A 114,257-nucleotide genomic window follows, 5' to 3' on the forward strand; every position below is an offset into this window, starting at 1 on the left:
TCGCCCACATCGCCGAGCCGGACGTGATGAGCACGTTGACGACGGAGAGCACGAGCAGGACGAGGATGAACACCACCCACGTCGGCAGACCGAGCCCGGTGAAGAGTTCGGACACGGAGACCGAGACGAGCATGCCGATGTTCGTCCACTCGAAGTACTCGAGGAACTGGGCGATGGCGAAGAAGAGGACGAGGACCCCGGAGATCGAGGCGAGCCCCTGACCCATCAGCTTCGGCACGTCCGACCAGGTCTCGATCGTGCCCTCGCGGAAGCCGTAGACGATGCCGCCGATGCCGAAAAGCATGGCGATGAGGAAGGCGATTCCGGTGAGGAACGGGGACTCGCCGAAGGGGCCATCGCCGCGCAGGGGCGCACCGTCCGGGACGACGAGGACGACGATGGCGATGACCGCGGCGATGACGGCGAACATCGCCCAGCGCAGGGCCTTGCGCTCCTGATCGGTGATGACGAGGTCTTCGTGCTCGGCATCCTCGTCGGCTTCGAGGTTGTCGCGCTTCATGAGCACGAGCTCGGTGACGATCGTGATGACGATGGCCAACAGGAAGGAGCTGGCGATGTTGAAGTACCAGTTGCCGATCGGGGTGACGATGTAGTCGGGGTCGATGATGTTCGCCGCGGCCGTCGTGATCCCCGCGAAGATCGCATCGTTGGGCGTCGGGATCGGGCTGGCATCGTAGCCGGAGGCGATCGAGGTGTAGGCGACGATGACGCCGAGGACGGGGGAGCGGCCCACTGCCTTGAACACCATTCCGCCGAGCGGGACGAGGATGACATAGGCCGCCGCCGAGGCGACGTGGGAGACCGTGCCCATGAACGCGACCGTGAAGACGATGAGTCCGGCCGGGACCCGGGCGATCGAGACCTTCATCGCCGTCGACAGCAGACCGGTGCGCTCGGCCAGGGCAACTCCCATGATCACGACCATGATCGTGATGAGCGGCGGGAAGGTCTCATAGGCATCGAGGGCAGTGCTCACGGCCATGGCGATGCCGTTGCCGCTGAGCAGGTTGTTCACCGGGGTCCATTCCCCGGTGCCGGGATCCTCGACTCCCGCGCCGGCGAGGGAGAGGACGAGGCTGAACACAGCGAGAATGGCCGCGAGGATCCAGAACAGCCAGAAGGGGTTCGGCAGCTTGTTGCCGACGACTTCGATGACGTTGAGGGCCCGGATGACCAGCGGCAGCTTCTCCTGCTCGTGGGTCTGCGGGGTATCGGTGGTCTGGGTCGGTTTCATTGTGAGCTCCTGAGAGTCCAGGCGGAGTTTTCGGGCAGGGTCCACCAGGGCACGGTGATTACGGCACTGGAATCGGGTGATCGGTGGTGGGGTGCTCGGCCGGGCGGCCGGTCAGTGAGAAGCGGGTGTCACAGTCTCTGCAGCTCCTGACAGTAGGCGACGAGTCGGTCGACGACCTCGCCGAGGATGTCCGCCCCGGCCGCGGCCGTGGCGGTCCGTGGATCGCCGAGGACGCCGTTGTCGGCGTAGCGATCGAACGTCACCGCTGTTGACGGTGATTTCGTTCGCGAGAGTCGGGCGCGCGGGTCGAGATCGTCGAGCCGGGTGGCGCCGGGGTTGAGATGGCCAGAATCGACGAGGGATTCGTCGATGGCGAGCATCTGCGAGGTCTCGGACTCTCCGCAGTGGCCGCTGACCTCGGTACGGGGAAGGGCGGCAGTCGCCTCGGTGGCCAAGCCGGAGACCGGGGCGTAGGCGAAGACGAAGTCGGGGTGGGTGGCGAGCAGGGCCTGCTGGACCACGCCGAGGGCTGAGAGGTTGCCGCCGTGTCCGGTGATGACGAGGAGCCGGTCGAATCCGGCATCGGCGAGCTGGCCCACGATCGAGGTGACGAGGTCGATGAACAGCTGGGGGCCGATGTTGATCGTACCGGGCAGGAAGCGGTGGTGCGGGGAGACGCCGTAGTCGATGCCGGGCAGGACGAAGGCTTTGTTCTGATCTCCACCGGCGCGTTCATCGAGGACAGACAGTCTGTCGACGACGGCGCGGGCGACATGGGCGGCACGGATGTTGTCGGTGCCCAGCGGAAGTCCGTCGCCGTGCTGTTCGCAGGCGCCGACGGGAAGGACGAGCAGGCTGTTTCGGTCCTTCGCGAGTTCGACTTCCAAAGAGGTGAGCTCGGCGTAGTCGCGGATATGCGGGCGGATCTCGGAGATCGTCGGGCGGCTCATCGCCGGGGTCCTTCGGCGGTGTCGGCGTCACCGGACTGGTCTGCATCGTCGGTCCAGTCGGCGAGGACGGCGGCCTTGATCGCCTCGAGGTGCTTGCGGGTGCGGTGGGAGGCTTCGAAGCCGTCGCCGCGACGGATCGCATCGAGGATGTCCGCGTGTTCGTCGTGGTCCCGCAGTCGGTCGTAGCTCGTGCGCGCCGCCTGCTGGGTGCGGGAGTGGATGGCCAGCAGGGACACGAGCATCTCGTGCAGAGCGCGGTTGCCCGAAGCGCGAGCGAGTTCGACGTGGAAGTGACCGGCCGGGACCGCGGTCTCGACCTGGAGGGCATTGTCGAGCGCGGATTCCATGGAGGCCACGGCATCGGCTTCCTGCACGGTCGCCGCGAGCTCGGCGATGCCGGGCTCGATCGCGATGCGGGCGTCGAGGAGTTCGATGGCCGCCGCGAGGTCGACGGGCACATAGTGCGGGTTGTCGAGGATGCGGCGGTTGATCGCCTCGCGGACGTAGGTGCCCGAACCGTGCTTGAGCTCGACCGAACCCGTGGCCTCGAGCCGGCGAAGGGCCTCCCGGACGGTGGGCACGGTGACCTCGAAGCGGGTGGCGAGGACCTTCGCCGAGGGCAGGGTCTGCCCGGGCTGCAGGTTCTCGGAGCGGATGGTGTCGACGATTTCGCGAGTGAGGCGTTCGACGAGTCCGACGGTGGACGTCATGGTGCTCTCCTTCAAGTGTTTAAGTCATCTAATCACTTTGGGGTGGACGTGTCAACGGTCACTTCTGGGCGGGGCCTTTGGTGGCGCCCGGGTGGTTGAGGAAGAAGTCCCAGATCGTGTCCGTGGCCGAGAAATCCTCAGTGACATATCCGCCGCCGCTGTAGACGACCTCACCTGGCCAGACGTGGCCGCCTTCGGTGACGGAGTAGAGCTCGACGGCGGCAGATCCGCCGGGCTTGCCGGGTGAGCGGCCGCCTTCTTTTCCTTCGCTGCACTGTGCCCATTGGGTGCGCACGACATCTTCGCCCTTGCGGCCGACCTGGCGGTCAGCGGACTTCGTGCAGCCGGAGGCCCCCGCCCAGGGCTGGATCCATTCGCGCACACCGGGGTAGTCCTCGCCTTGGCGGTGACCTCCCTCGTAGTGCATCGCGGCGTCACCCGTGCCGTGGATCGCGAGCATCGGCGTCGGGGTCGAGTAGTCGCAGCCCTCCGTCGACTGCGGATAGTACGCGCCGGCGACGGGAGCGAATGCGGAGAAGCGATCGCGCAGGTGACAAGCGAGGACGGAGACCATGCCGCCGCCGTTCGACTTGCCGGTGGCATAGACCCGATTGAGGTCGATGCAGTGCTCGGACTCGATCGAATCGAGCAGCTCGGCGACGAACGCGACGTCATCGGCACCGCTGGCGTAAGGAGCACCCTGCCAGGAACGTTTGCCGTCGCTTTCGTCGCCGTCGGGGAAGACGGTGATCGCGGGCAGGGTCGGCAGTCCCGTGTAGTTCTGGAATTCGGCACCGTCGGACCCGTTGCCGTGGAACCCGAGGACGAGCGGCAGGGGAGTCTCGAGCTCGTAGTCGCGCGGGATGTTGATGCGGTAGCTGCGCTCGCCGTCTTCCGTAGGTATCGTCTTCTCATCATTGCCGGGCTTCTGCTCGGTGCCGCAGCCGGCCGACGGGGCGGCCGGTATCGTCGATGCCTTCTTGCCGGTGGTGTGAGCGGCGGCAGAATGCGCGGGTGCGGTCTGTGCGGTGGCGGCCATTCCTGGGGTCGCAACTGTGCCCGTCAGCAGAGCAGCGCTCGCGGCGGTCGCGAGCAGGGTGGTCGTGATGCGTTTCGTCATTGATGACATCGTCAGTCCTTTGATCGTCGGTGATCGTGGTGAGGACTCTAGCACAAGTCATCAGATGACTAAATGAATTGGCTATGACGGTGGCGTCGTCGAGGAGGCAGTGGTGTTGCCGATTCGGAATCCGCGGTCGGAAGGTGTTCGACTCAGGCCGTCTGCGGCGAATCCCCTTCGATGGTTGACCAGTTCGCCTTCGTCAGCGCGACGGCATGCGCATGCTCACCGGCGCGGATGGCGGCGATGATCTCGGTGTGCTGCTCCGGTGAAGCCGATCCCTTCACCGATTCGAAGTGCAGGAACTCCGCGCGGCGCAGAGTGGCGGTGACGACCTCGAGGTGATCGGGAATGAGGGGATTGCCGGATCGAGTGAGGGCCACCTCGTGGAAGTCGTCATCGGCCGCAATCGCCGCCTCGGCATCGCCGGCCGCGAGGGCCGCGCTCAATCGGCCGTTCGCCTGCTCCATCTCATTCAGAGCTGCCTCGTCGAGAGTTGGGAAGGCGAGGTCGATCGCCAGACCGTGGAGTTCGGCGGCGATCTGCCGGGCCGCGAGGATGAGTTCCGGATCCTCTGGGGCCACGCGCGTCATCCGGCCCGGCTCCGCCACGACGAGTCCGGTCTGCGCCAAACGTTGAAGCGCCTCGCGCACGGGCGTTCTGGACACCTGCAGCCAGGCGCCGAGCTCCTGATCACGCAGCTGTTCGCCGGGGGCGAGCTGGCCGCGGACGATGGCGTCGCGGATCGACCGATAGACGTCATCGCGCAACAGGCTGCGCTGCGGGGCGGGGGAATCCGTGGGGATCGGCACGCTCGTTCACCTTGTCTCTGAGTGGGCAGGTCTCGTCCCGCGGAATGGGACTCGAACTCTGACTCATTGTAACCACCAGCAGAATGCAATATATTGCATATTGCGATCCAGGACACATCGCACGCGAAAGCAGTCGCCCCGAAGCGAACGCACCAGAGAACAGAGGACATCATGGCCATCACCGACTTCGAACGCTACCCACTCACCTTCGGGCCGAGCCCCGTGCACGAGCTCCCGCGACTGAGCGACCACCTCGGCGGGGCCCGTGTCTGGGCCAAACGTGAAGACGTCAACTCCGGACTCGCCTTCGGCGGCAACAAGACCCGCAAGCTCGAGTACATCGTTCCCGATGTCCTCGCCTCGGGCGCGGACACGCTCGTGTCCATCGGCGGCTACCAGTCCAACCACACCCGCCAGGTCGCCGCGGTCGCCGCTCATCTGGGACTGAAGGCGCGTCTCGTGCAGGAACGCTGGGTCGACTGGGAGGACCCGGTCAACGACAAGGTCGGCAATATCGAGCTCTCGCGCATCATGGGAGCCGACGTCCGCCTCGACTCGGCCGGATTCGACATCGGCATCCGTTCGAGCTGGGAGAACGCCCTGGCCGAGGTCGAAGAATCAGGCGGCAAGCCCTACCCGATCCCGGCCGGCGCCTCCGAGCACAAGTTCGGCGGACTCGGCTTCGCGAACTGGGCGTATGAGGTCGCCGAACAGGAGAAGGAACTCGGCGTCTTCTTCGACACCATCGTCGTGTGCACCGTGACCGGCTCGACGCACGCCGGAATGATCGCCGGATTCGCCGCCCTCGAAGCCGCCGGCGGGCCGAAGCGCAAGGTCATCGGCATCGATGCATCGGCCACGATCGAGAAGACTCGCGACCAGGTGAAGAGGATCGCGAACACCACCGCCGAACTCATCGGCCTCGGGCGTGAGATCACCGATGACGACGTCGATATCCGAACCGGTTGGGAAGGCCCGGCCTACGGCATCCCCGACGAGACGACCGTGAACGCGATCCGCACCACCGCCCAGCTCGAAGGCGTCATCCTCGACCCTGTCTACGAAGGCAAGTCGATGGCCGGCCTCCTCGACCTCGTCGGAGACGGCACGATCGGCAAAGACTCGACCGTCCTCTACGCCCACCTCGGCGGACAGCTCGCACTCAACGCCTACTCCTCGATCTTCTGACGATGAGCACCGCACAGGAGGCGACAGCACAGGAGTCGGCGGCTCAGGCATCAACAGCACAGGACACGGATCGCCACCAATTCGAGACCTCCCTGCAGGTCAGCCCGCCCGGGACGAACGACCGTCCGCTGCGGGCCTCGACCTCGGGTGATGATGAGATCCTCGACGAGATCGCCCAGCGCGTGCTGTGGCTGGCGACCTCGATCATCGACCGCGCCAACCGCGGCCGAGTCAATCCGGACGGGGTCAAGGTCGGCGGTCATCAGTCCTCGTCGGCGTCGATGACCGGGATCATGACGGCGCTGTGGTTCACCCGACTGCGCGCCATCGACCGCGTCTCGGTCAAACCCCACGCCTCGCCGGTCCTCCACGCGATCAACTATCTGCTCGGCGACCTCGGCGAGGAATTCCTCGACACCCTGCGCAGCCGCGGGGGACTCCAGCCCTACCCGTCACGGACGAAGGACCCGGACACGGTGGACTTCTCCACCGGATCCGTGGGCATCGGCGCGACCGCTCCCATCTGGGCGGCCCTGTCCCACCGCTACGTCTCCGACCGTTTCCCCGAGACTCCGGAAGCCGGCCGGTTCTACTCCCTGCTCGGCGACGCGGAGATGGACGAAGGTGCGGTGTGGGAGGCGATCATCGATCCGGAGGTGCGCAGCCTCGGTGAGATCGTGTGGATCGTCGACCTCAACCGGCAGTCGCTCGACAGGGTCATTCCCGATGTCCAGATCCGCCGTCTGCAGGGCATGTTCGATGCCGCCGGGTGGCAGGTGCTCACCTGCCCGTGGGGGCGCCGACTCGAAGCCGTGTTCGCAGCTCCCGGGGGCGCGGCGCTCAAAAATCGGCTCGTGCAGATGCCCAATCCGGAATACCAGCGGCTGCTGCGTGCCCATCCGTCCGAGATCCACGACCGGCTGCTCTCGGGTCTCACCGACACCGAGGCGGCCGCCCTGTCCGCGGTCATCGACGGCTTCGACGCGGACGGTCTCGCCTCCCTCATCCGTGACCTGGGCGGACATGACCTCGGCCAGCTCGTGTCGACGTTCGACGCCATCGACGACGACCGGCCGACGGTCGTCTTCGCCTACACGATCAAAGGCAAGGGGCTGGCCACGGAGGGCCATCCCGGCAACCATGCCGCGCAGCTGACCGAAGCGCAGATGCGCGAGCTCGCGGCCGCCTCGGGGATGGACCTCGACGATCCGTGGGTCGCCTTCGCTCCGGACACCCCGGCCGGCCGATTCTGTGCCGAAACCGCGCAGCGGCTGCGGCGGGAACCGGTCACCGACCACACCGTGGCCGAGGTGCCCGCCGAACTGGGCTTCACCCCGCGACCGCAGATCTCCACCCAGGCGGCGCTGGGCCGGTTCCTCTCCGACCTCAAGCACGTCGCACCCGAGGTGGCCCAGCGGGTTGTGACCCTGTCACCGGACGTCGCGACGTCGACGAACCTCGGCGGATGGATCAACAAGACAGGAATCTGGTCCCCGGCGGGCCGGCATGACTGGTTCTCCGATGATCGGGAACGGGTGCTGCGCTGGCAGGAGGGCACGAGCGGACAGCACATCGAACTCGGCATCGCCGAGGTCAACCTCGTCTCCCTGGCCGGAGAGCTCGGGTCCACCGGGCAGCGCTGGGGACAGCCGCTGCTGCCGATCGCCACGATCTACGATCCCTTCATCAACCGTGCTCTCGAGCCCTGGACCTTCAGCCTCTACGCGGGTGGGCGCTCGATCATGGTCGGCACGCCCTCGGGTGTGTCGCTCGCGCCGGAAGGCGGGGCGCACCAGTCGTTCAACACACCGTCGGTGACTCTTGAGATCCCGGGCCTGACGAGCTGGGAGCCGGCCTTCGCCCAGGACCTCGAGTGGACTCTGCTCGAAGCGCTGCGCGAACTCGCCGACCCGGACGGCGACTCCGCCTACTTCCGGCTGACGACGAGGCCGGTGGAGCAGGCGCTGGCAGGAGTGCCCGAGGACCCGCTGCTGCGGGAACGTCGCCGCGACCAGGTCATCGCCGGCGGCTATCGGCTCTCCGCCAGACCGGCCGCCGAGGATGAGGTCACTCTCGTCGGTGCTGGGGCCATCATGACCGAGGTGATCGAAGCGGCGGCCCGGCTGGAATCCCTGGGCGTGCGGGCCGGAATCGTCTGCCTGAGCTCCCCGTCGAAGGTGTTCCGATCGGTGCAGGCGCGGTCGCAGGTCCGTTCGAGTGTCCGCTCGGCAATCGCCGACGAACTCTTCCCCGCAGAGCATCCGGCCCCCTTGGTCACCGTCCTCGACGGGCACCCGCACACTCTCTCGTTCCTCTCCGGAGTGCGCGGGGATCGCACACGGAACCTCGGGGTCACCGAATTCGGTCAGGCATCCTCGGTGGGGGAGGCCTACGCAATCCACGGGATCGACACGGATTCGATCGTGCGCGCCGGACTCGACCTCGTGGGGCGGTGAGTTCCCGAGCCGCGAGGTGAACCGTTTCGGTCCTCTGGTTCGATGAACAGGGACCGGAGCGGACCCCTCGCCGAGGAGGGTGGTCCCCGATCGATGCCAGTATTCCCTCGCTGCGAGCGCGGTTCGAATTTCGTCGTGAACGATTCGGAATCCGCATCGCCTCGGCGAGGGGATCGCGGTCGATCCGGGACTGAGGATTCCCCCAGGTTTCGGCACTTGTTGCGCGGGTCACGTATTGATAGCGTGGGTGGCAGGCATACGCATTCCGTCGATTCGGACGGCAAACAGGTATGCAATTGCTTCAGCGGCGCCAACAGGCGCGCACAAGTCAAAGGAGTCTGGAATGAGCAACGTAGGCAGTGCTGCAGGCGGCTACCGTGTCGAGAACCCGGCTACAGGTGAGGTCGTCGAGAAGTTCGACAATGCCACCGACGAAGAGGTCCAGCAGGTCCTCGAATCCGCACACAAGGGCTACCTGAGCTGGCGCGAGAAGACGATCGAGGAACGCGCTGCGATCGTCAACAAGGTCGCCGCTCTCTTCGGCGAGCACAAGGAAGAGCTCGCGAAGATCATCGCCGAGGAGATGGGCAAGCCCACCGCCGAGGGAGAGGAAGAGGCCGAGTTCTGCGAGGCGATCTTCAACTACTACGCCGACAACGGACCGAAGTTCGCCGCCGATGAGCCGATCGAATCGATGTCGGGTGGCAAGGCCTTCATCCAGCGCCGTCCAGTCGGCACGCTGCTGGGCATCATGCCCTGGAACTTCCCCTACTACCAGGTCGCTCGCTTCGCCGCACCGAACCTCGTGCTCGGCAACACCATCATCCTCAAGCATGCGGAGATCTGCCCCCGCTCCTCGGCGAAGATCGCCGAGCTCATGAAGGAAGGCGGCATCCCCGAGGGCGTGTACAACAACATCTACGCCACCCATGAGCAGATCGAGACGATCATCGCCGACGACCGCGTCGAAGGCGTGTCCCTGACCGGTTCCGAGCGCGCCGGATCGGCCGTGGCCGCCACGGCCGGCAAGTACCTCAAGAAGGCCGTGCTCGAGCTCGGCGGCTCCGACCCGTACATCATCCTCGACACCGACGACATGAACGAGGCCGTCGACACCGCCTGGGGCACCCGCCTGTACAACACCGGCCAGGTCTGCAATGCGAACAAGCGGATGATCGTCATGGACGACATCTACGACGACTTCGTGTCCGGTCTGACCGAGCGTGCCCAGTCCTGGGAGAAGGGCACCCCCGCCGAGGCGGGCGACGGCAAGTACTCGCCCCTGTCCTCGCGTTCGGCCGCCGAGAACCTGCGCAAGCAGCTCGACCGTGCCGTCGAGCAGGGTGCGACCCTCGTCGGCGGCGAGCTCGCCACCGACGGATCCGCGTATGTCTCGCCGGCCGTGCTCACCGGAGTCACCTCGGAGATGGACGCCTACCGCGAAGAGCTCTTCGGCCCCGTGGCCACCGTCTACAAGGTCAGCAGCGATGATGAGGCACTGGCTCTGGCCAATGACTCTCGCTTCGGCCTCGGCGGCGCCGTGTTCGCCAAGGACGAGGAGCGCGCAGCGAAGCTCGCACAGCGCCTCGATGTCGGCATGTCCAACGTCAACACCCCGGCCGGTGAAGGTGCGGAGATCCCGTTCGGCGGCACGAAGCGTTCGGGCTTCGGCCGCGAACTCGGCCCCTACGGCATGGACGAGTTCGTCAACAAGCGCATGTACTACGTGGCTGACTGACTGGGGTCCCTGCGGGGACTGTTGCAGCTGCAGCTTGACGGGCTGGGCTCCGAAGAGCGCGTGAGAGCATGCGCGATTCGGAGCCCAGCCCTTTCTGCGTGGGCCAGGGTGTTCCGTGCGGGTGGATCCTATGCTCTCCGGTTGGCTCAGCTCAGCTCAGCTCAGCTCGCGTCGAAGTCCCAGGTCGCCTCGGCGGGAAGGTCCGGCATCGGCCAGTCGGGGTCCGGCTGGAAGTCCGGATAGTCCGAGTCGAAGGGAAAGACCCAGGTCCGGATGTCCTCGATGGCGGAGTCCGCAGCTGCGCGGATGCGTGCGGTCTTCTCGTCGGAGAACAGTCCGGCTCTTCGCGCGAACTCGAGTTCGTCCTCGTCCTTGAGCCGGTAGGTGCCATCTGAGTCGACGACGATGTCGAGGACGTGGTCGGAGGTGAGGATGCCCCGGTCGAAGCGGGTGAAAGGCTCCTCGAGGTTGTCGTAGAAGGAATCGCGACGGGCAGAGTCCGGGTTCTCGAAGAACCACACCGAATAGTCGGCTCCCGGCTGGAAGACGGCGACGATTCCCGGTCCCTGCCACCGTTTGAGGCCCTGGGCCCGCGGGGCGCCGAAGCGGGCGGGTCCGTCAGCGGTGCGGATTCCCGAGCCGTCGGCGAGCACCTGATGGAGCATCCTCGTCCCGGACTCCAGCCAGACGGCAAGGTGGTTCTCATCATCGGCGATGACTGTGACGGGGCGTTGGTCGTACAGCCCTGGGTGTGCCGGGTTGGTGTAGGTCCACAGGATCTGGTCGCCGTATCGCCAACGTGGTTCGTCTGCCCGTTCGTCCCGGCTCCCTGCTCCGCTCATGCTCTCATTGTCCCGGACCGGGGCGAGCGTGAGCCGTGAGATGGAGCTGGGAGCGGATGATCAGCTGTGGGCGGCTTTGAGGGCGGCGCGCTCCTCGGCGGTGGGGATCTGCACGATCGGGCCGAGGACGACGTCAGCGAATTCTTGTGAGGGTGTCGGGGTCGATGCTATTCGCCGTGAACCAACGGGCTGCCGCCTTCTCGGAGATGCCTTCGGCCTGATCGATGAGGTGGCGGCCGCTGTCGGTGAGGGAGAACTCACCGGACTCTGCGCGCGAGAGCCAGCCGAGCTTGACGAGCGGGCCGCTGGAGCGGATGGTCTGCGACCGGGTCTCACCCATCGCCTCGGCGAGGTCCTCCCTGGTCAGCCCCTGTGGATGTGCCCCGATGATGCGCAGTCGACGAAGATCATCGAGCGACAGACCGACGCGGGCCAGGGCAGCGCCGACCGCCGTGTCGAGCGCGCTCTTCGCCCAGGCGACGGTCAGCGCCGCGTCGAGGTTGGGCGATGCGTTCATGACCGCCGCCCCGAACGTGTCTTGATGTCCTCGACGCACACTGCGGAGACCTCGGTGACTGTGCCTGCGAAACCGCGACGGCCGAGGTCGGTGGTGGCGAGCTCCTCACCTCTGAGCTTGGCCAGCACCTCGGCGTCATCGGGATCGGACTCGTCGACGTCGATGAGGAACCGATGCTGGAAGAACACGAGCTCCGGCGTGTAGAGAAAGGTCCCCTCGGGCGTGAAGCGGGCGGCGAACATGTCGTGCTCGGACTGAGCCGCACGGAGGCGGCGGCGCTGCTCGTCGTCGAGGTCGGCAAAGCGGCCGCGGGCGGTGATGCGAAAGTTCCATGTCATGGAGTGGTCTCCTGGATGCGGGTGGCGTGTTCGAAGGTGGCGACGATCTCCTCGGCAGCGATGTCGCCGTAGGTGGGCACCGCGGTGTCGAGGACCGAGCGCAGGGTCAGGGCCATCGTCGTGGGATCGAAGCTGCGCATCTCGCCTCGGCGCTGTCCGTCCTCGAAGAGCGCGACGAGGTCGGCGACCGATTCGGTGGCGCGTTCGCCATAGCTGGCTGCTCCCGGTGCGCGCCTCGCGAGATGGCCGACGGAGGCGATGATCGCGGCAGCCCGCTCGGGATGTCGTCGGCAGTAGGTGATATGCGTCGAGATGTACTCCGCCAGCCTGTCGTTCGAGCTCTTGGTCGAATTCAGTGCGCGGCCGAGCTCGGGGCCGAGTTCGCCGACGATGGACTGCACGACGGTGGCGGCCAGGTCCTCCTTGTCGGAGAAGTTGCCGTGGACGGCGCCGCGGCTGAATCCGGCGTTCTCGGCCACCGCGACGAGCGAGGTTTCGGCAACGCCGTGGTCGGCGAAGAGCGAGATCGCCGATTCGATGAGTCGCTGGCGAGTCGCTTCCTGACTTTCCCTGCGCGTCATGCGCTGCGGTGCTGAACTCATGACTTCAAGATACAGCAATGTATTTGAATACTGCAAAGTATGCGAACCGACCTGGCGGAAGCGGGCCGGACCCCTCCAAAGGTCGCAGCCGTCCGTGTCGCTCCTATACTGAGGATCGGTGCCCGGAACGGGCCTGCGAGGAACGAATTCGAGGAGGACGGAATTGCCCATCACGTCGAGGATCCTCGAGGTTGCGGCCACCGATCCGGACCAGTTGGCCATCGTCGGAGGCCCCTCTGGCAGCTCCGCCCCCGGTGAGAGCGCCGACCCTGCTGAAGGCGCACGAGCCCCACGTTCCCTCACGTATGCGCAGCTCGTCCGGGATTCGGCCACGATGTTCGCCGCCGTCGACGCCCTCCACCGTGCCCAGACCGACCCGCCGACTCCCGCGCCCGAGACCCACGGCATCCCGATCACGGCAGTGAGCCTCACCTCGGCGTTCGAGACCTCCCGCATCATCGCGGGCCTCGCCGGCTTCCGCGCGGTCTCGGCCACGATCGATCCCCGCTGGCCGCTCGACCATCAGGTCGGAGTCATCACGACCACGGGAATCGGTCTCGTCATCTCCGACTCGACCCCGCTCGCCGAGGCGCTCGCCGCCGCCGGTTGGACCGGAACCGTCATCACCGCGACCGATTTCCAAGCCCGCGAAACCGCCATCGACCCCGCCGACACCTCACCGCCGACCGTTCGCGAAGCGTCCGAGCCGTTCCTCATGCTCTTCTCCTCCGGCACGACGAGCAACCCGAAGGCGTTCATCAAGACCCGGCAGCAGTACCGCGACAACGTCGCCGTGTCCTCGGCCCACCTCGAACCCTTCCCCGGGGTGGCCACCCTGGCGCCTGGTCCCATGTCCTACAGCCTCACCCTCTATGCCGTCATCGAATCCCTCGCCACCGGCGGCAGCGTACACGTCGCCGACGACTTCGACCCGTTCACCATGGGCTCGCGCATCGCCGACGAAGCCAACACCCGCGTCGTCGCCGTGCCCGCCGTCGTCAAGGCCCTCGCCGAGGCGGCCCGCCGAACGCCTGAGAACTTCCACGGTCTCGACCTCGTCGTCACCGGGGGAGCGAACCTGCCCGCTTCCATCCGCTCGGCACTCGCCGACGTCCTCCCCGACGCCCGGCTGATCAGCTACTACGGTGCCGCCGAGATCGGATTCATCGGCGATAGCCGCGACGGCGACGGCACCTGGATCTCGATCTACGACACCATCGGCGTCGAGGTCCGCGACGAATCCGGTGCCCGGCTGCCCGACGGAGAGATCGGCACGGTCTGGATCAGAGCCGCCGCCTGCTCCGACGGCTATGTCACCGGCACCACCGACGCTCGGCTGCGACGCCCCGACGGCTGGGCCACGGTCGGTGACCAGGGACGGATCGACAACGGACTCCTCCAACTCGCCGGACGGGCCGGTGACATCGCGATCACCGGAGGGCACAAGGTGTCCCTGCCCGAGGTCGAACGAGCCTTCGAAGAATTCGACCGCGCGGATCCGCGGTCGGGGAAGGGCCGCCTCGGCGAGGTCTGCGCGATCGCGCTGCCCGACGACGGTCTCGGCAGCATCGTCGCCCTCGTCATCGAACCAGGCGCCCAGGGTTCGGGGAGCCATGCCGGGGATGGCGAATCGACTGCGCCCGACAAAGCAGCACTGCTCGACCACGCCCGGGCGGAACTGGCCCCGCAGTTCGTGCCAAGACGGTTCTATTCACTCGACCGGCTGCCCCGGACCGTCGGCGGGAAGATTCGACGCCACGAAACCGTTGACCTGGTCATGAGCGGAAAGGCACAGCGGTTGTGAACGCATCCCGGAGCAATCGGCACCGGACAGACGGCGTGCGCGAGGTCGTCCTCACCGGACACGGATCCATCACCCCGAGCGGCCAGGACCCCGAAACCCTCTGGCGATCTGTCCGCAGCGGTACCAGCGCCATCGACGTCCTCGCAGGTGAGCAGTTCGACGACCTCGCCGTGCGAATCGGCGGGCAGATCAAGGACTTCGACGCCGAGGCGGTTCTGCCCCGGGCGCTCGCCCGCCGACTCAGCCCCGTCCAGCACTGGGCTATCGCCGCGGCCGACCAGGCGATGCGCGCAGGCGGAATCGCATCCGCGGCCGACGATCTGCCCTGGGACCGTGACCGCACGGCAGTCATCGCGGCCACCGGCTCCGGACCCGTCGACGCCATGCAGGAGGCGACGCGTCGCCTCGACGCCGACGGCCCCAGGTCCGTGCCGCTGACCCTGTCCATCCACGGGGCGCCGGACTCCGCGGCAGCGCTCATCAGCCAGCGCTTCGACCTGCGCGGTCCCGGCCAGGGAGTCTCGGCGACGTGCGCCTCCGGGGCGATCGGACTCGGCGAGGCGATGCGCCGCATCCGCCACGGCTACGCCGACGCCGTGCTCGTCGTCGGCATGGAGGACTGCCTCGGTCCGGTCAATCTCGCCTCGAACGCGAACATGCGCGCGCTCGCCGCCGGATACGAAGACGATCCGACCGCCGCCAGCCGCCCCTTCGACCGGGCCCGAAACGGCTTCGTCATGAGCCAAGGTGCGGCCGCGATCCTCCTCGAATCCGCCGACTCGGCGGCCTCACGTGGGGCGACGCCGCTGGCCGAGCTCGCCGGATTCGGCGCCGCCAGCGATGCCCACCACCCGACGAACCCGCATCCACAGGGGCGGGGAGCCGCCTCGGCGGTGGTCCAGGCTTTGCACGACGCCGGGCTGGAACCCGACGATATCGACCACATCAACGCCCACGCCACGGGCACACCGGCCGGCGACCGCGCCGAACTCGCCGCCTTCGATGCCGCTCTGGGGGAGGTCGGACGGTCGATCCCGATCTCGGCCACGAAATCGACGACTGGGCACCTCCTCGGCGCATCGGGGGTCGTCGAGGCGATCATCGCGACCCTGACGTTGCGTGATCAGACGCTGCCGCCGACGCTCAATCTCGACGACAACGAGTTCCCCGACTGGGACATCGTTGCAGGTCACGCCCGTGAGATGGGCGGTGAACCGAACCTCGCCGAGGCGGCCGTCGACACTGTGCTGTCAACGTCGTTCGGCTTCGGCGGGCACAACGGCGCGATCATCCTGCGCCGCACCGCGCGGCCCGCGACACCCCCAGCGGGCGCGACCGACCCCTCGACGAAGGAGAGATGATGACCGACCGTGAGACACGCGTGAGCGAACTCGCCGCGCGGTACCTGCCCGATGATGTGTGTGATCGCTTCCGCGAACGAGCCGACGTCTATGACCGCGAGAACCGATTCTTCGACGAGGATCTCGCCGAACTGGGGGACCTCGGCTACCTCACCCTCTTCGTGCCCGAGTCCCACGGCGGGCCCGGCTTGAGCCTGTTCGAGGTCACCCGACTGCAGCAGCGGCTGGCAGCGGCGGCGCCCGGAACGGCTCTGGCGATCAACATGCACCTCATGACAACCGGAGTGGTCAAGGCGCTGGCCGATCGCGGCGACGACTCGCTGAACTGGGTGTTCGACGAGGTCATGGCCGGTGAGATCTTCGCCTTCGGGATCTCCGAGCCGTCGAACGACTGGGTGCTGCAGGGCTCGAACACCGAGGCGGTGCCGACATCCGACGGCGGATACGAGCTGACTGGGGTGAAGATCTTCACTTCGCTCTCACCCGTGTGGACCAGGCTCATCGTCCACGGTGCCGTGGCCTCCGACGACGACGGGATCGCCGGTCCCGATGCGGACGAGCCCGCCGAGGGGCAGCTCGTCTACGGATTCATCGAACGCGATGCACCCGGGATCACGGTCTCCGACGAGTGGGATGTGCTGGGAATGCGGGCCTCGCAGTCGCGGGCGACGATCCTCGACCACGTGCCGATGAAACCCGAACGGGTCTCACGCGTCATTCCCGCCGGCAAGCACCCTGATCTGCTCACCTTCGCGATCACGAGCAACTTCCAGCTGCTCATCGCCGCCGTCTATGCCGGAGTCGCGGCCCGGGCGCTCGAGCTGGGCGCCGCCGGACTGCACAAGCGGAAGTCCGCGAAGGCCGGCGTCACCTTCGCCGAGGTGCCCGAAGCCCGGACGCGCCTGGCCGATGCCCACCTCGACTTCATGCCCGTGACGGCGATGATCGACGCTTACTCCCGGGACTTCGACGACCTCATCGACCATGGCGCCGGTTGGCCGCTGCGCGTGGTGGGGGCGAGGATCAAGTCCGCCGAGGCGGCCCGCCGCAGCGCCGAGACCGCCCTGATGTGCACGAGCGGCAGCGGATTCGGCAACAAGCACGAACTCTCCCGCCTCTTCCGCGATGCCGCGGCCGGACTCTTCCACCCGCCGAGCGCCGACGCCGCACGTCCCATGTACGCGGCTGCGTTGCTCGACGGGTGAGCTCGCTTCGGCTCAGTCAACGCGAAACTCGAAAAAGTCGTCGCCGGTGACGACCTTTTCGCGATTCGCGCTGATCGAGGGGCTCGCGCCTATAGCGCCGCCGCCCCGGTGCGCGTCTGCCGCTGGGCTGCGGGCACCCACCGTGGGTCGGGCTTGGCCAGAGTGACGATGACGACCACGATGAGGTTCGCCGCGACCGCCCAGAGACCGCCGTTGATTCCGAGCAATGGGTCGAGTCCCGTGTAGTGGAGGGCGACCATGACGACGGAGCCGACGATGAGACCCGCAGCCGCCGCCTGCTTGCTCATGCGCGGCCAGTACAGGGACAGCAGCGCGGCCGGCACGACCTGTGCCAGGCCCTCGTAGCTGAGCACGGAGAGCTCGACGAGCGCATCCGGCATGAGCAGACTCATGATCAGGGCGATGATGCCGACGGCCAAGCACACCCACTGGGACAGTGTCTTCTGCCGCAGGCCCCGTGCCTTCAGCTGTTCAGCCGTTATCGAGGCGGCGTTCTTCGGTCCGGCCAAGCCGCCGCCTAAGACGGTCCGCCCCCACATCGAGCCGATCGAGAGCATGTATACGCTCATCGGCACGATCGCGGAGAGCGCGCCTGCGACGCCGATGATCGCGACGATCGGCGCGGGCAGGGAATCGATGACCACGGAGAACAGGGCCAGGTCGGCGTCTTTGAGGGCAGGGACGACGAAGAGTGCAGCCACACCGACCATCATCGGCACGAGGAGCAGCAGCTGATACCACGGCAGAATGATCGAGTTGCGCCGCAGAGCATTCGCCGAGGTGCCCGACAGGTAGCCGGCGATCGACGTGGGGAACACGGTGATCGTGATCCCGTTCAGGATGATCGTCGAGATGAACCATGCACCCCCGTAGATGCCGTCGCCTGCACCGGGGAAGGTCAGCCACTGAGACTTCTCACTCACGACGCGGTCAAGCAGAGGAGCCAGTCCGTCGAAATAGTGCAGCGGAACGTAGATCGCGAGGAACGCAACAGCGAGGATGACCAGCCCGTCCTTGAGGACGCTGACCCAGGCGGAACCGCGCAGTCCGGAGAAGAGGATGAACGCCTCGGCGACGATGAAGGAGACGATGGCGGCGACCTTGAGGTCGATCGCGCCGTAGCTCATCGCGTTGACGACTGCACCCATGCCCTGAATCTGCAGCTGGATATAGGGGACGATGAAGATCGTCGCGAGGACAGCCACGAGGATCGCCAGCCCACGCGAGCGGAACCGGTGTTCGACGATGTCGGAGAGACTGACGAGCTTGTGCCGGGCGGCATAGGTCCAGAACAGTGGGCCGACGAGGTAAGCGACGACGAGACCGATGCTCAGGTAGCCGATGAGGTAGAGGATCGGCACACCGTAGGAGTAGGACCAACCGGCCGTGCCGAGGAACGAAAAGCTCGTATACGTTTCGCCTGCCATGAGCAGCAGGATGAAGACGAAGCCGAGCCCCCGCCCGGAGACCGACCATTCGTCGAGCGACTTCTCCCGGCCGCGGCCGGACCAGATGCCGATGCCGATGGTCGCGAGCATTGCGAGGCCGAAGATGATGCAGGCGATGATCGCGGAGGTGTTCATTTCCCGGCCTCCTCGATCTCGTGGTCCTCACCGAAGGCGACATCGGAAGGGATGTGCTCGGGCAGATCGTGCCGGTAGTACCGGTCGCCCCGAGCGGTCATCCACACGAAGAGCCAGGTGAGGATCGTGACCGCGATCGTATAGGCGAGGATGAACGGCAGACCGGCGATGCGCGGCTCGACCGAGTTCGCCACGACCGGGGTGAGGACGTAGAGGATGACGGGAACGATGAGGAGGACCAGCGAATAACGCCGCCGAGGCGGCGGCCCTGACGTTGGGGCCGAATCGTCAGATTGCGACATGAGCGACCTTCTTTCACTCGACACCGGCAGCCGGTCGGCAGCCTCGGCAAGGTTAGTGCTGTGAGTCACAGACGAAAGGGTCGTCCGAAGTGTGGAACCGGATGGTCCTGCCGCCGGTCCGATGTACGCGGCCGCACTGCTCGACGGTGATTGATACAATTGATGCCATGAATTTCGGTATGCCCTCCAGAAGGCTCCGCAGCCGCCGCTGACGGCGGCGGGAACCTCAACATCACTCTCGTGCGCCGTCCTGGCCCTCGCCGGACGGTGGCTTCATGCTGTCCGGCTCCACGACGAGCTGAAAGACCACGATGCCGAAATCAACATCTTCATCCCCCGAACTCGACCTGTCCGCAGGATCTGCCGCACACATCCGCGCCGAAGGCATTCACATCATGCGCGGCGACCGCGAGATCCTCACCGGTCTCGACCTGACGGTCTCCGCCGGTTCGCGACTGGCTGTCGTCGGCGAGAACGGCAGCGGCAAGACGACCTTGCTCCACGTCCTCGCCGGTACGCTTCCTCCCGACCGGGGAGTGCTGAGGCGGTCAGGTACCGTCGCCCTGCTCGAACAGGCCCTTGATGCCGATGACAACCGCACAGTCGGCGACCTCATCAATGAGTCCCTGAGCCAGGAGAAGGCCGCATTGGCCGCTCTCGACGCCGCCGGCGAGGCGATGGCACGAGACGAACCCGGAGCAGACGGGGCCTTCACCCACGCCCTCGACTGGGCGACCCGCCTCGACGCATGGGACGGTGAGCGTCGCATCGACGCGGCACTGGCAGGACTGTCCACGTGCTCGGACCGGACGCGGAGCCTCGCGAGCCTCTCGGTCGGCCAGCGGTACCGAGTGCGTTTGGCCGTCGTCCTCGGCTCGAGTACCGACATCCTGCTTCTCGACGAGCCGACGAACCACCTCGACGCCCAGTCACTGGCGTTCCTCACCGAGCGACTGCGCACCCGATCCGGCGGATTCGCCCTGGTCAGCCACGACAGGGCGCTGCTTCACGATGTCGCCGACGAATTCCTCGATCTCGATCCGAGCCGCGACGGACGTCCCCGGAACTACTCCGGCGGCTACCGCGGATGGATGGAGGGGAAGCGTCGGGACCGTGAGAAGTGGGAGCAGGACTACCTCGCCGAGGTGGCCGAACACGCCCGATTGTCCGATGCTGCCGATGATGCTCGGTCCCGACTGAGCACCGGATGGCGTCCGCTGAAGGGAACCGGCAAGCACACTCGCGCGACGAGAACCGCCGGCGTTGTGCAGGCCTTCAACCGTCGCGTCGAAGACCTCGAACGGCACGCCGTGGAAGTGCCCGAACCACCCCTCCGTCTGCAGTGGCCGGTCGTGTCGGAATCCGATGACGAGCGGTGGGAAGCGGAAGGCGGCTCACTGCTGACTGCCGAATCGGTCACCGTTGAAGGGAGGATGAGGCAGACGGTGTCTCTGAGCATCGCTCCCGGCGACCGTCTGCTCATCACCGGGACGAACGGCACCGGCAAGTCGACGCTTCTCGACGTGCTCTCCGGCCGTCTCGATCCGAGTTCCGGAGAAGTGTGGAAACATCCGCAGGCACAGGTGGAGCTGCTCCGCCAGGAGGTTCGCGAATGGAACGCAGCCGACACCGCCGCCCGTGTGTTCGAGGACTATGCATTATGGGCGTCGCTGTCCGGCGACCTCACACTGCAGGACCTCGGGCTGCTTTCGGCGGATGACTCGACGACACCGGTTCACCGACTTTCGCAGGGTCAGCAGCGCAGACTTCAGTTGGCGATGTGTCTGGCAGTCGAACCCGACGTGCTCATCCTCGATGAACCGACGAACCACCTGTCCGCCTCGCTGGTCGACGAACTCACGGAGTCCTTCGGGAACGCCTCGGCGGCGCTCATCGTGGTCACTCACGACCGGCAGATGTTGGCGGATCTGGCGGACTGGCCCCGTCTCGACATCGGAAGAGCAGTGGTCGGGGACCGAGCACACTGAACCGAGGCACTCTCAATCATGGCGAAGCGCACTTGTCGCGGGGCGTACCTCGCGACAAGTGCGCTGACGCTTGAACGAGAGTCGTTGCGAGCCTGGCTCGTATGCGCACAAAGACTTACAATGACTAACAAGACTAACAAAGACTCATAGCCGACGAAGAGCAGTCAGAGCAGTCATTTCGAGGAGCCGATGATGTCCTTGCCGTTTGAGATACCGCCGGTGTCGTCCGGCGAGAGCTCGCTCTCGCCGTTCACTCCGTCGTTCGGGACGATTCCCCCGCTGCTCGCAGATCGGCAGGGCTACATCAATGATTTTGCCTATGCTCTCGACTCAGGGCCAGGTGCCATGGGGCGAGCGACCTTAGTGACAGGTCAGAGAGGTATGGGCAAAAGTGTGATGCTGAAGGTATTTCGCGAAGTGGCGGCATCACGGCAATGGGTTGCTGTCCACTCGGACGCTGGACCCGGTTTTCTTCGTCGGTTGGCAGAATCAAGGATCCCCGAAGCATTTGACGATCTCGACATCACAACGAAGACCAAGACTCGCCTCTCGGGGGTGAATCTGCCGTTTGGTGCTGGGGGTGTGTCCACCACAACTGAACCCACTCATCCGATCGTCCAGGATTTCGAGCACCAGGTCATCGCGATTCTGTCCCTCCTGGAGACTCATGGCACGGGTCTGCTCATCACACTGGACGAGGTCCACCATGCGCAGCTGAGCGAACTGCGCGAGCTGACAGGAACGATTGCCGCAGCGTTCAGCGACGGTCTGCCGGTTGCCTTCGCCGCTGCTGGCCTGCCGTCGACGATCAACTCACTGGTGAACGACGAGATCTCTACTTACCTGAGGAGATCTGCTCGTGTTGAGTTGGGCAATCTCAGCCGCGATGGAGTTCGACGGGGACTGTTGGCACCAATCGAGGACAATGGAAAGACTATCGGTGAGACTGCGCTCAAACTGGCCGTCGAGGGGACCGGACAGTACCCGTACTTGGTTCAACTCATCGGAGATCAGGCATGGCGGAATGCTTCTGATCGTTCCGAGCTCACTGAGCAGGATGTTGCAAAGGCAGTGAGGAGATCCCGTTCTCTGATGTTCGACCAAGTGCACGGTCCGGCGTTTGCCGAATTGTCCGAGCGGGAGCGGGAGTTCATGGACGCGATGAGTCGCGATGACAGTGATTCAGCTTTGCGGGACATCGCGGACAGGATGGGTATCAGCTCGAAGCACGCAGGGGTGTTCAGGATCAGGCTGCTGGCACAGGGGGTTATCGAAGCTCCAGCGCGCGGGAGACTGCGATATGCGATTCCCTTTTCGCGTGACTATTACCGGCAACGCTGAACTCAGTCGTACTCGTTCAAGGCGCAGCGCACCTGTCGGGGCGTAAACCTCGCGACTAGTGCGCTGACGCTTGAACGACGCTGGGCCGCTCGACGGGCGAGCTCGCCCTCGCTCGTCAGAGCTCGGGCAGCAGCGAGATCGGGTTCTCGATGCAGTCGGCGACGAAGGTGAGGAACTCGCTCGGCTCCTGACCGTCGCACGCTCGGTGGTCGAAGACGAACGACAGGTACATCACCTTGCGCACCGTGAGCTCGCCGTCGACGACCCACGGGCGGTCCTTGATCCGGCCGAGGCCGAGCATGGCCACCTCGGGGAGGTTGATGATCGGGGCCGAACCGTCGACGCCGAACACCCCGTAGTTGTTCAAGGTGAACGTGCCGCCGGAGAGTTCCGCCGGATCGAACTTCCCCGAGGAGGCTTTCCCGACGGTCTCGGACACGGAGTCGCGCAGCTGCCTCAGGCTCATCTCGCCGGCCCCGTGGACGACGGGAACCATGAGCCCGCGCGGGGTCTGCGCGGCCAAGCCGAGGTTGATGTCGCCGTGGGTGACGATCTCGCCGGCAGTCGTGTCGATCGAGGAATTGATGATCGGGTACTTCTTCAACCCGGCCACGACGAAGCGGGCGACGAGGGCCAGCAGCGAATACTTCTCACCCGTGCGCGCCTCGAGCGCGCGCTTCGTGCCCAGCAGCTCGGTGGCGTCGACATCGAGCCAGATCGTCGCCTCGGGGATCTCCTGCCGCGACTTCGTGAGACGTTCGGACACGACCTTCCGCAGTCCCGTGATCGGCGTGCGGGTATCGCGGTCGGCGTGGGGGATGGAGGCAGGCACGCTCGCCGTGGCGGCCATACCGGATACAGGCACGCTCGCCGAGCCGGCTGTGCCTTCCGTCCCCATGTGAGGCCGGGACGTCCCCGCGGGGACGCGTGTGGCGGCTGCGCCCGCCCCAGATTCGATGGCGGCAAGTACGTCGGACCTGGTCACGACCCCGCCGGGGCCGGTGCCAGGCAGATGCTTGGCACTGATGCCGTGGTCCTTCGCAAGCTTGCGCACGAGGGGTGAGGACACGGGGGAGACGCGGTCGGTCGCAACGGTCGAAGAGTCGCCGGCAGGGGCTGGCGTTTCGGTCGGCGGCTGCGGAGGAGCAGCTGGGATGACGGTCGGAACCGCGGGAGCCACAGTCGGTGCGGCAGTGGATGTCGCGACCGGTGCGGCTGCATGCTTGCCGCCGAACGAGCGCTTCTTCGTCGAGCGGGTCTTCGGTTCGGAGGTGCCGTAGCCGATGAGGTTCGCACCGCTCGACTCGGGATGTCCACCATCTGCGCTCGCCGTCGCGTTTACAGCCTCGCCACCATCCGACGCCGGCGCATCGGCCCCAGCCCCCGCCTCGGCGACGGAGAGCAGCGCCTGACCTGCACTGACGGTGTCCCCGGCGTTTGCATGGAGGCTGACGATGCGTCCGGCGTACGGGCAGGGGAGCTCGACGACGGACTTCGCGGACTCGACCTCGACGACCATCTGATCGACGTGGACCTCATCGCCGATCTCGACCTTCCAGGAGATCAGCTCCGCCTCGGTGAGGCCCTCACCGAGGTCGGGAAGGATGAACTCGCGCGTACCCGTGTCGCGCATACCTGCACTCAGATCAGCACTCATCACAGCTCCCAATCCCAGGACTCGAGCGCATCGAGCACGCGTTCGATGGTGGGCAAGTAGAACTCCTCGAGCTTCGGCGACGGATACGGCACGTCGAACCCGGTGACCCGCAGGATCGGGGCCGACAGATAGGTGAAGTTGCGTTCGGTGAGGCGGGCGGCCACCTCGGCGCCGTATCCGCCGAACTGGGCGGCCTCGTGGATGATCGCCGCGCGGGAGGTCTTGCGCACAGACTGAGACACCGTCTCGTCGTCGAACGGCGAGAGCGTGCGCAGGTCGATGACCTCGATGGACAGTCCGTGCTCGGCTCCCGCCTCGGCGGAATCCAGCGCCGTCCGCACGGTCGGTCCATAGGCGAGCAGGGTGGCGTCGGTGCCCTCGCGGATGACCTGAGCGCGGTTCATCGGTGCCGTGGACACGGGCAGGCTCAGCGTCTCCTTCATCCAGTACCGCGACTTCGGCTCCATGAACACGACCGGATCGTCGGAGGCGATCGACTCCCGCAGCAGCGAATACGCATCGGCCGGATTCGACGGCGTGACGACGGTCAGACCCGGCGTCGACGTCCAATAGGCCTCGGACGAATCCGAGTGATGCTCGACCCCGCCGATGTCGCCGGCATAGGGAATCCGGATCGTGATCGGCAGGCTGACCCGGCCTTTCGTCCGGTTCCGCATCTTCGCCACATGGGACACGATCTGCTCGAACGCCGGATAGGCGTAGGCGTCGAACTGCATCTCGACGACCGGGCGCATCCCGTTCATCGCCATGCCGATTGCGGTGCCGATGATGCCGGACTCCGCAAGTGGGGAATCCCAAACGCGGTTCGACCCGAATTCGGCCCGCAGTCCTTCGGTGACCCGGAAGACCCCGCCGAGGCGGCCGACGTCCTCACCGAAGATGAGCACAGTGTCGTCGTCGGCCAGGGAATCGCGCAGCGCGTGGTTGAGGGCCTTCGTCATCGTCACCGATGACGGGGCGGGGCCGGCTTCGGGGGCCCGCGCAGTGCCGGGTGCGGTGTCGCCCTTCGCCGAGGCGGCCGTGGCTGTTTCGTCGTTCACCGCGGTCGGATCGGTGGTGGGGTCGGTGGTCGGTTCGGTTCCCGCTTCGACGCTCATGCGCAGCCTGCCGCGGCGAGTTCGGTTTCGAGGACCTGCTGCTGTTCGGCAAGGGCCGTGCGCGGGGTCGAATATACGTGGGCGAAGAGCTCGCGCGGGTCGACCTCGGCCTCTTGGTTCATCGCATCGCGCACGGACGCGGCCAGGGTCTCGGCTGCCTCGGCGATCTCTGCGACTGTCGCATCGTCGAGGGCACCGGTCGTTCGCAGATACTTCTCGAGACGGTCGATGGGATCGAACTGCTTCCAGTGCTCGACCTCTTCGGTGTCACGGTACTTCGTCGGATCGTCGGAGTTCGTGTGCGACTCCATCCGGTAGGTGAGGCACTCGATGAGGGTCGGACCGTCCCCGTTCCGACCGCGCGCCAGCGCCGCCGAGACGGCGGCGAACACGGCGGCGACATCATTGCCGTCGACGCGCAGGCCCGGCATTCCGTAGCCGGCGGCGCGATCGGCGAGCATCGTCGCGTTCGTCTGCTCCCGCAGGGGAGTGGAGATCGCGTACTGGTTGTTCTGGAGCACGAAGACCGTCGGGGTCTGCCACACGGAGGCGAAGTTGAATGCCTCGTGGGTGTCGCCTTCGCTGCTGGCGCCGTCGCCGAGGAAGGTCAGGGTCGCTGCATCCTCGCCTTTGAGCTTCGCGGCCATCGCGAATCCGGTGGCGTGCAGAGTCTGCGTCGCAAGCGGTGTCGCCGCAGGTGAGGCGTGATACTCATGCGGGTCGAAACCGCAGTGCCACTCTCCGCGGAAGGCGGCGAGGATCTCGGCGACGGGCACTCCGCGGGTCAGCAGCGCTGCCGAGTCGCGGTACGTGGGGAAGAGCCAGTCGTTCGGGGCCAGCGCGGTGGTGGCCCCCACCTCGGCGGCTTCCTGACCTGCCGCGGAGGGGTAGGTCGCAAGTCGACCCTGCCGGGTCAGGTGCGTGACCTGCGCTTCGAACCGGCGGACGAGAACCATCTGCCGGTAGAGACCGGTGAGGGTGGCATCGCTGGGGATCCGCAGCCCTTCGGTCGGAGTGTCGGTGAGCCGGCCATCTGCGCCGATGAAGCTGATCGGCTGCAGCTGGGGCAGTGAGCGGCCTGTGGTGGGAACGTCAATGGTCATGGCCCCATGGTGGCGTGAGCCGAGTCACGATTCCATGGCTGACGCGCAGGTGAGGACGGGCGGCCAAACGTGTCGCGAACTCGGGACGAAGGGACCGGTTCCGGCAGGCCGAGTGGACATTTGGCTGGACGGTGAGGGAGGCGCAGACTCCGTTTTCGGACTACTCAGATCTCTCCCCGCGCGGTCAGATCTCTCCCCACCGGTAGCCGCGGGAGGTGAAGGCCTCGGCGATTGCAGCCTTCTTGCCTTCGACATCGCCCTTGAATGCCTGATGCCCGCCTTCGGTGACGACGAGCTTGCTGTCGGCGAAGTACGCGGTCGAAAACGAGGCGCGGGAGATGCGCAGCGGGTGGTCGTCGTCTCGCCCGATGGTGATTCCGTGTTCATCGACGACCAGGGGTGTCGTCGAGGCGGCGATGAAGAAGGCGGCGATGAGTCCGAGTGCTCCGCCGAGGATCGGTCGGGCGATGACGACCCACGCCTGGTCGAAGCGGCTGAGCTTCTCGATGACGTCCCCGAAAGGAATGGGAAATGTTGCGGCAAGCGATCCGAGGGCCGGAAGGAAGAAGCCGAGAGCCACGCCGATGCCGGTGCAGACGAGGCCGATGACGACGACGTCGGTCCGACTGAGGGCGAACCTCGCAGCGGCGTGGGACTGCTGGGTTGCCGAGTCGTTCTTCTGCGGGGGCTGATCCATCACATGCTCGATCCTCGAAGGCGTTGTCGGTACTCCATGATACCAAAGTGGAACACAGGTGTTCCACAAGTAGACTGCTCTGTATCGTTCGCAGAGTCAGGGAGGGGTTGTGCCGGTGCAGGGAATGCGTCGATTGGGCCGAGAGGCCCTGGTCAGCGAGGCACTGACTCACCTTGCTGCGAACCCTCAGGCGTCGATGATCGAGCTCTCGCGGTCGATCGGCGTCGGCCGCACCACTCTTTACCGACATTTCGGTGAACGGGAAGCTCTCGTCGGCGCGGCGGCGAGGCTCGGGGCCCGGCGATTCGGTGAGGCGGTCATGAAGGCCCGTCCCGGCGAAGGGACCGGGCTGGCTGCGCTCGAACGGATCTGTGCGGAGCTGTTCACTCTGCCCGATGTGCTCACCCTGCTCTTCGCTGACAACCCGATCATCACCGATGAGACCTTCGCCGAGGCGGCCGCCGAGTCCAGCACGGGTGCTGAATCTGCGGGCGACGAAGATGATCCCCTCGAGGCCGTCATTGCGAGAGGGCAGGCGGACGGGTCCATCGATGAAGGAGTGCCGATCGGATGGGCGGCAGCGTTCGTCTACCTCACTATCGGCTCCGGACACCTCTACAGCATGAGCGTCGGCGTCGACGATCGGACCGCGCGCGCCCAGTCTCTCGAGTTGACCATCAGGGCGGTGCGGAAGACCCTGACGCCTCGTCAGAGGGCTGAGCGCTGACCAGGGCGTGAACACCGACCGGGCCCGCAGAGCTGAGTGCGGTACCGCCGACTCCCGAAATGTGATCTCGGTGAAGCCGCGGGGCCATGCCGGGGCAGTTGTGCGGCCGACGAGGTCTGACTTGTTACCGTTATTGCTTCAGTTCATCCTCGGCAGGAGCAATGCGTGTCTACTTTCTTCGACGGTCCCGAATTCCACGGAATGGCAGCGGGCGGCAAAATCAGCCACGACCCCGGAATGTCCGATCGGATGATGCGGGAGCTGGCGCCGTTCTTCAAGGCCGAAGGAATCGACATCGATGATCCGAATGCGGACTTCACGGAAGCCGAATTCCACGCTGCCATGGAGAAGGCGCAGGTGGAATACAACCGCCGCCTGTTCACCCCGGTCGGTGCCCACCGCGGACTGGCGCTGGGGAAGCTGCGCTCCTTCGCCCTTGCCTTCGCCGAAGGCGATACCAAGCGCGCCGAGGCTGTTGTGGCTTCTCTGCCCTCTGACCCCCAGGACTTCAGCCCGAGCGTCGCGCAGGTGACCGGGGCGGCGATGGGCCTCCTCGACGAATGGTTCACCGACGACGTGCACGGACCGAAGCTCGGCGGAGTGATGGCACCGAAGTGGTCGGTGAAGAAGTCCCGTGCCGTGGCCCGCGACATCCTGGCCCTGGCACATAAGGGCCGCGTCGTCGACAGCCTCGATCGCCTCATCGCCAGCAACAGCGGACGTCCCGTCCTCGAGGGCTCCATGCTCGCCGTAGCCGCCGCGGTCGTGCGGTTGACCAAGCGAAACAAGGTCTCGGAGCAGGACGTCGTCGACGAGCTCATGCCACTCAACGGTTATCCTGAACCGGTTGAAGGCACCTACGGCTCCGCCGGCCGCGGGATCCAAGACGCCCAGGAAGCCGAGGACGGCCCTGCTGCAGAACAGGACCTGCCGGAGTGGCTCGGCGGATCGAGCGCCGAGGCGAGTGCACAGGCGAATCCCAACGCTGACCCGCAGGGCATCGATGCACGAATGGACGAGGTCGAGAAGACCGTCTACGAGATGCCGCTCTACCAGCGCTTCCGCGACTGGTTGGCCGAGACCTACGATGATGTCGACGAGGACTCAGAGGTCTTCGACATCGCCCATCTCCTGTTCTGCATCGCCGTGTCCTCCCGCGCAGATATCGACGAACCGGAGGGGATCGACGACCTCCTCGATCTCCTTGAAAGCTTCGCAGTCGACGGACAGGAGGAAGCGGAGAAGACCGATGGCGAATCGCCTTCGACGGTGATCTTCCTCGACAGCCTCGAAGCTCTCGACAACTATCTCCGTTTCCGCATGGACACCGACGAGAATCCCGAACGCTGGAGTGCCGCCCGGGCCCGCGCCGAGGCCGCGAGCATGCGCACCGATCCGCTGCCTTCGGCCCTGATGGCCGCCGTCGAAGCCAATGCGCTGAGCGAGGAACAGCTCGCAGCACCGATGCCGAACAACCGCCTCGTCGAGGGCGTGGCCGGCATTCTCGACTGGATCGGCGACTCCCGCCCCCTGACCGGTACGGGACGGGTGAAGCGAGCCGATATCGCCGAGGCGGCCGGAAAGTTCGGCATCAACGCCGTCGGAGTCGCGTCGAACGCTCGGTACGAACATGGCGTGAACTATGCGCGCAGCGCCGACGAGGTGCCCGTCCTCGAAGCGATGTGGGCCGTGATGCAGAGCGCCGAGATCACCGAGATCACCGGCACCAAGGTCCGCCCGGGAAACGCCGCCGACGAGTGGAAGAAGGGCGAGGTGAGCGCGGATACCGCACTGCCGGTCATCGGCGCCTTCATCTACGAGCGGCTGCTCGACGTGATCAACCTCGTTCCCGGAGAGGACTACGGCGCCCCGGCGATCACGATCGCCCAGCGCCTCATCGAGATCCTCACTCCCGACTCGGCACCCGAACGCCCCGAACTCGACCTCGGCGAGGTGCGCGGCGAACGGCTCGTCACGCTCTTGGCAGACGAGCTGCAGGAGCTCACCGAGCTCGGACTCCTGACGGCCGACGGAGACACACTGTCCGTCGAGCCGGTGTACAAGCGCATCGTCGCCGGCGCCGCGCTCATGCTGCTGTCGGGGCCGCGCAGCTGAACGGTGACTGCCGCACAGGCAGCGCGACCGAAAAAGTCTCCATCGATCTGTTGTGTACTCACGATCCTCGGGTTAGGCTAACCTGTGAGAATTACGCAACGCTGATCTTTCCTAAGGCGGTTGACACGCTAGCTTGAAGTGTTGGATCCGGCGCCTGCGGTTTTCTCTGTTTCACGTCAAGAAGCCCTCGGCACAAATTCCGGTGCCGGGGGCTTCGCTCTGTCAGGGGGTGAGTGCCCTATCGGGTGGAAGCGCCGCGGTCCTCAGCCGGCGCCAGGACGGTGGCCCTCGGCCTCATCGAGGATGAGGAGCGAGCGGGAGGACACGACGCCCGGGACTTCGTGGATGCGGCGGAGGATCACCTGCGACAGTGCAGTGTTGTCCGGGGCATTGACCGTCACCAGGGCGTCGATGTCCCCGCTGACGGCTTGGACCTTTTCGACGAAGGGCAGAGCGGCCAGGTCATCGCGGACCTGCGGCCAGGGGCGCTCGCCGATCTTGACGACGACGACCGCGGTCACGGTCATGCCGAGGGCCTCGCGGTCCACCTCGGCGGTGAATTTCCTGATCGCACCCGAATCGATGAGGGTGGTGAAGCGCTTATGTGCGGCGGAGCGGGAGATGTGGACGCGTTCGGCCAGCTGGCGCACGCTCAGGCGCGAGTCTTCGACGAGGGCGGCGATGATGCTGCGGTCGATGTCGTCGAGGTCGAATGCCACGGGGCGCTCCTTCACCGTTGCTGTCTGCGTCTTGCCTGCGACCTCTGCGTCCAACCTGCCCGGATGCACTCGCGCGGAGAGGCGGCGATGTCCACCGGGAGGACTGGTCGGTCTGCTTCCCATTCTAGGGCCCCGCCTCGGCGAGGGGATGACCCTGCGTCGAGGTCCCGTCGTCGACGACAGGGGAACCGCCTCGCCGAGGAAAGTCCGCATGGTTGCGGAGTCCGATGCACTGGACAAATTCTGTCGATCGTTCGTACAGTTACGGAGATATCTGTGGTGCCTACCACGTACCATGGGTGATGGACATGATCGGTTCTAACCCGGACCCGGTCAACGGACGGAAATCAGCCACCTGTAGATTATGAGACGAAAGTCTCACGCAGCTGGAACTGCTTCACGAACCTAAGGAGTCATCCTTGAAGATCGCGGTGTTGGTAAAAGAGGTCCCGGATACGTACGGCGACCGCAAGTTGAACTTGGAAACCGGGCTCGCCGATCGTGGCGCCTCGGAAGCCGTCCTCGATGAGATCGGTGAGCGTGCCCTCGAGGTCGCCCTGACGCAGAAGGACTCCGACGGCGACACCGAGGTGACCGTCATCTCGATGGCGCCCGATACCGCGACTGCGACGATCCGCAAGGGTCTGGCCATGGGTGCCGACAATGCCGTGCACGTGGCCGATGAAGGCTTGGCCGGTGCGGATCTGGGTCTGACCGCCGAGGTGCTCGCCGCCGCTCTGCGCCGCGGTGAGTTCGACCTCGTCGTGACCGGCAACGTCTCCACCGACGGCAACGGCGGCATGATGCCGGCGATGCTCGCCGAGCACCTCGACTACCCGCACGTGACCGGCCTGACGACCGTCGAACTGGGCGACGGCAAGGTCTCCGGCACCCGCGCGGTCGAGGGCGGCAAGCAGCAGGTCTCGGCCGAGCTGCCCGCCGTCATCTCCATCACCGAGGCGCTTCCCGAGGCCCGATTCCCGAACTTCAAGGGCATCATGGCGGCGAAGAAGAAGCCCTTCGAGGTCATCAGCCTGTCCGATGTCGACATCGATGCTGAGGACCAGTCCGTGGCCCGCTCGATCATGGTCACCGTCGCCGAGAAGCCGCCGCGCGAAGCCGGCGAGAAGGTCGTCGACGAAGGCAATGGCGGAGTCGAACTCGCCGAATACCTCACCAAGAACCGTCTGGCCTAAGGAGAATCGCACATGTCAGAATTCCCGCAGGACTCCATTCTCGTCGTCCTCACCGCCGATGCCGAAGGCCAGCTGGAGAAGCCGGCCGCCGAACTGCTCGGCGGAGCCGCTGAGATCGGCTCGCCCGTCGCCCTCGTGCTCGCTGCCGGCAGCGCCGACGCCGCTGCCGAGAAGGCCGCCGAACTCGGCGCCGTGGCAACCCTGACCGCCGCAGCCACCGAGGGCAACCTCGGCACCGCGGCCGTCGACGCCGTCGCCGCAGCCGCGGAGCTCACTGCTCCCGACGCCGTGCTCGTGCCCAATACTCTCGACGGTCGCGACATCGCCGGTCGCTACGCTGTGCGCAGCGGATCGGCTGTGTCCGTCGACGCCACCGGACTCGAACGCGATTCCGAGGGCATTGTGGCCAACCACTCCGTCTACGGCGGCGGCTACACCGCCTCCTCGGCCCCGACTTTCGGTGCCCCCATCGTCACCGTGCGCCTGGGCTCGATCGAGGCTCGCGCCGAAGCGCAGTCCGCGAACACGCAGGCCCTGGAGGTCGCCGATTCCGGTAAGCGCTCGGCGGCGATCGATTCGTTCGAAGCCGTCGTCGAAACCTCCTCGCGTCCCGAACTGCGCGGTGCGCAGAAGGTCGTCTCCGGTGGTCGCGGCGTCGGTTCGGAGGAGTCCTTTGAGCTCGTCGGCGAATTCGCCGACACCCTCGGTGCAGCCGTCGGTGCCTCCCGTGCGGCCGTCGACGCCGGCTACATCGCCCAGTCGCACCAGGTCGGCCAGACCGGTGTGTCGGTGTCCCCGCAGCTCTACGTGGCTCTCGGCATCTCCGGCGCGATTCAGCACAAGGCCGGCATGCAGACCTCGAAGACCATCGTCGCGGTCAACAAGGACGCTGAAGCCCCGATCTTCGACATCGCTGATTTCGGCGTCGTCGGCGACCTGTTCAAGGTCGTTCCCCAGGCCATCGAATCACTGAACGAGAACAAGTCCTGATATGGCAACCTATTCCAGTTCGCTGCGCTCGGGTCTGCCCCGGGTCGAAGGCGGAGACCCCTGGCCCCCGGAGGGCACCATCGGTGAACCCTTGGAAGAGGGCGCGTCATGGCTGCCGGAGACTGCCGAGACGGAGGAACTGGATGAAGGTTCCCCCGCCGAGGCGGCCGAGTCCGATGTGACCGACGCCGAGGAATCGACGGGGGCAGAGGCTTCCGCTGAAGCGGAGGAGCCAACTGAGGACTCCGTTGAGGACGCGGCTGAGGATTCGGTCGATGAATCGGCTGACGAATCTTCGTCGGGTGCCGCTGTTGCGGCGGGCGTCGGCGCTGCCGGTGTCGCCGCTGGTGCTGCGGGTGTTGCCGCAGCCGGTGCCGATGACGCGGGTGAGTCGGCTGACTCGACTCCTGCCGGTGAGCCTGAGGCCGACGCCGCTCCCGCGGCCGAAGTGCCTCTGCGCCGTGGACTGCCGCGCGTCGAGGGCGGAGAGCCCTGGCCGCCGGAAGGTCTTGCTCCGGCCGGAGTGAAGGCCACCGGTGCCTCAGCTGCTCCTGTCGCGTCAGCTGAATCGGACGAACAGTCCTCGGCCGCCCCGGCTGCAGCTGCAGCGACGGCTGGTGCCGGAGTGGCTGCTGGCGCTGCCGTCGGCGCTTCCGGTTCGGACGATGAGTCGGCTGCGGCAGAACCTGCCGCCACTGATGCTCCCGCTGCCGAATCGGCTCCTGCCGCCGAGGTTCCACTGCGCCGTGGTCTGCCGCGTGTTGCCGGTGGAGATCCTTGGCCGCCGGAAGGCTTAGCGCCCGCCGGTGTCAAGGCCGCAGGTGGATCCGCTGTCGCTGCTGCTCCGGCAGCGGCTGCATCCGCTCCTGCCGAGAGCACTGCGGAGGAATCCGCTGCTCAGGCCGACTCTGCCGAAACACCTTCGGCTGAAACGTCAGCCGATTCCGCTTCCGAGTCCTCGTCCGCTGCTCCTGCGGCGGCCGCCGTAGCTGGTGCTGGCGTTGCCGGTGCCGGTGTGGCTGCAGCAGCTGCGAACGGCTCGGGCTCCGGAGAACTCTCCGATGTACCGTTGCGCCGCGGACTGCCCCGCACCGCCGGGGGAGACCCCTGGCCCCCGGAAGGCTTTGCTCCAGCGCACGCTGCTAAACCTGCCGCAGGCTCGGCCGCCGCTTCGGCTCCGGCTGAAGAGAAGGCCGCCGGCGCCACGTCGACCGATGCCGCATCTGCCGAGGCAGACAAGCCTGCCGAGGCCACACAGTCCGGCGAAGCCGCGAAGCAGGAATCGAAGCCGGCCGCCAAGGCCGAGGACGATTCCGCTGAGAAGAAGCCCCAGGGGCGGCGCACCGGAATCGGCGGCGTCGGTGCCGGCGCGGCAGCCGCAGGTGCGGGAGCCGCCGCCGGCGCAGGTGCCGCAGCAGCGGGAGCCGCCTCGGCGTCGGACAAGTCTTCCGGCGGAGCCGAGAAGAAGCCCGCTCAGCGCAAACCGATGGCGAAGCCCGCGGCGAAGACCACGGACAAGGCCGCTCAGCGCAAACCGATGGCCAAGCCCGCTGCGAAGGCCGACGACAAGGCTGCGGCTCGCACCGCGGACAAGCCGGCCGCGAAGACGGCACCGGCGGCGAAGGCCACATCGTCCGGTTCGGGCAGCGCCGCCTCGGCGAAGCCTGCAGCGAAGAAGGAACCGGTCATGATCGGTTCGAAGTCGCTGGGACAGTGGTCGAAGATCGTCGGGCTGGGACTCGGCGGACTCATCGTCGTGGCCGGGATCCTCATCCTCGCCGCTCGCGGTGTCACGACACTGCCGGGTGTGCCGGAGTTCCTCGAGCGCTACCCGGGCGAATACCACATCCCGGAATTCGTCGATCCCGGCTTCCCGGGCTGGGTGCGGTGGACGCACTTCCTCAACATCTTCTTCATGGTGCTCATCATCCGTTCGGGTCTGCAGGTGCGTCACCAGCAGAAGCCGCCGGCGTTCTACACCCCGAAGAAGGGTGGAAAGAAGATCAGCATCAACCTCTGGCTGCACACGAGCCTCGATCTGCTGTGGCTGGCCAATGGTGTGGTCTTCGTCGTGCTGCTCTTCGTCTCCGGGCACTGGGCACGCATCGTGCCGACCAGTTGGGAAGTCTTCCCGAACGCGCTGTCGGCGGCGCTGCAGTACGGAACGATGGAATGGCCGATGGAAGATGCGTGGGTCAACTACAACGCTCTCCAGCAGCTGATGTACTTCATCATCGTGTTCATCGCCGCCCCGCTGGCCGCGATCACGGGTGTGCGGATGAGCGAATGGTGGCCGAAGAACGCCACGACGCTGAACAAGATCTACCCGGCGCCGCTGGCGCGGGCGATCCACTTCCCGACGATGCTGTTCTTCGTGTTCTTCATCCTCGTCCACGTGTTCCTCGTGTTCACGACCGGACTGCGGCACAACCTTGGCTACATGTTCGCGGGTACCGAGATGCTCGGTTGGGCCGGACTCGTCTGGTTCCTCATCGCGATGGTCGTGGTCGTGGCCGGTTGGTTCGCCGCCAGGCCGCTGCTGCTGGCCCCGATCGCGAATCTCTTCGGACGCGTCTCGAGCAGGTAGGCGACACCGGACGCATCAGCGAAGCCCCGCACGATCGAATGGTCGTGCGGGGCTTCGCTGTGTCGGTGAGTACAGTTCCAAGGCCCGGTCGGACATGCAGTCCGGCAGGGCCTTTCGCCTGCCGCTTTCCGATTGCGCGCAGTTCTGAGCAGAAATCTCTTGACCGGGTGATCGGGACACAATAACCTTAAACGCAACGCAGTTGTAAAGAATGCAACACCGCGTTGTCACCGTTCACAACGATGGAGAAGACAATGAAGTCCGACCTCGCTCCAGAGGACAACGACGCTGTGAAATCAGATGCGTCGGCGACCGCGCAGCCGAATATCGAGCAGAAGCGGACGCTGCGGCGCGTCGTCTCCGCCAGTTTCGTCGGCAACTTCGTCGAATGGTTCGACTACGGCGTCTACGGGTATTTTGCGACGACCATTGCGATCGTCTTCTTCCCTGAGTCCGAAGGCAATCTCGCGCTTCTGTCCACCTTTGCGGTCTTCGCCGTCTCCTTCGTCGTCCGCCCCATCGGCGGCTTCATCTGGGGTCATATCGGAGACAAGATCGGACGACGTTCCGCGCTGTCCGTCTCGATTCTCATCATGTCTGTCTCGACCTTTGCGATCGGTCTGCTGCCGAGCTTCGCGGTCGCCGGCTTCCTCGCTCCGGTGCTGCTGCTCGTCGTCCGCCTCGTCCAAGGATTCTCTGCGGCAGGCGAATATGCGGGGGCCTCGGCGTTCCTCGTTGAATACGCACCACCGCGGCGACGCGGACTGTACGCGGCAGTGGTTCCCGCCAGCACCGCCACCGGATTGCTATTGGGATCGGTGCTCGCCGCAGTCCTCTCGTCGACGCTGAGCGATGGACAGCTGGAGAGCTGGGGTTGGAGGCTCCCATTCTTCCTTGCCGCGCCCATGGGACTGATCGGCCGCTATATCCGAACCCGACTCGAGGACACGCCGGCATTCCGTGAACTCGCTCAGCAGGATGAAGTGATCAAAGCCCCGGTCTTCGCCATGTTCCGGGACCACTGGCGGCCCCTGGTCATCTCGATGTGCGCAGTGCTGCTCAACGCCGTCGGGTTCTATGTCGTCCTGACCTATATGCCCACCTATCTCACGACCGAGCTCGGCTACGGGGCTGCTGAATCATTCCTCGCCACCACCATCGCTCTCGTCACCTATATCGGTTTCATCCTGCTCACCGGTCTGGCCTCGGATCGGTTCGGTCGCAAAAGGATGCTCATCATCGCGTCAGTCACTTTCATCGTCCTCACGGTGCCGGCCTTCATGCTGCTGGACGCCGGCAGCTTCACCCTCGTCGTCCTTGTCGAGATCGGACTCGGAGCCATGCTCACCCTCAACGACGGCACTCTGCCGAGCTTCCTTGCCGAGATGTTCCCGACACGTATCCGGTACACCGGGTTTGCCGTGAGCTTCAACGTGTCGAACGCCCTGTTCGGCGGCACCGCACCTTTTATGGCCACTCTGCTCATCGGCCTGACCAATTCGCATCTTGCCCCCGGTTGGTACCTCATGGCTGCGGCCGCAATCTGTCTCGGTGCAGTCATCTGCGCCAAGGAGACCTTCCATAAGCCTCTGCGCGACGTCTGAAGTCGTCCAGAACCCCACCACACCGCCGCGGCACCGAGATGGCGGTGTCGAACGAATAGGAGAAACCCATGACCACCTTTGCTGACAACGCCTCCGTCGCTGACCTTGAGCGGCTCAAGGTCCTCCACAACGGGTCCAAGACACCGCTGACCTTCTCCGATGGGGAGATGGAGCGGAGACTGACCGGACTGCGCGCCATTATGGCCGAGAAGGAGCTCGACGCAGTGGTCCTCACCTCTTATCACAACATCAAGTACTACTCGGACTTCCTCTTCACCTACTTCGGTCGCTCATATGCCATGGTCGTCACGGCCGACGACACGGTGACGATCACCGCGAATATCGATGCAGGCATGCCGTGGCGAACCAGCTACGGGGAGAACATCGTGTACACGGATTGGCGTCGTGACAACTACTACTACGCGATCCAGGAGGGCCTGCGTCAGCGCGGAATCGGAAACCCGCGCCGTCTCGGCGTCGAAGACGACAACCTGCCCCTCGAGAATCGCAACAGGCTCCAAGATGCCTTCCCTGCAACGGAACTCGTCGACATCTCGAAGGAGTCGATGCGCCAGCGGATGATCAAGTCACCCGAGGAGATCGAGGTGATCAAGCACAGCGCTCGAATCGGCGACCTCGGCGGTGAGGCGATCAAGGCCGCCATCACCGAAGGCATCAGCGAGTACGAACTCGCGCTCATCGGCACTGAGGCGATGACTCATGAGATCGCTAGGACGTTCCCTGACCAGGAAATCCGTGATACCTGGGTGTGGTTCCAATCGGGTATCAACACCGATGGCGCGCACAATTGGGCGACGACCCGCAAGATCCGAAAAGGTGACATCCTCAGCCTCAACTGCTTCGCCATGCCGACCGGCTATTACACCGCGCTGGAGCGCACACTCTTCTACGGAGAGCCCGACGCTCGGTCGCTCGAGCTGTGGAACGTCAACGTCGAAGTGCACAAGCGCGGAATCGAACTCATCAAGCCCGGAGCTGTGTGCAAGGACATCGCCGCCGAACTCAATGAGATCTACTTCGAGCACGGACTCTTCGAAAACCGCACCTTCGGGTACGGACACTCATTCGGAGTGCTCAGCCACTACTACGGGCGTGAGGCCGGGCTTGAACTGAGAGAAGACATCGAGACCGTCATCGAGCCGGGAATGGTCATCTCCATGGAGCCGATGATCACCATTCCCGAGGGGCAGCCGGGTGCCGGCGGTTACCGCGAACATGACATCGTCGTCGTCGGGGAAAGCGGTTCCGAGGACATCACGAAGTTCCCGTTCGGGGCCGAACACAACATCATTCCGGCCTGAGGCACCGGCTGGCGAATATACTCGCACCATGTCCCGACAATCGCCTGACAACCCACGCCGCGGTGCCTCGGTCATCGAAAACACCGTCGCCATCCTGCGCTGTTTCGCGCCGGACCGGCAGGAGCTCGGTGTCACCGAGATCGCACCGCGCGTGGGGCTGCACAAGAGTTCGGTGTCGCGGATTCTCGCCTCGCTCGAGCAGGAGGGGATCGTCGAACAGGCGCCGTCCAGGCGGTATCGGCTGGGTCTGGGAATCATCGCGATCGCGGGCCCTCTGTTGGCCGATCTTGATGTTCGCAGGGCAGCGTATCCCATCCTGCAGGCACTCACGCGGGCCACTTCCGAGACGAGTGCGCTGATGGTGTGGGACGGCGCCGAGGCGGTCACCGTCGAACAGGTTCCAAGTCCCGAGCCGGTCAAGCATACGTCCAGTCTGGGGTCGCGATATCGGACGGAGGGAAGTGCCTCGGTGAAGGTGTTCTGCGACGCCGGCGACGGCCCGGATCGCACCGGCGGTCCCCGCTATGCACTCAACGATGCCGAGACCTCTCCGCACGAGGTCGGCATCGCCGCACCCGTGCACGACCATCGCGGTGAAGTGGTCGCGGCCGTCCTCATCGCCGCACCGAAGTTCCGCACCGATGCGACCCGCATCGCCGAGCTCGGCGAACACTGCTTTCAGGCGGCGGAGCGGGTCTCGCTGCGCCTCGGTGGTTCAGGGCGGCGGCGACTCTGAATCTGTGTGCGATGACGGGACCGTGAAGCGCGGGTCCAGTTCTGGCTGGGCTCAGCGCAAGGTGGCGCGGACGGTCTTGTCGAACTCGCGGACGTGCTCGGCGGCGCGGGCGGCCACGGTCTGTTCGTCCCCGTCGAGGATCGCCTCAAGCAGATCGATGTGCTCGCGGATGTGAGTGACGAGATCCGGGATCCCCGGGATGACGAGGCACCAGATGCGCGTGGCCAGATCGTCGAGGCGGATGAGGGTCTCCGATAGGTGCGGATTGTCCACCGAGCTGTAGATGAGGCGGTGGACATCGAGATCGCGTTCCATGAGGGTCCGCTGCTCGTCGGTCGCCTCGAGTGCCTTGAGACCGGCGATCGCTGCCGTGAAATCCGCGCGACGCTCCGGCGTGAGGTTGCGAGCCGCGCGCCTGGCGGCGATGGGCTCGAGGGCCTCCCGCATCTCTGAGATCGTCGATAGGTCGGTGAGATCGACATTGGTGGCGAAGGTGCCGCGCCGCGGGTAGGACACGACGAGGTGATCGCGCTCGAGGCGCTTGAGGGCCTCGCGGATCGGCGTGCGGCCGACCTCGAGTTCGGCACTGAGGGCCGCCTCGTTGATCGGATCGCCCGGAGCGATGTCGAGCATGATGAGCCGGTGCCGCAGGATCTCATAGGCGTGATTCGCCAAGGACGTCGTCGGCGACGTCGCGTCGGCGGATGTGCTCATGCGAAGACTCCCCATAATCTCTGCGGCAGATGTATTGCGTCGGCTGGAATTCTCTGCATACACTACAGGAACGCACCTGATATATTAGTTGCCGATCAGCCGGGAAGGACTGATCGCAACAGGTCGAAGGAGATCCATGACAGAGCAACTCGCAAACCCCGCCGAAGCCGGCACGGCCAGTGCCCCGACGGGCGCTTCCGCTGGGGCCTTCCCCAGCCGTGAACCCGTCGAACTGAGCACCTCGATCGCTGAACTCGATCCGCAGGTCGCCGGATTCATCGACGCCGAACTGGCCCGGCAGCGCGAGGGCCTGGAGATGATCGCCTCGGAGAACCACACCGCCTCGGCCGTCATGGAAGCTCAAGGGTCGGTGCTCACGAACAAGTACGCCGAGGGCTACCCGGGCCGCCGCTACTACGGCGGCTGTGAACACGTCGACGAGATCGAACGCATCGCCATCGACCGCGTCAAATCACTCTTCGGAGCCGCATACGCAAACGTCCAGCCGCACTCCGGCGCCCAGGCCAACGCCTCGGTCATGCACGCCCTCATCCGTCCCGACGACACCGTCCTCGGCCTCAACCTCGCCCACGGCGGCCACCTCACCCACGGAATGAAGATCAACTTCTCCGGCCGCCTCTACTCGATCGTCCCCTACGGCCTCGACCCCGAGACCGGACGCGTCGACATGGCCGAGGTCGAACGCCTCGCCCACGAGAACCAGCCGAAGCTCATCGTCGCAGGCTGGTCGGCCTACACCCGTCAGCTCGACTTCGCCGAGTTCCGCCGCATCGCCGACGCGGTCGGTGCCTACCTCATGGTCGACATGGCCCACTTCGCCGGACTCGTCGCCGCCGGGCTTCACCCCTCACCGGTCCCGCACGCCCACGTCGTGTCGTCGACGACGCACAAGACCCTCGGCGGCCCCCGAGGCGGCATCATCCTCACCAATGACGCGGACATCGCGAAGAAGATCAATTCCGCCGTCTTCCCCGGACAACAGGGCGGACCCCTCGAACACGTCATCGCCGGCAAGGCCGTGGCCTTCGGCTTGGCCGCCACCGACACCTTCGTCGACAAGCAGAAGCGGACCCTGGCCGGCGCCGGCGAACTCGCCCGCCGCCTGACCGAAGACGACGTCGCCGAACGCGGAATCTCCGTCCTCACCGGCGGCACCGACGTCCACCTCGTCCTCGTCGATCTGCGCAACTCGACCCTCGACGGAGCCCAGGCCGAAGATCTGCTCGCCCAGATCGGCATCACCGTCAACCGCAACGCCGTCCCCGACGACCCTCGACCGCCGATGGTCACCTCCGGTCTGCGGATCGGCACCCCGGCGCTCGCCAGCCGCGGATTCGGCAGTGGAGCATTCGCCGAGGCAGCCGACATCATCGCCGAGGTGCTCAAGGCCGGCACGGACGACAACGGAGCCAGCCCGGAGATCATCGCCGAACTGAGCGAACGCGTCACCCGACTGGCGAACGACCACCCCCTGTACCCCACACTCACCGAGATCGGAGCACGCTGATGGCTGACCAGCTTCCCGAACACCCCGACTTCCTGTGGCGCAACCCGGAGCCGAAGAAGTCCTATGAAGCCGTCATCGTCGGCGGCGGCGGACACGGCCTGGCCACCGCCTACTATCTGGCGAAGAACCACGGAATGACGAACATCGCCATTCTCGAGAGGGGCTGGCTCGCCGGGGGCAACATGGCCCGCAACACGACGATCATCCGATCGAACTACCTGTGGGACGAATCCGCCGCGATCTACGAGAAGTCCCTCAAGCTCTGGGAACAGTTGCCCGAAGAGCTCGAGTACGATTTCCTCTTCTCCCAGCGCGGAGTGCTCAACCTCGCCCACACCCTCCAGGACGTCCGCGAATCTCAGCGCCGGGTGAACGCGAACAAGCTCAACGGCGTCGACGCCGAATGGCTCGATCCGAAACAGGTCAAGGAAGTCTGCCCGATCATCAACATCGGCGACGAGCTGCGCTACCCCGTGATGGGCGGGACGTATCAGCCGCGCGCCGGCATCGCCAAGCACGACCACGTCGCCTGGGCCTTCGCCCGCAAGGCCGACGAAATGGGCGTCGACATCATCCAGAACTGCGAAGTCACCGGCATCGAACGCATCGGCAATCAGGTCGTCGGTGTGCAGACGAACCGCGGACCGATCGCCACCGAGAAGGTCGCTCTGGCCGTGGCCGGCGACTCCTCGGTGCTCGCCGACATGGCCGGGATCCGCCTGCCGATCCAGACCCACCCGCTGCAGGCCCTAGTCTCCGAACTCTTCGAACCCGTGCACCCGACCGTGGTCATGTCCAACCACGTCCACGTCTACGTCTCCCAAGCGCACAAGGGCGAACTCGTCATGGGCGCCGGCGTCGACTCCTACAACGGCTACGGTCAACGAGGCGGCTTCCACGTCATCGAGGAGCAGCTGGCCGCCGCGGTCGAACTGTTCCCGATCTTCGCCCGCGCCCATGTGCTGCGCACCTGGGGCGGCAACGTCGACGTCACCCTCGACGCCTCACCGATCGTGTCGAAGACGGAAGTCCAAGGACTCTACGCCAACTGCGGCTGGGGCACCGGCGGCTTCAAAGGCACCCCGGCGGCGGGCTTCACCTACGCCCACACCATTGCGAACGACGAACCCCACCCGCTCAACGCCCCATTCGCCCTCGACCGCTTCGAAACCGGTCACCTCATCGACGAACACGGCGCCGCAGCCGTGGCTCACTGAGCGGAAGGAAAGAGACACCGACATGCTGCTCATCCACTGCCCGAACTGCGGGCCACGCGACGAAACCGAATTCCACTACGGCGGACAGGCGCACGTTCCCTACCCTGAAGACCCGTACGCCCTGACCGACAAAGAATGGGGCGAGTACCTCTTCTACCGTGAGAACAACCGCGGTGCCTTTGCTGAGATGTGGAGCCACAGCGCCGGCTGCCGAAAGTGGTTCAACGCCATCCGCAATACGGCCACCTACGACTTCGCCGCGATCTACCCGATCGGCTCACCCCGTCCCGACACCCAAGGAGAGGTTCGATGACGAACACCACCCGACTGCACTCCGCGTCTCGACTGCCCTCTGCCACCGGCATCGACACCACCCGCCCGATCGACTTCACCGTCGACGGACAGACATACTCGGGCTTCGACGGTGACACGATCGCCAGTGCGCTGATCGCCGCCGGCCGCATCGACTGCGGCAACTCGACCTACCTGGGACGTGCTCGCGGCATCCTCGGCGCCGGCGTCGAGGAGTCCAATGCGCTCGTCCGCGTGCACTCCCGCTTCCCCGGAGACGTCTCCGAGTCGATGCTGCCTGCCACCCGCGTCGCCATCGCCGAAGGGCTCGAGGCCGACTACCTCGCCGGACTCGGCATCCTCGACCCCGGCCAGGACGAACTCACCTACGAGCACAAGCACGTGCACACCGACGTTCTCATCGTCGGCGCCGGCCCGGCCGGACTCGCCGCCGCCCGGGAAGCCGGCAAGTCCGGAGCCCGCACCCTGCTCCTCGACGATCAGTCCCGGCCCGGCGGCTCGCTGCTCGCGGCGGGACCGGCCACGGCCGAAACCATCGACGACGTCGACGCCCTCGCCTGGGTCGAGTCCACCGTCGCCGGATTCGCCGCGCACGAAGAGCTCACCTACGTGAAGAACACCACCGTCTTCGGCAGCTACGACTCGAACTACTTCGTCGCCCTCGAAGACCGCACCGACGCCGTCGCGGCTGTCGGTGGTCGTGGAGTGCGTCAGAAGGTCTGGCACGTCCGTGCCGGTCAGGTCGTGCTCGCCACCGGTGCGCATGACCGTCCGATCGTCTTCGCCGACAACGACCGTCCCGGCATCATGCTCGCTTCGGCCGTGCGCACCTACCTCGGCCGCTACGGTGTGGCCGCCGGGCAGAACGTGGCCGTGGCGACGACGAACGACTCCGCCTATGACCTCGTCACCGACCTCCACGCGGCAGGCATCACCGTCCCTGCGGTGATCGATTCCCGCACCTCAGCCTCGGCGATCGCCGAATCCGTCACCACCGCCACGGGCACCCGTCTCATCCTCGGCTCCGCCGTCACCGGCACCGCCGGTGACGGACCCGCCGGACGGGTCAGCGCCATCACTGTCGCCGGACTCGACGACGACGGCGTCGCAGCCGAAAACGGTGAGAGCATTCCCGTCGACCTGCTCGCGGTCTCCGGCGGACATTCGCCGGTCATCCACCTGCACGGTCAGCGCAAGGGCACAATCCACTGGAACGGCGACATCGCGGCCTTCGTGCCGACGACGCCCGTGCGCGACCAGTTCACGGTCGGAGCAGTGACCGGGGACTACTCGCTCGAAGCGGCTCTGCGGCAGGGCGCCGAGGCGGGGAACCAAGCGGCGAACCGCACCGGCTTCCCGGCCGCGCTCGCTGTGCCCGCCGTCTCAGCGATGGCCTATGCTCCGGCCCGTCCACTGTGGCTGGTCACGTCGGCGCAGGACGACCACCAGAACCTGAGCACTCACTTCATCGACTTCCAGCGTGACCAGACCGTCGCCGACGTGCAGCGGGCGATGGGCGCGGGCATGCGCTCGGTCGAACACATCAAGCGCTACACCTCGATCTCGACGGCGAACGATCAGGGCAAGACCTCAGCGGTCAACGCGATCGGCGCGATCGCCTCGGTGCTGGGGAAGGCCGACGACCTCGGACAGGTCGGGCACACGACCTTCCGCGCCCCCTTCGCCCCGGTGCCCTTCGCGGCACTGGCCGGACGGCGCAAGGGCGAGCTCTTCGACCCGGCTCGGGTCACCTCGATCCACTCCTGGCACGTCGCCCACGGTGCCGAGTTCGAAGACGTCGGGCAGTGGAAGCGTCCCTGGTACTACCCGAAGCCGGGTGAGGACATGGAGGCGGCGGTGCTGCGCGAGGGCAAGGCCGTGCGCGAATCCGTCGGCTTCCAGGACGCCTCGACGCTCGGCAAGATCGAGATCCGCGGGAAGGACGCCGGGGAGTTCCTCGGCCAGATCTACACGAACGGCTTCAAGAAGCTGGGGGTCGGCAAGGGTCGGTATGGGCTGATGTGCAAGCCCGACGGAATGGTCTTCGACGACGGTGTGACCCTGCGCGTGGCCGAGGACCGCTACTACATGACGACGACGACCGGTGGGGCGGCGACCGTCCTCGAATGGCTCGAGGAATGGCATCAGACCGAATGGCCCGACCTCGACGTCGTCTTCACCTCGGTGACCGAACAGTGGTCGACCGTCGCCGTGGCCGGACCCCGGTCCCGCGACGTCATCGCCAAGCTCGCCCCGAACCTCGACGTGTCGAACGACGCCTTCGAGTTCATGGGCTTCCGCGAGACCACCCTGGCGAACGGCATTCCCGCCCGCATCTGCCGGATCTCGTTCTCCGGCGAGCTCGCCTTCGAGATCAACGTCGACACGTTCTACGGGCTGGCAGTCTGGGAAGCCGTCGCCGAGGCGGGCGCCGAGTTCGACATCACCCCCTACGGCACCGAGGTCATGCACGTGCTGCGTGCCGAGAAGGGCTTCATCATCGTCGGCCAGGACACCGACGGCACCGTCACCCCTCAGGACGCGGGCATGGAATGGATCGTGTCGAAGGTCAAGGACTTCATCGGCAAACGCTCCTACTCCCGGGCCGACACGTCACGGGAGGACCGCAAGCACCTCGTCGGGGTGCTGCCCGTCGACGGCACGACCCGCCTCGCCGAGGGCGCCCAGCTCATCGCTGCGGGCACCCCCGTCACACCGGAGGACGGACCGGTGCCGATGATCGGACACGTCACCTCGTCCTATATCTCGCCGAGCCTCGACCGGCCGTTCGGACTCGCACTCGTCGAGAACGGCCGCAACCGCGAAGGAGAGATCGTCAAGTCCCCCTTCGGCGACACCCTCGTCGACGTCGAGATCACCTCGCCCGTCTTCTACGATCCGGAAGGAAACCGCCGCGATGGCTGACACCACCTATTCCACCCGTTCGACGGCACAGTCCCTCTCGACCGCTGAGACGCAGGCCGCCCACGCGGGCACCGGGTCGAGCGGACTCGATGACCTGCGGGTCTCTCCGGCCGCGCACCTGGCCGGGCTGATGTCCGAGGCGAGCGCGGCGGGCGGCCGCAGCGTGGGCTTGCGCGAACTGCCCTTCACCGTGCAGATCGGCCTGCGGGCACAGCCGGATTCCGCATCATGGAAGTCGCTCGAGGACACGTTCGGCCTGCGCCTGCCCCGCGGCGTCGGTGAAGTCACCGGTGATCCGGCGGCTCAGCACGTGCTGTGGCTGAGCCCCGACGAATTCCTTGCCGTCGACGTCTCCCGCTGCCAGCAGCCCGGCGAGACGATCGTCGCAGAGGCGGGACTCGAGGGACTGCCCGGACAGGCCGTCGATCTCTCTGCCAACCGGACGATCCTCGAACTGACGGGGGAGAAGGCCCGCGAGGTGCTCGAGAAGAGCTGCCGCGCCGATCTCCACCCCCGCGCCTTCGGAGTCGGCACGGCGATCGTCACCGCGTTGGGACCCGTCCCGGTCATCCTCCATCACAGCGGTGAGGACACCTACCGCGTCTACCCGCGGGCGAGCTTCGCGGACTTCACGGTCCGCTGGCTGCTCGACGGAATGGCGGAGTTCCTCACCGAATGAGCTACGACCGGTCGACCGTGCCGATGCCGATCGCCATTATGCGGCAGACTGGGACACCGGGACTTCGCCCCACAGACAGAAAGATACGGACATGCAGGACTACATCTTCACCCTCGAATGCGCCGAGCGCCCCGGAATCACGCATGCCGTGACCGGTGCCCTGCTCACCCACGGCGGAGACATCAAGGAACTCAAACAGTTCGACGACCAGTCGACCCAGCAGCTGTTCCTGCGCATCGACTTCAGCGTCTCCGACGAGCCCGGCAATGGTGTCGAGGCTCTGCGGACCGACTTCGAAGCGATCGGCGAGGAGTTCGGAGCGACTTGGCAGCTGTGGCCGCAGGGGCAGAAGCGGCGGGTGCTCATCATGGTCTCGAAGTTCGAGCACTGCCTCAACGACCTGCTCTTCCGCGCCCGGGTCGGCGAGCTGCCGATCGAGATCGCCGCAGTCGTGTCGAACCACCCTGACCATCGTGAGCTCGTCGAATGGCACCACATCCCCTTCTTCCGGATCCCCGTGACGAAGGAGACGAAGCCCGAGGCCGAGGCGAAGCTGCTCGAACTCGTCGACCGCTTCGAGGTCGACCTCGTGGTGCTCGCCCGCTATATGCAGATCCTCTCCGACGACCTCGCCCGCGAGCTCACAGGACGGGCCATCAACATCCACCACTCGTTCCTGCCGTCCTTCAAGGGCGCGAAGCCCTACCACCAGGCGTGGGAGCGCGGAGTGAAGACCGTCGGGGCGACCGCGCACTTCGTCAACTCCGAACTCGACGAGGGGCCGATCATCGCTCAGCAGCTCGTCGAGGTCGACCATGCCTTCACTCCCGAGGACCTCGTGGCCGCCGGTCGCGACGCAGAATGCAAGGCGCTGTCCAATGCCGTGAAGTGGCACTGCGACGGACGTGTGTTCCTCTCGGGCAAGAGGACCGTCGTCCTGCGCTAGAACCGCTTTCGCACCGACCGCTCAGGTTGCCGTCGCTGTACCGCGTTATGCGGCGAGCGGTCGACGGCAACCTGAGCGGTCGGCGTATCCACGGCGCCGTGGGACTGAGCTCATTGAAGGGGCTGCTTGCTGCCTCGGCGTGGATAGACTGTCGACTATGAGCGAGACCCAGACCGAGATCGGCCCGCGCATCGGCGACCAAGTGTTCGAAGCGCTGCAGGCGAGCATCCTCTCCGGCGAATATCGCAGTGGAGATCGACTGCGGATCCGCCAGCTCGCGGCGTCCCTGGGTACAAGCGTCATGCCCGTGCGGGAGTCGCTGGCCCGACTCGAGGAGGTCGGGCTCGTCGAGACCAGCCCGCACCGCGGGGCCGTGGTCAAGGAATTCACCGCCGAGGAGCTGCTGCAGATCTATTCGGTGCGTCGCATCCTCGAGGTCGAAGCGACGGTCCAGGGTGCGCAGAAGCTCGATGGGGCGGGCCGGGCGCGGCTCGATGAGGAGTTTGCGGCGATGGAGGCGGCTCTCGACTCCGGCGATGCCTCAGAGTATCTCGACCACGACGAAGAGCTGCTCGCGACGATATATTCCGCCTCGGGCAATCCCGTCCTCGTTGAGACGATCCGGACCCTGTGGCTGCGCTGCCGGGCGTACAAACTCGTCGGTGCCAGGCGGGAGATCTCGGCCGACGCCAAGGCGCCGTTGCTCAAGCACCAGCGCCGACTCATGGATGCCGTCGACGCCGGTGATCCGGGGGCGGCCGCCGAGGTGACCGGGGAGTCTTTCGACGACGCCGTCCGCCGCATCCGTGCCGGTCTAGGGGCCTGAGGGCCGGTCGCTGAGCCCATTCCGGTCGGCCGATTTCTGGGAAGGTGCGACCGCTCTGGCTGTTCCAAATACGTACGCACCGACTGCGCACTCAAGCGTCGGTCGTGCCCACTGACCGTTCGAGTTACCGTCGCTGTACCGAGTTATGCGGTGCGAGGTCGACGGCAACTCGAGCGGTCGGTGAAGCTCAGGCGCGGCTGAGGAGCACCGAGTGGAGTTCCTCCGGCAGCTCGACGACCTCGAGGCTGCGTTTGCGGCCGAAGTCGAAGCCGAACCGTGCGTACAGCCGGTCAAGATGCTCGGCGACCCGCTGCGAATAGCCAGGGTCGAAGGCATCGGCCGCGATCGCGATGACGAACAGTCCCGTGCCCGGGCTCTCCTGACCCGAGTCGAAGGCGGGTGCGTCGACGGAGAAGCGGCCCCCGCCGTGGACGGCGAGGAGTTCGATCATGAGCGCGACATTGCTGCCTTTGACCCCGCCGAACGGCAGCAGGGAACTGGCGAGGGCGGCCCCGGCATCGTTCGTGGCCGCCCCGTCGGGTGCGAGGGCCCATCCGTCGGGGATCGTCTCTCCCCGGTCGGCGGCGTTGCGGACGTTGACCCACGCGGTGGCGCTGGTCGCCTGATCGAACATGCGCGGGCCACCGGTATGGGGAACGGCGAACGAGAACGGGTTCGTTCCGGTCGCCGAGCCCGGTGTGCCGAACAGCGACATCAGCGCCGGTGAGTTGGCCCCGGCAAACGCCACCGGGCCCCGTTCGGCGAGCCGCGTCGTATAGCAGCCGAGCTCTCCGGCGGTGAAGGCGTTGGCGATGTTGAGGACGGAGATGCCGAGCGATTCGGCGGACGAGGCGAAGTCGTCGAAGGCTGCATCGAAGGCGAGCTGCGCGGTGCCGCGGTCGGCGTCGACGTGGTGCGCTGCGGGCAGTTTGTTCGTCACTTTCGGCTGCGCCCGCCCGTTGATGCGGCCGGCCTCGAGGCCGTCGAGGTAATCGAAGAGATGCGCCGTGCCCACGGCGGTCTTGCCCCGTCGCTCGGCAGCTACGGTCGCCTCGGCCAAAGACTGCGCCAGCGCGGGTGACCCACCGGCAGCGGTGATCGCTGCAATGCACAATTCACGCAGTTCGGGAATCGTCAGGGACACGGTCGTGGCATCAGGAGTCTCCGGCATGCCCTCACGCTACCGGAGTTCGCGCAGTGCGCTGGAGCCGGACCCGGGGTGAGTACGAAGCGCCCCCAGGCTGCCGCGGCAACACCTGGGGGTCGTCAGCTCTGGGGCCAGCCAGTCACGTGGTGACTCGGGAACCGGGAGCCCGACGTTGCTAGTGGTCAGGCTACCAGGAGGTCAGACCCCGTGCGCATGTAAGCAGATCGGCGCTTCCTGCGGGTGGATCCGTCTCGATCCAATAGCGGATTTCGAGGTGGATCCGCCCGCAGGAGTCATGCGCGAGGGGAACAAAGGCCGCCTCAGAGGTCGCCGGAGTCAGGGGTGAGGTCGGACTGCGAACTGAGCGCCTCGGCGATGGCCTTCGCCTCCCGGCGCAGCAGAGCGACGAGGCGTTCGACCCGGGAACCGGTGACACGGTCGGCGATCGAGGCGATCGACAGGGCCGCACGCGGCCGCGATCCGCGGATGCGCAGCGGAACCGCGACCGCCCACGACCCCTTGGCGAAGAGCCCGGGATTGTGGACGAATCCGTCGATGCGGGCCTGATCGATGATGTCACGCAGATGTGGAACGGAGACCTTCGGATACCTCTCGGCGAGGATCTCGGCGTTGGCCTCGAACTGGGCGTCCACCTCGGCGGGGGAGAGCTCGGAGAGGATCGCCAGCGATCCGGCGCCGATGCCCAGCGGGTGACGGTCGCCCACGGACAGGGCGTTGTTGAAGATCTCACCGAAGCCCTCCTCGCGGCGGGCGCAGATCGAATAGCTGCCCGTGCGCAGGGTGAGGAAGACGGTGTCCTGGCTGAGCTCGGCCAAGCGCATCAGGCTCGACTCCGACTCCGTGACCAGCGGATCCACCGATTTCTGGGCCAGTTGACCGAGGATCTGCGACTGCACGCCGAGGCGGTACCCGCCCTCCTCGAGGCGTTCGACGTATCCCATGGCGATGAGCGCCTGGAGCATGCGGTGGACGCTGGCTTTCGGGCGGCCGCTGATCGAGGCGAGCTCGGACAGGCTCGCGCCTTCGCGCCGCTCCCCGGCGATGAGGCCGACGAGGTTGAGCAGCGTCAGCGCGCGTTGGATGCTCTGAGCGCCGGTGCCCGGTTCGAGGCTGTCGACGGCGTGGGCGACATTGAACGAAGCGGACCGGCGCAGGAGCCGACCGCGCATCTTGATGCGATACTCCTCGCGGAGGTCCTCATTCGAATCGGCGGCGTTGTGCATGACTCCATTATGGCCCGTTGCCGTCGTCGCCTGCGGGGTGCCACCGTGATCCAGGATGTGGAACTCGGTATCGATCGGCGAGGACCGCCTCGGCGACATCCGCGCCTAGACTCGGATTCGCCCTGCCCGAAGGCGGGGCGCATGGATCAACTGGACCGTGCGGGTCCGCGAGAGGTGAGTGAGGCGTGGCCAAGACCGTCCTCGATATCGCTGATGTGACATTCCGGCGTGGGCAGACGCAGATACTCCACGGCATCGATCTGCTTGTCAATGCCGGCGAGCACTGGGTGCTCATCGGTCCGAACGGGGCGGGGAAGTCCACGCTGCTGAGCTTCGCCTCGGCGCAGGTGTTCCCGACCTCGGGCACCGTGGATATCCTCGGATCACGCATGGGTCGGGTCGAGCTCGCCGCGCTGCGCCGCCTCATCGGTCACGTCAATCCACGTCATCCGCTGCGGTCGAACCTCACCGTCCGCGAGGTCGTCCTCACCGGGCTGACCGGCACCGTCGAACGTCCCATGCGGTGGGAGCCCGCGCCTGAGGATGTCGTGAAGGCCGATGCCCAGATCGCCGAGGTGGGACTGACGTCCCGCGCCGACGCCGGGTGGAAGGTGCTGTCACAGGGGGAGCGCGGGCGTGCGCTCGTCGCCCGGTCGCTCATCGCCGAACCACAGCTGCTGCTCTTCGACGAGCCGACCACCGGACTCGACGTGGCCGCACGCGAACAGCTGCTCGAGACCATCGACGCCCTGTCTCTGCGCTCGCCGGAGCTGTCGACGCTGCTGGTCACCCATCATCTCGAGGAGATTCCCGAGACGACCACTCACGCCGCGCTCATCTCCGACGGGCGACTGACCGCCGCCGGTCCCATCGCCGAGGTGCTCACCTCCGAGCAGGTCTCTGCCGCCTTCGACCATCCGATCGAAGTGGGCTTCGCCGACCGCCGCTGGTCGGCCCGCGCAGTTCGGTCCGGTGCGGCACCTCGGACGACCGGTGCAGGGCGGACCGCTGCCGCGCTCGGCTGACGAACCGCGTCCGTGCTGAGGATCGGCTGGGACGATCACCGCGCGCATTGCACGGCTGTGCACTCGGGCCTAGGCTTGAGGCATGAAGATGAGTACCGTGTGGAGCATCATCGGCGCGATCATCGCCATCATCATCGCGTGGTGGGTGGTCAACGTCGCGTTCTCCATTGCTTGGTTCCTCGTTAAAGCCATCATCACCGTCGTCGTGGCGCTCGCGATCTTCGGCCTCATCAAGGCCTCGCTGAAGTCCAAGGACCGCGACCGAACGCGCTGACGTCCAACGTTCGACCATGCTGACTTCCGGCGCTCGAATCGCCGAGGTGGCCGTCCCCGTGATTCAGAGATCGCTGAGGCTCGTGTTCGCCCCGCAGAGGACGACGCAGACCTTCTCTTTTTCGGCCGGAACATAACCGCCCGGCGACTTCCCGTCGCTGGCAGTCTTCCCTCTGCCACCACCGCTGACTCCCGCCAACGCCGTGGCCGCCGCATGCTCGACCGCCAGCCGGTGTTCGTCCCACAGTCGCTGTCGTGCTTCGATGATGGCGTCGTCGCTGACCAGCACCGAGGTGACCAGATCTGATCGCGCCGCCTCCAGCGCCAGCGAAGTGGCACGACGGGCTCCGAGCGAATCCGCTGCCACCGAATCGACCGTGACATCGACCGGTTCGCCCGCTTCGATCGCTGCACTCAGCGCTCGGCAGTTCTCCGGCTCAACCGCGACAGTGCGCACTCCGTGATGAGTCGCGGCCGTCGCGACGCCGGCGAACAGACCGCCGCCTCCGACCGAGACGACGACCGTGTCGAGATCGGGCACCTGCTCGAGGATCTCGGTCATCAAGGTGCCCGCGCCGGCGGCGATGAGCGGATGGTCGTAAGCGTGCGAGGCCAGCGCACCGGAGGACTCGACGAATTCCTGGCAGGCGGCGGCCGCCTCGGCGAATTCGGAACCGACCAACTCCACTCGCGCACCATACGATCGCAGCCGTTCGACCTTCACGCTCGGCGCGGTGGTCGGCAGGAACACGGTCGCCGGTACACCGGCGGCACGGGCCGCCCATGCGCAGGCGAGTCCGGCGTTGCCGCCCGATGCGATCGTCACTCCCGCCTCGGGGAAGGTGCCTTCGGCAAGGTGAGCCTGGATGAAGTTCTGCGCACCGCGGGCCTTGAACGTGCCGGTGTGCTGCATGAACTCGAGGGCGAAGACTATTCCGTCGTTCCCCCGCTGGGTGACCGTGACCGGACGGACCTGCCCGGCGATCCGGGCCGCCGCGGCTTCGATGTCGGGATACGCGAGGGAAGTCGGGTTCGTGTGGTCTGGCAGGGTCATCTCATCAGCCTATGCGAGAGCTGCTGAGTGGGTGCGCCGCCTCGGTGGATTGTTGGGTCGATCCACGGCGTTTCAGGCGGAGGACTCACCGTGGATCGACCAGGAAATCGAGGTGCAGGTGACGAACTGGGGGTTCGCCGCAGCCTCAGTGGTGCTTCGTCAGGCCGAGGTCGTTGCCCTTCGTCTCCTTGACGAGGCTGACGCCGATGAGCGAGATGATGCACACGACGATCATGTAGATCGCGATCGAGATCGATGAGCCGGTCTCGGCGAGCAGAGTCTCGGCGATAGTCGGGGCGAAAGCGCCGCCGAGGATCGCGCCGAGCGCGTAGCCGATCGAGACGCCCGAGTAGCGGACCTCGACCGGGAACATCTCCGCATACATCGCCGACATCGGGCCGTAGGACAGGCCCATGCCGACGGTGAGGACGAAGATGCCGATGCCGTACATCCAGATGTTCGCCATGTCGATCATGAGGAAGGTCGGGATGAGCCACACGATGAGCAGGACGTACCCGATCTGGAAGGTCCGCACGCGACCGAGCTTGTCCGACAACGCGCCGCCCCACATCGTGAACACCAGCCAGCCGAAGCTCGCCAGCGTCGTCGCCAACAGCACGGGTGCCCGGTCGAGGCCGACGGATCCGCCTTCCTCCAGCGGGCGCGAGGCGTAGGCGGCAAAGAACGCGATGATCATGTAGCCCACGGCGTTGTTGCCGATGAAGATGAGCGCGGAGAGCACGACTTCCTTCGTGTTCTTCTTGAACAGGGTGCCCAGCGGAGCCGAGGATTCGGCCTTGCGCTCGGCGAGCTCGGCGAAGACCGGGGACTCCTCGACCTGGCGGCGGATGTAATAGCCGACGAAGACGAGGACGACGGAGAAGAGGAACGGGATCCGCCAGCCGAAGCTTGCGAACTGTTCGGCGGTGAGGACCGTGGTGAGCACCCAGATCACGCCGGTGGCGAGGATCATGCCGACCGGCACGCCGATCTGCGGGTACGCGCCGAAGATGCCGCGCTTGGAGATCGGGGCGTGTTCGACCGAGAGCAGCGCGGCCCCACCCCATTCGCCGCCGGCGGAGAAGCCCTGCAGGATTCGCAGCAGGGTGAGCAGGATCGGCGCGCCGACTCCGATCATCGCGTAGTTCGGGAGCAGGCCGATGAGCGAGGTCGCGGCCCCCATGAGGATGAGCGTGAGCACGAGCATCTTCTTGCGTCCGATCCGATCGCCGAGGTGGCCGGCGATGATCGCGCCCAACGGGCGGAAGAGGAACGAAATGCCCAGAGATGCCCACGCCATGATCTGGCCGAGTGCCGGATTGTCCGCGGCCAAAGGGCCGAAGTACTGGGCGGAGAGGATGAGGCCGGCGGCCTGAGCGTAGATGAAGAAGTCGTACCACTCGATGGTGGTGCCGACGAGGGTGCCGGCGAGGACCTTGCGCTCCTCGCGGGTGGTCGTATGTGGGGTGGCCGGATTCGGAGTGACTGGGCCTGAAGCGGTGGCGGACATGAGCGGAACCTTCTGTTGCTGGGCGACTTTGCCGGGTGCCGTCTCCGGAGGCGGTGGTCCTCGACTCTGAGTGATCGCCGGTGCCTCGGGTCTGGCGGCGGACGGATGGACGTCTGCCTCGACCGACCGGTGAGTTGGCGGCTGACTGCCACATCAGCGCCTGACTGCTTGGTCAGTAATTGAGAACGATCATAGGTCAGAAAGCGCCCCCGTGTCACTCGCGTATCACGAGGCGCACCGAGGATGTGCCGCGGTTTCGTCCGATCGCCCTGGTTGAGACTGCCCATGACAATTACCGACCGATTGGTTAGTATATGTCTAGGAATCGGCAGCGGTGCCGAATGCGGCCGCCGTGGACCGGGAGACGTCGTTTCACCAGGGAGAGCAAAGCATGACCGAAATCCTCAGTTCCTATGTGGCCGGATCCTGGCACACGCCGGCAGCGACCGAGTCCGCCCGGCCCGTCCGCGATGCCGGCACCGGGGAACTCCTGCACTCGGTGACCTCGGCCGGTGTCGACTTCGCCGCCGTTGCCGACCACTCCCGGACCACCGGCATCGCCGAACTGCAGAGGCTCACCTTCCACCAGCGCGGTGTGATCCTCAAGAAGCTCGCGACCTACCTCATGGAGCGCACGAAGGACTACCACGAGATCTCCTTCACCACCGGCACCACCAAGCGCGACGCCTTCGTCGACATCGAAGGCGGAATCGGCACACTCTTCACCTACTCCGGCGTCGCCCGCCGTCAGATGCCGAACTCGACCGTCCACCTCGACGGCGGAGTCGAGCGCCTGTCGAAGAACGGCACCTTCGTCGGCCGCCACATCCTCACTTCCCGGCAGGGTCTCGCGCTGCAGATCAACGCCTTCAACTTCCCCGTCTGGGGCATGCTCGAGAAGTTCGGACCGATGTTCGTCGCCGGCGTCCCCGTCGTCGTCAAACCCGCCACCGACACCGCGCACCTGACCCGCGCGGTCGTCGCCGACATGATCGAGTCCGGTCTGCTCCCGGCCGGTGCGATCCAGCTGGTCTGCGGTGACGTCACCCCGCTCTTCGACGACCTCGCCGAACAGGACGCGATCGCCTTCACCGGTTCAGCGCACACCGCCCGCACGCTGTCCGCGCTCGACTGCGTGACCCAGCGCGGCACCCGCTTCTTCGCCGAGGCGGACTCGCTCAACTTCTCCCTGCTCGGACCCGATGCCGGACCCGGCACTGAGGAATTCGACCTCTTCGTCTCCGGCGTCGTCGCCGAGATGACCGTCAAGGCCGGACAGAAGTGCACCGCGATCCGCCGCACCTTCGTCCCCGAAGCCCACGCCGAGGCGGTCGGTGAAGCCATCATCGCGAAGCTCGCCACCCAAGGTGTGGGCGATCCGCGAGAGAAGTCCACTCGCCTGGGCCCCGTCGTCTCCGACAAACAGCGCACCGACGTCCTCGACGCGGTCGATCAGATCATCGCCGGGGGAGCCCACCTGCTCACCGGCGGGCGTGAGGAATCCGATCGTCTGGCTGCCGAACACGGCGGAGCCTATGTCGCGGCGACCGTCCTCCAGGCCGATGACGCCTGGTCCGATGCCGTCCACGACATCGAGGCCTTCGGGCCCGTGACCTCGATCATCACCTATTCCGACACCGAGGACGCCGTCCGCCTGGCCGCCCGTGGCCGCGGTTCGCTGGTCGGCTCAGTCGTCACCCACGACCGTGAGTTCGCCACCGAATTCGTCCGCAAGATCGCCCCGTGGCACGGCCGTGTGCTCGTCCTCGACCGTGACGATGCCGCAGAGTCGACCGGTCACGGTTCGCCGCTTCCGAACCTCATCCACGGCGGCCCAGGACGGGCCGGTGGCGGTGAGGAGATGGGCGGACTGCGCGGTATCACACACTTCATGCAGCGCACCGCGATCCAGGCCTCCCCGGACATGCTCACCGCCATCGGCGGGGAATGGGTCAACGGATCGGAGCGCCGCCTCGGCGAGCATCCGTTCACGAAGTCGCTTGCCGACCTGCGCATCGGCGACACCCTCGACTCGGAATGGCGGGAAGTCACGCTCGACGATATCGAGCACTTCGCGAACTTCACCGGCGACACCTTCTACGCGCACATGAACGAGGAAGCGGCCGCCGCGAACCCGTTCTTCCCGGGGCGCGTGGCGCACGGCTACCTCATCGTGTCCTTCGCTGCCGGACTCTTCGTCCAGCCGGACCCGGGCCCGGTGCTCGCGAACTACGGACTCGAGGGCCTCAACTTCATCACGCCCGTCTCCCCAGGTGACAAGCTCAAGGTCACGCTCACCGCGAAGCGTATCACCCCGCGTGAGACCGACGAATACGGTGAGGTCCGCTGGGACGCACAGGTCGTCAACCAGAACGAGGAGCCCGTCGCGAACTACGACGTGCTCACTCTCGTGGCCAAGGAATACTGAGGCTCAGGCGGCCCGAAAGCCCTACTGGCAGCACTGGCCGTCACGCGGAACGCCTCGCGCCGAGGATGCAGATCCTCGACGCGGGGCCCTGTCGTTCAGTCGGCGGACATAGTCGTTCAGGAGGTTCGCGGAACGCGGACCTTGAGTGCTGAGGGTCGGATCTTCACGGTGGCAGGGGTCTGCGCGATTGCGTCGCCGTCGACGATGATCTCGATCGGGGCGGCCCCTTCCGGGACGTCGATCTCCACCTCCCGAGCGTGGGTGAAGTGGATATGAGGGTGCCGGTGATGACGGCCGAAACTGTACTCCACGACTTCGACGGCGAGCTTGGGCAGGAACCCCTCCTGGAGCAGGACCACGTCGATGAGCCCGTCGTCGAGGGCCGCCTCGGGGGAGAGCCTGAGCCCGCCGCCGTAGCGCCCGGAATTCGCGAACCCCGCAGTGAGCCCACGAAATGAAAAGCGCTGGCCGTCGATGGTCAGCTCCAGCTCGATGCGTTTGGGCGGCAGCAGCGCGCGGACGACCCCGTAGAGGTAGACCCAGCGGCCGCGGATGAGCCTCGCCGCATTCGCTTGGTGTTGGACGGTCGAGTCGAGGCCGAGACAGACATTGCCGAGACACACCTTCCCGTCGAGGTCGAGCACATCGATGGTCCGGTCACGGCCGTCGGCCATGATGGCCGCGGCTGCCTCGATGTCCTTCGGGATGCCGAGTTTGCCGATGAGATCGTTGCCGCGTCCACCGGCGATGACACCCAACGCGGTGTCCGTGTCGACGAGCCCGGCTGCGACCGAACGCGCCATCCCGTCACCGCCGAGGGAGACGACGAGATCCGAACCCTGTGCGGCGAAGTCAGCAGCGAGCTGCTTGGCGTGGTCCGCGCTCGTGCTCCTGACGAACCTTGCCTCGAGTCCATGTTCGGCGAACGTCGTCGTCAGGGGGTCGATACGTCTGAGCACGGCGCCTTTGCGTGCACTCGGATTGAGGATGATCGGAACCGTCGAGTCGGCAGCGTTCATGGAATTCTTCCCGGGACGTCGCTGTCCAGATTGATGGGGTGAAGGCCCTCAGGCCTCCAGCCCCTGGAAGGCCATCGTCGTGACCGCCTCGGCGATGGTCTCGGGATCGACGGGATAGCTGGGCCGGTACCACTCGGTGATCGAGTTGACCATGCCGAAGAGCAGGCGCGTGATGAGCCCGGGGGTGAAGTCCGAGCGCAGACCGCCCTCGGCGATGGCGGCCTCGACGAGAGCACGGACCTTCGCATCGATATTGCGCCGGGCCTCGAGGGCCTCGCGTTCCAAGGGCGAGTTTCCGCGCACGCGCAGCAGCAGCGTCACCGAATGGTGGTACTCGATGAGGATGACGACGCTGGCGCGCACGGCCAGCTGCAGGCGTTCGAGGGCGGTGACGTTCTCGCGCAGACTCTCGGTCTCCACGGCGGAATCGAGGGCACGGATGCCGCGGCTGATCGCCAGGTGCAGCAGCTCTTCCTTCGACTTCACGTGATGGTAGATCGCGGACTTCGTGATGCCGAGCTCACGGGCGACGGTGTCCATCGACGTGCCGTCGTAGCCGCGGGAGACGAAGACCTCGGTGGCTTTGTTGATGAGCGTCTCCCGGTCGTATCCGGGACGGCCACGGCGCGAGCGTTTGGGGGCGGCCGCCTCGGCGGGGGTGGTCGAGGACGTCGACGCGGTGGTCGTCGATTCCACGGACGACGTCGTCGAGTCCGGGGATGTCGACGCAGGTGAGGACGATTCGGGCATGCGCATCAGTCTAACGGCCACCTCGGTGAGTGCCCTCTCGGACGTCACGAGAGCCTGCGAGGCGCGCCACGGCCGGGTCCGCGCCGGTGAGCCTACCGGCAGGACCTCTTGCCGTGACGCGCGCCGTCGCCGTCATCTCAGCGCACGCCCTCGCGGCGGTCGATGATGCGCTTCATCTTGCCGACCGAGCGCGGCAGATCCCCGGGCATCTTGATGTCGATGGCGCAGGAGACGCCGAGGCGCTCCTTGATGCGGGCGGCCACGAGCTTGTCGAGGCCGTCGAGCTCGACGGCACCGACGCCTTCGCGAGCCTCGACCTCGACGGTCATCTCATCCATCCGACCCGGGCGGGTGAGGACGAGCTGGAAGTGAGGGCTCAGGGGTGCGAACTCGAAGAGCACGGTCTCGACGTTCGCGGGGTAGACGTTGACGCCGCGGATGATCATGAGGTCATCGGAGCGGCCGGTGATGCGCGAGATGCGGCGGAAGTTCGGGCGCGCGGTGCCCGGCAGCAGCGTCGCCAAATCGTGCGTGCGGTAGCGGATGATCGGCAGCGCTTCCTTCGTCAGCGAGGTAAAGACGAGTTCGCCCTCCTCGCCGTCGGGCAGCACCTCGCCGGTGAAGGGGTCGACGATCTCCGGGTAGAAGTGGTCCTCCCAGATCGTCGGGCCGTCCTTCGTCACCGCGGACTCGCAGGCCACACCGGGTCCCATGACCTCGGAGAGGCCGTAGATGTCGACGGCATTGATGTTGAAGGAGTTCTCGATCTCCTTGCGCATCTCGTCTGTCCACGGCTCGGCGCCGCAGATCGCGGTCTTCAGGCTCGTCGAGGTCGGGTCGATGCCCTGCTTGCGGAATTCGTCGAGGATCGTGAGCAGGTAGGTCGGGGTGGCCGTGATGATGTCCGGCTTGAAGTCCTGGATCAGCTGCACCTGGCGCGGGGTCTGACCGCCGGAGATCGGGACGACGGTGAACCCGTGACGCTCCGCCCCGTGGACGCCGAGGCCGCCGGTGAACAGGCCGTAGCCGTAGGCGTTGTGCATCATCTGTCCGCGCTTGCCGCCGGCACCGAGGATGGACCGCGCGATGAGGCTGCCCCACCGATCGAGATCGCCCATCGTGTACCCGACGACGGTCGGCAGACCGGTCGTTCCCGAGGAGGCGTGGATGCGTGCGACCTGCTCCTGGGGGACGGCGAAGAGCCCGAACGGGTAGTTGTCGCGCAGGTCCTGCTTGGTGGTGAACGGCAGCTTCGCAATGTCGTCGAGGCTCGTGATGTCGGCGGGAGTCACACCGAGGTCGTCGAAGGCCCTCCGGTAGAACGGCACCCGTTCGTACACCGAGGTCACCGTCGTCTTGAGGTTCTTCAGCTGGTCGGAGCGCAGCTCGTCCAGGCTCATCCGTTCGCCGGCGTCGAGGTCGGTCTCAGTCATCATCGTCTCCTTGCGAATCTCTTCTGTGTGTCAGATCCAAAGACCGCCGAGGTGGTCCACCGTTCTTCGGTGTCCGGTCGTCGACGGGTGGTTCGGTGGGGGTGGTCCGGCGCGGCTGAGTGCCGGACGCGGGTCGGGAGGTCGTGGGGCCGGCCGGTTCTACTTGCGGGCGGGCAGCGTGCGGGAGCGGCCGCGGTAGGTGGCGATGATGTCGTCGCCGCGGGTGACGGTGACGTCGTAGATGCCCGAGCGGCCCTGCTTGACGACCTCGTGGCCGCGAGCGACGAGCTGATCGCCGAGGTGCGTGGGCTTGAGGAAGTCGATGTCTCCTCCGGAGGCGACGGTGATCGAACCGGGATAGTTGCAGGCCATCGCGAAGGTGGTGTCGGCGAAGAGGAAGACATAGCCGCCGTGGGTGATGTCGTGGCCGTTGGTCATGATGTCGGTGACCGTCATCGAACACTGTGCCCATCCGGGTCCGTGGTCATCGACGGTGATGCCCAGGTGCTGGGAGGCGCGATCATTGGCGAACATCGCGGCAGCGCCGGTGGGCTCGGATGAGGACTTGGGGGTGGCCGCCCCGGCGGGGAACTCGGGGGCCGCCTCGGTGGACCCTGTGGGATCGGTCTGCGGTGCTGCCTCGGCGGGGGAGGGGTCGTTCGGGGTCTGTGACTCCGCGGTCGTCGTATCGTGGGCGGACTGTCCCATGGTCGGCTCCTCCTCGAGTCGCGGGTTCGGGCGCGGTGCACGGGGAGTGCCTGCGCCGCTGCGTATGGACGACGGTGAGAGTTCCCCGTGATCCCGGACGGTCAGCCCGCCGGAGAATAAACGACCATCTGGTCAATAAATATCGTTCCGATCGTCGCCGGTGTCAAGTCACGGGGTGTGGTTGGCGAGGATCCTGCGTCGAATTGCGCACGCATCGTCAAGCGCGGCGAATCGTGTCCTTCCTGCGTCGAATCCCGCGCGCATCGTCAAGTGTCAGCGGGAAAGTCAGCGGGAAATAGGTCGCTATCGGATAGTTCCCGAGAAACATAGGTCGGCATCGGACATTCTTCGGCGCTGAAAGTATCCGACGCTGACCTATATTCGGCGGGCGACGTTCGGTGCCGCGGCTCGACGACGCGGCATGGCGGCGAAAGAGTGTTGCGGGCGCGGGTGCCGGGGCGCTGCGAGAGCGGTCGGGCAGTCAGCGGGGGCGGCATTGCACCCGGGCTGGGGGTGTGCGACACTGGTGGCAACAATACAGAACAAATGGTCAGTAAATGGATGCCCTCGGGCCAGAGGTCTGACGATGGTCGGACCGATGATGAGGTCGGCAGCCGCTGACCGAGGCAGGTCCTGACAAGGGCACATCCAAGGGTGGAGTGGTCATGACAACTCAAGTGAACGACAACCGCTTCGACGAGGCGCAGCTGCAGGAGCAGTTCGACGCCACGATCGAGGGCAAGGATCGGATCGAACCCCGGGACTGGATGCCCGAGGCCTACCGCAAGACGCTCATCCGCCAGGTCGCGCAGCACGCGCACTCGGAGATCATCGGCATGCAGCCCGAAGGCAACTGGATCTCCCGTGCGCCCTCCCTGCGCCGCAAGGCGATCCTGCTGGCGAAGGTCCAGGACGAAGCCGGACACGGCCTCTACCTCTACTCTGCCGCCGAGACCCTCGGTGCCACGCGCAACGAGCTCACCGAGAAGCTCGTCGCCGGCAAGCAGAAGTACTCCTCGATCTTCAACTACCCGACCCTGTCCTACACCGATGTCGGCACGATCGGCTGGCTCGTCGACGGAGCGGCCATCTGCAATCAGGTGCCGCTGTGCCGGACCTCCTTCGGCCCCTACGGCCGCGCGATGATCCGCATCTGCAAAGAAGAGTCCTTCCACCAGCGTCAGGGCTACGAGCTGCTGATGACGATGATGCGCGGCACCGAGGCTCAGCGCGAGATGGTCCAGGAATCGGTCAACCGCTTCTGGTGGCCGGCGCTGATGATGTTCGGGCCTCCCGACGACAACTCGCCGAACACCGAGCAGTCGATGGCCTGGGGCATCAAGACCCACACAAACGACGAGCTGCGCCAGAAGTTCGTCGACATGTCCGTCCCGCAGGCAGAAGCCCTCGGCGTGACGTTCCCCGATGAGAACCTCAAGTGGAACGAAGAGCGCGGACACTACGACTTCTCCACCCCGAACTGGGACGAGTTCTGGGACGTCGTCAAGGGCAATGGCCCCTGCAACACTCAGCGAGTCGCCCATCGTAAGCGCGCCTGGGACGAAGGAGCGTGGGTGCGCGAAGCAGCGCTCGCCTTCGCAGAGAACCAGAACGCCGAGGCGGCCGCCACCCCGGCCGCCCCCGAATCGTCGTCCGCCGACGCGACCCCCGCCGCCGGAGTCGACACCACCACCCCCGAGGAGACAGCGAAATGACCGAGACCAACCCCGGCTCCACCTCGGCGAAGGATGAATCCGCTGTGGGCTCGACCCGTGGCGAATGGCCGCTGTACGAGGTCTTCGTGCGCGGCAAGCGCGGACTCAACCACGTCCACGTCGGATCCCTGCACGCCGCCGACGACCAGATGGCCGTCCACCACGCCCGCGACGTCTACACCCGACGCAACGAAGGCGTGAGCATCTGGGTCGTCCGCGCCTCCGACATCACGGCCTCGAGCCCGGACGAGAAGGACCCGATGTTCGCCCCCAGCGGCGACAAGGTCTACCGCCACCCGACCTTCTACGACATCCCCGACGATGTCCCCCACATGTGAGAAGGGGCGAGAGATGACTGCGAACAACGAACCCACCATCCACGTCGAACACGACGAAGCAGGCACGAACGTCGATCACGGCGACCACGACAACGCGTACTCCGGTCTGCTCGTCAACGACGCGAACTGGGCCTTCGGCACCGACTTCGAAGACCCCCTGGCCGGCGTCGATACGACCGTGCCCGACGGCGTCGACGCCAAGGACCTCGGCGCATACTGCCTCATGCTCGGCGACGACGCCCTCGTCTTCAGCCAGCGGATCTCCGAATGGTGCTCGAATGCCCCTGACCTCGAAGAGGACATCGCGCTGGCGAACATCGCCCTCGACCTCCTCGGGCAGGCTCGTCTTCTGCTCGCCCGCGCCGCCGCAGCCGATCCGGAGCTCGTCCCTGAACTCCCTGCAGGCTCCCCGGTGCCCGATGAGGACCGTCTCGCGTTCTTCCGCAACGACTTGGGCTTCCGCAATGTCCGCCTCGCCGAGGTGCCCAATGGCGACTTCGCCGAGGCGGTCGCGAAGATCCTCATCTACTCCACCTGGCGCCTGTCGATCTTCGAACGCCTCACAGACAGCCGCGACACCGTGCTCGCCGCCATCGCGGCCAAAGGCGTCAAGGAGATGTCCTACCACCGCGACTTCGCCGGACGCTGGGTCGTGACCCTGGCCCGCGGCACCGAGGAATCGAAGTCCCGCCTGGTGAAGGCCCTGAACGGTCTGTGGCCGCTGTGGTCCGAACTCTTCGAGACCCACCCAGTAGAAGCCTCCGTGGCCGAGGCCGGAATCGGCGTCGATCCCGCGACCGTGGCCGATGAGGCATCTGTCATCCTCGACCAGGTGTTCGCCGCAGCCGGAATCGACCGGCCCGAACGCGGCGGTCTGGCCGGAGTCGGCGTCCACGGCGGCAAGGGCCGCGACGGACTCCACACCGAGGCCCTGTCGAAGCTGCTCGCCGAGATGCAGGTCGTCGCCCGGGAGCATCCGGAGGGGCAGTGGTGACCGCCATGCTCGAGACCTATCCGACAGATGCAGCCGATATGGACACTCGTACGACAGACACCGCCGCCGAGGCGATCGACCGTGCCTGGGCCGCCGCCGAACGCGTGACCGACCCCGAGATGCCGATGCTCACCCTCCTCGACCTCGGTGTGCTGCGCGACGTCGCGATCGAGAACGGCCACGTCGTCACCGTCATCACCCCGACCTATTCGGGCTGCCCGGCGATGGCGACGATGCGCGATGACCTGCAGCGCGAACTCCTCCTCGCCGGATTCCCCGACGCCGAGGTGCGCGTGTCCCTGACACCGGCGTGGACGAGCGACTGGATCACCGAACGCGGGAAGAAGGCACTCAAGGACGCCGGAATCTCCCCACCCGGGGCAGCACCGCGCAACTCCGGCCCGGTGGCGCTGACACTCATGCCCACCCGCCGCGCCGTGACCTGCGTGCTGTGCGGATCCGACGACGTCCGGCTGTCCTCCGAGTTCGGAGCGACCGCGTGCAAGGCGATGTACCAGTGCAACGACTGCCTCGAACCGTTCGACCATGTGAAGGAGATCTGATGACACAGACGATCGATCAGACCGCCGAGGCGGCTCCCGCCACCGAGCCCGCCGACGGACGCTCCCGGTCGGCTTTCTACCCACTCACCGTGAAGTCCGTCGACCACCTCACCGAGGATTCGGCCGCAGTGACTTTCGACGTGCCGGCCGAATACAGCGAACTCTTCGACTTCGCCGCCGGACAGTCCCTGACCCTGCGACGCATCATCGACGGCCAGGAGCACCGCCGCACCTATTCGATCTGCGCACCGGCCGGAACCGCCCCGCGCATCGGTGTGCGCGAAGTCCCCGAGGGGCTCTTCTCCCTGTGGCTGGTCAACGAGGTGAAAGCCGGCGACACGATCGAGGTGCAGCCGCCCTCGGGCAGCTTCCGCGCCGACGCCGCAGCCGGTGGCAGACACCTGTGCATCGCCGCCGGATCGGGAATCACCCCGATGCTCTCCATCGCCTCGACCGTGCTGTCGAACCCCGAAGCCTCGGTGACTCTGCTCTACGGCAACCGGCATACGAACACCGTGATGTTCGCCGAGGAGCTCGCCGACCTCAAGGACGCCCGCAACCAGCAGCTCGATCTCGTTCACGTGCTCTCCCGCGAACCCCGCGATGTCGAGCTCTTCTCCGGCCGCCTCGACGCGGAGAAGCTGCGGGATCTGCTCACCGCCATCGTCCCGATCGGCAGCATGGACCATGTGTGGCTGTGCGGCCCCTTCGGCATGCTCGAAGACGCCCGCAAGGTCCTCGCCGAATTCGACGTGCCGAAGGAGAAGATCCACTTCGAGCTCTTCTACGTCGACGAACCCCCACCGGAGGTCGTCCACGCGGACAAGGTCGTCGAAGGGGCCACCAGCGACGTCACGGTGATCCTCGACGGGAAGCGCTCCACCTCGGCGATGTCGCAGGGAAAGACCATCCTCGATTCCGCACAGGAATCCCGGTCCGATCTGCCGTTCGCCTGCAAGGGCGGCGTCTGCGGAACCTGCCGCGCGAAGATCTGCGGCGGCGAAGTCAACATGGTCCGCAACTACGCCCTCGAGGACGCCGAGGTCGAAGCGAACTTTGTCCTCACCTGCCAGACGTTCCCCGTCAGCGACGAGGTCACGGTCGACTTCGACTCCTGAGCGTCCCGAACCCCAGCAGGCGCGGGCCCGCACACCAACGGGTGCAAGCCCGTACCATGTCACCTACCCGAACTCTTCAGCGAGGAGACCCATGCCCGAGGCATTCATTCTGGACGGACTGCGCACCCCCATCGGACGCTACGGGGGTGCACTGGCCGACCAGCGGCCCGACGACCTCGTGGCGACCACGATGAAGACCGTCGTCGAACGTGCGGGCATCGACCCGACCGATATCGACGAGGTCATCCTCGGCTCAGCGAACCAGGCCGGTGAGGACAACCGGAACATCGCGCGCATGGCCGTGCTCCTGGCCGGACTGCCCGAATCCGTGCCCGGGTTCACCGTCAACCGTCTGTGCGCCTCAGGGATGACCGCGATCACGACGGCACGGGCGATGATCGCCGCGGGAGACGCCGATGTGGTCGTGGCCGGCGGAGTCGAATCGATGACCCGTGCCCCGTGGGTGAGCGAGAAGCCCTCGCGCGCCTGGTCGAAGCCGGGCCGGACCTGGGACACCTCGATCGGCTGGCGGTTCACGAACCCCGCCTTCGGTGAGGACACGACCCTGTCGATGCCGCAGACGGCAGAACGCGTCGCTGAGAAGTGGCAGCTGAGCCGTGAGGCCCTCGACGAATTCGCCTATCAGTCGCATCAGAAGGCGCTCGCCGCGCAGAACGCCGGCAGCTTCGACCCGGAGATCCTGCCCATCGGCGAAGTCGCCGCAGATGAGGGTCCGCGCGATTCGACGTTGGAGAAGCTCGGCAAGCTGCGCCCCATCCACGGACCCGGGGGCGTCATCACCGCCGGAAACTCCTCCTCGCTCAATGACGGCGCCGCCGTCGTCGTGCTCGTGTCCGAGGACTATGCGAACAAGCACGGGCTCAGCCCGCGTGCCCGCGTCGTCGCCGGTGCCAATGCCGGTGTGTCCCCGGAGATCATGGGCATCGGCCCCGTCCCCGCGACCCGGAAGGTGCTCGAGCGCACCGGGTGGAAGGTCGGCGAACTCGACGCCGTCGAACTCAATGAGGCCTTCGCCTCCCAGTCGCTGGCGTGCATGGGCGACCTCGGCCTCGACCCGGAGACCGTCAACGGATTCGGCGGAGCGATTGCGCTCGGCCACCCGCTGGGCTGCTCGGGCACCCGCATCACCCTGACCCTGCTCAACCGGTTGGAACAGGCTGGGGCGAAGAAGGGACTGGCGACGATGTGCGTGGGCGTCGGTCAGGGTTCGGCACTGCTGCTGGAGCGCGTGTGAGCGCCGGCGGCCCCGCCGGGGGTATGAACGACGGTGCGGCAGCCGGTGCACCCAGCGGTTCCGGTGGGAACGATTCCGCCTCCCCGCTGCTCATTGAACGCCATTCCGATCGCACGATCATCCGGCTCAACCGACCCAAGGTCCGCAATGCCATCGACCAGTCGATGGTCGATGCCCTTCATGCCGTGTGTGCCGAACTCGAGGCCGAACCGAAGGTTGCGATCCTCACCGGCACCTCCGGTGTCTTCGCGGCCGGTGCCGATATCTCGCAGCTGCGCAATCGTCGTCGTGATGATGCCCTGGCGGGAATCAACTCGAAGATCTTCTCCCGCATCCAGGAACTGCCGATGCCGGTCATCGCCCTGATCGAGGGATTCGCGCTGGGCGGCGGTGCCGAGCTCGCTTTCGCCGCGGACTTCCGCATCGGCACCCCGTCGACGAAGATCGGCAACCCGGAGACCGGTCTGGGCATCCTTGCCGCAGCCGGGGCCGCGTGGCGTCTGCGCGAACTCGTCGGCGAACCTCGCGCCAAGGAGATCCTCCTGGCCGGACGCACCTTGCAGGCCGACGAAGCCAAGGCCATCGGTCTGCTCAATGACGTCGTCGACCCCGAGGACCTCGAACTCGCCGGTCAGGCGCTGGCTGACCGTATTGCGAGCTTCGCACCGCTTGCAGTGCGGCTGAGCAAGTCGGCGTTCCACGCACCGCGTGAAGCCCATCCCCTCATCGACAATGTGGCCCAGGCTGTGCTGTTCGAAACCGATGAGAAGTTCGCCCGCATGGACGCGTTCCTGTCCAAACGCGAGGCCAAGAAGGCGAAGAAGGCAGCCGAGCAGGAAGCGGCCGAGCGCGCACGCGCCGAAGCCGTGGCCACCGAAGCGATCGATCAGCAGAGCGATCCGCGCACCCGAGGAGAAGACGACAACGCATGAGCGACACCACAGACACCCCCGCCGAGGCGGCCCCCACCACCGCAAGAGTCCCTGATGTCGTCGGCGTCTTCGGAGGCGGTCGGATGGGTGCCGGAATCGCGCATGCCTTTGCCACCGCCGGTGCTCGGGTCATCGTCATCGAGAACACCGACGACACCGTGGCCGCCGCCAGAGAGCGCATCGATGCCTCGGTCGAGAAGTCACGGTCCAAGGGCATCGAGGTGCCCGGAACCGTCGTCGTCGACCGCGACCCCACCCTGCTCGACGAGGCGCTCCTCGTCGTCGAAGCTGTGCCCGAGATCGTCGAACTCAAGCAGGAAGTGCTTGCGAGCATCGCGAAGCACGCTCCTGCTGCGAGCATCGGCACGAACACCTCGGCGCTGTCGATCGACGAGCTCGCCGCAGCCCTGCCGCGGCCGCAGGCGCTCATCGGACTGCACTTCTTCAACCCGGTGCCCGTGTCCGAACTCGTCGAGGTCGTCGTCGGCACCCACACCGATCCCAAGCTCGTCGATGTCGCCAAGGAATGGGTGACGGGGCTGGGGAAGACGGCGATCACGGTGAAGGACTCTCCCGGATTCGCCTCCTCCCGCCTCGGCGTGGCTCTCGCTTTGGAAGCGATGCGGATGGTCGAAGACGGCGTCGCCTCGGCCTCGGACATCGACCGGGCCATGACCCTTGGCTACCGGCATCCGGCCGGGCCGCTGAAGACGACGGACATCGTCGGACTCGATGTGCGCCTCGGCATCGCCGAGCACCTCGCCGCGGAGATCGGTGAGCGCTTCACACCCCCGCAGATACTGAAGGACAAGGTCGCCGCCGGTGAACTCGGCCGCAAGACCGGACAGGGTTTCTACACCTGGTGACCAAGGATGCCCGCCCGGCGGGCACCGGCCGCACCGCACTGACAGGACACGCAAAGGAGCATCCATGACCGAGATCCAACTGAAGAACCGCGGCCCGATCGCCGAGCTCGTCCTCGACGGACAGGAGTCCCGCAACGCCCTCGACGCGGACAACCTCCGCGATATCGCGGCCGCCGTGGCCAAGGTCGCCGAGGCGGTCCCCAACGTGCGCGTGCTCGTCATCCGCGGGGAGGGCAAGGTCTTCTGCTCCGGTCGCGATATTGCGAACGTCGACGTCGAGACCGATGATGCGCATGCGTTCCTCGCCGACATCTTCGCCCCCGTGTTCCAGGCGATCCGCGCGCTGCCGATCCCGGTGATCGCCCAGGTCCAAGGGGCCGCGCTCGGACTCGGGTACGGGGTCGCCGCGGCCGCGGACATCATCTTCGCCGCTGATGATGCGAAGTTCGGGTCCCCGTTCGCCGCGATCGGCGCGATGCTCGATTCCGGCGCTCACCACGTGTTCCTCGACCGGGTCGGCTATCACCGGACGATGGACCTCATCGTCACCGGTGATTTCATGACCGGCGCCGAGGCGGCCGCCACCGGGATCGTCTCCCGTGCGGTCCCAGCCGCGGAACTGTCCGACTTCGTCGAATCGAAGCTCGAGAAGATCGTCACCGGACCGGCCGAGGCCTTCGCCATGGAGAAGGGCTTCGTCCAGAAGCTCGCCGACGAACGGCCGAACCTCGCCGAGGTGCTCGCTCAAGAGGCGGCCCTGCAGGAATCGGCGCGCCAGACCCCGGACTACGCCGAAGGCTTCAGAGCCTTCCAGGAGCGCCGCAAGCCGAACTTCGGCTAAGACTCAGGGAGTTCAGGCGTCTCTGCCTGTGCGTGTTCGGCGTCTCGGGTGCGCTTCCAGCGGCGCATCGTGATGATCGTCAGCGTGATGACCAGTGCCCAGGAGATGCCCACGCCGATGCCGTTGAGGACATTCGGCTCCCCGATGAAGGCGCCGACGGCCACGAGGGAGAGCTGACCCGGCAGGGACGAGATGACGGTGGCGCTGAGGAATGTGCGGTTGTCGATGCTCAGTGCTCCGCTGCCGTAGTTGACCGGCCAATACGGGAACCCGGGCATGAGGCGCAGGGCGCACACTGCGTAGAAGCCGCCGCCGGTGAGCTTGGATTCGATCGTCTCGGCATGGGAGCCGAGCAGCCGCAGCACAGTGTCCCGGCCGAGCGCCCGAGCGATCCAGTAGCCGATCCAGCATCCCGCGACGACTCCGACCATCGACAGAATGGTGCCGAACGGCAGCCCGTAGATGAGTCCTCCGGCGGTGGCCATGATCGTCACGGGGATCGGGGTGGCGGCGACGGCCATATAGATGAGGACGAAGACGGCGAAGCCCCAGAATCCGGCGGCCGCGATATCGGCCTGCAGCACATCGACCGAGGGCAGGCGAACATTGAAGACCGCCCACACACCGGCCAGCACGGCGAGTGCGAGGGCGATATTGCGCAGGATCGTCGACCAGTCGAGACGCTCCCGGTTATGCCGGGTGCGGGGCGACCACTCCGCGGGCGAGGCGTCTTCGTATCCGGACATGGCCCGATCTTACGTCTCGCCCGGGGTGGTAGGGCAATCCCACCGTCAGGCTGCGGGACCCTCGGTCAGAGTCACCTCGCTGGTGTGGGACTGACCGTCGGCGTCGGTCCAACTCAGCGACACGGTGTCACCGGGCTTGTGCTCGGCGATGGCGGACGACAGAGCAGTGCCGTCGGTGATCTGCGTCGAACCGATCTGGGTGATCGTGTCACCGGCGGTCAGTCCTGCCTCGGCCGCGGGGGTGTTCTCATAGACACCGGCGACGACTGCGCCTGCGGCCTGAGACGACGAGCCCGACTGGCTTGGCTGACCTGGCTGGCCGTTCGAACTGCCGTCTCCCGGCTGGATCGACTGGCTGCCCTGGCCCGACTGGCTCGACTGTCCGCTCTGCGAATCCTGTTGGACCCCGATGCCGAGGAACGCCGGATAGCCGAGCGTGTTCGTGCTCGTCTGCTCGCCGTCGATGATCGTCTCGGCCGTGGACAGCGCCGACTCGATCGGGATGGCGAAGCCGGTGACGGTGGCCGATCCCGACGAGGCCGCGGTATTCATGCCGACGACCTCGCCTTCGTCATCGAGCAGGGCCCCACCCGAATCGCCCGAGACGATATCGGCCTGGACCTGGATCATATTGTTCAGCGTCTCCGAATCCTCGGAGCCCTGAGCGGTGGTGGTGACGGAGGCGCCGAGGTCGGTGACCGTGCCGTCGGCGGCCTGCAGCTGTCCCTGTCCTTCGGAATTGCCGACGGCGGTGACGTCGTCACCGACCGTGACCGAGTCGTCGTCGACCGTGGCCGGCTGCAGGTCCGAGGCGCCCTTGAGCTGGAGCACGGCGACGTCCTCCGTCGAATCGGAGCCGACGACGGAGGCCTCGTAGGTCTTGCCGGTGGTGGCTACGGTGACGGAGATCTTCGTCGAATCGGCGATGACGTGGTTGTTCGTCAGCACGAGACCGTCCTTGCTCAGCACGATGCCGGTGCCGGCCGCCTCGGCGTTCTCATAGCCGAGCTCGGTGTCGATGAGGACGACGCCGGTCGACTCCTTCTCACTCGCCGGGCTGGCCTCCTGCTGGGAAGAGCCGTCGCTGCCCTGGCCGGTGTCAGGGGACTGCGAGCCGCCGCCGGGAGCGGTGCCTCCGCCGTAGCTGCCTTGGCCGCCGTTTCCCGGTCCGAAGTTCGGGGACTGTGTTCCGTTCTGACCGCTTCCCCCTTGGCTGTTGCCGCTCTGCCCGCTGCCCTGGCTGGGGTCGGTCGGCTGCCCGGTAAAGGGGATGGCTGACTGGGTGGTCACGCCCGCGACCGTGCGGGCATGGGCCGCCGCGGCGGCCGGCAGACCTGCAGTCGTTCCGATGCTCAGCGCCAGCGCCGCTGCCGCTCCGGTGACGGCCAGGGCGAGTCGACGCCTCCGGGGGCGGGATCGGGTGACGGATGCCGCCGTCGTCTCGGTGCCGAATGCGTTCTCACCGTTGTACCCAGCGCCGGTCGCCATCTGTGCTGACCTCATGCGCTTCGACTCGTTCATAGTCTGTGCCTTTCTCCGTTCTGCGGAAGTGCTCTGTGATTCCTATTGAGTACCCGCACGCTGTGGCCAAGCTGTGGCGCAGCTGGAGCGAAGCTTCGACTTTGTCAGTCGAGGGCTGAGAGGGTTGAGCCGATCAGCCGGCGATGACGATGATGCCGATCGCGGCGCCGATGTAGAAGAGGTTGACCGAGAGGATGAAGATGCGTTCGGCGATGCCGAAGAACTTCGGGCGCAGGGGCTTGATGATGAGCACGGCGACGCTGACGATGAGGGACACGAGTGCGAGCCACGAGATCACCTGGAGGAGCTGTGCCAAGGGTGCTGGTCCCTCGGCGGTGAAGAGTCGCACGAAGTTGCCCATGCAGGCGTAGCTGAGGGCGAACCAGGCGATAGCCATGAGATAGTGCAGTCGCCCGATCGTGGTCAGCTTCTCGCCTTCCAGATCGGTGGGGACGAAGGGCAGGGCGAGGAAGATCAGCGCGAGGACCGCGAGGGCGATGCTGACGAACGTCGAATCCTCCCAATCCGGCAAGCCGACGATGACCGCCGCGGCGAGCAATCCCCAGAACGGCACCGTCACCCAGGTCATCGCGCTGCTCAGGCGCCGGGTTGAACCGACCGCATAGTCGCTGACGGCGTGGCTGACGATCGAGTACTCGCTCTTGACGAGGTGGAGAGCGATGAAGAGGACGAGCCGAGCCGATCCGCAGGCGGCCGCGAGGGCGGCGAGGATGAGGGTCATGAGTGGTCCTTCGGGGTCTCGGAGCGGATGGTGCGGACCTCGTCGTGGAGGTCGCGGATCGTGGAGGCCAGAGAGTTTGGGTCGATGCCGATCGCTCGGGCATTGTCGTCGAGGGAGTGTCCGAGCAGGCGTGCGCAGCGCCCGCTCTTGTCTTCCCCCGCCGAGGTGAGGCGCAGTTCCCTACGATTGCCGGATCCCGGAGTCGCGCCGTTGGTGATGAGGCCGTCGGTCAGCAAGGCTTTGACGATCCCGGATCCGGCCGCCTCGGTGACGCCGAGTGATTTCGAGAGCGTGCGCCCGGTGATGCCGGGGTGCTGGCCGACGATGACGAGGGCGACGTACTGGTTGTAGGTCAGTCCCTCGGGGCGCAGCATCTGCTCCGCCCACCGGTCGAGTGTGCGGACCAGGTCGTGGAGTTCATGAGCGAGATCCATGCTGTAAGTTAAGCACTTAAGTTAGTCGGTGGCAAGGTGCCGGCGAAGATTCTTCACTGAGGGGGAGGAAGACGGTCGGGGGTCACAGCAGGGCTGTTCACGGCCGGTCCGACCATGACTGAAGACGACCGATCCCCGGCAGAACCATGGTTCTGCCGGGGATCGGAAGGGGGCCCGCGTCGAGGACGGCGGGTGGGCGGCTGCGTGGGTGCAGCCTCGGCGATGTGACGGTGGGGAACCGCCTTGGCGGGATCCTGTCTCAGGGAGTCTCAGCCGGTGAAGATCGCGACGGCCTTGACCACGGTCAGGGACAGGCCCCAGAGGAGGCCGCCGACCACGACGACGGTCAGCGTCGAGCCGATGGCCTTGTAGGCGCCGCCGACGGGGGACTGCGGTGAACCGGTGTCGGGGACGTGGGCGATGTGGGTGGAATCGTTCATGATCGGACCCTTCCTTCAGTTCTCTTCGAGGGCGGCGGCCTGCTTGGCGGCGACGTCCTCTTCACGTTCGAAGTATTTTTCGCTGACCGGGCGGACGAGCACATTGGCGATGAAGCCGATGACCAGTGCACCGACCATGATGAACATTCCCGGAGTGTAGAGCTCGGGGCCTTCCTTCCCTGCCGCCTCGCCGGCCTCGACGACTGAGTTGACGATGAGCGGACCGGCCACACCGGCCGCCGACCAGGCGGTGAGCAGGGCGCCGTGGATGGCTCCGACCTGGTAGACGCCGAAGAGGTCCTTGAGGTAGGCGGGGATCGTGGCGAAGCCGCCGCCGTAGAAGGAGATGATGATGAGGGTGGCCAGCACGAAGAGGAAGATCGAACCGCCGCCGAACAGCGCGACGACGAGGTAGAGGATCGCTCCGACGCCGAGGTACATCATGTAGTTGTTCTTCCGACCCAGGTAGTCCGAGGTGGTCGACCAGATGAAGCGTCCGCCCATATTGCCGATCGAGAGCAGACCGACGAAGCCGGCCGCTGCGGCCGCGGTGATGCCGAAGTAGGACTGGATCATCGGGGCGGCGTTCTCGAGGATGCCGATGCCCGCGGTGACGTTGAGGAACAGGACGGCCCACAGCAGCCAGAACTGCGGGGTGCGGATGGCGTTGCGGACGGAGACGTTGCCCTTCGTCTGCATCGGCTTCGCCTTGACCTTCGAGGGGTCGAAGCCCTTCGGGGTCCATTCGGGGTGGGGGACGCGGATGACGAAGGCGCCGGCGGCGATGACGACGGCGTAGACGATGCCGAGGGTGACGAAGGTCGGGGTGAGACCGGCGACGAGGTGTTCCGGGTCGGAGCCGCCGCCGAAGAGGGCCATGAGCTGGTTCGACATCGGGCTGGCGATGAGGGCACCGCCGCCGAAGCCCATGATGGCCAGTCCCGTGGCCAGGCCCGGACGATCCGGGAACCATTTCATCAGGGTCGAGACCGGGGAGATGTAGCCGATGCCCAGACCGATTCCGCCGATGACTCCGTAGCCGAGGTAGACCAGCCACAGCTGCCCGGTCATGATGCCGAGCGAGGCGATGAAGAAGCCGACGACCCAGCAGGTTCCGGCGGCGACCATCGAGGCGCGGGGCCCGTTCTTCTCCACCCAGGGGCCGAAAACGGCCGAGGAGATGCCGAGCATGAGGATCGCGATCGAGAAGATCCAGCCGATCGAGACCTCACCGGCGTCGAAGTGGGACATGAAGGGGATCTTGAAGACGCTGAATGCGTAGACCTGGCCGATGCACAGGTGGATGGCCAGAGCGGCCGGTGGGATCAGCCACCGGTTGAAGTTCTTCGGCGCGACGATTGCCGAGCGCGTGAGAATGGAAGCCACGGGAAGTCCTTTTCTGCAGTGAAACTCGTGTCACCGTCGACACCGGTCAGCGGACGGATCGCGCGGCCGACGGTCATCCGACCGATCGAATAGTCCACATCAGGGTAAGTTCCACGCAAGGAAAATGCGAGGAATACTCAGCGTTTCTTTGAGAAAAGGCGGCAATTTCTTGCCAAATGGGATGTTGCCCGTGGCGTTCGGGGCTCAGAGATGGATCGTGACGTCTGCCTGCTTGCGCAGCTTCTTCGCGAACTTCTGCGTCGCTTCCTGTGACTTCTGCTGCTTCACCTGTTCCTTGAGCTGGGGGCGCATGTCCTCGATCGGCGGCATCTCCTGCTGGCCCTGGCCGGCCTGCTGAGCCATCTGCTCCTGCTGGGACTTCGCCTGTTCGTAGGCCTGTCCGATCTCTTCGCCGGTGACCTCGAACTCACCGTATTCGTCTTCGACGAGGCCTTCGATCTTCAGCTGGTTCTTCAGCTCCGAGCGGACGTTCTCCTCATCCATGCCCTGGTCCTTCATGGCCTTGAGGAAGTCCTTCTCGCTCATCTGTCCCGACTTGGCGGATTCGTTGAGCCCCTTGTCGATGTCCTTGTCCGAGACGTCGATCTTGCGCTTGTCGGCTTCCTGGACGAGGACTTCGGTGCTCACGAGGTTCTCGGCCGTCTGCTTCTTCAGGCCCTTCTCATCGACCGGCTGGCCGGACTGCTGAGCCTGCATCTGCATCTGCTGATATTGGGTTTCGAAGAGGGGAACGAAGTCGTCCTTGAGGATCTTCTCGCCGTTGACCTCGGCGACGACCTTCGGAATGTCCTTCGTGTTCGGTTTGCCCTGCTGGCCCTGTTGGTCCTGAGCAGAGTCGGCGCCGGGGGACTGTTCGGCCGCGGCCGAGGACTCCTTCGGCTTTGCTTCGTCGCCCTGATTTCCGCAGGCGGCCAACGCCACCACGGAGACGGACATGGCCAGGCCCAGCAGCCACCGGTTCGTTCGCACATTCACTCCTGCTCATCGGTTTCAGCCTGCCAGGCTAACAGTGCCGACTCCCCGAAGAATGTGTGGAGTATGTGCGTCGCTTGGCAAGGACGATTGCGGTCGGCAGGATCGGGGAGGTCCCGGGTGTTCTCTGTTCGTCTCGGATTCGTCGTTAAGGCACTGACGGTCGGCCGCCTCGGCGGGTACACTGCGGCTACCGGAATCGCACGGAGCACGGTCCGTGCCATCCGCAGCGAAGGGAGTTGGCCATGGAATCGACGTTTCGCGGGGTGTTCCTCACCTGCACCGACGCCGAGGCGACCGCCGCCTTCTATCGCGAGATCGCAGGGTTGCCGCTGACGACCGAGGGCGATGAGGAGTACTCCTACTTCGTCGTCGAGGCCGGGGGAGTGCAGGTGGCTCTGCACTCGGCCGAGGCGTTCGCCGACTATTCGTTCCCGCCAGTGGCCGAGTCGAATCTCACGCACCTGTACTTCCGGATTCCGGATCAGGCGGAGTTCCTCGAGCGGATCAAGAACGCGGGCACTCCGCTGGTGGCGGTCGACGACGTCGTCGTCACGGTCGAGGACCCCGATGGCCGGAAGGTCATGTTCGGCACGGCGTGAGGACTGCCGTCAGTCCGGCCCTGAGGTCAGCGAGGAATTCGTACGGTGCTTCGAGGGACGGGAAGTGTCCGCCTTTCGGGGCTGCCTGCCAACGGACGATGCGCCGGTAGCGCTGCTGTGACAATGCGCGCGGATACCGTTCGATATCGCAGGGGTACATCGTGACCGCCGTGGGAACGTCGACGCGCAGATCGGGGTCGAGGGAGTCGTGGCTTTCGGCGTAGATGCGCGCCGAGGAAGCACCGGTGCGCATCAGCCAGTACAGAGAGACATTGTCGAGCAGTCGGTCCCGTGAGATCGTCTCGAACGGGCTGTCTCGGGTGTCCGTCCATTCGGCGAACTTGTCGAGGATCCACGCCAGCTGGCCGACGGGGGAGTCGACGAGGGCGTAGCCGATGGTCTGTGGGCGGGTGGCCTGCTGATGGGCATACGCGGCCCGATTGGCCCAGAAGTCTTCTGCGTCTTCGGCCCATGCGCGCTCGCCTGCTGTCAGCTCGTCGAGTGATGCGCCGGGGACGCCGGGGGCGTAGGTGGTGTGGATTCCGATGAGGTGGTCGGGGAAGCGTCCGCCGAGGATCGTGGTGATCACCCCTCCCCAGTCACCGCCGAAGGCTGCGAAGCGGTCGTAACCGAGCCTGCTCATGAGCGTCACCCAGGTTTCGGCGATTTTCTCCGTCGACCAGCCGGTGCTGCCCGGCTTGTCGCTGAAGCCGAAACCCGGCAGTGACGGAACGACGCAGTGGAACGCCGGTGCCTCGGGACCGGTCGGTTCGGCCAGTTCGTCGATGACATCGACATACTCGGCGATGCTGCCGGGCCACCCATGGGTGAGGACCAACGGGGTTGCGTCGGTTCGCGAAGACGGGCGGTGGAGGAAGTGGATTCCGAGTCCGTCGATGACGGTGCGGAACTGGCCGATCTTGTTGAGCCGAGTCTCGAAGTTTCGCCACGAATAGTCGGTTCGCCAGTAGTCCACGAGGTCGACGAGGTCGGTGAGCGGGACACCCTGGGACCACCGGCCAGGTCCCGGTGCCGGTATCTGGCTCGCGACGGTCTCTGCTTCGGGCAGGCGGGCAGTGGCGAGTCTGCGGTTGAGGTCATCGATTTCGGACTGCGGGAGGTGGAGGTCGAAGGGTACGACGGCACTTGTGCTCATGGGGTCGGTGGGCCTTTCGATAGTGCGACGGACAACGGATCGGTATTGCGCGCTCGGTCAGCAGGCGGTGTGGATCCGCAGTCCGTGCTCTCCGGGGCGCAGGTGGGGTGCGAGTTCCCAGTCGGTGGTGTACTCGCCGGTGAACTGCGGCCGGTAGGGGATTGTCGGGGCAGTGAAGAGCTTGCCGAGGCGGTCTGTGAGTCGGGTACGGATCGGCGTCAGGTCGTCGATATGGTCGGCGCTGGGAATGGCGAACGGTTCGAGGACGCTCATGCCGGTGTAGGCGAAGGTCCCGTGCAGGAGGCCGAAGAGGAGTTCCTTGAGCTCGCCGGACTTCCCGCGGGGGCCGATGGCGTGCGGGCGATCTCCGAGGGTGGTGATGACGAATGCGCGTTTGCCGGTGAAAGGGCCCTGTTCGAAGCGGAGCCGTCGTCCGGTAGTCTCGTCGGTGCCGAATGCGAACCCGCTGACGAAGACTCGGTCGAACCAGCCTTTGAGGATCGCCGGCATCCCGTACCACCACAACGGGAACTGGATGACGAGCGCATCTGCCCGTCGCAGCTTCTCCTGTTCGTGGACGATCGCGTCAGGTTGGGCGCCGGTGAGGTGAGCTGTGCGCGTGTCGGCACTGATGCGGAACCGATGCGATGGGTGGTTGGCTGCATCGCGCGGACGCACCACCGGGTCCCATTCCATGGCATAGAGATCGGATTCGACGACGGTGTGGCCGAGTGTGCGCAGATGCTCGATTCCGATCGTGCGCAAGCTTCCGTTGAGCGAGCGTGGTTCGGGGTGGGCGCTCAGCCAGAGGACAGTCGGAGGGGTGTCGTCGTATTGCATGTCTCCATCGTGGACTCTTAGAGTACAAGCGTCTAGTACGGACATTTCTGTCCCCATGGAGGTGCATATGCGGTTGCCGGTCCGTCGCGCGATGGAGGTGTGCCCGGTCGAGGTTGCGGTCTCGGCGGTCGGTGGCACCTGGAAGCTCACTGTCATCAAGCATCTGCTCGACGGAACTCGCCGGTTCAACGAACTCGGGCGACTGGTGCCGTTGGTGAACACGAAGACTCTCACCAGGCAGCTGCGCGAGCTCGAGGAGGACGGCTTGGTTCTGCGCACTGTCTATCCGGAAGTGCCGCCGCGTGTCGAGTACTCACTGACCGATCTCGGACGCAGTCTTCAGCCGATCGTCGAGGCGATGAACGAGTGGGGCAAGGACTTCGAACGCACTCACGCGGACTGAAGACAGGGGCAAGTGCCGTCCGCGGGCTCTGGCGCTTGGTCCTGCCGTATGGTGCTTCAGGCGCTCGGCTCGTAGGCCGAGTAGGTGATGCCGCTCGGGAAGGACTTCGCATCGATGAGCTTGAGGCGCGGCGGTCTGGCCGAGTGCGCTCCGTCGTGAAAGTAACCGCGTCCGCGACCCTGCCATACCGGATAGGTGAACATCCGATACTCATCGACGAGTCCCTCCGCGATGAGTTCATGAGCCAGGGTGATGCTCCCGGTGACGATGACATCGCGTCCCGGTGCCTCGCGCAGGTCAGCGACCGCGCCCAACGGATCGGAGCTGATGATCTGCGTGTTCTGCCAACCCGGTTCGGTCAACGTCGAAGACACGACACGTTTGTCGACCTGATTGAGGTGGTCCGCGACTCCGGTGGTGTCATCGGTGACGTTCGGCCAATAGCCGCGGAAGTCCTCAAAGGTCTGCCGACCGAGCAGCAGCACGTCCTCGTTCGCGGACTGCCGCATGAGCTCGGCCGAGAGCTCTTCGTCCTGGGCCTGCGGATCGAACCAGTCGTCGAGCATCTCGACACGACCGTCGAGGGTGATGTTCTGAGTGATGATGATGCGCACGCTCGGTCTCCTCGTTGAGTGACGTGGGTAATCAACATTACTTGCCCGTGCAGACCGGCAACAAGGGTGCGTTGACCACCGCAGGGCATAGATTGGTAACAGCAGCCGACCGGAACCGGTCGAACCGAACCGCACGCCACCCACACGATGAGGAGCCCCATGACCACCCCAGATTTCCGCACCGAAGCTCAGGGCCACCTCGGCGATCTCATTTCCCTGCGACGGAAGCTGCACGCGAACCCCGAACTGGGATTCGACCTTCCCTTCACGCAGCAGACGGTGCTCGATGAGCTCGCCGGGCTGGGACTTGAGATCACCACGGGGGAGTCGCTCACCTCGGTGGTGGCCGTCCTCAAGGGCGGGAAACCCGGGCCCGCGGTGCTGCTGCGCGGCGACATGGACGCGCTGCCGGTCGTCGAGGACACCGGCCTCGACTTCGCCTCTGAGAACGGGAACATGCACGCGTGCGGTCACGACCTGCACACGGCGGGGCTTGTCGGCGCCGCACGCTTGCTCGCCGCTCACCGCGAGGAGATCCCCGGATCGATCATCTTCATGTTCCAGCCCGCCGAGGAGGTCGAAGGCGGGGCCGAGCCGATGATCGCCGAGGGCGTGCTCGAAGCCGCCGGTGTCCCGGTCGTCGCGGCCTACGGCATCCACGTCGAAGCCGACGTTCGAGGTCGCTTCACGACGAAGGGCGGGCCGCTCATGGCCGGCTTCGCCGACCTCAACCTGACCATCCACGGGGCCGGCGGACACAGCAGCCAACCGCAGGCGACCCGCGACCCCGTGCCGGCGCTCGCCGAGGTGGTGCTGGCCCTGAATACGATGACCGGTCGGTCCTTCGACATCTTCGATCCCGTCGTCGTCTCGGTCACTCAGCTCGAAGCCGCGCAGGCCAGCAACGTCATCCCGGACTCGGCGAAGCTCACCGCCTCCATCCGCTTCCTCTCCGCCGAGTCTGTGGCCCTGCTGCAGGAGCGGGTGACGGAGATCGCCGAGAACATCGCCCGGGCTCACCGCTGCACCGCCGAGGTGGACTTCCAAGTGGGATTCCCCGTGACCGTGAACAACCCCGCCGAGTCGACGGTCGTGCTCGAGCGACTGGGCTCAGTATTCGGGTCCGAGAGGGTCGTCGAGATGGAGCATCCGCGGATGGGGTCGGAGGACTTCTCCTTCGTCTTGCAGAAGGTTCCGGGCACATTCGTGTTCCTCGGCGCGACGCCCGAGGGCATCGACCCTGACGCCGAGACGAACCACTCGCCCAGGGTAGTCTTCGACGACGGACTGCTCGGCGATCAGGCCGCGGCGCTCGCCCACCTGGCTTTTGCGCGGTTGGAAGATGAGGAGAAGAACTGACGCGCCTGCGGCGGAAGCAGAAATATAGGTCGCAACCGGATACTTTCAGGGCCTCCTGAGTATCCGGTTGCGACCTATATTTCGGCTCGGACTATCCGAATGCGACCACTTTTCGCAGAATAGCCCGTGGGCTGCGCACTAGGTGGTCGTTCTGGTCACGGTCGATTCGAAATTCTGTGACCAGAATGACCACCTAGTGCGCGCGAAACGAGCCTCAGGCGGAGATGAGGCCGTGCGGGTCGAGGACGAACTTCTTCGCCACGCCCGAATCGAAGTCCGCGTAGCCCTGCGGGGCATCCTCGAGGCGGATCGGTGTCGCATTGACGTTCTTCGCGATCGAGACCTTGTCGTGCAGGATCGCCTGCATCAGTCCGCGGTTGTACTTCATCACCGGGCACTGGCCGGTCACGAACACATGCGACTTCGCGAAGCCCAGGCCGAACCGCATCGACAGCGACCCTTCCTTGGCCGCCTCATCGGCCGCGCCCGGGTCACCCGTGACGTAGAGACCGGGGATGCCGAGGCTGCCGCCGGCCCGGGTGATGTCCATGAGCGAGTTGAGCACCGTCGCCGGCGCCTCGTGGCTGGCGTCCTTGCCGTGGCCGCGGGCTTCGAAGCCGACGGCGTCGATTCCGCAGTCGACCTCGGGCTCGCCGAGGATCTGCTCGATCTGGTCCTTCGGATCGCCCTTGGACACGTCGACCGTCTCGCACCCGAATCCGCGAGCCTGCGCCAGACGATCCTCGTTGAGATCGCCGACGATGACGCAGGCCGCACCGAGCAGAAGCGCCGAGGTGGCCGCCGCGATTCCGACCGGGCCCGCACCGGCGACGTAGACCGTCGAACCTACGCCGACGCCGGCGCTGACGGCGCCGTGAAACCCGGTGGGGAAGATGTCGGAGAGCATCGTGAGGTCGAGGATCTTCTCCATCGCCTGATCCTTGTCCGGGAACTTCAGGACGTTCCAGTCGGCATACGGCACGAGCACGTACTCGGCCTGACCGCCGACCCAGCCGCCCATGTCGACATAGCCGTAGGCCGAACCCGGGCGGTCGGGATTGACGTTGAGGCAGATGCCGGTCTTGCCTTCCTTGCAGTTGCGGCAGCGGCCGCATGAGATGTTGAACGGCACCGAGACGAGGTCGCCGACCTTGACGAATTCGACGTCCCGGCCCACCTCGACGACCTCGCCGGTGATCTCGTGGCCGAGGACGAGACCCTCCGGGGCAGTCGTACGGCCCCGGACCATGTGCTGGTCGGAGCCGCAGATGTTCGTTGCGACAGTCTTGAGGATGACGCCGTGATCGACCTCGCGGCCGATATTGGCGGGATTGACTCCAGGCCCGTCCTTGAGAACGAATTCCGGGTACTCGGTGTCGATGACCTCGACTTTTCCGGGACCTGCATAGCTGATTGCCTTATTGCTCATCGTTGAGCCTCCATGTGTGTGAAACGTGGGAGTTCGACATGCGAGTGCGACGAACAGGGGTCCGTCGACGGTTCTGACATATCAGTCTGACATCAGACTTAGATGCAGTCTCGCCGTCGTGACAGAACTCTGTCAAGCCCCCACCGGAAGATCAACAGCGCACGACGAATTCGTCGCCTCGGGCGGGCGCAATTCTCGTCAGGAGTCCTCGCGCAGGCGCGTGGAGAGGATGTACTGGGACATCGTGCGCAGGTGCTGCATCGATTCCCTGACCAGGGGAGACCTGCGGCTGCCCGTTCTCACGGCGGCGATGATCTTCCGGCTCGGCCGCCCCGTGCCGCTGAGTCGGATTCGGCGAACATTGGCCTCTCCTGCAAGGCTGGCCAGTCTCGGTAGGAGGCTGACTCCGACCCCCGCACCGACCAAGGCCGCCGAGGTCTCCCACTCGACGGCTTCATGGGCCACCGTCGGCGTCACGCCAGCCGCGGTGAACGCGGCGACGAACAGCGAGTGGTACGGCGATCCGGGCCCGGCGGTGATCCACTCCTCACCGGCGAGCTCGGCCAAGGCCACCGATTCGCGTTCGGCGACAGGGTGGTCGGCAGGCACCATCACGTCGAGCGGATCGTCGAGGAGGTCGATGCTCTCGAAGCGATCGTCCCCCTCGACCTGCACATTGCCCTGCATGGAAACGATGACCGCGAGGTCGATGCGTTCGGCGATGAGGAGTTCGAAGCAACGGGTCGGGGTCGCCTCGATGACGTGCACGCGGACCTCAGGGCGCGTCCCGCGCAGCTTCGCGGCTAAGGGCGCGAGGAGGTTCGACGAGGCGGTCGAGAAACCGCCGATGCCGAAGTGATTCGGGGCCTGCTCGCCGGCCCCGAGCGCGCCGGCCCTGATGTCCTCCCACTCGGCCGACAGGGCATCAGAGCGGCGCACGAGGTAGCGTCCCGTCGCGGTCAGCCGCAGCCCGCGTCCGTCCTTGACCAGCAGCGTCATTCCCAGGCTCTGCTGCAGCTCACGCAGCTGGCCGGATACGGCAGACGGCGAGTATCCGGTGAGCTCCGCGGTGGCGGCGACGGTGCCACAGGCGGCGAAGGTTCGCAGGGTCGTGAGTCGAGGATCGAGCATGGTTCATATTATGCAGTTATTCCGCATGATATTGGACCAAATCTCGCGCTTTTCCTGCAAAGTCGAGATCGCTATCGTTACCTACGTGATCGCGCTCACACGGCTCGGTCGCTGCGGTGTACGACGCTGAGGTGTGTCGCCCGTCGTCCGGCCGCAATCGGCAGACATCCAGGGAGATGAGAATTGACCGCTACCAATCTGGCACCGACGAAGAAGGGCTTACCTGCGGGCTTCAGCGAAGAGAAGCTCGAAGAGATCCGCGTCCGACTCGACACCCGTCGGGTCGGCTTCTCGCTCGAGGCACCGTTCTACACCGATGACAACCTCTTCAACCTCGACATGCAGGCCATCTTCGGTCAGCACTGGGTCTTCGCCTGCAGCATCGCCGAGATCCCCGAGCCGGGTGACTATGTCACGCTCGACTACGGTCCGTACTCCCTCATCGTCCTGCGAGGCGACGATGGCGGCGTCAACGTCCTCCACAACGTCTGCCGGCACCGCGGGGCACGAGTCCTCACCGATCCGCAGGGCACGACGGGCAACCTCGTGTGCGGCTACCACTCGTGGACGTATTCTCCCGAGGGCGACCTCATCCACGCCTCGGCGCCGGGGGAGATGACCTTCGACAAGTCCTGCTACGCACTCAAACGCGCGCACGGGAAGATCGCCGCCGGGCTCGTGTTCATCTGCCTGGCCGAAGAGCCGCCGATTGACTTCCATGAGACCGCGAAGATCTTCGAACCCTATGTCGCCCCGCACGAGCTGGCGAAGACGAAGGTCGCCTTTCAGCAGAACATCGTCGAAGAGGGCAACTGGAAGCTCGTGATGGAGAACAACCGCGAGTGCTACCACTGCGACGGCCACCCGGAGCTCGCGTGCTCGCTGTTCCCGACCTGGGGGCTGACCGACGAGACGATCCCGCCGCACCTCGAAGACGTCTGGGACCGCAATCAGCAGGCGCAGGCCTCCCTCGAATACCGTTGCCGCCGCTACGGCCTGCCCTATGAGGTCGTCGAAGAACTCGACACCCGCGTCGGCGGCATCCGCATCTCCCGCGAATCGCTCGACGGAGCGGGAGAGTCCTTCTCGGCAGACGGGCGCCGGCTGTCGAAGAAGCTGCTCGGCGACCTGCCGGACTTCCGTCTCGGGCGCTGTTCGATGCATCTGCAGCCGAACTCGTGGTTCCACCTCCTCGGCGATCACGTCATCACCTTTGCGGCATTCCCGATCAGTGCCTCGAAGACCCTCGTGCGCACCACTTGGCTCGTCGCCGACGACGCTGTCGAAGGCGTCGACTATGACCTGGAGACCCTCACTCACACATGGAAGCAGACGAACCTGCAGGACAAGGCCTTCGTCGAACTCTGCCAGCAGGGAGCGGCGAGTCCGTTCTATGAGCAGGGTCCGTATATGAAGAGCGAGTACCAGGTCGAAGCCTTCATCAACTGGTACGTGCAGCGGATGCGGGAGCACGTCGGATGAGATCGTCCGCTGTGCCCGCGCTGCCGCTGGCCCAGCGGGTGCGCGGACTGGAAATGCCCTGGAACCGCGTGCTCTCGAGCGCCTCGGAGCCGGCCGGAGCCGCCACCGCGCTGGGTCCGTGGCACCCGCAGGAATTCGCCGCCGAATGTGTGGAGACCATCCCTGAGGCGGGAGGGATGATGGTCTTCGTCTTCCGTCGTATGGACGGGGCGCCCCTGGCGTTCCGATCGGGGCAGTACATCAACATCGACTTCCCCATCGACGGACCCGATGCCGAGCCGGTGTCGCGCAGCTATTCGATCTCCTCGGCGCCGACCGAGCCGTGGACATTCTCGATCACGATCAAACGCGACCCCAAAGGCAAGGTATCGCCCTGGGCGCATGACCACCTCCGCCCCGGCACCGTCCTCGACATGCTCGGTCCGGTCGGCGCCTTCCACCTCGCCGATTACGACCGGCGAGCACGGTTCCTGCTGCTCGCAGCCGGAGCCGGGATCACCCCGCTGATGTCGATGATCCGCACCGTCCACTCGCTGCCCGGGCAGGCCGATGTCGTCCTCCTCTACCACGGAGCAACACCAGAATCCTTCGCCTTCTCTGAGGAGCTCGACTTCCTCGCGAACGTGGATTTCCGGATCAAGGTCATCTACTGCCTCGGCGATCGGGAATGCGGCGAGGAATGGGAGGGGCGGACGGGACGGCTGTCGACGGCGCTGCTCGAGGAGCTCGTCCCCGACGCCAATGGGCGACAGGTCTTCGCCTGCGGCCCGGAGGGATACCTCAACTCGGCGACCGAGCTGCTGCGCGAAGTCGGCGTCGACGACACCTCGGTGTTCATGGAGTTCTTCTCCGGTGATCGTGAGATCCGTGCCGAATACGCAGAGGAAGTCGCCATCGCTGGTGAGATCGCCGAGGAGATCGCAGCGACGACCGAGGAGTACTTCGAGTCCCAGCCGGCCGCACTCGACATGTACGAACCCGAGTACGACGCCGACGGTCCGATCGAGGCGCTCGGTGCACCGACCGAAGCAGTCGACGCCCAGGCGGTCGTGCCGGTCGAGGACGACGTCGAGATCGAGGTCGTCGGCGTCACCGATGAGAACCTCGCCGAGGCGGGTCCCGATTCTTCGTCCGACGCTGGGTCCGCGGTCCCGGCTGGGGATGGGGCGGCCGCCTCGGCGAAGGATGCGGGCGACGATGACGAAATCGCCGTCGTCGACCCGGCCGCACTGCCTACTGTGGGGCAGGGTGAGCACACGATGTCGTTCGTGCGCACCGGCCTCAACGTCTGCGTCGGGGAGGACGAAACGGTCCTCCAGGCCGCGCGGACGGCGGGGGTGAAGATCCCCGCGAACTGTCAGGAGGGCATGTGCGGATCCTGCAAGGTCGTCAAGCTCGACGGCGACGTCGAGATGAACCATCTGGGCGGCATCCGGGCCCGCGAGATCGACGCGGGGAAGTTCCTGCCGTGCTGCTCGACGGCGAAGACCGACCTCGTCATCGACGCCTGAACCGCGGCTGAAACCGCGACATCCTCTGCAAAACAGTCCCCATAACTTTCATCATTAAGGAGTACTCAGTGCCGATCTCATCACCACGAGTCGTCATCATCGGAGCCGGCATCGTCGGCGCCAACCTCGCCGACGAACTCGCGCAGCTGGGCTGGACCAACACCCTCGTCATCGAACAGGGCCCGCTGAACATCCCCGGCGGCTCGACCTCACACGCCCCGGGACTCGTCTTCTCCTCGAACGCGTCGAAGTCGATGACCGAATTCGCGCAGTACACGATCGAGAAGCTCACCGCGCTCAAGGACGCCGACGGGCGCGGATCATTCCTGCCCGTCGGAGGCCTCGAGATCGCCACCACCGAGGATCGGCTGCAGGACCTGCACCGCCGAGCCGGATGGAATCGCTCCTACGGCGTCGAAGCCGACGTCATCGACCCCGACGAATGCGCGAAGCTCTTCCCCATGCTCAACCGGGACATGGTCCACGGCGGACTGCTCACCCCAGGTGACGGCCTTGCATTGGCGGCGAAGGGCACACAGCTCGTCATCGACCGCGCCCGTGCCGCGGGAGTCGAATTCCGCGACCGCACCACGGTGACCGATATCGAGACCACCGGCGGGCGGGTCACCGCGGTCATCGCCGGTGAGGACCGGATCCCCGCCGATATCGTCGTCTCCTGCGCCGGCTTCTGGGGACCGAAGATCGGTGAGATGGTCGGCACCCCGATCCCGCTGCTGCCGCTGGGACACCAGTTCGCCTGGACCACCGAGGTGCCCTCACTCATCGGGAAGAATGAGTTGCCGGCGGGTGCGCAGGCCCCGATCCTGCGCTACCAGGACAAGGACCTGTACTACCGCGAATGGGGCGAGCGGATCGGCATCGGCTCCTACGCGCACCGGCCTATGCCCGTCGACCTCGACACGCTGCAGACCTACTCGCCCGACGAGATCACGAGTGAACGGATGCCCTCGAGCCTCGACTTCACCCCGGACGACTTCGCCCCCGAATGGGAAGCGACGAAGACTCTGCTGCCTGAACTCGCACAGACGCAGATCCAGCGCGGGTTCAACGGCATCTTCTCGTTCACCCCGGACGGCGGTTCGCTCGTGGGACAGTCACGTCAGGTCGACGGATTCTTCGTCGCCGAGGCGGTATGGGTGACCCACGGCGCAGGCATCGCCCGCGCCGTGGCTGAGCTCATCGCCGAAGGACGGTCGAAGACCGACCTGTCTGGAATCGATCTCAATCGCTTCGAGGATGTGCAGACGAACGCCGACTACGTCAGAGAGACCTCGCAGCAGAACTTCGTCGAGATCTACGACATCATCCACCCTCTGCAGCCACGGGTCTCCCCGCGCGACCTGCGGTCGAGTCCGTTCCGCAGGCAGCAGGAGGAGCTCGGTGCGTTCTTCCTCGAGACCTCCGGCTGGGAGCGGCCGCACTGGTTCGACGCGAACGCTGCCCTGCTCGAGGAAATGCCGTCCGAGTGGGCGGCGCCGGAACGAGATGCCTGGGCGGATCAGTTCCACTCGCCCATCGCCGCAGCCGAAGCGTGGAAGACGCGCACCTCGGTGGCGATGTTCGACATGACCCAGCTCAAGCGCTTCGAGGTCACCGGCCCCGGTGCCGGCGAACTGCTGCACGGGATGACCACCTCGTCGATGCTGCGCAAACCGGGAGCGGTCAGCTACACGCTGCTGCTCGATGAGGCAGGCGGCATCACCAGCGACATCACGGTCGCGATCCTCGACGAGGAGACCTACCAGGTGGGAGCGAACTCGAACACCGACCTTGCTTCCATCTCGCGGGCGGCCAGGCACCAGTCGGCCGCCGACCCATCGAAATGGGTGACCGTACGCGAGACGACACCGGGAACCTGCTGCATCGGACTGTGGGGTCCGCTGGCCAGGGACGTCATCTCCAAGGTCACCGACGAGGACTTCAGCGACGCCGGACTCAAGTACTTCCGCACGAAGCCCGCAGTGCTTGGGGGAGTGCCGGTGACGACGATGCGTCTGTCCTATGTCGGCGAACTCGGCTGGGAGATCTACACCTCGGCCGATCTCGGGTCGCGACTGTGGGACGTGCTGTGGGAAGCCGGTGAGGAATTCGGCATCATCGCCGGAGGCCGCGAAGCCTTCAACTCGATGCGCCTGGAGAAGGGGTTCCGATCCTTCGGCACCGATATGACCAGCGAGCACGAACCGGTTCAGGCCGGACTCGGGTTCGCCGTGAAGGCGTCGAAGACCGACGACTTCATCGGCAAGGCTGCACTCGAGTCGAGGGCCGCGGCCGCGACGACGAAGCTGACCTGCCTGACCCTCGATGTGCCCTCGGACGTCGTGCTCGGCAAAGAACCGGTGTACGTGGTCGGCGGGTCGGGTGTCGCGGACGGTGGAACCTCGGCTGACTCCGACGGTGGGGCCGCCTCGGCGAAGTCGAACGGATCGGTCGATACGGGTGTCGCCGATGGCTATGTCACCTCGGCGGCGTACGGATACACGATCGGGAAGTCGATCGCCTACGCCTGGCTGCCGAACACCCTGTCGGTCGGTGACGCCGTGGAGATCGAATACCTCGGCCGTCGCCTGCCCGCCACAGTCACCGCCGAGCCGCTCTTCGACCCGGAGATGACTCGCCTCAAGGGGTGAGCCGAGGCGGCAGTCGCTGCCGAAGCTCATCGAAAAACGCACGGAGCGTCGAGACACGGGGGAGCGCACCCGTGCCTCGACGCTCAACGCGTTTTTCGACGGACTGGTGGAGAGCTCAGTCGTCGGTTGAAGGATCCAGTGAGGCTACCGCGGTGATCGCTGCGGCGATCGGCTGGTCGAGCCAGGCCGGGATCTCGCCGCCGATGAGGCCGCGCACCATGCCGTACGGAGTCTCGCGGCAGGCCAGGGCGACGAGTTCGACGCTGCGAGGGGTGACGTCGCCGAAGCGCCGTCGCGTGAGTTCGGAGATGTGGGCGACTACGGGATCGTTGAGTCCTGTGAGGTCATCGAGCAGTCCCTTGGGAGGGCCTGCGAGCAGTGCGGAGTGCCGGTAGAGGGTGAGAGTCCGCGCCTTATCGGGGTTCTCCCGGCAGAACCTGGGGATCAGCAGACCGGTCTCGACGATCGCCTCCAGCGGATCGTCGACGTCCGTGATCGTGGCGAAGGTGTCATGGAACTGATGGACGCAGCGGATCCAGGCAGAGGCGAACAGCGACTCCCGAGTGGGGAACCGGTGGTAGATCGATCCCGAAGGTGCACCGAGCTCGTGCGTCACATCGGCCACTGTGGCGGCGTGACCACGTCGGCCGACGGAGCTGATAGCCGCCGAGAGAATATCGTCCCGCGAATAGAGCGCGCGTTTCGCCATTCCTGTCACGTCCTCTCGCTCCAGCGAATCGGAGAATCTCGTTCAAAGGGTTGACCCTCGAGGAACCGTACCTCAGACTAGAGACTAGCATCTAGAGAACGTCCTCTAATTCGGGAGTCGCCGTGGCGAATACACGGACATCAGCACCTGCCCCTGTCTCTTCGCTGCAGCGTGCCGCCATCGTCACGGCGATCGTCGCGGTTCTGCCGTATGTGATCTTCAAGATCCTGTGGCTGAGCGGCTCATCTTTCGGATCGACCACCGCGAGCGGAGGCGAGGGGATGCTCACACCGCGCTTCCTCATCGGAAACACCATCACTCTCGCGATGATGGTGACGGGCGTGGCCTTCGTGGTGGCGCTGACGCGGCCGTGGGCGCGCCGCATTCCGGCGCCCGTGGTGTTCGTGCTCGGAGCCGGAGCCGCCGGGCTGCTCGGGCCGATACTGCTGGGACTTCCACCGGGCATTCTCATCCAGGCGCTCATCGACGGGGAGCTGCGGCTGCCCGATTCGGGGATGCACCCGTGGGTGTTCGGCCTCGTCTACTCCGGATTCTGCGCTCTGGGCGCGGCGATGGCGATCGTCGTCGGCGCCTACGTGATCCGGCGCTGGGGCGATCTGTTGGATACGCCGCCACCGGCTCCGTCGCTGATCATGACCGTCTGCGGTGTGCTCGGCGTTCTGCCCTTCAGCTGTGCTATGGCCGTCTGGGCGATTGCGGGACCGGGAAGCACCGGACCGCAGGGGATGGAGCAACCGGCGCAGAGGATGGTGCTGGCGGCGACAGCTCTGCTGGGCTTTCTCTCCCTGCTGTGTCCGCTGCTCTCCCGCCACCTTGGACGATGGCCGCGCGCGGCGTGGCTGGTGACGTGGACCGGGTGCTGCGTTGTGGCTCTCCAGGGACCGACGCAGATCCTCCTCGCTCAAGGCGGAGAGGTCGCGCCGGTGGTTACCGGCATCGCTGTTCTCGCGACCCCGGGTGCCAGCCTCTACGGCATTGCTGTGCTCAGGACCCACCTGCGCCGCCAGTCCCCGCTTCGGCGCGATGACGCGAAGCAGCCGACGTGATGCCGCCCTGGCTCATCGTCCTTCTCGCAGTCTCCTTCGTCCTCTACACAGACGACTACGTCATCGCCGGCATCCTGCCTGAGATCGCGACCGATCTCGGGGTGACCGAAGGCCAGGCCGGGCAGCTCGTCACGGCGTTCTCGGCGACCGTGGCAGTGGCCGCGCCGGTGGCAGCTGTCGCGCTCGCTCGGGTCCCGCCTCGGCGGCTGTTCCTCGTTGCCCTCATCATCTTCGCGGGAGCGAATCTCGGTGCGGTGGTCGCCTCGTCCTTCGGCGTGCTGATGGTCCTGAGGGTGGTGGCGGCCGCGGCTGCGGCCAGCGTCACTCCGGCCATCTTCGCTTTCGCTGCGTCGCACGCGCCGGCTGGGAAGACCGGACGGTACCTGGCGACGGTCTCTCTCGGGGTGACCGGATCCATCGCGCTGGGAGTCCCGCTGGGTACGTGGATCGGCGGAGCGTTCGGCTGGCGGGCGACCTTCCTGGCGGTTGCCGTAGCCGGGATGCTCGCGCTCATCGGTGTCCTCCTCACCGTTCCGGGAGGCGGGCGTGGAGATCGTTCTCCACGATTGTCGGAACAGCTGCGCAGCCTCACGCGTGCGCCGATTGCCGTGAGCCTCGCGGCAAACTGTCTGCTCATGGCTGGAACGATGATGGTCCTCACCTATTTGGCGCCCTATCTCAGCGCGACTGCCGGAGCGGGAGTCGAGGAGCGGGGAGTGGCATTCGGACTCTCCGGGTTCGCGGGCATGGCCGGAATCTGGCTCGGCGGTCAGGTCGCAGACCGATGGGGCCCGGGGCGAGCACTGTTCTTCGGGATCGGCGTCATCATCGCCGCCATGGTCGCGATGTGGGGGATGTGGGCATTCCGGCCCGTGCCCATCTGGCTCGTGCTCATCGTCACGACAGTGTGGGGCGGAATGGCCTTCTGGAACTCACCGGCGATCCAGATGCGCCTGCACACGTTGGCCGGGCCATTGGCGGGACAGGCGTTGGCACTCAACGCATCGGGGACCTACCTGGGCATCGCGTTCGGAGCTGCAGTCGGCGGAGTCGTACTCACCGAGGCGGGTCCCGGGATTCTGCCTTTGGCCGCGGCGGGATTCGGACTGGCTGCCCTGATTCTGCTGGAACTCGTCCGTCGGTCGCCGCCGGCCGGAAGGACGCGAAACAGCGATGAGACGCCGCCGGTTGGCGAGCCGTCACACGGCAGCAAATCCTCGAACCACGGCAATGAATCGCACCAGCGCAACTCATCGAGGCACACAGAGAATACAGGAGAGTGACACCATGACCGCCTACGCGATCGCCCACCTGCAGCAGTTCACGCCCCATCCCGAGGTCGCGGAGTACATCGACCGGATCGGCGAGACCTTCGAACCCTTCGGCGGACGGTTCCTCGTCCACGGCACCGCCCGCGAGGTGATGGAAGGCCAGTGGCCGGGACACGTCGTCATGATCGCCTTCCCCGACGCTCGGCTCGCTCACGAATGGTGGGACAGCCCGGCCTATCAGGAGATCGCCCCGCTGCGTTCGCGCCATATCGACACCGACATCGTCATCGTCGAGGGCGTGGCCGAGGGCTACGATCCGCGGACCACGGCTCAGGCCCTGCGCGAACAGCTCGGCTAGCCGCCGCGCTGGCGGGGCTTTATCGAAAAACGCACGGAGCGTCGAGAAACGGGTGTGCGCGCCCGTTTCTCGACGCTCCGCCCGTTTTTCGGTGGCTAGGCCAGGGGTGGTGTGTCGAAGGCCGACACCAATGTTCCATATGGTGGATTTTCTTTGACCAGCAGATGGGACCGGGAAAGTATGAGAGGACAGTGCTCGTTGTGCAGAGCCCAGTACCCGAAGGAGTGTCCATGTCCTCACCTGCGATCATCGGCTGGTCCCACGGAAAGTTCGGTCGGTCCGAATCACCGCTGCCCCAGATGATGGCCGACGTCGCCCGCGACGCCATCGCCGAGACGGGACTGGAGCCGGCCGACATCGACGTCATCCACGTCGGCGTCTTCAACAACGGACTCTCCCGCCAAGGCTTCGAAGCCGCACTGCCGGGCACCGTGTTCCCCGAACTCGCCCGCACACCGGCCCACCGGCACGAGAACGCCTGCGCCACCGGTTCCGCCGCGATCTTCGCAGCCCATGACTCCATCGCCGCCGGCCGCCACAAGACCGCCCTGGTCATCGGCGCCGAACGCATGACCCAGGCCTCCGGCCACGACGTCAACGAAGTGCTTCTCAGCGCCAGCTTCCGGGAAGAGGAAGAGCACTATAAGTCCTTCGCCGGAGTCTTCGGCGAGATCGCCCGCCAGTACTTCGACCGCTACGGCGACCGCTCCGAAGCACTCGCGAAGATCGCCGCGAAGAACCACGCAAACGGATCGCAGAACCCACTCGCCCATATGCAGAAGGACCTCGGCTTCGATTTCTGCAACACCGTGAGCGAGAAGAACCCGTACGTCGCCGAACCCCTGCGCCGCACCGACTGCTCGATGGTCTCCGACGGGGCCGCAGCCCTGGTCCTGGCCGCCGAGGATGTCGCCGCCTCCGCACCGCAGGCCGTGACTTGGAGAGGCATGGGCAACGCCAACGACGTCCTGCCGCTGTCCCAACGCGACCCGCTCGAGATGGCCGGCGCCCGGGCCGCCATGAATCAGGCGCTGACAGCCGCCGGCATCGGCATCGACGACCTCGATTTCCTCGAGACTCACGACTGCTTCACCATCGCCGAACTCCTCGAATACGAAGCCTTCGGGCTCGCCGCCCCCGGCCAGGGACACACCCTGCTCGACGAGGGTGCCACCGCGGTCGGCGGCCGCCTGCCCGTCAACCCCTCCGGCGGACTCAAGGCCAAGGGCCACCCCATCGGCGCCACCGGTGTGTCCATGCACGCCCTCGCTGCCGCGCAGCTGACCGGTCGCTCGCCCGGCATCCAGATCGAGGCACCGGAACTCGCCGGAGTCTTCAATATGGGCGGTGCCGCCGTGTCGAACTTCGCCTCCGTCCTCGAACGCGTCCGCTGATGCGCGCCATCTCCCAGACTTCCCCGGCCAAGGACTTCACGCCCACGCCTCGGCGCGGGGTCAACGTCTCCCACTTCCTCACCCAGACCGCCCGCCGAATCCCCGACCGCCTCGCCGTCGTCGACGACGATCACGGGCAGCGGTGGACCTGGGCCGAACTCGACGCCCGCGCCGAGGCGCTCGCCGCTGCCCTCCAGGCCGGTGGCGTCAACCGCCGCGACACCGTCCTCCTCGTCTCGGCCAACCACGCCGAGGTGGTCCAGTCCTTCTGGGGGATTCTGCGCTCCGGCGGCGTCATCGCCCCACCGAATGCGGCCCTGTCGACCGAGGAGCTGCTCGGCATCAGCGCCGAAGTCGCCCCTGCCGCCGTCATCGCCGACCGCGCCCACACCGACTTCGTCACCGCCCTCAAAGACACCGGCTTCACCGGCCCCGTCTTCTGGATCGGCGACCTGCCCACAGCCCAGGCGGCAGCCGCACCGGCAGAGGCCGTCGACTCGACTGTCGACGAGGACGACCCCTGCTGGTACTTCTTCACCTCCGGGTCGACCGGGCGACCCAAGGCTGCGACTTTCACGCACCGCCACCTCGGTGCGGTGCTGATGAATCACCGCTGCGACCTCTTTCCCAACGAGGACGAGACGGGGGCGTCCCTCGTGCTCGCGCCGCTGTCGCACGGTGCGGGCATCCACATGCTCGGTCAGGTCTTCGGCGGCACCCCGTCGATCATCCACCCCGGTGGCAAGCCCAGCGTGGAGTCCCTGTGGCCGGCGATCGACGCCTACGGGATCACGAATGCCTTCACCGTCCCGACCATCCTCAGCCGCATCGCCGCCGGCTACCCGTCGGGCCGCGGACCCGAGGACCACACCCTCGAGCGGGTCATCTACGCCGGAGCGCCGATGCTCGCTGCCGACCAGGCCCGGGCACTCGAGCGGCTCGGACCGTGCCTCGTCCAGTACTTCGGGCTCGCCGAGGTGACCGGAGCGATCACGATCCTCCGCCCCGAGGATCACGGGGCCATCCCCGTCGATGGCGCCGGCATCGGCACCTGCGGCCGAGCCCGCACCGGGGTCGAGATCGTCATCGTCGGCGAGACCGGCGCACAGCTGCCCGCCGGTGAGCAGGGCGAAGTCTGCGTGGCCGGGCCGACCGTGTGCGCCGGCTACCTCGGCCGCCCCGATGCGAATGCCGAGTCCTTCGCCGGAGGGCTCTTCCACACGGGCGACGTCGGCTACCTCGACGAACGGGGGTACCTGTTCCTCACCGGCCGGAAGTCCGATATGTACATCTCCGGCGGTTCGAACGTCTACCCCCGCGAAATCGAGGAGCTCCTCCTCACCGACACCGAAGTGGCCCAGGCCGTCGTCGTCGGCGTGCCCGACCCGCAGTGGGGCGAGATCGGCGTGGCCGTCATCGAACGTGCGCCGTCGACCGGGAACGAAGGTGCCCGTGACAGAAGTGCGGGCGACGGAGGTGCCGACGCCGATGACCTGGCCGAGCGGCTGACCGCGCTGTGCAAGTCGGGGCTGGCGAATTACAAGGTTCCCAAGGAGATCCACTTCGTCGAGACCATGCCGGTCACCGCCTACGGCAAACTCGCACGCAAGGAACTCAAGGCCGAATACTCCCAGGGACGGGGCAGCGCACGATGAATACGACAGAGACGGCAGCCGTGTCAGTGCCGATGGGTAGGTTGGTCGGCACGACGATCATGGCAATCGGCTGCGGCACTCCGGACGGGGAGGTGAACAACGGCTTCGCTGCGGCGATCGGATTCCTGCGCGAGGGAGCGAAGGTCTGCATCGTCGACCGAGACCCAGGTGCGCTTGACGAAGCGACACGGGCCCTCGCCGAGGCGGCTGCCCAGGTCGACTCGAACGGCGCGGTCACGGCTGGGCGGGGCCGCCTCGACGGGGTTGTTCCCAATACGGAGGTCGATCTCGACGCTCAGCTGACCACGGTAGTCGCAGATGTCGGCGACGAAGACTCCCTGGCAGCGGCGTTCGCTCACTGCGCCGACCGCCTCGGTGGACCGACTGTGCTCCATTACAACGTCGGAATCGTCGTCAACGGAGGAGTCGACGAACTCGACACCGACGGCTTCAGGCGCGCCCTCGACATCAACCTCACCGGGGCGTTCTCGGCGATCAAGCATGCACTGCCGCATATGCGCGCGGCCGGGCGCGGGTCGATCATCACGGTGTCCTCGGTCGGCGGCATGCGCTATATGGGGTATGACTACCCGGCGTATGCGGCGTCGAAGGCGGGGCTGATCGAGCTGACGAAGGTCGTCGGCGCGCAGTATGCCTCCGAAGGCATACGTGCGAACTCGATCGCCCCGGGCCTCATCGAGACCCCGCTCATCCACCGTTCGATCTCGGGCCACTACGGCTCGGTCGAGGAGATGCTCGCCGCCCGGCATGCGCAGTCGCCGACCGGGAAGATGGGCAGGCCCGAGGACGTCGCGGACCTCGCGGTGTTCCTCGCATCCAGCGAATCGGCGTACATCAACTCCACGCTCATCCCCGTGGATGGGGGACTGACGCATTACGCGGGGATGCCGAAACGATGAGGCTGCGGTTCGCGCGACCGGCGGCGGTCGCCTCGGCGGGGGCCTGACCCCACCGAACCCAACGACAGTGAAATAACAGAAATCAAGGAGGCAATGGTGCCGAGAACACGGACGACGAGGACCATGCTCGTCTGGTCCGCCGTACTGATGGTGTGCGCCCTGCTGCTGGCAGGGTGCGGAACGAACTTCGGCACCACCGACGACGGAAAGCAGCGCTACCGGTGGAAGATGACGGTGACGACCGGGTCGACCTCGACGTGGTACCTCGCGGCGGAGAAGCTCGCCAAGGACCTCGAGAAGGAGACCGACGGCCGGATCACCATGAAGATCTTCACCAGCGAACGACTCTCTGCAGGTGAACCGACGGCCGGAGTCGAACAGCTCATGGACGGGGCGAAGGACTTCTCCTACAACTCGCCGATCATCTACGCCGGCGTCGACCCGCGCTTCGGCGCTGTCACCGCTCCCTTCATCTTCGACTCCGTCGAGGACGGCCAGAAGGCGCTCGCCGGAAAAGGCGGGGACGTCTACGGAGACTACCTCGCCGAACGCGGAGTGCATCTGCTCGGCTTCGGCGAATCCGGAATGCGGCAGCTGACGAACACGCATCGGCCCATCCACACGCCCGACGACATGAAGGGCATGAAGTTCCGGATCCCCGGCTTCGGCATGTACACCGACCTCTACCGCGGACTCGGCGCGAACCCGACGACGATGCCCTTCGGTGAGGTCTTCACGGCCCTGCAGCAGGGAGCCATCGATGGTCAGGAGAACCCGATCGACGTCATCTACTCGGCGAACCTGCAGGAGGTCCAGCCGTACCTGACGCTGTGGAACTACTCGTACGATCCGCTCATCCTCGGCATCAACAAGGACCTCTTCGACTCCCTGACGCCTGAGGACCAGAAGCTCGTGACCCGCCTGGCCGGCGAGGCCAACGACTTCCAGATCAAGAAGAACAGGGACGGCGAAGAGAAGCTCATCGCCGAACTCGCCGACTCCGGCATGGAGGTCAACGAACTCAGCGACGAGGAGAAGGACGCCTTCCGCGCCAAGCTGGGTCCGATCTACAGCGAATACCGCAAGGTCTGGGGACCGGACTTGTCCCAGGCGTTCATCCCGAAAGGACTGTGAGATGAGAGTCATCAGATTCTTCGAGGACTGGGTCGTCATCGCCTCATTTATGGTGATCGTCGTCGTCACCTTCGTCAACGTCCTCTCCCGCTACATCTTCAAGGCCTCGCTGGCCTTCTCCGAGGAGATCACCATCAACCTCCTCGTCGTGCTCACGATGATGGGAGCCGTCGTCGGGATCCGCCTCGGCGCGCATCTCGGATTCACCTACCTCGTGGAGAACGCAAAAGGCAGCGTCCGCCGCGTCCTGCTCATCACCGGCACCACCCTCATCGTCGTCTTCCTGGCCGTCCTGCTCATCTGGGGCGGCGAGATGACGATCGCGCAGGGACTGCGTGGCCGGGCGACGCCGTCGCTGGGCATCCCGCAGTGGCTGTTCACCCTGTCGATTCCCTTGGCCGGGCTGCTCGGAATCATCCGCAGTCTTCAGGCCCTGCGGACGGCTCTGCATGAGGACACCTCCGCCGAGGCAGTCGTCGAGCGGCTCGCCAGCGAAGCCGCTCCGACCATCGACTCGTCCGAATTCTCCTCCGATCGCGAAGGGGGCCGGAAATGATCGCGCTTCTGCTCTTCGGCAGCTTCTTCCTCTTCCTCGGCCTCGGGATCCCCGTCGCCTTCGCCCTCGGCCTCTCCGCCGTCGTCACCCTGGTGACCACCGACGGTGTGCAGGTCCTCGACGTCGTGCCCTCGGTGATGTTCCCGTCGATGAGTTCGGGCACGCTGCTGGCGATCCCGTTCTTCATCCTCGCCGGCATCGTCATGCAGTACACGGGCATCTCGCAGCGACTCGTCGACCTCGCGTTCCTCATCTTCGGACGGCTGCGCCACGGCCTGGCCGCAGTGACGATCATCTCCGCGTTCTTCTTCTCCGCCATTTCCGGATCCGGTCCTGCCACCGTGGCCGCGATCGGTGCGATCCTCATCCCCGCGCTCGTGCGCAACGGGTACCAGAAGAAGCACGCGGTCTCCCTCGTCGCGGCCTCCGGTTCGATGGGCATCGTCGTGCCGCCGTCGATCGCGTTCATCATCTTCGCCGTCGTCGCCGCCGAGTTCGGCAAGATCTCGATCTCCCGACTGTTCATCGCCGGCATCGTGCCCGGCATCATCATGGCCGTTGCGTTCTTCATCGCCGCCCTGTTCGTCCCTAGGGTGCGTGAGCTCGCCGGTCTGCCGGTGAGAACGAAGCCCGACGCCGAGGCGGTCACGGGGTCGACGTCGACCGGAACGTCGGCGTCCGGTTCCGCCGGTGCTGACTCCGCCGGGAACGGCGGTTCGGGTGACAGCGCGGCAGGGAGCAAGACCCAGCTGCTGACGGCGAACGGGAAGGCCGCCTCGGCGAGTTCCGGGGTTTCCGGGACTTCGAGGTCGGTCGGGTCCGGGTCGGTCGGATCGGCGGATCCGACGGTCACGGTCAACCCCGAGGGCGGGTTCGGCGAGATCATGGCCGCACTGGTCAAGGCGATCCCGGGCCTGCTCATTCCGGTGATCATCCTCGGCGGGATCTACGGCGGAATCTTCACCCCCACCGAGGCGGGAGCCGTCGCATCCGTGTACGCGCTCATCGTCGGGGTGTTCGTCTACCGGGAGCTGGGTTGGAAGGACATGCCGAAGGTATTCCTCGAATCCGGGGTCTCGACCGCGGTCATCATGTTCATCGTCGGCGTGGCCAGCCTCTTCTCCTACGTCATCACCGTCGAAGGCGTGGCCGACCGGATCTCGACAGCCGTGCTGGGCGTGACGGACAACAAGTACCTCATCCTCGCAGCGATCACGATCATCCTGCTCATCGTCGGCGCCTTCGTCGACGCGATCAGCGCGTTCTACCTGTTCATCCCGATCCTCGTGCCGATCCTCATCGGCGTGGGTGTGGACATGACGACTATCGGTGTGTTCATGACCGTCAACCTGGCGATCGGCCTGTTCACGCCGCCGGTCGGGCTCAACCTCTATGTGGGTGCGGGCATCGGAAAGGTCAAGCTCGAGGAGGTCGTGCGCGGAATCATGCCGTTCCTCATCTGCGCGATCATCGCTCTGCTGCTCATCACCTACATCCCGGCGATCTCGAACTGGCTGCCGGACCTGCTCGGGGTCGGGTAGTTCACGCCTCACTCAACTCTGTCGAAGGAGAATCATGGAACCGTATCTGCTCACGAACAAGACGGCCCTGGTCACCGGTGCCGCGCAGGGCATCGGCCTGGCCATCGCCACTGCACTGGCCAGGCGGGGTGCCTCGGTCGGCATCGTCGATCTTAAGGGCGCCGAGGAGGCCGCCGCGTCGTTGGCTTCGGAGTACCCGGACCAGCGGTTCGCCGCGTTCTCACTCGATGTCCGCGACGCCGAGGAAGTGACTGCCGCGGTCGGGTCGTTCGTGTCGACCTTCGGGGGTCTCGATATCCTCGTCAACAATGCAGGCACTGCCGCGCGCATCGGCATCGATGGGATCACCGCCGAACAGTGGCAGCGCGACATCGAGACCAACCTGGGTGGGACGTTCAACTTCATCAAGGCCGCCGTCCACCCGCACATGTGTGATGCGGGACGCGGGTCGATCATCAACATCTCATCGATCTCGGGCATCAACGGCGGAGCGGTCTCCGACGGGGAAGCCGGGGCAAGGTCGGGGCCGGCATATGCGGCGAGCAAGGGCGGGATCATCGCCCTGACGAAATGGGTGGCCAAGGAGTACGGACGCCAGGGCATCCGCTGCAATTCGGTGGCACCGGGGCCGGTCGAATCAGCGCTCACCGTCGGTCAGACTTATGACACCTCAGGGCAGGCTCTCGATCGGATGGGCCAGCCGGATGAGATCGCCGAGGCGGTCGCCTACCTTGCCACCGATGGGGCCGCGTTCACGACCGGACAGATCCTCCGCGTCGACGGCGGGGCCGTGATGTCGTGAGCGTTTGAGTGTTCTGAGCTCGAACGGACGATCCCCGCATCATCCTCAGGATGGTGCGGGGATCGTTGTCTCTGCGGACCTGTCTGGCTGGGCGACGTGTCCGGTCAGGCTGTGCGGCGGACGAAGAGTTCGAAGGTCACGGCCACGGGGTTGGCTTGAGGCTTGAGGGTGCCGGAGCTGACCTCTCCGGCGACGTCGACGACTTCGCCGGAGAGGGTGATCCGTGGAGTTGAGTTTCGCGCTCCGGTCACGGCGCCGCTCAGATGGGTGAACTCGACGGCCGGCCACGGGGCGGTGCCATCGGTGAACACGGCTCCGGTCGTACTGCCGAGACTCGCGACCACCTCGGCGGAGTCGAAGCCAGCGGTGCGGCAGACGGCGAGGACCGCCTCGTCGAGGATCTCACCGGGACGTACGCGGGTGACGACGGCTTCAGCGGGGCGGGCCGCCGCGGCGAGATCGGGCGCGGTTGATGATGACGCGGCGGCGTGTGCCGGTGTGACCAGGTGCGGTGCGAAGGCGGAGAACCCTGTCTCGGGATCGACGTCGCTGATCAGGTGGGCATCGGGCAGGGCGAAGAGCCGGATGGTCAGTCCGAACGGTCCTGCCAGGGTGCCCGGGAGCAGGTGGCCGCCCTTGGTTTCGCCGTCGGCATTGGTCCACGATGCATGGACGTGGCAGAAGGGGGAGTCATCGCGCCAACCGATCGTGGCCGAGGCGTGGCGCAGGCGGCTGGGGTCGTCGACAGTGAAGGCTTGAGTGAAGGACATCGGGTGCTCGGCGTCGGGGCCGTAGGCCGGATGAACATAGTCGATATGGCCGAACTGTCCGGAGACGAACTCGGCCATGATGCCGGGAACGGCGAAGTCGGTCAGGGATGCTTCGAGTGAGGCGAACAGGTCCGCGCCCTCCGGCAGTTCGAGGACATGCTCGGTGCAGCGGGTCGGGACGGAGACGATGCGGGGGCTCTGTCGCTGACCCGCGTGGACGACCGCGGTTCCGGGAGCCTTCAGCGGGAAGGTCGGCTGCTGCAGTGCTGTCGTCTCGGCTCCATCGCTCATGTCTCGATTATGGTTGGGGGTCACGGCCGGTGTCGCCGAAGATCCAAGTGGTGGAACATGAGCTCAGACATCTGACGGAACGGCGGCGGCCGCCTCGGTGCCGCGCATGATCATCACGGTACCGATGATGCCGATGCCGCCGAGGACGGCGATGCCGGCACCCATCGTCATCGCACCGGTCGCGCCCGGACCGCCGACGGCGACGAACACTCCGACAAGTGCTGAGGCGATCGTGTTGCTGATGAGCTCGGCGGTGCCGAGCCCGGCGGCCGCCTTGGATCCTTCGACGGGGTCATCGCTGCTGCTCATCGCCGCGACGTTGAGGTGCGGAAAGGCGAGGCCGATTCCGGAGCCGGCGAGCACCAGACTTACGGCCCAGACCCAAGCGATCCACTCCGCGTCGACGAATTGAGTCGCGGCGTAGATGACCAGCCCCGCGGTCACAAGGATGGGGCCGAGGGTCATGAGCCTCCGGCCGGTGCGAGAATCATCGGTACTCGCGCTGAACAGCTGGACGAAGCTCCAGCCGACCGAGATGCTAACGCCGAACACAGCCGCCAACAGTGGCGGCATGCCGACGAGATCTTGACCGAACTTCGGCAGAAAGATCTCCACCATCGCCGCGGAGCTGAGGACCCCGATGACGAGGTAGATCCACTTGAGCGGATTGCCGCGCTGGTAGGTGATGTGTGGGAGGACTGGAGAAGCGGAAGTCCGTTCGACGGCGATGAAGGTGATGATGAGTGCCGCTCCTGCAGCAAGAGCGATCGTCGTGGGCCAGCCCGTGTGAACCACTGCGGCAATACTGAAGGCAGCGGAGGCAAGGACGAGCAGCGACAGCGAGGGGATCGGAAGGCGGCCGAAGTCCCGTTGACCGGAAGCCTCGCGGGGAAGGCTGCGCAGCGCCATAAGGCAGAGCACAACCGATATCAGCGTCAGCAGACCGAAGGCCCCGCGCCAGTACCCGACCTGGGCGAATGCTCCGCCGACGGCTGGGCCGATAAGTGTGCCGAGCCCCCACATCGCCGAGACCAGTCCTGTCGCGCGAGTCCAAAGGCGCTTCGGCAGGGCATCGCGGATCACCGAGTAGCTGAGCCCGGCGAGCAGACCTCCGCCGAGTCCCTGAACGACCCGCGCGATCACCAGCAGCTCCATGGTAGGAGCGAGCGCGGCGCCGAGCGAGCCGACAGCGAAGAGGCCGAACGCGAGCAGGTACGACCACGCAGCGCCCATCGAACCGAGCACTCTGGCGACGAGCATTGAGGCGAGCACAGAGGCGACGAGGAATGCCGTGGTCACCCATGCGAAGTACTGCTGCCCGCCAATGTCGGCGATCGTCGACGGCAGAAGGGCTGCCGTGACGAAGGTGTTCATCGCGAACACCGCGATGCCGCCGGCGAGGACGAGGGAGGCGCTTGCATGCTCGGCGCTGAAGAGTTCCCGCCAGCCGCCCGTCGACTGCGCTGCGGCGGCATCCGCGGTTGCGCCTTCGGAGGGGTGTTCGGGAATCGCACTCTCGTGTTCGTCTCTCATATCGATTACGCTAGAACCTCAACTTAAGTTGAGGTCAATAGGTCTCTGCTGAGCGAGGAAAAAGAATGTCCATGAGCGACAAAAAGCCGTCGCCGACCGACATCCTGTCCGTGGGCGATGTGGCCGCACGGACGGGAGTCGCCGTCTCTGCTTTGCATTTCTACGAACGGCAGGGCCTGATCGCCTCGGTCCGTACTGCCGGAGGCCAGCGCCGATACGCCCGTCATGTGCTCCGCCGGGTGTCGGTGATCCAGGTGGCGAAGAGGATGGGCATTCCCCTGGCGGAGGTGGCCGAGGTTTTCGAGGACCTCCCTGCGGACCGGATGCCGGGAAAGACTGACTGGCGACGAATCAGCGAGCGCTGGAGAGGCAAGTTGGAGGCCCGTCGCAAGGAGATCGAGCGGATGGAGAGCGAGCTCGTCGAATGCATCGGCTGTGGCTGCGTCTCCCTGCGCAGCTGTCGAGTACTCAACCCGGATGACGCGCTCGGCTCGAACGGTTCGGGCCCGCGCCTGCTTCCTGAATTCCCCTCCGAGTGAGGGGATGAGCGGTTCTACGAGAAGAAGAGTGTGAAGAACCCGGAACATCTCACAAGCTGGTCTTCAGAGCCTCCACCATGAGGTCGAGACCGTGGGAATCGCGGCGCGGATCGGCTTCGAGGACCTGAATGTAGCGCGATTCGATATCCGGATCGACGATCGGAATCGCTTTGCAGCCAACTGCATTGAGGTTCGTCGGAATGGTTCGACCGGCCATCATCGCGATCATCGACGTTCCCACGAGAGAGCGCAGCATGAGAACCGGACATGTGGCCTCAAGTGACGGGGAGAAGACCTGCCCCTGGGCCCGGACTGCCTGCTCGATGCGCATCCGAGCAGTGTTCCCGGCGGGAAGTGTTCCGACAGGAAAGTCCGTCATATCGCTGATGAAAAGACTGGACCGGTCAGCCAGCGGATGGTGTCCGTCGAGAATCGCAAAGTTCGTCGCTTCCACTTCGGCGACTTTGCGGACCCCCGGTAAGGTTCCGAATTCGTGGCTGGAGACCGAGAAATTCACGCACAGGTCGGCCCGACGGTTCCGCAGCACCTGCAGAGCTTCGACCGATCCGCGGTCGATGATGCTGACCTGAACTCTGTCAGTCATCCTCATCAGTCGGTTGATGGCATCGGCAACCACGGTCTGCCCCAACCCGGTGCTCGTCACGATCGAGACTGTTTCGACCGCGCCCGAGTACTCCCCGAACGAGTCGGCGAGCAGTTCCGACTCGGCGATGGTTCGGCGAGCAAAATCCGCGACGGCAAGGCACTGTGCTGTGGGATTGACTCCGGCACTCGTCCGTTCGAAGAGCTGTGTGCCGTAATGCTCTTCCAGGCTCCTGATCTGACGGCTCGCTGTCGAGTGCGAGATGAAGATCGACCTCGCGGCAAGATGGATCGACCCGTATTCGACGACGGCAAGCAGGGTCTTGAGACTGCGGAGATCGGTCATCGTGGTCGTCCTTCGGCCGGGTGCGACTCCAGAGTACGTCGGTGGTGCAGCAAACGCACCACCTCGGTGCGGGAAACGCACCTGGGTGTGGACGGATCCGGGTGTTGTCGAGCCGTCTGCTGGGCGATGCTGACAGTCATGAACGCAGAGAACACTGTCCGCAAGGGTGCAGAAGATTCCCCCGAAACCCGAACCGATCTTGCCCGACGTGCGGGCGAATTCGTCCGCAGCGCAGACTTCATCGATCGGCTCTCCCGCAGAGTCGCCCGGCGCACCGAAAGCCAAGCACCCGGAGGCGGGCCGGCAGCGCTGGCCTACCTCAGCGAAGAGCTGGTTCCAGAACTCGACGAACTCGATTTCGTTTCGACCATCCACGACAATCCGGAATCGGACGAACACCCGCTTCTCATCACCAAGCGCGTCGAGGACCCGAAGCTGCCCACGGTGCTGCTCTACGGCCATGCCGATGTGCAGTTCGCCCACGATTCGCAGTGGGCCGCGGGCCTCGACCCCTGGGTGCTCACTCGTGACGGTGACCGCCTGTATGGCCGCGGCACTGCCGACAACAAAGGCCAGCACAGCGTGAACACGGCGGCATTGAAGACCGTGCTCGACGGCCTCCGTGCAGAGCACGTAACCGGCAAAGCCAGGCTCGGCTACAACATCACGATCCTCATCGAGACCGCTGAAGAGGCGGGGTCCAAGGGCTTGCGCTCGTTTGCGGCCGCACATGCCGATGACCTCTCGGCCGAGCTCTTCCTCGCCTCCGACGGACCACGGATCGCCGCCGAGGTCCCCACGCTGTTCCTCGGCTCCCGTGGGGCACTGAATTTCCGGCTCATCGCCCACGAGCGCGACGGCGACCACCACTCGGGCAACTGGGGCGGTCGGCTGCGGAACCCGGCCACGGTCATCGCCGCCGCGATCAACGCTCTGGTGGATGCCAACGGCGTCATTCGGATCCCTGCGCTGCGCCCTGACGATCCTCCCGCCTCGGTGCTCGATGCAGTGGCGAAGCTGCCTGACATCGCCGAGGAAGGTGCACCGGAGACCGATCCGGACTGGGGTGAGCCCGGCCTGAGCCCTGCTGAACGGGTCTTCGCGTTCAATGTGCTCGAGGTCCTCGCCCTCGATGCGGGCGACCCGACTCAGGTCGTCAACGCGATTCCCGGCGCCGCCTCGGCGAGCATGCAGCTGCGATACGTCGTGGGCACGGATGTCAGCGATTTCGAGAACCGGGTCCGGACCTTCCTCGAAGAACAAGGGATCCATGGGGTCGCGGTCGAGCTCGAACACTGCATGCCGGCCACACGTCTGGACCCGGAAGCACGAGTCGTCACGGCAGCGGTGGACTCGATCCGCGAAACGACCGGACTCGACGTCGCCGTCGAGCCGAACCTCGGGGGAACCATCCCGAACGATGTCTTCGCCGAAGTGCTCGGGCTGCCGACCGTCTGGGTGCCGCATTCCTACCCAGGATGTAACCAGCACGCACCGAATGAGCATGCGCTGGTGTCGATCCTCGAGCAGGGTGCAGAGATCATGACGGGAATGTTCTGGGACATGCGCATGCGTCCGGGCGACTGGTTCTCCTCGAAATGATCCCGCCAGCTGTCGGAGACCCCATGTCGCCGATAACCAAGCCATCCCACAATCACACTGCTGGCAAAGGAGCCCAGTCATGACAGAACAGCTGTCTGCGCAGAATGCCGCTGAGGACAAACCGGTGAAATCGTGGAAGGTCATCACCGCGGCCTCGATCGGAAACGCCCTCGAGTGGTACGACATCTCGGTCTATGCGTACTTCTCCGTCTACATCTCCGTGGCGTTCTTCCCCTCCGAGAGTCATGCGGTCTCAGTGATGCTGGCCTTGGGCACTTTCGCTTTGTCCTTCTTCATCCGCCCGGTCGGAGCAATCGTGCTCGGCAGCTTTGCTGACCGGAAGGGACGCAAACCGGCACTGACGCTGACGATCTGGCTGATGTTCGCAGGCACCCTGATGATCGTGCTCATGCCACCGGCTCATGTCATCGGACTGGCTGCGCCGCTGCTCATACTGCTTGCGCGACTCATTCAGGGGTTTGCCGCTGGCGGCGAGTTCGGTTCGGCGACCTCGCTCATGGTTGAGCACCTGCCCGACCGCCGAGGGTTCGCTGCAAGCTGGCAGTTCACCTCGCAGGCGATGTCGACAATTCTCGCCTCCGTCATCGGTGTGGCCGTAACGACGACGCTGACGCAGGAGCAACTCGAGACCTGGGGCTTCCGCCTGCCATTCATCGTCGGACTCCTCGTCGGCCCGGTCGGACTCTACATACGTCGGCATGTCCCCGAATCTCCCGAGTTTGCCGCTGCCCAAGCTGAGAAGCCCAAGGAAGCAGCAGCAATCGGAGGGGTGCTGCGACATCACAAACTCGCGGTGCTGTTGGCGATCGGTGCGATCGCTGTCTCGACCTGCCTCAACTACTTCATCACGTATGTGCCGACTTACGCTGTCGACAACCTCGGTATGAACAGCTCCGCAGGATTCTGGGCAACGCTTGTGTCCGGACTCGTGCTGTTCCTCTGCACACCGGTCGCCGGCTACTTCTGCGACAAGGTCGGACGGTTGACCTTCATGATTCCAGCGGCGCTCGCGGTCATGGTGCTCACTTGGGTCCTCTTCACCTGGGTAGTCGCGGCCAACGCGCTGACGGTGCTCATCGTCGTGGTCGTCATCTTCTCGATCCTGAAAGCCGCCTATTACGGGCCGCTGGCCAGCGTCATGGGCGACATCTTCCCGACTGAGGTGCGAGGGACCGGGTTGTCACTAGGCTACAACGTCGGCGTTGCCATCTTCGGAGGACTGACCCCGCTGGTGGCGGCCTGGCTCATCGGCGTCACCGGTGACGCAAAAGCCCCGGCTTACTGGGTGCTGCTCGCCGGAGCGCTGAGCGTGGCGGCGATCCTCGTGGTGTGGAAGAAGCTCGGGGTGCGGTGACGCCCAGGGTATGGGTGCCGCCGTGAGATCGGGGCCGTGGCCGACTGCAACCACGGCCCCGACTGGGCGGATACGGAACTCAGGCGTTCGAAGGAACGGCGGCGGCCGCCTCGGCGCGGGTTCGTCTCTTCTTTTCCCCGAGGTGGCCGATCACGGCTGCGGCGGTGATCATAACGGCGACGAGGGCGATGCCGATCCACTGATTGAGCATGAGCGTGGCGGCACCGGCCAGCGCGCCGATGAGGATGAGGACGACGGCGAGGGCTCGGCGGATCCACCGAATGTTGTCCCCGCCGGCCAACCTCGAATCAGCGGCGAGACCGACGATCGTCGAGGTCACGACCACGGTGGTGACGTCGGCGATCTTCATCTTCCGTGCGGCTGCGGCCTGCGCGCCCATGAGCGCGGACAGGGCCGAGGTGAAGACCGTGCCGGCAAGGCCGATCTCGGGATCGGGGACGATGGCGACATAGACGGACAATGTGGCACAGCCGACGGCGACGCCGGAGAAGATCACGGTCGTCCGATGGTGCCAGTTCTCGCCGATGTCGCCGAGGATACGACCCGACAGCGCCGCACCGACCATGAAGAACACGAGGGCAAGGGCGGGGCGGAGGACCGGAACGCCGTCGGCGCCGGCGAGGCCCATGCCGAGGATGACGACGTTGCCGGTCATATTGCCGGTGAAGACCTTGTCGAAGCCGAGGTAGCCGATGGCATCGACCATGCCGGTCGAGAAGGTCAGCAGCAGGAGCATGGCCAGGTCGAGGCGACGAGTCATGGTGTCCTTTCCGGGCGAGTGGAGCCGGCAGCAGTGCCGGAATGTCGCCATGAGGTGTAATTTGTATACAAAACTTTAATCAGGTGACAGTTGGCATGCAATCGAGGGGCAACCAGAATTGTCCGGGTATCGTCGGTATCGACAGCTGGCCAAGGCTTGCACGCCGAACCACGATCAGCTGACCACTGCCGAAGGACTTCGCCCATGACCTTTACCCCGCCCCCAGCGTTCACCACGCGCCCCACCCTCGAAGGTCACTTCGGGATGGCGGCATCGACGCACTGGTTGGCCACTGCGACATCGCAGGCGGTGCTCGAACGCGGCGGGAACGCCTTCGATGCTGCCGTCGCCGGAGCCTTCGTCCTCCACGTCGTCGAACCCCACCTCAACGGACCCGGCGGTGACATGACCGGGATCTTCGCCACCGACGCCGAGCCTTCCCGACCACAGGTGATGATGGGCCAAGGGCCGGCCCCGGCTGCGGCGACGATCGAGCATTTCCGCGGCGAGGGCCTTGATATGGTTCCTGGCTCCGGGGCTCTCGCTGCCGCTGTTCCCGGAGCTGTCGATTCGTGGCTCAATCTGCTCGAACATCATGGGACGTGGGAGCTCGCAGACGTCCTCGACTTCGCCATCGACTATGCCGACAACGGGCATCCGATCCTCGCCCGAGCAGCCGGGACGATCGCGAAGGTCAGCGAACTCTTCACCGATCACTGGCCGACCTCGGTCGCACAGTGGATGCCCGAAGGCCGAGTACCCGAAGCCGGCGAGCTGGTGTTCAACCACGCCTACGCCGATGTGCTGCGCAGACTCATCGCCGCCGGTGACGGCGCTGCGACACGGGAGGAGCGGATTCGAGCGGCCCGGCAGGAGTGGAAGTCCGGATTCGTCGCGCGGGCGATCACCGACTTCATCACCACCGCGCACAGACACTCGACCGGAGGCGACCACGCCGGAGTCATGACTCTGAAGGACATTTCCGTCTTCGACGCTGGGTTCGAAGATCCCGTCACCATCGACTTCCGCGGATATCAGGTCGCGAAGATCGGCGCCTGGGGTCAAGGTCCGGTGCTGCTGCAGACTCTGAAAATCCTCGAGGGCTTCGACGATGACCGCCTCGACCCGTCGACCGAGAGCGGAGCGCACACGATCCTCGAAGCGCTGAAGCTGGCCATGGCCGACCGTGACACCTACTACGGCGATGCCGACGTCGACCTCGACTGGCTGCTCAGCGACTCCTATGCGGTCTCCCGACGAGAGCTCATCACCGAGCAGGCATCGGCGGAATTCCGTCCCGGGCTTGGCCGGGATGGGGCGGCGCCGGTTTTCACTACTCCGCTCATTCCCGAAGGAGCAGACAAAGAGGAGCTCATCAAGGCCGGTATCGGGGAGCCGACCGTGCAGAATAACGGCACCAACAACGGCGACACCTGCCACCTCGACGTCGTCGACCGGTGGGGAAATATGATCGCGGCGACCCCGTCCGGAGGGTGGCTGCAATCCTCGCCGACCGTTCCCGGGCTCGGATTCTGCCTCGGCACCCGGCTGCAGATGATGTGGCTCGACGAGGCGGCTCCCTCGGCGCTGCGCCCGGGCAGGCGTCCGCGTACGACATTGACCCCGACGCTGATCTCGAAAGACGGGCAGCCGGTCATCGCTCTCGGATCACCGGGCGGTGACCAGCAGGAACAGTGGCAGCTGCTGCTGGTCCTGCGCATGCTGGTCGGCGGCTACCGTGCGCAGGAGGCCATCGATGCGCCGGCGCTGCACACGACGTCGTTGGCAGGGTCGTTCTGGCCGCGCACCTGGGTTCCGGGTGGGGCGGTCGTCGAGGACCGCCTCGGCGAGGATGTCATCAACGGGCTCATTGCCCGCGGTCACAACGTGACCAGGGCGGGGGAGTGGGAGCTCGGGCGGCTGTCGTGTGTGACCAGGGATCCGGCGACTGGGCGGCTGAGCGCCGGAGCGAATCCGCGCGGGGCACAGGGTTATGCGGCGGGGAGATGACCATGGCTGATTCGCACGATGCGCCACTGGATGTCGCCGCGCAGATCCGCACCGACATCATCAAGGGCAAGCTCGAGCCCGGGACCAAGCTGCGTGAGGTCGCCCTGACCGAACGCTACGAAGTGTCGCGGATTCCGATTCGGGAAGCGCTGCGAACCCTCGAGGCCGATGGGCTCGTCGAGTCCCGGAAGTTCAGCGGTTCGGTTGTCGCGCCCTCCCCGGCCGAGGATGCCGAGGATCTGTTCGAGATCCGCATCGTGCTCGAATCGGCCACCGCGAAGCGCGCCGCCCGCCGGGCCGCCGAGCTCAGTGCCGGCGGCGAGCATGATGCGAAGTGGTCGGAGATCCGCGCAGAGATCAACGAGATCCTCGAGGCCGGCGACGCCGTCATCGCTGATGAGCGCTTTGAAGACCTCGCGGTCCTGAATATGCAATTCCATTTCGCGGTCGCCGAGCTCAGCGGGAGCCTGTCGTTCATCAGCCTGCTGCGTCAGATCTCCGGCAAGATCGAGTGGCTGTACTCGCTCAACCTCATGCGTCGAGGCCCGCAGGCGTGGCCGGAGCATCGCGAGATCATCGCTGCCATCGATGCTGGCCAGGTCGAGCAAGCCGCCGGGACAATGGCCCGACACGTGCGCCGTAGCCGCGATTCCTACTTCGCCACCATGTCCGAACGCCCCTAATTGCTACCTGACGGCGGCTGAGCAACCTGGCGCCAGGTTGCTCAGCCGCCGTCAGGTGCCTTGGAGAGCGAATTTCATCCTTTTGTGGGAGATACATCGACTCGGAGGCCCGCTACTGTTGAGTGGTCCCGTCACCGTTACGACGCCCGTTGAAGGTTCGTCGGACGTGATGACGGTCCAGTCAGCCCAGCCCATCAACTGGAACGGTGATCAGAAACTTGCAGGAACCCGCCCGTCGCTCCCTGCTGCTGACAGCATTGAGCTATCCGCTCGTCGTTGCGGGAATCATCCTGCTGATCCTCGCGGTCGAGGTCCCGGGCGCAGCCCTGCTGGGCTCCGGTGTCTTCCTCATCGGCATCAACGAGCTGTGCCTGTACATTGCCAGGTCGTCCGCCCCCTCCCGAACTACCTGACGGCGGCTCAGCAACCTGGCGCCAGGTTGCTCAGCCCCCGTCACGTAGTAATTAGGCCTCGACGAGGAGGCGGTCGAGTTTGTTGTAGCCCTCGACGATGCCGTGCTCTATGCCCGAGGCGACCATGCCGTCGCGGGATTCGAGTGAGTCGAAGATCGAGGTCGACATCAGTCGTGTCCGCCCGTCACCGAGGTCGGTGAGAGTGAGGATCTCGAGGTTGACCGCGTCCGCGAACCCCTCATAGGTGAAGGTCTGGACGATGCGCTCATTCTCTCGCACCTCGTGGAACGAGCCGAAGAACGCGTACTCGCCACGATCATCGCTCGAAACGTAGCTCCAATTCCCGCCGGTCGTCGCATTCCATTCGCGGATCGTGTTCGTGATCGAGTCCGGTCCGCACCACTTGACGAACAGTTCGGGGTCGATGTGGGCCCGGAACACCTTGTCCGGTGAGGCGGCGAAATCGCGGGTGATGGAGACAGTCTGCACCCCCTCGGGGACGTCGAGCTTGAGAGTCGAAAAATCGGCTGCGGTGTCTGTGGTGGTCATGTCATGCTCCTTTGCGTGATTTTCTATGGGGTGACTTATCTTCGGATCCCGTCGCCGAGGCGGCGCTCGAGTCCGAATTGTTCGCTTCCTCGTCCGCGTCCATCTGTTCGAGGACGGCGTCGAGGCGTTGGTAGCGTTCCTCTGCCTGTTGTCTGTACCTTTCGATCCACTTCGTCATCAGATCGAACACATTGTCTTCGAGGTGGACCGGTCTGCGCTGGGCGTCACGGGTGCGGGAGACCAGTCCGGAGTCCTCTAGCACCTTGAGATGTTTCGATACGGCTTGGACGCTGACGTCGTAGGGTTCGGCGAGTTCGTTCACCGTCGCATCCGCGAGACTGAGCCGAGCCACCATGTCCCGACGGGTCGGATCGGCAAGTGCCGCGAAGACCTTGGACAGCTGATCGGCCATGGGGCCTCCTGGGCGTCTGCATCGAAATCTGACTTCAACCAATTGGTTAAATAACAATGTAGACCCGATGGATGCTGGTAGTCAACCGTTTGGTTGAATAGACATCTAGGCGCTCGTTTCGGCCTCGAGGCCCGCGATGCGAGTGTGCAGACTCCGGAAGCGCAGAGTGAACCAGACACAGACGGCACCCGCCACCGCCGAGGCGATGAGGAACACCGTCTCGATGTCCAAGGACTCGACCGCCAGGGCGGCCAATGCCGATCCGAGGGGAAGTGCGCCCCAGCTGATGACCCGCGAGGCCGAGTAGACGCGACCGAGGAGCGGCAGGGGAGTGGCCTGCTGCCGGATCACCGCGACGATGACCCTCCAGACGGTGGACCCGGCTCCGGCGAGGACGACACCGGCGACGATGACCGGCAGCGGGGCTCCGAGTGCGGCCGGAAGGACGAGCCCGATCGTGCCGACCGTGTCGATGAAGAGGAGAAGAGTTGTCGACACTCGCCGCTGCAGCCGTTCGATAACGCCCGCGGCGACGATTCCGCCGACAGCCATCGCGGCCAGAACCCATCCGTAGGCGACAGTGCTGAGGCCCAGCGGACCGGGCGCAACTGCGTAGAGAACGAACATCGCCGTCCAGGCGCCCCAGATGAGACTCATCGCCGCCGTCAGCACCGTCAGCTCGCGCTGCAGGCGATCTCTCCACAGGTATCGCAAGCCGTCGCGGATGCGAGGTGTGGGTTTTTCGGGGTCGGCGCCCTCTGCGGCGGCAGTCGTCGACCGACTGCGCATCGCCACCAGCAGGCTGAGCCCGGCCAGCGCCGCGAGTGCATAGAGCCCGCTGCCGACCGCTGCCGCGGCGAGTCCGGCCGCGCCGAGAAGGAACCCGGCCAAGGGTGGACCCGCGAGCTCATTGGCGATATTGATCGTCGCTTCCATCTTGGCGTTCGCCCCGGTGAGCTGGTGTTTGGGGACGATCCGCGGGATTCCCGCGATGAGGGAGGTGTCGACCAGGGTCTCGGCGATGCCATAGACGAGGGCTGCGATCATGACCGCCGGTGCGACGAACGCGTCGCAGGCGATCGCTGCTGTGAGGCCGAGAAGCATGAGCGCACGCGCACCGTTGGCCACGGTCAGCAGCAGCTGCGGAGAGAGGCGATCGACGAGCCAGCCTGCGTGCAGCCCGCACAACGGCCAGGCGATCGTCGCCGCCGTCGTGACCAGGGCGACCTCGCCGGGGGAGGCCCCGGCGGTGAGCGCGATGAGCGGAAACGACGTCAGCGCGATTCCATCTCCGAGGTTGGACGAGCAGGCGCTTGCCCAGAGGCGGCCGAACGGGGTGATCATGGCATCAGCCATCCTATGTTTACCGGCAAAAGCAATGTAGATAGTCAAGTCTCGTCCAGAAATTATCACCAGTCAAGAGTTAGTAGATGGTAAAGTCGATTCATGGAGTTTGAACATGTGGGCAATGCGCTGTGCCTGGAGCTGACCAACTCAATCCCCGATCGCGCCAGCGGTGACCGTGACTGGCTGGCCGACCCCGCGACCGCCGCGGACTGGATGAGTTCGCTCGACCTCGACCGCGATGCCGACTTTGCCGAGCGGGACCTCGCAGAGCTGCGGAAATTCCGCGAGCACGTCTTCGACGTCTTCGATGCGCTCGCATCGGGTGGCCGCGTGCCCCAACGCAGCCTCGACACCATCACCGAGGCGCATGCCCGGAGTCTCCAGAAGTTCGCTTTCCGTGCTCCTGCAGGACCGTCCGACGGGACCGCCCCGCTCGTCAGAGACTGGCCAGATGCCTGGAGCGCGAAGGCGCTGATCGCACTGTTCGCCCAATCCGCGATCGACGAACTCACCGGAACCCGCCTCGACCGCCTCAAGTCCTGCCCGAGCTGCCGCTGGCTCTTCATCGACACCTCACGCAACCGCAGCCGCCGCTGGTGTTCGATGCAGACGTGCGGGGGACGGGACAAAGCCCTGCGCCACTACCGCCGCACCCGACCCTGAGAGCACCCGACCCTGATGCTCCCGCCGACGGCGAACTGATCCTGACGGCGAACTGACCACGGCGGCGACGTCGGGTCGGCGGTGATCGTCGCCCCGCCTCGGCGAAGTGGTGGAAGTGCTGCCGATGACGACACCGGTGTCCGAAATCTGCGACAGAATTTTTCCGACACACCCGCAAGCTCACCGAAATCGACGTAAGGTCGCTCATAGCGGGAGCCGGCTCGGCGCCCGCCGGCAGTGACGCCGTCCTTTGACGAGAACCACCTGTCCTGCGCGGACCCACAGCGCCCGACGATGATGTCTGGAGAAGAACTTGCCCACACTGCGACAGCAGCTGTTCCGGATCAAACCGGTGCCGCGGCAGAAGGAAGACGTCGAGACCGATCTCAAACGCACGATCGGGCTGTTCTCGCTGACGATGGTCGGCGT

Annotated in this window: 104 protein-coding genes (2 of these 104 cut by a window edge); 59 read left to right on the top strand and 45 right to left on the bottom strand. The window is 65.8% G+C overall.

What is annotated here, in order from left to right; translation table 11 throughout:
- From SB749_RS05375 to SB749_RS05395, 5 genes are all read right to left on the bottom strand, one after another.
- Positions 1-1,255 carry the 5' portion of an AbgT family transporter gene (locus tag SB749_RS05375; protein WP_410709410.1) on the bottom strand. It extends 290 nt beyond the left edge of the window, so 1,255 of the gene's 1,545 nt are visible here — the first part of the coding sequence; its start codon is at positions 1,253-1,255; its stop codon lies off the left edge, out of view.
- A 128-nt stretch (positions 1,256-1,383) separates the two neighbouring features.
- Entirely contained in the window at positions 1,384-2,205 is an 822-nt protein-coding gene (locus SB749_RS05380) for a creatininase family protein (RefSeq protein WP_410709411.1), read from the bottom strand.
- Entirely contained in the window at positions 2,202-2,915 is a 714-nt protein-coding gene (locus tag SB749_RS05385; RefSeq protein ID WP_410709412.1) for a FadR/GntR family transcriptional regulator, read from the bottom strand. The genes SB749_RS05380 and SB749_RS05385 overlap by 4 nt, the downstream gene beginning before the upstream one ends.
- A 58-nt stretch (positions 2,916-2,973) precedes the next feature.
- On the bottom strand, positions 2,974-4,044 hold the full coding sequence (locus SB749_RS05390; RefSeq protein ID WP_410709413.1) for an alpha/beta hydrolase family esterase: 1,071 nt from the start codon (positions 4,042-4,044) through the stop codon (positions 2,974-2,976).
- Between the two features lie 143 nt (positions 4,045-4,187).
- Positions 4,188-4,847, bottom strand: coding sequence for a GntR family transcriptional regulator (locus SB749_RS05395; RefSeq protein ID WP_410709414.1), 660 nt, complete (start codon positions 4,845-4,847; stop codon positions 4,188-4,190).
- 171 nt (positions 4,848-5,018) lie between these two features.
- Between SB749_RS05395 and SB749_RS05400 the strand changes: the two genes are divergently transcribed.
- From SB749_RS05400 to SB749_RS05410, 3 genes are all read left to right on the top strand, one after another.
- Positions 5,019-6,035, top strand: a complete 1,017-nt coding sequence (locus SB749_RS05400) for a 1-aminocyclopropane-1-carboxylate deaminase (protein ID WP_410709415.1) — start codon at positions 5,019-5,021, stop codon at positions 6,033-6,035.
- A gap of 2 nt (positions 6,036-6,037) precedes the next feature.
- Positions 6,038-8,491, top strand: coding sequence for a transketolase-like TK C-terminal-containing protein (locus SB749_RS05405; RefSeq protein ID WP_410709416.1), 2,454 nt, complete (start codon positions 6,038-6,040; stop codon positions 8,489-8,491).
- Between the two features lie 343 nt (positions 8,492-8,834).
- On the top strand, positions 8,835-10,229 hold the full coding sequence (locus tag SB749_RS05410; protein WP_370035198.1) for an NAD-dependent succinate-semialdehyde dehydrogenase: 1,395 nt from the start codon (positions 8,835-8,837) through the stop codon (positions 10,227-10,229).
- Positions 10,230-10,390: 161 nt separating this feature from the next.
- On the opposite strand, the gene SB749_RS05415 is transcribed toward SB749_RS05410, so the two are convergent.
- The 4 genes from SB749_RS05415 to SB749_RS05430 all read right to left on the bottom strand — a co-directional run bounded on the left by SB749_RS05415 (position 10,391) and on the right by SB749_RS05430 (position 12,528).
- Entirely contained in the window at positions 10,391-11,071 is a 681-nt protein-coding gene (locus tag SB749_RS05415) for a DUF402 domain-containing protein (protein WP_410709417.1), read from the bottom strand.
- Between the two features lie 133 nt (positions 11,072-11,204).
- Positions 11,205-11,588, bottom strand: coding sequence for a hypothetical protein (locus tag SB749_RS05420; RefSeq protein WP_410709419.1), 384 nt, complete (start codon positions 11,586-11,588; stop codon positions 11,205-11,207).
- Positions 11,585-11,926, bottom strand: coding sequence for a DUF6204 family protein (locus SB749_RS05425; RefSeq protein WP_410709420.1), 342 nt, complete (start codon positions 11,924-11,926; stop codon positions 11,585-11,587). Before SB749_RS05425 ends, SB749_RS05420 begins: the two co-directional genes overlap by 4 nt.
- Positions 11,923-12,528, bottom strand: a complete 606-nt coding sequence (locus SB749_RS05430) for a TetR/AcrR family transcriptional regulator (RefSeq protein ID WP_410709421.1) — start codon at positions 12,526-12,528, stop codon at positions 11,923-11,925. The genes SB749_RS05425 and SB749_RS05430 overlap by 4 nt, the downstream gene beginning before the upstream one ends.
- Positions 12,529-12,691: 163 nt before the next feature.
- Between SB749_RS05430 and SB749_RS05435 the strand changes: the two genes are divergently transcribed.
- The 3 genes from SB749_RS05435 to SB749_RS05445 are packed head-to-tail and all read left to right on the top strand — an operon-like array spanning position 12,692 to position 16,898.
- Positions 12,692-14,332, top strand: coding sequence for a class I adenylate-forming enzyme family protein (locus tag SB749_RS05435; RefSeq protein ID WP_410709422.1), 1,641 nt, complete (start codon positions 12,692-12,694; stop codon positions 14,330-14,332).
- Positions 14,329-15,693, top strand: coding sequence for a beta-ketoacyl-[acyl-carrier-protein] synthase family protein (locus tag SB749_RS05440; protein ID WP_410709423.1), 1,365 nt, complete (start codon positions 14,329-14,331; stop codon positions 15,691-15,693). The genes SB749_RS05435 and SB749_RS05440 overlap by 4 nt, the downstream gene beginning before the upstream one ends.
- Positions 15,693-16,898: an acyl-CoA dehydrogenase family protein gene (locus tag SB749_RS05445; protein ID WP_410709425.1), complete on the top strand. Its 1,206-nt coding sequence runs from the start codon at positions 15,693-15,695 to the stop codon at positions 16,896-16,898. Before SB749_RS05440 ends, SB749_RS05445 begins: the two co-directional genes overlap by 1 nt.
- A gap of 89 nt (positions 16,899-16,987) precedes the next feature.
- Here the strand turns inward: SB749_RS05445 and SB749_RS05450 are convergent, their stop codons facing one another.
- Both SB749_RS05450 and SB749_RS05455 read right to left on the bottom strand, forming a co-directional pair.
- Positions 16,988-18,502, bottom strand: a complete 1,515-nt coding sequence (locus SB749_RS05450) for a sodium:solute symporter family protein (protein ID WP_410709426.1) — start codon at positions 18,500-18,502, stop codon at positions 16,988-16,990.
- Complete coding sequence (locus tag SB749_RS05455) at positions 18,499-18,804, bottom strand: DUF3311 domain-containing protein (RefSeq protein ID WP_410709427.1); 306 nt, start codon at positions 18,802-18,804, stop codon at positions 18,499-18,501. Before SB749_RS05455 ends, SB749_RS05450 begins: the two co-directional genes overlap by 4 nt.
- Positions 18,805-19,115: 311 nt before the next feature.
- On the opposite strand from SB749_RS05455, the gene SB749_RS05460 reads away from it, so the two are divergent.
- Entirely contained in the window at positions 19,116-20,792 is a 1,677-nt protein-coding gene (locus SB749_RS05460) for an ATP-binding cassette domain-containing protein (protein WP_410709428.1), read from the top strand.
- 189 nt (positions 20,793-20,981) lie between these two features.
- Positions 20,982-22,133: an ATP-binding protein gene (locus tag SB749_RS05465; protein ID WP_410709429.1), complete on the top strand. Its 1,152-nt coding sequence runs from the start codon at positions 20,982-20,984 to the stop codon at positions 22,131-22,133.
- 115 nt (positions 22,134-22,248) lie between these two features.
- Here SB749_RS05465 and SB749_RS05470 read toward each other — a convergent pair whose 3' ends face one another.
- The 4 genes from SB749_RS05470 to SB749_RS05485 form a co-directional block, all read right to left on the bottom strand.
- Entirely contained in the window at positions 22,249-23,790 is a 1,542-nt protein-coding gene (locus tag SB749_RS05470) for a dihydrolipoamide acetyltransferase family protein (RefSeq protein ID WP_410709430.1), read from the bottom strand.
- The gene (locus SB749_RS05475; RefSeq protein WP_407645292.1) at positions 23,790-24,908 is read right to left on the bottom strand and encodes an alpha-ketoacid dehydrogenase subunit beta; all 1,119 of its coding nucleotides are present in this window, start codon (positions 24,906-24,908) and stop codon (positions 23,790-23,792) included. Before SB749_RS05475 ends, SB749_RS05470 begins: the two co-directional genes overlap by 1 nt.
- A complete protein-coding gene (pdhA, locus tag SB749_RS05480; protein ID WP_410709431.1) occupies positions 24,905-26,011 on the bottom strand; it encodes a pyruvate dehydrogenase (acetyl-transferring) E1 component subunit alpha in 1,107 nt (368 codons plus the stop codon). Before pdhA ends, SB749_RS05475 begins: the two co-directional genes overlap by 4 nt.
- 184 nt (positions 26,012-26,195) lie before the next feature.
- Complete coding sequence (locus tag SB749_RS05485; protein ID WP_410709928.1) at positions 26,196-26,708, bottom strand: hypothetical protein; 513 nt, start codon at positions 26,706-26,708, stop codon at positions 26,196-26,198.
- Between the two features lie 109 nt (positions 26,709-26,817).
- Between SB749_RS05485 and SB749_RS05490 the strand changes: the two genes are divergently transcribed.
- Both SB749_RS05490 and SB749_RS05495 read left to right on the top strand, forming a co-directional pair.
- The gene (locus SB749_RS05490; protein ID WP_370035211.1) at positions 26,818-27,435 is read left to right on the top strand and encodes a TetR/AcrR family transcriptional regulator; all 618 of its coding nucleotides are present in this window, start codon (positions 26,818-26,820) and stop codon (positions 27,433-27,435) included.
- Between the two features lie 165 nt (positions 27,436-27,600).
- Positions 27,601-29,550, top strand: a complete 1,950-nt coding sequence (locus tag SB749_RS05495) for a hypothetical protein (protein ID WP_410709432.1) — start codon at positions 27,601-27,603, stop codon at positions 29,548-29,550.
- Between the two features lie 263 nt (positions 29,551-29,813).
- Here the strand turns inward: SB749_RS05495 and SB749_RS05500 are convergent, their stop codons facing one another.
- A complete protein-coding gene (locus SB749_RS05500) occupies positions 29,814-30,269 on the bottom strand; it encodes an Lrp/AsnC family transcriptional regulator (protein WP_410709433.1) in 456 nt (151 codons plus the stop codon).
- A 419-nt stretch (positions 30,270-30,688) separates the two neighbouring features.
- Here SB749_RS05500 and SB749_RS05505 point away from each other — a divergent pair, with 419 nt between their 5' ends.
- The 6 genes from SB749_RS05505 to SB749_RS05530 all read left to right on the top strand — a co-directional run bounded on the left by SB749_RS05505 (position 30,689) and on the right by SB749_RS05530 (position 38,704).
- A complete protein-coding gene (locus SB749_RS05505) occupies positions 30,689-31,465 on the top strand; it encodes an electron transfer flavoprotein subunit beta/FixA family protein (protein ID WP_370035216.1) in 777 nt (258 codons plus the stop codon).
- Positions 31,466-31,477: 12 nt separating this feature from the next.
- Positions 31,478-32,455, top strand: a complete 978-nt coding sequence (locus tag SB749_RS05510) for an electron transfer flavoprotein subunit alpha/FixB family protein (protein WP_139906505.1) — start codon at positions 31,478-31,480, stop codon at positions 32,453-32,455.
- A 1-nt stretch (position 32,456) separates the two neighbouring features.
- Positions 32,457-35,042, top strand: a complete 2,586-nt coding sequence (locus tag SB749_RS05515; protein WP_410709434.1) for a cytochrome b/b6 domain-containing protein — start codon at positions 32,457-32,459, stop codon at positions 35,040-35,042.
- 254 nt (positions 35,043-35,296) lie between these two features.
- Entirely contained in the window at positions 35,297-36,646 is a 1,350-nt protein-coding gene (locus tag SB749_RS05520) for an MFS transporter (RefSeq protein WP_062860490.1), read from the top strand.
- A gap of 68 nt (positions 36,647-36,714) precedes the next feature.
- Positions 36,715-37,968 (top strand): aminopeptidase P family protein, encoded by a 1,254-nt coding sequence (locus SB749_RS05525; protein ID WP_410709435.1) that lies wholly within the window; start codon positions 36,715-36,717, stop codon positions 37,966-37,968.
- A 28-nt stretch (positions 37,969-37,996) separates the two neighbouring features.
- Complete coding sequence (locus SB749_RS05530; RefSeq protein ID WP_410709436.1) at positions 37,997-38,704, top strand: IclR family transcriptional regulator; 708 nt, start codon at positions 37,997-37,999, stop codon at positions 38,702-38,704.
- Positions 38,705-38,755: 51 nt separating this feature from the next.
- Here the strand turns inward: SB749_RS05530 and SB749_RS05535 are convergent, their stop codons facing one another.
- Entirely contained in the window at positions 38,756-39,418 is a 663-nt protein-coding gene (locus tag SB749_RS05535) for a GntR family transcriptional regulator (RefSeq protein ID WP_062860491.1), read from the bottom strand.
- Positions 39,419-39,554: 136 nt separating this feature from the next.
- Between SB749_RS05535 and glyA the strand changes: the two genes are divergently transcribed.
- The 7 genes from glyA (at position 39,555) to SB749_RS05570 (ending at position 47,851) form a co-directional block, all read left to right on the top strand.
- Entirely contained in the window at positions 39,555-40,946 is a 1,392-nt protein-coding gene (gene glyA, locus SB749_RS05540; RefSeq protein WP_410709437.1) for a serine hydroxymethyltransferase, read from the top strand.
- Complete coding sequence (locus tag SB749_RS05545; protein ID WP_410709438.1) at positions 40,946-42,163, top strand: sarcosine oxidase subunit beta family protein; 1,218 nt, start codon at positions 40,946-40,948, stop codon at positions 42,161-42,163. The genes glyA and SB749_RS05545 overlap by 1 nt, the downstream gene beginning before the upstream one ends.
- A 22-nt stretch (positions 42,164-42,185) precedes the next feature.
- Positions 42,186-42,476 (top strand): sarcosine oxidase subunit delta, encoded by a 291-nt coding sequence (locus SB749_RS05550; protein ID WP_410709439.1) that lies wholly within the window; start codon positions 42,186-42,188, stop codon positions 42,474-42,476.
- Positions 42,473-45,400 carry a 2Fe-2S iron-sulfur cluster-binding protein gene (locus SB749_RS05555; protein WP_410709440.1) on the top strand — a complete coding sequence of 976 codons (2,928 nt, stop codon included), beginning with the start codon at positions 42,473-42,475 and terminating at the stop codon, positions 45,398-45,400. Before SB749_RS05550 ends, SB749_RS05555 begins: the two co-directional genes overlap by 4 nt.
- Positions 45,393-46,079, top strand: a complete 687-nt coding sequence (locus tag SB749_RS05560) for a sarcosine oxidase subunit gamma (RefSeq protein WP_410709441.1) — start codon at positions 45,393-45,395, stop codon at positions 46,077-46,079. The genes SB749_RS05555 and SB749_RS05560 overlap by 8 nt, the downstream gene beginning before the upstream one ends.
- A gap of 91 nt (positions 46,080-46,170) precedes the next feature.
- Positions 46,171-47,025: a formyltetrahydrofolate deformylase gene (gene purU / locus SB749_RS05565; protein ID WP_039211576.1), complete on the top strand. Its 855-nt coding sequence runs from the start codon at positions 46,171-46,173 to the stop codon at positions 47,023-47,025.
- A 157-nt stretch (positions 47,026-47,182) separates the two neighbouring features.
- Positions 47,183-47,851 carry a GntR family transcriptional regulator gene (locus tag SB749_RS05570; RefSeq protein WP_039211575.1) on the top strand — a complete coding sequence of 223 codons (669 nt, stop codon included), beginning with the start codon at positions 47,183-47,185 and terminating at the stop codon, positions 47,849-47,851.
- Positions 47,852-48,038: 187 nt separating this feature from the next.
- On the opposite strand, the gene SB749_RS05575 is transcribed toward SB749_RS05570, so the two are convergent.
- Entirely contained in the window at positions 48,039-49,022 is a 984-nt protein-coding gene (locus SB749_RS05575; protein WP_410709442.1) for an Ldh family oxidoreductase, read from the bottom strand.
- Between the two features lie 296 nt (positions 49,023-49,318).
- A complete protein-coding gene (locus SB749_RS05580) occupies positions 49,319-50,242 on the bottom strand; it encodes an IclR family transcriptional regulator (protein ID WP_410709443.1) in 924 nt (307 codons plus the stop codon).
- Positions 50,243-50,427: 185 nt separating this feature from the next.
- On the opposite strand from SB749_RS05580, the gene SB749_RS05585 reads away from it, so the two are divergent.
- Together SB749_RS05585 and SB749_RS05590 are read left to right on the top strand one after the other, a co-directional pair.
- Positions 50,428-51,267, top strand: a complete 840-nt coding sequence (locus SB749_RS05585; protein ID WP_410709444.1) for an ABC transporter ATP-binding protein — start codon at positions 50,428-50,430, stop codon at positions 51,265-51,267.
- Positions 51,268-51,349: 82 nt separating this feature from the next.
- Positions 51,350-51,541, top strand: a complete 192-nt coding sequence (locus tag SB749_RS05590) for a hypothetical protein (protein WP_039211572.1) — start codon at positions 51,350-51,352, stop codon at positions 51,539-51,541.
- 63 nt (positions 51,542-51,604) lie between these two features.
- Here the strand turns inward: SB749_RS05590 and SB749_RS05595 are convergent, their stop codons facing one another.
- Together SB749_RS05595 and SB749_RS05600 are read right to left on the bottom strand one after the other, a co-directional pair.
- Entirely contained in the window at positions 51,605-52,594 is a 990-nt protein-coding gene (locus SB749_RS05595) for a serine/threonine dehydratase (protein ID WP_265418822.1), read from the bottom strand.
- A 145-nt stretch (positions 52,595-52,739) separates the two neighbouring features.
- On the bottom strand, positions 52,740-54,104 hold the full coding sequence (locus SB749_RS05600; RefSeq protein WP_410709445.1) for an MFS transporter: 1,365 nt from the start codon (positions 54,102-54,104) through the stop codon (positions 52,740-52,742).
- A 391-nt stretch (positions 54,105-54,495) separates the two neighbouring features.
- Here SB749_RS05600 and paaZ point away from each other — a divergent pair, with 391 nt between their 5' ends.
- Entirely contained in the window at positions 54,496-56,532 is a 2,037-nt protein-coding gene (gene paaZ / locus SB749_RS05605; protein WP_410709446.1) for a phenylacetic acid degradation bifunctional protein PaaZ, read from the top strand.
- A gap of 116 nt (positions 56,533-56,648) precedes the next feature.
- Here paaZ and SB749_RS05610 read toward each other — a convergent pair whose 3' ends face one another.
- The 4 genes from SB749_RS05610 to paaI all read right to left on the bottom strand — a co-directional run bounded on the left by SB749_RS05610 (position 56,649) and on the right by paaI (position 60,442).
- The gene (locus SB749_RS05610) at positions 56,649-57,551 is read right to left on the bottom strand and encodes a diacylglycerol/lipid kinase family protein (RefSeq protein ID WP_410709447.1); all 903 of its coding nucleotides are present in this window, start codon (positions 57,549-57,551) and stop codon (positions 56,649-56,651) included.
- Positions 57,552-57,599: 48 nt separating this feature from the next.
- Positions 57,600-58,301, bottom strand: a complete 702-nt coding sequence (locus SB749_RS05615; protein ID WP_410709448.1) for a TetR/AcrR family transcriptional regulator — start codon at positions 58,299-58,301, stop codon at positions 57,600-57,602.
- A 137-nt stretch (positions 58,302-58,438) separates the two neighbouring features.
- Positions 58,439-59,734 carry an AMP-binding protein gene (locus tag SB749_RS05620; protein WP_410709449.1) on the bottom strand — a complete coding sequence of 432 codons (1,296 nt, stop codon included), beginning with the start codon at positions 59,732-59,734 and terminating at the stop codon, positions 58,439-58,441.
- 159 nt (positions 59,735-59,893) lie between these two features.
- Positions 59,894-60,442, bottom strand: coding sequence for a hydroxyphenylacetyl-CoA thioesterase PaaI (gene paaI / locus SB749_RS05625; protein WP_410709450.1), 549 nt, complete (start codon positions 60,440-60,442; stop codon positions 59,894-59,896).
- 665 nt (positions 60,443-61,107) lie between these two features.
- Between paaI and paaA the strand changes: the two genes are divergently transcribed.
- The 9 genes from paaA (at position 61,108) to SB749_RS05670 (ending at position 69,064) form a co-directional block, all read left to right on the top strand.
- Positions 61,108-62,157, top strand: a complete 1,050-nt coding sequence (gene paaA / locus SB749_RS05630; RefSeq protein ID WP_410709451.1) for a 1,2-phenylacetyl-CoA epoxidase subunit PaaA — start codon at positions 61,108-61,110, stop codon at positions 62,155-62,157.
- Entirely contained in the window at positions 62,154-62,495 is a 342-nt protein-coding gene (gene paaB / locus SB749_RS05635) for a 1,2-phenylacetyl-CoA epoxidase subunit PaaB (protein WP_410709452.1), read from the top strand. The genes paaA and paaB overlap by 4 nt, the downstream gene beginning before the upstream one ends.
- Before the next feature lie 13 nt (positions 62,496-62,508).
- A complete protein-coding gene (gene paaC, locus SB749_RS05640; RefSeq protein WP_410709453.1) occupies positions 62,509-63,489 on the top strand; it encodes a 1,2-phenylacetyl-CoA epoxidase subunit PaaC in 981 nt (326 codons plus the stop codon).
- On the top strand, positions 63,483-64,052 hold the full coding sequence (gene paaD / locus SB749_RS05645) for a 1,2-phenylacetyl-CoA epoxidase subunit PaaD (protein ID WP_410709454.1): 570 nt from the start codon (positions 63,483-63,485) through the stop codon (positions 64,050-64,052). The genes paaC and paaD overlap by 7 nt, the downstream gene beginning before the upstream one ends.
- On the top strand, positions 64,052-65,170 hold the full coding sequence (gene paaE / locus SB749_RS05650) for a 1,2-phenylacetyl-CoA epoxidase subunit PaaE (RefSeq protein ID WP_410709455.1): 1,119 nt from the start codon (positions 64,052-64,054) through the stop codon (positions 65,168-65,170). Before paaD ends, paaE begins: the two co-directional genes overlap by 1 nt.
- Before the next feature lie 91 nt (positions 65,171-65,261).
- The gene (locus tag SB749_RS05655; RefSeq protein ID WP_410709456.1) at positions 65,262-66,425 is read left to right on the top strand and encodes a thiolase family protein; all 1,164 of its coding nucleotides are present in this window, start codon (positions 65,262-65,264) and stop codon (positions 66,423-66,425) included.
- Positions 66,426-66,448: 23 nt separating this feature from the next.
- Positions 66,449-67,357 (top strand): enoyl-CoA hydratase/isomerase family protein, encoded by a 909-nt coding sequence (locus SB749_RS05660; RefSeq protein WP_410709929.1) that lies wholly within the window; start codon positions 66,449-66,451, stop codon positions 67,355-67,357.
- Entirely contained in the window at positions 67,354-68,223 is an 870-nt protein-coding gene (locus SB749_RS05665) for a 3-hydroxyacyl-CoA dehydrogenase family protein (protein ID WP_410709457.1), read from the top strand. The genes SB749_RS05660 and SB749_RS05665 overlap by 4 nt, the downstream gene beginning before the upstream one ends.
- A 64-nt stretch (positions 68,224-68,287) precedes the next feature.
- Positions 68,288-69,064 carry an enoyl-CoA hydratase/isomerase family protein gene (locus SB749_RS05670; protein WP_410709458.1) on the top strand — a complete coding sequence of 259 codons (777 nt, stop codon included), beginning with the start codon at positions 68,288-68,290 and terminating at the stop codon, positions 69,062-69,064.
- On the opposite strand, the gene SB749_RS05675 is transcribed toward SB749_RS05670, so the two are convergent.
- The 7 genes from SB749_RS05675 to SB749_RS05705 form a co-directional block, all read right to left on the bottom strand.
- Positions 69,061-69,810: a TVP38/TMEM64 family protein gene (locus SB749_RS05675; protein ID WP_410709459.1), complete on the bottom strand. Its 750-nt coding sequence runs from the start codon at positions 69,808-69,810 to the stop codon at positions 69,061-69,063. The two genes, SB749_RS05670 and SB749_RS05675, sit on opposite strands and share 4 nt — an antisense overlap.
- 45 nt (positions 69,811-69,855) lie before the next feature.
- Entirely contained in the window at positions 69,856-71,331 is a 1,476-nt protein-coding gene (locus SB749_RS05680) for a S1C family serine protease (RefSeq protein ID WP_410709460.1), read from the bottom strand.
- A 133-nt stretch (positions 71,332-71,464) separates the two neighbouring features.
- Positions 71,465-72,073 (bottom strand): DUF998 domain-containing protein, encoded by a 609-nt coding sequence (locus SB749_RS05685; RefSeq protein WP_410709461.1) that lies wholly within the window; start codon positions 72,071-72,073, stop codon positions 71,465-71,467.
- Positions 72,070-72,507 (bottom strand): MarR family winged helix-turn-helix transcriptional regulator, encoded by a 438-nt coding sequence (locus SB749_RS05690; protein WP_410709462.1) that lies wholly within the window; start codon positions 72,505-72,507, stop codon positions 72,070-72,072. The genes SB749_RS05685 and SB749_RS05690 overlap by 4 nt, the downstream gene beginning before the upstream one ends.
- Positions 72,508-72,776: 269 nt before the next feature.
- Positions 72,777-72,947, bottom strand: coding sequence for a hypothetical protein (locus tag SB749_RS05695; protein WP_410709463.1), 171 nt, complete (start codon positions 72,945-72,947; stop codon positions 72,777-72,779).
- A 15-nt stretch (positions 72,948-72,962) separates the two neighbouring features.
- Positions 72,963-74,333: an OFA family MFS transporter gene (locus SB749_RS05700; protein ID WP_410709464.1), complete on the bottom strand. Its 1,371-nt coding sequence runs from the start codon at positions 74,331-74,333 to the stop codon at positions 72,963-72,965.
- A gap of 204 nt (positions 74,334-74,537) precedes the next feature.
- On the bottom strand, positions 74,538-75,323 hold the full coding sequence (locus SB749_RS05705; protein WP_410709465.1) for a SurA N-terminal domain-containing protein: 786 nt from the start codon (positions 75,321-75,323) through the stop codon (positions 74,538-74,540).
- 248 nt (positions 75,324-75,571) lie between these two features.
- Between SB749_RS05705 and SB749_RS05710 the strand changes: the two genes are divergently transcribed.
- Positions 75,572-75,928: a VOC family protein gene (locus tag SB749_RS05710; protein ID WP_410709466.1), complete on the top strand. Its 357-nt coding sequence runs from the start codon at positions 75,572-75,574 to the stop codon at positions 75,926-75,928.
- On the opposite strand, the gene SB749_RS05715 is transcribed toward SB749_RS05710, so the two are convergent.
- Both SB749_RS05715 and SB749_RS05720 read right to left on the bottom strand, forming a co-directional pair.
- On the bottom strand, positions 75,909-77,084 hold the full coding sequence (locus tag SB749_RS05715) for an epoxide hydrolase family protein (protein WP_410709467.1): 1,176 nt from the start codon (positions 77,082-77,084) through the stop codon (positions 75,909-75,911). The two genes, SB749_RS05710 and SB749_RS05715, sit on opposite strands and share 20 nt — an antisense overlap.
- Positions 77,085-77,141: 57 nt before the next feature.
- Positions 77,142-77,924, bottom strand: a complete 783-nt coding sequence (locus SB749_RS05720) for an NAD(P)H-dependent oxidoreductase (RefSeq protein WP_410709468.1) — start codon at positions 77,922-77,924, stop codon at positions 77,142-77,144.
- Between the two features lie 67 nt (positions 77,925-77,991).
- Between SB749_RS05720 and SB749_RS05725 the strand changes: the two genes are divergently transcribed.
- On the top strand, positions 77,992-78,327 hold the full coding sequence (locus SB749_RS05725) for a winged helix-turn-helix transcriptional regulator (RefSeq protein WP_025777424.1): 336 nt from the start codon (positions 77,992-77,994) through the stop codon (positions 78,325-78,327).
- 56 nt (positions 78,328-78,383) lie between these two features.
- Here the strand turns inward: SB749_RS05725 and SB749_RS05730 are convergent, their stop codons facing one another.
- A complete protein-coding gene (locus SB749_RS05730; RefSeq protein WP_410709469.1) occupies positions 78,384-78,941 on the bottom strand; it encodes a dihydrofolate reductase family protein in 558 nt (185 codons plus the stop codon).
- 159 nt (positions 78,942-79,100) lie between these two features.
- Here SB749_RS05730 and SB749_RS05735 point away from each other — a divergent pair, with 159 nt between their 5' ends.
- Entirely contained in the window at positions 79,101-80,300 is a 1,200-nt protein-coding gene (locus tag SB749_RS05735; RefSeq protein WP_410709470.1) for a M20 metallopeptidase family protein, read from the top strand.
- A 214-nt stretch (positions 80,301-80,514) separates the two neighbouring features.
- Here the strand turns inward: SB749_RS05735 and fdhA are convergent, their stop codons facing one another.
- Together fdhA and SB749_RS05745 are read right to left on the bottom strand one after the other, a co-directional pair.
- Entirely contained in the window at positions 80,515-81,729 is a 1,215-nt protein-coding gene (gene fdhA, locus SB749_RS05740; protein WP_410709471.1) for a formaldehyde dehydrogenase, glutathione-independent, read from the bottom strand.
- Positions 81,730-81,927: 198 nt separating this feature from the next.
- On the bottom strand, positions 81,928-82,860 hold the full coding sequence (locus tag SB749_RS05745; RefSeq protein ID WP_410709472.1) for a LysR family transcriptional regulator: 933 nt from the start codon (positions 82,858-82,860) through the stop codon (positions 81,928-81,930).
- A 255-nt stretch (positions 82,861-83,115) separates the two neighbouring features.
- Between SB749_RS05745 and SB749_RS05750 the strand changes: the two genes are divergently transcribed.
- The 3 genes from SB749_RS05750 (at position 83,116) to SB749_RS05760 (ending at position 88,504) form a co-directional block, all read left to right on the top strand.
- Positions 83,116-84,342 (top strand): aromatic ring-hydroxylating oxygenase subunit alpha, encoded by a 1,227-nt coding sequence (locus tag SB749_RS05750; protein WP_410709930.1) that lies wholly within the window; start codon positions 83,116-83,118, stop codon positions 84,340-84,342.
- Entirely contained in the window at positions 84,339-85,853 is a 1,515-nt protein-coding gene (locus SB749_RS05755; RefSeq protein WP_410709473.1) for a flavin reductase family protein, read from the top strand. The genes SB749_RS05750 and SB749_RS05755 overlap by 4 nt, the downstream gene beginning before the upstream one ends.
- Positions 85,854-85,921: 68 nt before the next feature.
- Positions 85,922-88,504, top strand: a complete 2,583-nt coding sequence (locus SB749_RS05760; RefSeq protein ID WP_410709474.1) for a GcvT family protein — start codon at positions 85,922-85,924, stop codon at positions 88,502-88,504.
- Positions 88,505-88,619: 115 nt separating this feature from the next.
- On the opposite strand, the gene SB749_RS05765 is transcribed toward SB749_RS05760, so the two are convergent.
- The gene (locus SB749_RS05765) at positions 88,620-89,213 is read right to left on the bottom strand and encodes a TetR/AcrR family transcriptional regulator (RefSeq protein ID WP_410709475.1); all 594 of its coding nucleotides are present in this window, start codon (positions 89,211-89,213) and stop codon (positions 88,620-88,622) included.
- A 122-nt stretch (positions 89,214-89,335) separates the two neighbouring features.
- Here SB749_RS05765 and SB749_RS05770 point away from each other — a divergent pair, with 122 nt between their 5' ends.
- The 10 genes from SB749_RS05770 to SB749_RS05815 all read left to right on the top strand — a co-directional run bounded on the left by SB749_RS05770 (position 89,336) and on the right by SB749_RS05815 (position 99,911).
- Positions 89,336-90,280, top strand: a complete 945-nt coding sequence (locus tag SB749_RS05770) for a hypothetical protein (protein ID WP_410709476.1) — start codon at positions 89,336-89,338, stop codon at positions 90,278-90,280.
- Positions 90,280-91,563 (top strand): MFS transporter, encoded by a 1,284-nt coding sequence (locus tag SB749_RS05775; protein ID WP_410709931.1) that lies wholly within the window; start codon positions 90,280-90,282, stop codon positions 91,561-91,563. The genes SB749_RS05770 and SB749_RS05775 overlap by 1 nt, the downstream gene beginning before the upstream one ends.
- Positions 91,564-91,567: 4 nt before the next feature.
- On the top strand, positions 91,568-91,909 hold the full coding sequence (locus SB749_RS05780; RefSeq protein ID WP_410709477.1) for a DUF1330 domain-containing protein: 342 nt from the start codon (positions 91,568-91,570) through the stop codon (positions 91,907-91,909).
- Positions 91,910-92,139: 230 nt separating this feature from the next.
- Positions 92,140-93,303: a thiolase domain-containing protein gene (locus SB749_RS05785; protein WP_410709478.1), complete on the top strand. Its 1,164-nt coding sequence runs from the start codon at positions 92,140-92,142 to the stop codon at positions 93,301-93,303.
- Positions 93,303-94,958, top strand: coding sequence for an AMP-binding protein (locus SB749_RS05790; protein ID WP_410709479.1), 1,656 nt, complete (start codon positions 93,303-93,305; stop codon positions 94,956-94,958). Before SB749_RS05785 ends, SB749_RS05790 begins: the two co-directional genes overlap by 1 nt.
- Positions 94,955-95,878, top strand: a complete 924-nt coding sequence (locus SB749_RS05795; protein ID WP_410709480.1) for an SDR family NAD(P)-dependent oxidoreductase — start codon at positions 94,955-94,957, stop codon at positions 95,876-95,878. Before SB749_RS05790 ends, SB749_RS05795 begins: the two co-directional genes overlap by 4 nt.
- Before the next feature lie 93 nt (positions 95,879-95,971).
- The gene (locus tag SB749_RS05800; RefSeq protein WP_410709481.1) at positions 95,972-97,012 is read left to right on the top strand and encodes a DctP family TRAP transporter solute-binding subunit; all 1,041 of its coding nucleotides are present in this window, start codon (positions 95,972-95,974) and stop codon (positions 97,010-97,012) included.
- A gap of 1 nt (position 97,013) precedes the next feature.
- Positions 97,014-97,568, top strand: coding sequence for a TRAP transporter small permease (locus SB749_RS05805; protein WP_410709482.1), 555 nt, complete (start codon positions 97,014-97,016; stop codon positions 97,566-97,568).
- The gene (locus SB749_RS05810; RefSeq protein ID WP_410709483.1) at positions 97,565-99,109 is read left to right on the top strand and encodes a TRAP transporter large permease subunit; all 1,545 of its coding nucleotides are present in this window, start codon (positions 97,565-97,567) and stop codon (positions 99,107-99,109) included. The genes SB749_RS05805 and SB749_RS05810 overlap by 4 nt, the downstream gene beginning before the upstream one ends.
- A 34-nt stretch (positions 99,110-99,143) precedes the next feature.
- Entirely contained in the window at positions 99,144-99,911 is a 768-nt protein-coding gene (locus SB749_RS05815) for an SDR family NAD(P)-dependent oxidoreductase (protein ID WP_410709484.1), read from the top strand.
- A gap of 104 nt (positions 99,912-100,015) precedes the next feature.
- Here the strand turns inward: SB749_RS05815 and SB749_RS05820 are convergent, their stop codons facing one another.
- Both SB749_RS05820 and SB749_RS05825 read right to left on the bottom strand, forming a co-directional pair.
- Entirely contained in the window at positions 100,016-100,972 is a 957-nt protein-coding gene (locus SB749_RS05820) for a PCC domain-containing protein (protein ID WP_410709485.1), read from the bottom strand.
- A gap of 63 nt (positions 100,973-101,035) precedes the next feature.
- Positions 101,036-102,505: an MFS transporter gene (locus SB749_RS05825; protein ID WP_410709486.1), complete on the bottom strand. Its 1,470-nt coding sequence runs from the start codon at positions 102,503-102,505 to the stop codon at positions 101,036-101,038.
- Between the two features lie 71 nt (positions 102,506-102,576).
- Between SB749_RS05825 and soxR the strand changes: the two genes are divergently transcribed.
- On the top strand, positions 102,577-103,044 hold the full coding sequence (gene soxR / locus SB749_RS05830; RefSeq protein WP_139906564.1) for a redox-sensitive transcriptional activator SoxR: 468 nt from the start codon (positions 102,577-102,579) through the stop codon (positions 103,042-103,044).
- Between the two features lie 49 nt (positions 103,045-103,093).
- Here soxR and SB749_RS05835 read toward each other — a convergent pair whose 3' ends face one another.
- Complete coding sequence (locus tag SB749_RS05835) at positions 103,094-103,993, bottom strand: LysR family transcriptional regulator (RefSeq protein WP_410709487.1); 900 nt, start codon at positions 103,991-103,993, stop codon at positions 103,094-103,096.
- A 138-nt stretch (positions 103,994-104,131) separates the two neighbouring features.
- On the opposite strand from SB749_RS05835, the gene SB749_RS05840 reads away from it, so the two are divergent.
- Both SB749_RS05840 and SB749_RS05845 read left to right on the top strand, forming a co-directional pair.
- Positions 104,132-105,595 carry a M20/M25/M40 family metallo-hydrolase gene (locus tag SB749_RS05840; RefSeq protein WP_410709488.1) on the top strand — a complete coding sequence of 488 codons (1,464 nt, stop codon included), beginning with the start codon at positions 104,132-104,134 and terminating at the stop codon, positions 105,593-105,595.
- Positions 105,596-105,674: 79 nt separating this feature from the next.
- The gene (locus SB749_RS05845; RefSeq protein WP_410709489.1) at positions 105,675-106,970 is read left to right on the top strand and encodes an MFS transporter; all 1,296 of its coding nucleotides are present in this window, start codon (positions 105,675-105,677) and stop codon (positions 106,968-106,970) included.
- A gap of 79 nt (positions 106,971-107,049) precedes the next feature.
- On the opposite strand, the gene SB749_RS05850 is transcribed toward SB749_RS05845, so the two are convergent.
- Positions 107,050-107,751, bottom strand: coding sequence for a YoaK family protein (locus tag SB749_RS05850; RefSeq protein WP_410709490.1), 702 nt, complete (start codon positions 107,749-107,751; stop codon positions 107,050-107,052).
- Between the two features lie 204 nt (positions 107,752-107,955).
- Here SB749_RS05850 and SB749_RS05855 point away from each other — a divergent pair, with 204 nt between their 5' ends.
- From SB749_RS05855 to SB749_RS05865, 3 genes are all read left to right on the top strand, one after another.
- The gene (locus SB749_RS05855; RefSeq protein WP_410709491.1) at positions 107,956-109,761 is read left to right on the top strand and encodes a gamma-glutamyltransferase family protein; all 1,806 of its coding nucleotides are present in this window, start codon (positions 107,956-107,958) and stop codon (positions 109,759-109,761) included.
- A 2-nt stretch (positions 109,762-109,763) separates the two neighbouring features.
- The gene (locus SB749_RS05860; RefSeq protein WP_410709492.1) at positions 109,764-110,444 is read left to right on the top strand and encodes a GntR family transcriptional regulator; all 681 of its coding nucleotides are present in this window, start codon (positions 109,764-109,766) and stop codon (positions 110,442-110,444) included.
- 206 nt (positions 110,445-110,650) lie between these two features.
- Positions 110,651-110,857 (top strand): hypothetical protein, encoded by a 207-nt coding sequence (locus tag SB749_RS05865; protein ID WP_139906570.1) that lies wholly within the window; start codon positions 110,651-110,653, stop codon positions 110,855-110,857.
- Positions 110,858-110,908: 51 nt separating this feature from the next.
- On the opposite strand, the gene SB749_RS05870 is transcribed toward SB749_RS05865, so the two are convergent.
- From SB749_RS05870 to SB749_RS05880, 3 genes are all read right to left on the bottom strand, one after another.
- Positions 110,909-111,406, bottom strand: coding sequence for an SRPBCC family protein (locus SB749_RS05870; protein ID WP_410709493.1), 498 nt, complete (start codon positions 111,404-111,406; stop codon positions 110,909-110,911).
- Position 111,407: 1 nt separating this feature from the next.
- A complete protein-coding gene (locus SB749_RS05875) occupies positions 111,408-111,818 on the bottom strand; it encodes an ArsR/SmtB family transcription factor (RefSeq protein WP_410709494.1) in 411 nt (136 codons plus the stop codon).
- Positions 111,819-111,923: 105 nt separating this feature from the next.
- The gene (locus SB749_RS05880; protein WP_410709495.1) at positions 111,924-113,162 is read right to left on the bottom strand and encodes an MFS transporter; all 1,239 of its coding nucleotides are present in this window, start codon (positions 113,160-113,162) and stop codon (positions 111,924-111,926) included.
- Positions 113,163-113,264: 102 nt separating this feature from the next.
- Between SB749_RS05880 and SB749_RS05885 the strand changes: the two genes are divergently transcribed.
- A complete protein-coding gene (locus tag SB749_RS05885) occupies positions 113,265-113,828 on the top strand; it encodes a CGNR zinc finger domain-containing protein (RefSeq protein WP_410709496.1) in 564 nt (187 codons plus the stop codon).
- 313 nt (positions 113,829-114,141) lie between these two features.
- Positions 114,142-114,257 carry the 5' end (the start) of an APC family permease gene (locus SB749_RS05890; RefSeq protein ID WP_410709497.1) on the top strand. The gene runs 1,345 nt beyond the window's last position, so the window shows 116 of its 1,461 coding nt (coding positions 1-116); it begins with the start codon at positions 114,142-114,144; its stop codon lies beyond the right edge, outside the window.

The organism is Brevibacterium sp. SIMBA_078 (genome assembly GCF_046534565.1).
In the GTDB taxonomy this organism is placed as follows: Bacteria; Actinomycetota; Actinomycetes; order Actinomycetales; family Brevibacteriaceae; genus Brevibacterium.

Excerpts from the sequence above, each read along its gene's own strand:
- SB749_RS05380 (WP_410709411.1), bottom strand. The coding sequence starts at position 2,205 with ATGAGCCGCCCGACGATCTCCGAGATCCGCCCGCATATCCGCGACTAC.
- SB749_RS05385 (WP_410709412.1), bottom strand. The coding sequence starts at position 2,915 with ATGACGTCCACCGTCGGACTCGTCGAACGCCTCACTCGCGAAATCGTC.
- SB749_RS05390 (WP_410709413.1), bottom strand. The coding sequence starts at position 4,044 with ATGTCATCAATGACGAAACGCATCACGACCACCCTGCTCGCGACCGCC.
- SB749_RS05400 (WP_410709415.1), top strand. The coding sequence starts at position 5,019 with ATGGCCATCACCGACTTCGAACGCTACCCACTCACCTTCGGGCCGAGC.
- SB749_RS05405 (WP_410709416.1), top strand. The coding sequence starts at position 6,038 with ATGAGCACCGCACAGGAGGCGACAGCACAGGAGTCGGCGGCTCAGGCA.
- SB749_RS05410 (WP_370035198.1), top strand. The coding sequence starts at position 8,835 with ATGAGCAACGTAGGCAGTGCTGCAGGCGGCTACCGTGTCGAGAACCCG.
- SB749_RS05415 (WP_410709417.1), bottom strand. The coding sequence starts at position 11,071 with ATGAGCGGAGCAGGGAGCCGGGACGAACGGGCAGACGAACCACGTTGG.
- SB749_RS05420 (WP_410709419.1), bottom strand. The coding sequence starts at position 11,588 with ATGAACGCATCGCCCAACCTCGACGCGGCGCTGACCGTCGCCTGGGCG.
- SB749_RS05425 (WP_410709420.1), bottom strand. The coding sequence starts at position 11,926 with ATGACATGGAACTTTCGCATCACCGCCCGCGGCCGCTTTGCCGACCTC.
- SB749_RS05430 (WP_410709421.1), bottom strand. The coding sequence starts at position 12,528 with ATGAGTTCAGCACCGCAGCGCATGACGCGCAGGGAAAGTCAGGAAGCG.
- SB749_RS05445 (WP_410709425.1), top strand. The coding sequence starts at position 15,693 with ATGACCGACCGTGAGACACGCGTGAGCGAACTCGCCGCGCGGTACCTG.
- SB749_RS05450 (WP_410709426.1), bottom strand. The coding sequence starts at position 18,502 with ATGAACACCTCCGCGATCATCGCCTGCATCATCTTCGGCCTCGCAATG.
- SB749_RS05455 (WP_410709427.1), bottom strand. The coding sequence starts at position 18,804 with ATGTCGCAATCTGACGATTCGGCCCCAACGTCAGGGCCGCCGCCTCGG.
- SB749_RS05460 (WP_410709428.1), top strand. The coding sequence starts at position 19,116 with ATGCCGAAATCAACATCTTCATCCCCCGAACTCGACCTGTCCGCAGGA.
- SB749_RS05465 (WP_410709429.1), top strand. The coding sequence starts at position 20,982 with ATGATGTCCTTGCCGTTTGAGATACCGCCGGTGTCGTCCGGCGAGAGC.
- SB749_RS05470 (WP_410709430.1), bottom strand. The coding sequence starts at position 23,790 with ATGAGTGCTGATCTGAGTGCAGGTATGCGCGACACGGGTACGCGCGAG.
- SB749_RS05475 (WP_407645292.1), bottom strand. The coding sequence starts at position 24,908 with ATGAGCGTCGAAGCGGGAACCGAACCGACCACCGACCCCACCACCGAT.
- pdhA (WP_410709431.1), bottom strand. The coding sequence starts at position 26,011 with ATGACCATTGACGTTCCCACCACAGGCCGCTCACTGCCCCAGCTGCAG.
- SB749_RS05485 (WP_410709928.1), bottom strand. The coding sequence starts at position 26,708 with ATGGATCAGCCCCCGCAGAAGAACGACTCGGCAACCCAGCAGTCCCAC.
- SB749_RS05510 (WP_139906505.1), top strand. The coding sequence starts at position 31,478 with ATGTCAGAATTCCCGCAGGACTCCATTCTCGTCGTCCTCACCGCCGAT.
- SB749_RS05515 (WP_410709434.1), top strand. The coding sequence starts at position 32,457 with ATGGCAACCTATTCCAGTTCGCTGCGCTCGGGTCTGCCCCGGGTCGAA.
- SB749_RS05520 (WP_062860490.1), top strand. The coding sequence starts at position 35,297 with ATGAAGTCCGACCTCGCTCCAGAGGACAACGACGCTGTGAAATCAGAT.
- SB749_RS05525 (WP_410709435.1), top strand. The coding sequence starts at position 36,715 with ATGACCACCTTTGCTGACAACGCCTCCGTCGCTGACCTTGAGCGGCTC.
- SB749_RS05530 (WP_410709436.1), top strand. The coding sequence starts at position 37,997 with ATGTCCCGACAATCGCCTGACAACCCACGCCGCGGTGCCTCGGTCATC.
- SB749_RS05535 (WP_062860491.1), bottom strand. The coding sequence starts at position 39,418 with ATGAGCACATCCGCCGACGCGACGTCGCCGACGACGTCCTTGGCGAAT.
- glyA (WP_410709437.1), top strand. The coding sequence starts at position 39,555 with ATGACAGAGCAACTCGCAAACCCCGCCGAAGCCGGCACGGCCAGTGCC.
- SB749_RS05545 (WP_410709438.1), top strand. The coding sequence starts at position 40,946 with ATGGCTGACCAGCTTCCCGAACACCCCGACTTCCTGTGGCGCAACCCG.
- SB749_RS05550 (WP_410709439.1), top strand. The coding sequence starts at position 42,186 with ATGCTGCTCATCCACTGCCCGAACTGCGGGCCACGCGACGAAACCGAA.
- SB749_RS05555 (WP_410709440.1), top strand. The coding sequence starts at position 42,473 with ATGACGAACACCACCCGACTGCACTCCGCGTCTCGACTGCCCTCTGCC.
- SB749_RS05560 (WP_410709441.1), top strand. The coding sequence starts at position 45,393 with ATGGCTGACACCACCTATTCCACCCGTTCGACGGCACAGTCCCTCTCG.
- purU (WP_039211576.1), top strand. The coding sequence starts at position 46,171 with ATGCAGGACTACATCTTCACCCTCGAATGCGCCGAGCGCCCCGGAATC.
- SB749_RS05570 (WP_039211575.1), top strand. The coding sequence starts at position 47,183 with ATGAGCGAGACCCAGACCGAGATCGGCCCGCGCATCGGCGACCAAGTG.
- SB749_RS05575 (WP_410709442.1), bottom strand. The coding sequence starts at position 49,022 with ATGCCGGAGACTCCTGATGCCACGACCGTGTCCCTGACGATTCCCGAA.
- SB749_RS05580 (WP_410709443.1), bottom strand. The coding sequence starts at position 50,242 with ATGCACAACGCCGCCGATTCGAATGAGGACCTCCGCGAGGAGTATCGC.
- SB749_RS05590 (WP_039211572.1), top strand. The coding sequence starts at position 51,350 with ATGAAGATGAGTACCGTGTGGAGCATCATCGGCGCGATCATCGCCATC.
- SB749_RS05595 (WP_265418822.1), bottom strand. The coding sequence starts at position 52,594 with ATGACCCTGCCAGACCACACGAACCCGACTTCCCTCGCGTATCCCGAC.
- SB749_RS05600 (WP_410709445.1), bottom strand. The coding sequence starts at position 54,104 with ATGTCCGCCACCGCTTCAGGCCCAGTCACTCCGAATCCGGCCACCCCA.
- paaZ (WP_410709446.1), top strand. The coding sequence starts at position 54,496 with ATGACCGAAATCCTCAGTTCCTATGTGGCCGGATCCTGGCACACGCCG.
- SB749_RS05610 (WP_410709447.1), bottom strand. The coding sequence starts at position 57,551 with ATGAACGCTGCCGACTCGACGGTTCCGATCATCCTCAATCCGAGTGCA.
- SB749_RS05615 (WP_410709448.1), bottom strand. The coding sequence starts at position 58,301 with ATGCCCGAATCGTCCTCACCTGCGTCGACATCCCCGGACTCGACGACG.
- SB749_RS05620 (WP_410709449.1), bottom strand. The coding sequence starts at position 59,734 with ATGACTGAGACCGACCTCGACGCCGGCGAACGGATGAGCCTGGACGAG.
- paaI (WP_410709450.1), bottom strand. The coding sequence starts at position 60,442 with ATGGGACAGTCCGCCCACGATACGACGACCGCGGAGTCACAGACCCCG.
- paaA (WP_410709451.1), top strand. The coding sequence starts at position 61,108 with ATGACAACTCAAGTGAACGACAACCGCTTCGACGAGGCGCAGCTGCAG.
- paaB (WP_410709452.1), top strand. The coding sequence starts at position 62,154 with ATGACCGAGACCAACCCCGGCTCCACCTCGGCGAAGGATGAATCCGCT.
- paaC (WP_410709453.1), top strand. The coding sequence starts at position 62,509 with ATGACTGCGAACAACGAACCCACCATCCACGTCGAACACGACGAAGCA.
- paaE (WP_410709455.1), top strand. The coding sequence starts at position 64,052 with ATGACACAGACGATCGATCAGACCGCCGAGGCGGCTCCCGCCACCGAG.
- SB749_RS05655 (WP_410709456.1), top strand. The coding sequence starts at position 65,262 with ATGCCCGAGGCATTCATTCTGGACGGACTGCGCACCCCCATCGGACGC.
- SB749_RS05660 (WP_410709929.1), top strand. The coding sequence starts at position 66,449 with ATGAACGACGGTGCGGCAGCCGGTGCACCCAGCGGTTCCGGTGGGAAC.
- SB749_RS05665 (WP_410709457.1), top strand. The coding sequence starts at position 67,354 with ATGAGCGACACCACAGACACCCCCGCCGAGGCGGCCCCCACCACCGCA.
- SB749_RS05670 (WP_410709458.1), top strand. The coding sequence starts at position 68,288 with ATGACCGAGATCCAACTGAAGAACCGCGGCCCGATCGCCGAGCTCGTC.
- SB749_RS05675 (WP_410709459.1), bottom strand. The coding sequence starts at position 69,810 with ATGTCCGGATACGAAGACGCCTCGCCCGCGGAGTGGTCGCCCCGCACC.
- SB749_RS05680 (WP_410709460.1), bottom strand. The coding sequence starts at position 71,331 with ATGAACGAGTCGAAGCGCATGAGGTCAGCACAGATGGCGACCGGCGCT.
- SB749_RS05685 (WP_410709461.1), bottom strand. The coding sequence starts at position 72,073 with ATGACCCTCATCCTCGCCGCCCTCGCGGCCGCCTGCGGATCGGCTCGG.
- SB749_RS05690 (WP_410709462.1), bottom strand. The coding sequence starts at position 72,507 with ATGGATCTCGCTCATGAACTCCACGACCTGGTCCGCACACTCGACCGG.
- SB749_RS05695 (WP_410709463.1), bottom strand. The coding sequence starts at position 72,947 with ATGAACGATTCCACCCACATCGCCCACGTCCCCGACACCGGTTCACCG.
- SB749_RS05710 (WP_410709466.1), top strand. The coding sequence starts at position 75,572 with ATGGAATCGACGTTTCGCGGGGTGTTCCTCACCTGCACCGACGCCGAG.
- SB749_RS05715 (WP_410709467.1), bottom strand. The coding sequence starts at position 77,084 with ATGAGCACAAGTGCCGTCGTACCCTTCGACCTCCACCTCCCGCAGTCC.
- SB749_RS05720 (WP_410709468.1), bottom strand. The coding sequence starts at position 77,924 with ATGCAATACGACGACACCCCTCCGACTGTCCTCTGGCTGAGCGCCCAC.
- SB749_RS05725 (WP_025777424.1), top strand. The coding sequence starts at position 77,992 with ATGCGGTTGCCGGTCCGTCGCGCGATGGAGGTGTGCCCGGTCGAGGTT.
- SB749_RS05735 (WP_410709470.1), top strand. The coding sequence starts at position 79,101 with ATGACCACCCCAGATTTCCGCACCGAAGCTCAGGGCCACCTCGGCGAT.
- fdhA (WP_410709471.1), bottom strand. The coding sequence starts at position 81,729 with ATGAGCAATAAGGCAATCAGCTATGCAGGTCCCGGAAAAGTCGAGGTC.
- SB749_RS05745 (WP_410709472.1), bottom strand. The coding sequence starts at position 82,860 with ATGCTCGATCCTCGACTCACGACCCTGCGAACCTTCGCCGCCTGTGGC.
- SB749_RS05755 (WP_410709473.1), top strand. The coding sequence starts at position 84,339 with ATGAGATCGTCCGCTGTGCCCGCGCTGCCGCTGGCCCAGCGGGTGCGC.
- SB749_RS05765 (WP_410709475.1), bottom strand. The coding sequence starts at position 89,213 with ATGGCGAAACGCGCGCTCTATTCGCGGGACGATATTCTCTCGGCGGCT.
- SB749_RS05775 (WP_410709931.1), top strand. The coding sequence starts at position 90,280 with ATGCCGCCCTGGCTCATCGTCCTTCTCGCAGTCTCCTTCGTCCTCTAC.
- SB749_RS05780 (WP_410709477.1), top strand. The coding sequence starts at position 91,568 with ATGACCGCCTACGCGATCGCCCACCTGCAGCAGTTCACGCCCCATCCC.
- SB749_RS05785 (WP_410709478.1), top strand. The coding sequence starts at position 92,140 with ATGTCCTCACCTGCGATCATCGGCTGGTCCCACGGAAAGTTCGGTCGG.
- SB749_RS05790 (WP_410709479.1), top strand. The coding sequence starts at position 93,303 with ATGCGCGCCATCTCCCAGACTTCCCCGGCCAAGGACTTCACGCCCACG.
- SB749_RS05795 (WP_410709480.1), top strand. The coding sequence starts at position 94,955 with ATGAATACGACAGAGACGGCAGCCGTGTCAGTGCCGATGGGTAGGTTG.
- SB749_RS05800 (WP_410709481.1), top strand. The coding sequence starts at position 95,972 with ATGGTGCCGAGAACACGGACGACGAGGACCATGCTCGTCTGGTCCGCC.
- SB749_RS05805 (WP_410709482.1), top strand. The coding sequence starts at position 97,014 with ATGAGAGTCATCAGATTCTTCGAGGACTGGGTCGTCATCGCCTCATTT.
- SB749_RS05810 (WP_410709483.1), top strand. The coding sequence starts at position 97,565 with ATGATCGCGCTTCTGCTCTTCGGCAGCTTCTTCCTCTTCCTCGGCCTC.
- SB749_RS05815 (WP_410709484.1), top strand. The coding sequence starts at position 99,144 with ATGGAACCGTATCTGCTCACGAACAAGACGGCCCTGGTCACCGGTGCC.
- SB749_RS05820 (WP_410709485.1), bottom strand. The coding sequence starts at position 100,972 with ATGAGCGATGGAGCCGAGACGACAGCACTGCAGCAGCCGACCTTCCCG.
- SB749_RS05825 (WP_410709486.1), bottom strand. The coding sequence starts at position 102,505 with ATGAGAGACGAACACGAGAGTGCGATTCCCGAACACCCCTCCGAAGGC.
- soxR (WP_139906564.1), top strand. The coding sequence starts at position 102,577 with ATGAGCGACAAAAAGCCGTCGCCGACCGACATCCTGTCCGTGGGCGAT.
- SB749_RS05835 (WP_410709487.1), bottom strand. The coding sequence starts at position 103,993 with ATGACCGATCTCCGCAGTCTCAAGACCCTGCTTGCCGTCGTCGAATAC.
- SB749_RS05840 (WP_410709488.1), top strand. The coding sequence starts at position 104,132 with ATGAACGCAGAGAACACTGTCCGCAAGGGTGCAGAAGATTCCCCCGAA.
- SB749_RS05845 (WP_410709489.1), top strand. The coding sequence starts at position 105,675 with ATGACAGAACAGCTGTCTGCGCAGAATGCCGCTGAGGACAAACCGGTG.
- SB749_RS05850 (WP_410709490.1), bottom strand. The coding sequence starts at position 107,751 with ATGACTCGTCGCCTCGACCTGGCCATGCTCCTGCTGCTGACCTTCTCG.
- SB749_RS05855 (WP_410709491.1), top strand. The coding sequence starts at position 107,956 with ATGACCTTTACCCCGCCCCCAGCGTTCACCACGCGCCCCACCCTCGAA.
- SB749_RS05860 (WP_410709492.1), top strand. The coding sequence starts at position 109,764 with ATGGCTGATTCGCACGATGCGCCACTGGATGTCGCCGCGCAGATCCGC.
- SB749_RS05870 (WP_410709493.1), bottom strand. The coding sequence starts at position 111,406 with ATGACCACCACAGACACCGCAGCCGATTTTTCGACTCTCAAGCTCGAC.
- SB749_RS05875 (WP_410709494.1), bottom strand. The coding sequence starts at position 111,818 with ATGGCCGATCAGCTGTCCAAGGTCTTCGCGGCACTTGCCGATCCGACC.
- SB749_RS05880 (WP_410709495.1), bottom strand. The coding sequence starts at position 113,162 with ATGATCACCCCGTTCGGCCGCCTCTGGGCAAGCGCCTGCTCGTCCAAC.
- SB749_RS05885 (WP_410709496.1), top strand. The coding sequence starts at position 113,265 with ATGGAGTTTGAACATGTGGGCAATGCGCTGTGCCTGGAGCTGACCAAC.